Origin of the sequence: Sphingobium estronivorans (genome assembly GCF_008692605.1) — a bacterium.
Lineage (GTDB): Bacteria > Pseudomonadota > Alphaproteobacteria > Sphingomonadales > Sphingomonadaceae > Sphingobium > Sphingobium estronivorans.
Genome location: NZ_LFCT01000004.1, coordinates 1 through 113,640 on the forward strand (window position 1 = coordinate 1; position 113,640 = coordinate 113,640).

110 protein-coding genes, 1 tRNA gene and 1 pseudogene (1 of these 112 only partly in view) are annotated in these 113,640 nt (G+C 64.1%); 57 read left to right on the forward strand and 55 right to left on the reverse strand.

The features are described 5' to 3' along the window. A pseudogene (locus F7P65_RS04020) lies at positions 1-232 on the reverse strand (RcnB family protein); the annotation flags it as partial. A gap of 250 nt (positions 233-482) precedes the next feature. Here F7P65_RS04020 and F7P65_RS04025 point away from each other — a divergent pair. The 3 genes from F7P65_RS04025 (at position 483) to F7P65_RS04035 (ending at position 4,462) form a co-directional block, all read left to right on the forward strand. Next, entirely contained in the window at positions 483-1,019 is a 537-nt protein-coding gene (locus F7P65_RS04025) for a biliverdin-producing heme oxygenase (protein WP_150290475.1), read from the forward strand. Beyond that, a complete protein-coding gene (locus F7P65_RS04030; RefSeq protein WP_150290476.1) occupies positions 1,012-3,573 on the forward strand; it encodes an HWE histidine kinase domain-containing protein in 2,562 nt (853 codons plus the stop codon). The genes F7P65_RS04025 and F7P65_RS04030 overlap by 8 nt, the downstream gene beginning before the upstream one ends. Before the next feature lie 79 nt (positions 3,574-3,652). Next, positions 3,653-4,462 (forward strand): DODA-type extradiol aromatic ring-opening family dioxygenase, encoded by an 810-nt coding sequence (locus F7P65_RS04035; RefSeq protein ID WP_150290477.1) that lies wholly within the window; start codon positions 3,653-3,655, stop codon positions 4,460-4,462. On the opposite strand, the gene F7P65_RS04040 is transcribed toward F7P65_RS04035, so the two are convergent. From F7P65_RS04040 to F7P65_RS04050, 3 genes are all read right to left on the reverse strand, one after another. Then, positions 4,459-4,995: a (2Fe-2S)-binding protein gene (locus tag F7P65_RS04040; protein ID WP_150290478.1), complete on the reverse strand. Its 537-nt coding sequence runs from the start codon at positions 4,993-4,995 to the stop codon at positions 4,459-4,461. The genes F7P65_RS04035 and F7P65_RS04040 overlap by 4 nt on opposite strands. After that, positions 4,992-5,468 carry a DUF2721 domain-containing protein gene (locus F7P65_RS04045; protein ID WP_150290479.1) on the reverse strand — a complete coding sequence of 159 codons (477 nt, stop codon included), beginning with the start codon at positions 5,466-5,468 and terminating at the stop codon, positions 4,992-4,994. The genes F7P65_RS04040 and F7P65_RS04045 overlap by 4 nt, the downstream gene beginning before the upstream one ends. Positions 5,469-5,611: 143 nt before the next feature. Further along, positions 5,612-6,820 carry an LL-diaminopimelate aminotransferase gene (locus tag F7P65_RS04050; RefSeq protein ID WP_150290480.1) on the reverse strand — a complete coding sequence of 403 codons (1,209 nt, stop codon included), beginning with the start codon at positions 6,818-6,820 and terminating at the stop codon, positions 5,612-5,614. Positions 6,821-6,960: 140 nt separating this feature from the next. On the opposite strand from F7P65_RS04050, the gene F7P65_RS04055 reads away from it, so the two are divergent. The 7 genes from F7P65_RS04055 (at position 6,961) to F7P65_RS04085 (ending at position 15,634) form a co-directional block, all read left to right on the forward strand. Continuing rightward, positions 6,961-8,700 (forward strand): PHA/PHB synthase family protein, encoded by a 1,740-nt coding sequence (locus F7P65_RS04055; protein WP_150290481.1) that lies wholly within the window; start codon positions 6,961-6,963, stop codon positions 8,698-8,700. 143 nt (positions 8,701-8,843) lie between these two features. Further along, the gene (locus F7P65_RS04060; RefSeq protein ID WP_150290482.1) at positions 8,844-9,689 is read left to right on the forward strand and encodes a phasin family protein; all 846 of its coding nucleotides are present in this window, start codon (positions 8,844-8,846) and stop codon (positions 9,687-9,689) included. A gap of 147 nt (positions 9,690-9,836) precedes the next feature. Further along, positions 9,837-10,211, forward strand: a complete 375-nt coding sequence (gene clpS, locus F7P65_RS04065) for an ATP-dependent Clp protease adapter ClpS (RefSeq protein ID WP_240334195.1) — start codon at positions 9,837-9,839, stop codon at positions 10,209-10,211. Positions 10,212-10,273: 62 nt separating this feature from the next. Beyond that, the gene (locus tag F7P65_RS04070; protein ID WP_150290484.1) at positions 10,274-11,767 is read left to right on the forward strand and encodes a glycerol-3-phosphate dehydrogenase; all 1,494 of its coding nucleotides are present in this window, start codon (positions 10,274-10,276) and stop codon (positions 11,765-11,767) included. Continuing rightward, the gene (locus tag F7P65_RS04075; RefSeq protein ID WP_150290485.1) at positions 11,764-13,239 is read left to right on the forward strand and encodes a glycerol kinase; all 1,476 of its coding nucleotides are present in this window, start codon (positions 11,764-11,766) and stop codon (positions 13,237-13,239) included. The genes F7P65_RS04070 and F7P65_RS04075 overlap by 4 nt, the downstream gene beginning before the upstream one ends. 133 nt (positions 13,240-13,372) lie before the next feature. Continuing rightward, complete coding sequence (locus tag F7P65_RS04080; protein ID WP_150290486.1) at positions 13,373-15,157, forward strand: sensor domain-containing diguanylate cyclase; 1,785 nt, start codon at positions 13,373-13,375, stop codon at positions 15,155-15,157. Positions 15,158-15,256: 99 nt separating this feature from the next. Continuing rightward, a complete protein-coding gene (locus F7P65_RS04085; protein WP_150290487.1) occupies positions 15,257-15,634 on the forward strand; it encodes a MerC domain-containing protein in 378 nt (125 codons plus the stop codon). Between the two features lie 76 nt (positions 15,635-15,710). Here F7P65_RS04085 and glpX read toward each other — a convergent pair whose 3' ends face one another. Continuing rightward, a complete protein-coding gene (glpX, locus tag F7P65_RS04090) occupies positions 15,711-16,694 on the reverse strand; it encodes a class II fructose-bisphosphatase (protein ID WP_150290488.1) in 984 nt (327 codons plus the stop codon). A gap of 139 nt (positions 16,695-16,833) precedes the next feature. Between glpX and F7P65_RS04095 the strand changes: the two genes are divergently transcribed. Beyond that, positions 16,834-17,145, forward strand: coding sequence for a hypothetical protein (locus tag F7P65_RS04095; RefSeq protein ID WP_150290489.1), 312 nt, complete (start codon positions 16,834-16,836; stop codon positions 17,143-17,145). Here the strand turns inward: F7P65_RS04095 and F7P65_RS04100 are convergent. Both F7P65_RS04100 and F7P65_RS04105 read right to left on the reverse strand, forming a co-directional pair. Then, entirely contained in the window at positions 17,142-18,446 is a 1,305-nt protein-coding gene (locus F7P65_RS04100; protein WP_150290490.1) for a homoserine dehydrogenase, read from the reverse strand. The genes F7P65_RS04095 and F7P65_RS04100 overlap by 4 nt on opposite strands. Positions 18,447-18,534: 88 nt before the next feature. Continuing rightward, a complete protein-coding gene (locus F7P65_RS04105; RefSeq protein WP_150290491.1) occupies positions 18,535-19,413 on the reverse strand; it encodes a hypothetical protein in 879 nt (292 codons plus the stop codon). 249 nt (positions 19,414-19,662) lie between these two features. Between F7P65_RS04105 and F7P65_RS04110 the strand changes: the two genes are divergently transcribed. From F7P65_RS04110 to F7P65_RS04135, 6 genes are all read left to right on the forward strand, one after another. Continuing rightward, entirely contained in the window at positions 19,663-20,322 is a 660-nt protein-coding gene (locus tag F7P65_RS04110) for an energy transducer TonB (RefSeq protein WP_150290492.1), read from the forward strand. A gap of 84 nt (positions 20,323-20,406) precedes the next feature. Further along, positions 20,407-21,165, forward strand: coding sequence for a MotA/TolQ/ExbB proton channel family protein (locus F7P65_RS04115; RefSeq protein ID WP_150290493.1), 759 nt, complete (start codon positions 20,407-20,409; stop codon positions 21,163-21,165). A gap of 111 nt (positions 21,166-21,276) precedes the next feature. Further along, entirely contained in the window at positions 21,277-21,765 is a 489-nt protein-coding gene (locus tag F7P65_RS04120; protein ID WP_150290494.1) for an ExbD/TolR family protein, read from the forward strand. Positions 21,766-21,784: 19 nt separating this feature from the next. Beyond that, positions 21,785-22,207: an ExbD/TolR family protein gene (locus F7P65_RS04125; protein WP_150290495.1), complete on the forward strand. Its 423-nt coding sequence runs from the start codon at positions 21,785-21,787 to the stop codon at positions 22,205-22,207. 263 nt (positions 22,208-22,470) lie between these two features. Then, a complete protein-coding gene (locus tag F7P65_RS04130) occupies positions 22,471-22,788 on the forward strand; it encodes a PilZ domain-containing protein (protein WP_150290496.1) in 318 nt (105 codons plus the stop codon). A 387-nt stretch (positions 22,789-23,175) separates the two neighbouring features. Next, positions 23,176-23,631: a VOC family protein gene (locus F7P65_RS04135; protein WP_150290497.1), complete on the forward strand. Its 456-nt coding sequence runs from the start codon at positions 23,176-23,178 to the stop codon at positions 23,629-23,631. 346 nt (positions 23,632-23,977) lie between these two features. Here F7P65_RS04135 and F7P65_RS04140 read toward each other — a convergent pair whose 3' ends face one another. Further along, the gene (locus F7P65_RS04140) at positions 23,978-25,762 is read right to left on the reverse strand and encodes an ABC transporter transmembrane domain-containing protein (RefSeq protein WP_150290498.1); all 1,785 of its coding nucleotides are present in this window, start codon (positions 25,760-25,762) and stop codon (positions 23,978-23,980) included. A gap of 42 nt (positions 25,763-25,804) precedes the next feature. Beyond that, the gene (locus tag F7P65_RS04145; protein ID WP_150290499.1) at positions 25,805-27,103 is read right to left on the reverse strand and encodes a class I SAM-dependent methyltransferase; all 1,299 of its coding nucleotides are present in this window, start codon (positions 27,101-27,103) and stop codon (positions 25,805-25,807) included. A gap of 94 nt (positions 27,104-27,197) precedes the next feature. Between F7P65_RS04145 and dgcA the strand changes: the two genes are divergently transcribed. Beyond that, a complete protein-coding gene (dgcA, locus tag F7P65_RS04150; protein WP_150290500.1) occupies positions 27,198-28,175 on the forward strand; it encodes an N-acetyl-D-Glu racemase DgcA in 978 nt (325 codons plus the stop codon). Here dgcA and F7P65_RS04155 read toward each other — a convergent pair. From F7P65_RS04155 to F7P65_RS22475, 6 genes are all read right to left on the reverse strand, one after another. Beyond that, the gene (locus F7P65_RS04155) at positions 28,169-28,558 is read right to left on the reverse strand and encodes a hypothetical protein (protein ID WP_150290501.1); all 390 of its coding nucleotides are present in this window, start codon (positions 28,556-28,558) and stop codon (positions 28,169-28,171) included. The two genes, dgcA and F7P65_RS04155, sit on opposite strands and share 7 nt — an antisense overlap. A gap of 92 nt (positions 28,559-28,650) precedes the next feature. Further along, complete coding sequence (locus F7P65_RS04160) at positions 28,651-29,817, reverse strand: mechanosensitive ion channel family protein (protein ID WP_150290502.1); 1,167 nt, start codon at positions 29,815-29,817, stop codon at positions 28,651-28,653. A gap of 27 nt (positions 29,818-29,844) precedes the next feature. Beyond that, complete coding sequence (locus F7P65_RS04165; RefSeq protein WP_150290503.1) at positions 29,845-30,855, reverse strand: DNA topoisomerase IB; 1,011 nt, start codon at positions 30,853-30,855, stop codon at positions 29,845-29,847. Between the two features lie 46 nt (positions 30,856-30,901). Next, complete coding sequence (locus F7P65_RS04170) at positions 30,902-31,606, reverse strand: hypothetical protein (protein ID WP_150290504.1); 705 nt, start codon at positions 31,604-31,606, stop codon at positions 30,902-30,904. Further along, positions 31,603-32,964, reverse strand: a complete 1,362-nt coding sequence (locus tag F7P65_RS04175; protein WP_150290505.1) for a putative O-glycosylation ligase, exosortase A system-associated — start codon at positions 32,962-32,964, stop codon at positions 31,603-31,605. Before F7P65_RS04175 ends, F7P65_RS04170 begins: the two co-directional genes overlap by 4 nt. Further along, positions 32,957-33,085, reverse strand: coding sequence for a hypothetical protein (locus F7P65_RS22475; RefSeq protein ID WP_275897546.1), 129 nt, complete (start codon positions 33,083-33,085; stop codon positions 32,957-32,959). The genes F7P65_RS04175 and F7P65_RS22475 overlap by 8 nt, the downstream gene beginning before the upstream one ends. Positions 33,086-33,175: 90 nt before the next feature. Here F7P65_RS22475 and F7P65_RS04180 point away from each other — a divergent pair, with 90 nt between their 5' ends. Next, entirely contained in the window at positions 33,176-34,402 is a 1,227-nt protein-coding gene (locus tag F7P65_RS04180) for a TIGR04063 family PEP-CTERM/XrtA system glycosyltransferase (protein ID WP_150290506.1), read from the forward strand. A gap of 11 nt (positions 34,403-34,413) precedes the next feature. Then, a complete protein-coding gene (locus F7P65_RS04185; protein ID WP_150290507.1) occupies positions 34,414-35,268 on the forward strand; it encodes a hypothetical protein in 855 nt (284 codons plus the stop codon). A 13-nt stretch (positions 35,269-35,281) separates the two neighbouring features. Here the strand turns inward: F7P65_RS04185 and F7P65_RS04190 are convergent, their stop codons facing one another. After that, complete coding sequence (locus F7P65_RS04190) at positions 35,282-35,650, reverse strand: hypothetical protein (protein ID WP_150290508.1); 369 nt, start codon at positions 35,648-35,650, stop codon at positions 35,282-35,284. Then, entirely contained in the window at positions 35,647-35,832 is a 186-nt protein-coding gene (locus F7P65_RS04195) for a hypothetical protein (protein ID WP_150290509.1), read from the reverse strand. Before F7P65_RS04195 ends, F7P65_RS04190 begins: the two co-directional genes overlap by 4 nt. Positions 35,833-35,947: 115 nt before the next feature. Here F7P65_RS04195 and F7P65_RS04200 point away from each other — a divergent pair, with 115 nt between their 5' ends. Further along, positions 35,948-36,619, forward strand: coding sequence for a S24 family peptidase (locus tag F7P65_RS04200; protein WP_150290510.1), 672 nt, complete (start codon positions 35,948-35,950; stop codon positions 36,617-36,619). 12 nt (positions 36,620-36,631) lie between these two features. Continuing rightward, positions 36,632-37,549 (forward strand): XdhC family protein, encoded by a 918-nt coding sequence (locus F7P65_RS04205; protein WP_150290511.1) that lies wholly within the window; start codon positions 36,632-36,634, stop codon positions 37,547-37,549. A gap of 160 nt (positions 37,550-37,709) precedes the next feature. On the opposite strand, the gene F7P65_RS04210 is transcribed toward F7P65_RS04205, so the two are convergent. The 4 genes from F7P65_RS04210 to F7P65_RS04225 form a co-directional block, all read right to left on the reverse strand. Next, positions 37,710-37,895, reverse strand: coding sequence for a YbdD/YjiX family protein (locus F7P65_RS04210; RefSeq protein ID WP_150290512.1), 186 nt, complete (start codon positions 37,893-37,895; stop codon positions 37,710-37,712). Beyond that, positions 37,892-39,940: a carbon starvation CstA family protein gene (locus F7P65_RS04215; RefSeq protein WP_150290513.1), complete on the reverse strand. Its 2,049-nt coding sequence runs from the start codon at positions 39,938-39,940 to the stop codon at positions 37,892-37,894. The genes F7P65_RS04210 and F7P65_RS04215 overlap by 4 nt, the downstream gene beginning before the upstream one ends. Positions 39,941-40,072: 132 nt before the next feature. Next, positions 40,073-40,501, reverse strand: a complete 429-nt coding sequence (locus tag F7P65_RS04220) for a DoxX family protein (protein WP_205451915.1) — start codon at positions 40,499-40,501, stop codon at positions 40,073-40,075. Continuing rightward, on the reverse strand, positions 40,498-40,935 hold the full coding sequence (locus F7P65_RS04225; protein ID WP_150290514.1) for a pyridoxamine 5'-phosphate oxidase family protein: 438 nt from the start codon (positions 40,933-40,935) through the stop codon (positions 40,498-40,500). Before F7P65_RS04225 ends, F7P65_RS04220 begins: the two co-directional genes overlap by 4 nt. Positions 40,936-41,061: 126 nt before the next feature. On the opposite strand from F7P65_RS04225, the gene F7P65_RS04230 reads away from it, so the two are divergent. Next, complete coding sequence (locus F7P65_RS04230) at positions 41,062-41,664, forward strand: 2'-5' RNA ligase family protein (protein ID WP_240334198.1); 603 nt, start codon at positions 41,062-41,064, stop codon at positions 41,662-41,664. Here F7P65_RS04230 and F7P65_RS04235 read toward each other — a convergent pair. The 9 genes from F7P65_RS04235 to F7P65_RS04275 form a co-directional block, all read right to left on the reverse strand. Next, on the reverse strand, positions 41,621-41,923 hold the full coding sequence (locus tag F7P65_RS04235) for an alkylphosphonate utilization protein (protein ID WP_150290516.1): 303 nt from the start codon (positions 41,921-41,923) through the stop codon (positions 41,621-41,623). The genes F7P65_RS04230 and F7P65_RS04235 overlap by 44 nt on opposite strands. A 6-nt stretch (positions 41,924-41,929) precedes the next feature. Further along, positions 41,930-42,577, reverse strand: coding sequence for a ribosome biogenesis GTP-binding protein YihA/YsxC (gene yihA / locus F7P65_RS04240; RefSeq protein WP_150290517.1), 648 nt, complete (start codon positions 42,575-42,577; stop codon positions 41,930-41,932). Positions 42,578-42,590: 13 nt separating this feature from the next. Continuing rightward, entirely contained in the window at positions 42,591-44,291 is a 1,701-nt protein-coding gene (gene yidC, locus F7P65_RS04245) for a membrane protein insertase YidC (protein WP_150290518.1), read from the reverse strand. 35 nt (positions 44,292-44,326) lie between these two features. Continuing rightward, a complete protein-coding gene (gene yidD / locus F7P65_RS04250; protein ID WP_150290519.1) occupies positions 44,327-44,539 on the reverse strand; it encodes a membrane protein insertion efficiency factor YidD in 213 nt (70 codons plus the stop codon). Further along, positions 44,536-44,949, reverse strand: coding sequence for a ribonuclease P protein component (rnpA, locus tag F7P65_RS04255; RefSeq protein ID WP_150290520.1), 414 nt, complete (start codon positions 44,947-44,949; stop codon positions 44,536-44,538). Before rnpA ends, yidD begins: the two co-directional genes overlap by 4 nt. 32 nt (positions 44,950-44,981) lie before the next feature. Then, complete coding sequence (gene rpmH, locus F7P65_RS04260) at positions 44,982-45,116, reverse strand: 50S ribosomal protein L34 (protein ID WP_013848777.1); 135 nt, start codon at positions 45,114-45,116, stop codon at positions 44,982-44,984. A gap of 133 nt (positions 45,117-45,249) precedes the next feature. After that, on the reverse strand, positions 45,250-46,020 hold the full coding sequence (locus F7P65_RS04265) for a DsbA family protein (RefSeq protein ID WP_150290521.1): 771 nt from the start codon (positions 46,018-46,020) through the stop codon (positions 45,250-45,252). After that, positions 46,017-47,369, reverse strand: coding sequence for a M48 family metalloprotease (locus F7P65_RS04270; protein WP_476749601.1), 1,353 nt, complete (start codon positions 47,367-47,369; stop codon positions 46,017-46,019). The genes F7P65_RS04265 and F7P65_RS04270 overlap by 4 nt, the downstream gene beginning before the upstream one ends. Positions 47,370-47,748: 379 nt before the next feature. After that, a complete protein-coding gene (locus F7P65_RS04275) occupies positions 47,749-50,439 on the reverse strand; it encodes an Rne/Rng family ribonuclease (RefSeq protein WP_240334199.1) in 2,691 nt (896 codons plus the stop codon). 513 nt (positions 50,440-50,952) lie between these two features. Here F7P65_RS04275 and F7P65_RS04280 point away from each other — a divergent pair. The 5 genes from F7P65_RS04280 (at position 50,953) to F7P65_RS04300 (ending at position 56,881) form a co-directional block, all read left to right on the forward strand. After that, positions 50,953-51,888 (forward strand): N-acetylmuramoyl-L-alanine amidase family protein, encoded by a 936-nt coding sequence (locus F7P65_RS04280; protein WP_150290523.1) that lies wholly within the window; start codon positions 50,953-50,955, stop codon positions 51,886-51,888. A 50-nt stretch (positions 51,889-51,938) separates the two neighbouring features. Next, positions 51,939-54,476: a penicillin-binding protein 1A gene (locus tag F7P65_RS04285; RefSeq protein ID WP_150290524.1), complete on the forward strand. Its 2,538-nt coding sequence runs from the start codon at positions 51,939-51,941 to the stop codon at positions 54,474-54,476. Between the two features lie 152 nt (positions 54,477-54,628). Further along, entirely contained in the window at positions 54,629-55,756 is a 1,128-nt protein-coding gene (prfB, locus tag F7P65_RS04290) for a peptide chain release factor 2 (RefSeq protein WP_150290525.1), read from the forward strand. Continuing rightward, on the forward strand, positions 55,756-56,487 hold the full coding sequence (locus tag F7P65_RS04295) for a class I SAM-dependent methyltransferase (protein WP_150290526.1): 732 nt from the start codon (positions 55,756-55,758) through the stop codon (positions 56,485-56,487). Before prfB ends, F7P65_RS04295 begins: the two co-directional genes overlap by 1 nt. A 106-nt stretch (positions 56,488-56,593) precedes the next feature. Next, on the forward strand, positions 56,594-56,881 hold the full coding sequence (locus F7P65_RS04300; protein ID WP_150290527.1) for a PilZ domain-containing protein: 288 nt from the start codon (positions 56,594-56,596) through the stop codon (positions 56,879-56,881). 6 nt (positions 56,882-56,887) lie between these two features. On the opposite strand, the gene F7P65_RS21955 is transcribed toward F7P65_RS04300, so the two are convergent. From F7P65_RS21955 to F7P65_RS04310, 3 genes are read right to left on the reverse strand one after another with little or no spacing between them, the layout of a single operon-like run. Further along, positions 56,888-57,043, reverse strand: a complete 156-nt coding sequence (locus F7P65_RS21955; protein WP_162854523.1) for a hypothetical protein — start codon at positions 57,041-57,043, stop codon at positions 56,888-56,890. An 18-nt stretch (positions 57,044-57,061) separates the two neighbouring features. Continuing rightward, positions 57,062-57,772 (reverse strand): hypothetical protein, encoded by a 711-nt coding sequence (locus tag F7P65_RS04305; protein WP_150290528.1) that lies wholly within the window; start codon positions 57,770-57,772, stop codon positions 57,062-57,064. Positions 57,773-57,776: 4 nt separating this feature from the next. Continuing rightward, on the reverse strand, positions 57,777-58,988 hold the full coding sequence (locus F7P65_RS04310) for a toxic anion resistance protein (protein WP_150290529.1): 1,212 nt from the start codon (positions 58,986-58,988) through the stop codon (positions 57,777-57,779). Positions 58,989-59,214: 226 nt separating this feature from the next. Between F7P65_RS04310 and typA the strand changes: the two genes are divergently transcribed. Continuing rightward, positions 59,215-61,035, forward strand: coding sequence for a translational GTPase TypA (gene typA, locus F7P65_RS04315; protein WP_150290530.1), 1,821 nt, complete (start codon positions 59,215-59,217; stop codon positions 61,033-61,035). Positions 61,036-61,125: 90 nt separating this feature from the next. On the opposite strand, the gene F7P65_RS04320 is transcribed toward typA, so the two are convergent. After that, positions 61,126-61,539 carry an SgcJ/EcaC family oxidoreductase gene (locus F7P65_RS04320; protein WP_150290531.1) on the reverse strand — a complete coding sequence of 138 codons (414 nt, stop codon included), beginning with the start codon at positions 61,537-61,539 and terminating at the stop codon, positions 61,126-61,128. A 153-nt stretch (positions 61,540-61,692) separates the two neighbouring features. Between F7P65_RS04320 and F7P65_RS04325 the strand changes: the two genes are divergently transcribed. Next, a complete protein-coding gene (locus tag F7P65_RS04325) occupies positions 61,693-62,961 on the forward strand; it encodes a NupC/NupG family nucleoside CNT transporter (RefSeq protein WP_150290532.1) in 1,269 nt (422 codons plus the stop codon). 61 nt (positions 62,962-63,022) lie between these two features. Next, the gene (locus F7P65_RS04330) at positions 63,023-64,072 is read left to right on the forward strand and encodes a DUF1176 domain-containing protein (protein ID WP_150290533.1); all 1,050 of its coding nucleotides are present in this window, start codon (positions 63,023-63,025) and stop codon (positions 64,070-64,072) included. Positions 64,073-64,075: 3 nt separating this feature from the next. Here F7P65_RS04330 and F7P65_RS04335 read toward each other — a convergent pair whose 3' ends face one another. From F7P65_RS04335 to gluQRS, 7 genes are all read right to left on the reverse strand, one after another. Further along, positions 64,076-65,158 (reverse strand): FUSC family protein, encoded by a 1,083-nt coding sequence (locus F7P65_RS04335; protein ID WP_150290534.1) that lies wholly within the window; start codon positions 65,156-65,158, stop codon positions 64,076-64,078. A 32-nt stretch (positions 65,159-65,190) separates the two neighbouring features. After that, positions 65,191-66,147, reverse strand: coding sequence for an L-histidine N(alpha)-methyltransferase (gene egtD / locus F7P65_RS04340; RefSeq protein WP_150290535.1), 957 nt, complete (start codon positions 66,145-66,147; stop codon positions 65,191-65,193). 4 nt (positions 66,148-66,151) lie between these two features. Continuing rightward, positions 66,152-67,420 (reverse strand): ergothioneine biosynthesis protein EgtB, encoded by a 1,269-nt coding sequence (gene egtB / locus F7P65_RS04345; protein ID WP_150290536.1) that lies wholly within the window; start codon positions 67,418-67,420, stop codon positions 66,152-66,154. A 56-nt stretch (positions 67,421-67,476) separates the two neighbouring features. Further along, positions 67,477-68,358 carry a GGDEF domain-containing protein gene (locus tag F7P65_RS04350; protein ID WP_150290537.1) on the reverse strand — a complete coding sequence of 294 codons (882 nt, stop codon included), beginning with the start codon at positions 68,356-68,358 and terminating at the stop codon, positions 67,477-67,479. Positions 68,359-68,466: 108 nt separating this feature from the next. Then, a complete protein-coding gene (locus tag F7P65_RS04355; RefSeq protein WP_150290538.1) occupies positions 68,467-69,036 on the reverse strand; it encodes a cob(I)yrinic acid a,c-diamide adenosyltransferase in 570 nt (189 codons plus the stop codon). 6 nt (positions 69,037-69,042) lie between these two features. Continuing rightward, positions 69,043-69,276: a twin transmembrane helix small protein gene (locus F7P65_RS04360; RefSeq protein ID WP_150290539.1), complete on the reverse strand. Its 234-nt coding sequence runs from the start codon at positions 69,274-69,276 to the stop codon at positions 69,043-69,045. Between the two features lie 9 nt (positions 69,277-69,285). Beyond that, positions 69,286-70,155, reverse strand: a complete 870-nt coding sequence (gene gluQRS / locus F7P65_RS04365) for a tRNA glutamyl-Q(34) synthetase GluQRS (protein WP_240334200.1) — start codon at positions 70,153-70,155, stop codon at positions 69,286-69,288. Between the two features lie 124 nt (positions 70,156-70,279). On the opposite strand from gluQRS, the gene F7P65_RS04370 reads away from it, so the two are divergent. Continuing rightward, positions 70,280-70,846 carry an HNH endonuclease gene (locus F7P65_RS04370; protein WP_150290541.1) on the forward strand — a complete coding sequence of 189 codons (567 nt, stop codon included), beginning with the start codon at positions 70,280-70,282 and terminating at the stop codon, positions 70,844-70,846. Positions 70,847-70,858: 12 nt separating this feature from the next. Here F7P65_RS04370 and F7P65_RS04375 read toward each other — a convergent pair whose 3' ends face one another. Then, a complete protein-coding gene (locus F7P65_RS04375; protein WP_150290678.1) occupies positions 70,859-71,596 on the reverse strand; it encodes a Crp/Fnr family transcriptional regulator in 738 nt (245 codons plus the stop codon). A gap of 210 nt (positions 71,597-71,806) precedes the next feature. Between F7P65_RS04375 and murA the strand changes: the two genes are divergently transcribed. Together murA and F7P65_RS04385 are read left to right on the forward strand one after the other, a co-directional pair. Next, positions 71,807-73,090 (forward strand): UDP-N-acetylglucosamine 1-carboxyvinyltransferase, encoded by a 1,284-nt coding sequence (gene murA, locus F7P65_RS04380; protein WP_150290542.1) that lies wholly within the window; start codon positions 71,807-71,809, stop codon positions 73,088-73,090. Continuing rightward, positions 73,083-74,609, forward strand: coding sequence for a sensor histidine kinase (locus tag F7P65_RS04385; RefSeq protein ID WP_150290543.1), 1,527 nt, complete (start codon positions 73,083-73,085; stop codon positions 74,607-74,609). Before murA ends, F7P65_RS04385 begins: the two co-directional genes overlap by 8 nt. On the opposite strand, the gene F7P65_RS04390 is transcribed toward F7P65_RS04385, so the two are convergent. The 3 genes from F7P65_RS04390 to F7P65_RS04400 form a co-directional block, all read right to left on the reverse strand. Continuing rightward, positions 74,554-74,991, reverse strand: a complete 438-nt coding sequence (locus F7P65_RS04390) for a response regulator (RefSeq protein ID WP_150290544.1) — start codon at positions 74,989-74,991, stop codon at positions 74,554-74,556. The genes F7P65_RS04385 and F7P65_RS04390 overlap by 56 nt on opposite strands. Positions 74,992-75,079: 88 nt before the next feature. Further along, positions 75,080-75,310, reverse strand: coding sequence for a DUF2188 domain-containing protein (locus F7P65_RS04395; protein ID WP_150290545.1), 231 nt, complete (start codon positions 75,308-75,310; stop codon positions 75,080-75,082). A gap of 5 nt (positions 75,311-75,315) precedes the next feature. Further along, positions 75,316-75,933, reverse strand: a complete 618-nt coding sequence (locus F7P65_RS04400; RefSeq protein ID WP_150290546.1) for a DNA-3-methyladenine glycosylase family protein — start codon at positions 75,931-75,933, stop codon at positions 75,316-75,318. Positions 75,934-76,009: 76 nt separating this feature from the next. On the opposite strand from F7P65_RS04400, the gene F7P65_RS04405 reads away from it, so the two are divergent. After that, complete coding sequence (locus tag F7P65_RS04405) at positions 76,010-76,327, forward strand: 2Fe-2S iron-sulfur cluster-binding protein (protein ID WP_150290547.1); 318 nt, start codon at positions 76,010-76,012, stop codon at positions 76,325-76,327. Between the two features lie 21 nt (positions 76,328-76,348). Here the strand turns inward: F7P65_RS04405 and F7P65_RS04410 are convergent, their stop codons facing one another. After that, complete coding sequence (locus F7P65_RS04410) at positions 76,349-77,098, reverse strand: hypothetical protein (RefSeq protein ID WP_150290548.1); 750 nt, start codon at positions 77,096-77,098, stop codon at positions 76,349-76,351. 35 nt (positions 77,099-77,133) lie between these two features. Continuing rightward, complete coding sequence (locus F7P65_RS04415; RefSeq protein ID WP_150290549.1) at positions 77,134-77,886, reverse strand: TrmH family RNA methyltransferase; 753 nt, start codon at positions 77,884-77,886, stop codon at positions 77,134-77,136. A 99-nt stretch (positions 77,887-77,985) separates the two neighbouring features. On the opposite strand from F7P65_RS04415, the gene F7P65_RS04420 reads away from it, so the two are divergent. Next, positions 77,986-78,072: transfer RNA gene (locus F7P65_RS04420), tRNA-Tyr, on the forward strand. A gap of 178 nt (positions 78,073-78,250) precedes the next feature. Here F7P65_RS04420 and F7P65_RS22280 read toward each other — a convergent pair. Next, on the reverse strand, positions 78,251-78,430 hold the full coding sequence (locus F7P65_RS22280; RefSeq protein WP_240334201.1) for a hypothetical protein: 180 nt from the start codon (positions 78,428-78,430) through the stop codon (positions 78,251-78,253). Between the two features lie 154 nt (positions 78,431-78,584). Beyond that, positions 78,585-79,469, reverse strand: a complete 885-nt coding sequence (galU, locus tag F7P65_RS04430; protein WP_150290550.1) for a UTP--glucose-1-phosphate uridylyltransferase GalU — start codon at positions 79,467-79,469, stop codon at positions 78,585-78,587. Positions 79,470-79,827: 358 nt separating this feature from the next. Between galU and F7P65_RS04440 the strand changes: the two genes are divergently transcribed. Further along, positions 79,828-80,352, forward strand: a complete 525-nt coding sequence (locus F7P65_RS04440) for a PilZ domain-containing protein (protein WP_205451918.1) — start codon at positions 79,828-79,830, stop codon at positions 80,350-80,352. A gap of 488 nt (positions 80,353-80,840) precedes the next feature. Continuing rightward, positions 80,841-81,836: a UDP-glucose 4-epimerase GalE gene (gene galE, locus F7P65_RS04445; RefSeq protein ID WP_150290553.1), complete on the forward strand. Its 996-nt coding sequence runs from the start codon at positions 80,841-80,843 to the stop codon at positions 81,834-81,836. Positions 81,837-81,853: 17 nt separating this feature from the next. Here the strand turns inward: galE and F7P65_RS04450 are convergent, their stop codons facing one another. After that, the gene (locus F7P65_RS04450) at positions 81,854-83,395 is read right to left on the reverse strand and encodes a lipopolysaccharide biosynthesis protein (RefSeq protein ID WP_150290554.1); all 1,542 of its coding nucleotides are present in this window, start codon (positions 83,393-83,395) and stop codon (positions 81,854-81,856) included. Between the two features lie 194 nt (positions 83,396-83,589). On the opposite strand from F7P65_RS04450, the gene F7P65_RS04455 reads away from it, so the two are divergent. Then, positions 83,590-84,810, forward strand: coding sequence for a right-handed parallel beta-helix repeat-containing protein (locus F7P65_RS04455; protein WP_150290555.1), 1,221 nt, complete (start codon positions 83,590-83,592; stop codon positions 84,808-84,810). Between the two features lie 3 nt (positions 84,811-84,813). Here the strand turns inward: F7P65_RS04455 and F7P65_RS04460 are convergent, their stop codons facing one another. After that, positions 84,814-85,818, reverse strand: coding sequence for a glycosyltransferase family 4 protein (locus tag F7P65_RS04460; protein ID WP_240334202.1), 1,005 nt, complete (start codon positions 85,816-85,818; stop codon positions 84,814-84,816). 208 nt (positions 85,819-86,026) lie between these two features. Here F7P65_RS04460 and F7P65_RS04465 point away from each other — a divergent pair, with 208 nt between their 5' ends. After that, positions 86,027-87,052: a glycosyltransferase family 2 protein gene (locus F7P65_RS04465; RefSeq protein WP_150290557.1), complete on the forward strand. Its 1,026-nt coding sequence runs from the start codon at positions 86,027-86,029 to the stop codon at positions 87,050-87,052. Between the two features lie 232 nt (positions 87,053-87,284). Beyond that, positions 87,285-87,419, forward strand: coding sequence for a hypothetical protein (locus tag F7P65_RS22480; RefSeq protein ID WP_275897550.1), 135 nt, complete (start codon positions 87,285-87,287; stop codon positions 87,417-87,419). Positions 87,420-87,654: 235 nt separating this feature from the next. On the opposite strand, the gene F7P65_RS22485 is transcribed toward F7P65_RS22480, so the two are convergent. Beyond that, positions 87,655-88,176 (reverse strand): calcium-binding protein, encoded by a 522-nt coding sequence (locus F7P65_RS22485; RefSeq protein ID WP_150290558.1) that lies wholly within the window; start codon positions 88,174-88,176, stop codon positions 87,655-87,657. Positions 88,177-88,657: 481 nt separating this feature from the next. Between F7P65_RS22485 and F7P65_RS04475 the strand changes: the two genes are divergently transcribed. Beyond that, a complete protein-coding gene (locus tag F7P65_RS04475; RefSeq protein WP_162854526.1) occupies positions 88,658-90,658 on the forward strand; it encodes a right-handed parallel beta-helix repeat-containing protein in 2,001 nt (666 codons plus the stop codon). 63 nt (positions 90,659-90,721) lie between these two features. Here the strand turns inward: F7P65_RS04475 and welK are convergent, their stop codons facing one another. Beyond that, on the reverse strand, positions 90,722-91,771 hold the full coding sequence (gene welK, locus F7P65_RS04480) for a beta-1,4-glucuronosyltransferase WelK (protein WP_420853302.1): 1,050 nt from the start codon (positions 91,769-91,771) through the stop codon (positions 90,722-90,724). A 246-nt stretch (positions 91,772-92,017) separates the two neighbouring features. On the opposite strand from welK, the gene F7P65_RS04485 reads away from it, so the two are divergent. From F7P65_RS04485 to F7P65_RS04515, 7 genes are all read left to right on the forward strand, one after another. Beyond that, positions 92,018-93,295, forward strand: coding sequence for a polysaccharide pyruvyl transferase family protein (locus F7P65_RS04485; RefSeq protein WP_162854527.1), 1,278 nt, complete (start codon positions 92,018-92,020; stop codon positions 93,293-93,295). After that, positions 93,292-94,509 carry a Coenzyme F420 hydrogenase/dehydrogenase, beta subunit C-terminal domain gene (locus tag F7P65_RS04490; RefSeq protein ID WP_150290562.1) on the forward strand — a complete coding sequence of 406 codons (1,218 nt, stop codon included), beginning with the start codon at positions 93,292-93,294 and terminating at the stop codon, positions 94,507-94,509. The genes F7P65_RS04485 and F7P65_RS04490 overlap by 4 nt, the downstream gene beginning before the upstream one ends. Positions 94,510-94,592: 83 nt before the next feature. After that, complete coding sequence (locus tag F7P65_RS04495) at positions 94,593-95,786, forward strand: outer membrane beta-barrel protein (protein ID WP_162854528.1); 1,194 nt, start codon at positions 94,593-94,595, stop codon at positions 95,784-95,786. Between the two features lie 35 nt (positions 95,787-95,821). Beyond that, positions 95,822-96,643, forward strand: coding sequence for a polysaccharide biosynthesis/export family protein (locus F7P65_RS04500; protein ID WP_240334204.1), 822 nt, complete (start codon positions 95,822-95,824; stop codon positions 96,641-96,643). A 23-nt stretch (positions 96,644-96,666) separates the two neighbouring features. Then, positions 96,667-97,998: a GumC family protein gene (locus F7P65_RS04505; protein WP_150290564.1), complete on the forward strand. Its 1,332-nt coding sequence runs from the start codon at positions 96,667-96,669 to the stop codon at positions 97,996-97,998. Between the two features lie 41 nt (positions 97,999-98,039). Next, entirely contained in the window at positions 98,040-98,762 is a 723-nt protein-coding gene (locus F7P65_RS04510; protein WP_150290565.1) for a CpsD/CapB family tyrosine-protein kinase, read from the forward strand. A gap of 222 nt (positions 98,763-98,984) precedes the next feature. Next, the gene (locus F7P65_RS04515) at positions 98,985-100,382 is read left to right on the forward strand and encodes a sugar transferase (RefSeq protein WP_162854529.1); all 1,398 of its coding nucleotides are present in this window, start codon (positions 98,985-98,987) and stop codon (positions 100,380-100,382) included. A 225-nt stretch (positions 100,383-100,607) separates the two neighbouring features. Here F7P65_RS04515 and F7P65_RS04520 read toward each other — a convergent pair whose 3' ends face one another. Next, positions 100,608-102,320, reverse strand: a complete 1,713-nt coding sequence (locus F7P65_RS04520) for a type I secretion system permease/ATPase (protein WP_150290567.1) — start codon at positions 102,318-102,320, stop codon at positions 100,608-100,610. Positions 102,321-102,728: 408 nt separating this feature from the next. Here F7P65_RS04520 and F7P65_RS04530 point away from each other — a divergent pair, with 408 nt between their 5' ends. From F7P65_RS04530 to F7P65_RS04565, 8 genes are all read left to right on the forward strand, one after another. Further along, on the forward strand, positions 102,729-104,327 hold the full coding sequence (locus tag F7P65_RS04530; RefSeq protein ID WP_150290569.1) for an O-antigen ligase family protein: 1,599 nt from the start codon (positions 102,729-102,731) through the stop codon (positions 104,325-104,327). Between the two features lie 148 nt (positions 104,328-104,475). Then, positions 104,476-105,453, forward strand: coding sequence for a UDP-glucuronic acid decarboxylase family protein (locus tag F7P65_RS04535; RefSeq protein WP_150290570.1), 978 nt, complete (start codon positions 104,476-104,478; stop codon positions 105,451-105,453). Positions 105,454-105,555: 102 nt separating this feature from the next. Beyond that, positions 105,556-105,819: a spike base protein, RCAP_Rcc01079 family gene (locus F7P65_RS04540; RefSeq protein ID WP_150290571.1), complete on the forward strand. Its 264-nt coding sequence runs from the start codon at positions 105,556-105,558 to the stop codon at positions 105,817-105,819. Next, entirely contained in the window at positions 105,819-107,912 is a 2,094-nt protein-coding gene (locus F7P65_RS04545) for a hypothetical protein (protein WP_150290572.1), read from the forward strand. The genes F7P65_RS04540 and F7P65_RS04545 overlap by 1 nt, the downstream gene beginning before the upstream one ends. Before the next feature lie 154 nt (positions 107,913-108,066). After that, positions 108,067-109,404 carry an ATP-binding protein gene (locus F7P65_RS04550; RefSeq protein WP_162854530.1) on the forward strand — a complete coding sequence of 446 codons (1,338 nt, stop codon included), beginning with the start codon at positions 108,067-108,069 and terminating at the stop codon, positions 109,402-109,404. 49 nt (positions 109,405-109,453) lie between these two features. After that, on the forward strand, positions 109,454-110,077 hold the full coding sequence (locus F7P65_RS22290; protein ID WP_150290574.1) for a CatB-related O-acetyltransferase: 624 nt from the start codon (positions 109,454-109,456) through the stop codon (positions 110,075-110,077). 2 nt (positions 110,078-110,079) lie between these two features. Continuing rightward, positions 110,080-110,952 (forward strand): glycosyltransferase family 2 protein, encoded by an 873-nt coding sequence (locus F7P65_RS04560; protein WP_150290575.1) that lies wholly within the window; start codon positions 110,080-110,082, stop codon positions 110,950-110,952. Positions 110,953-110,957: 5 nt separating this feature from the next. Continuing rightward, positions 110,958-111,875: a glycosyltransferase gene (locus F7P65_RS04565; protein ID WP_150290680.1), complete on the forward strand. Its 918-nt coding sequence runs from the start codon at positions 110,958-110,960 to the stop codon at positions 111,873-111,875. A gap of 4 nt (positions 111,876-111,879) precedes the next feature. Here the strand turns inward: F7P65_RS04565 and F7P65_RS04570 are convergent, their stop codons facing one another. Further along, a protein-coding gene (locus tag F7P65_RS04570) for an ABC transporter ATP-binding protein (protein WP_150290576.1) crosses the window boundary here: on the reverse strand, positions 111,880-113,640 show its 3' portion. It continues 81 nt past the right edge of the window; only the last 1,761 of its 1,842 coding nucleotides appear in the window; the start codon falls outside the window, past its right edge — the gene reads right to left on this strand; its stop codon occupies positions 111,880-111,882.

Consider the following 113,640-nt stretch of genomic DNA (forward strand, 5'->3'; position numbering starts at 1 on the left):
GCCACGTCGGTGCCCGCCGTGCCTCGCCGCCGCCGTTGCCCTGCCATTGCGGGCGTTGCGCCTGGCCCCGGCCCTGATCGCCGCCGCCACGCTGGCCGCCATCGGGACGCCCCGACCGTTCGCCGCGGCTGCGCCAGGCCCCGCCATTGTCATTTTGCTGAGCATAAGCCGGAGCGATGCCGCCCAGCACCGTCGCGGTCATCAAGCCCGCCAGCAACATTTTCCTCAACATGCCGTTTGCCTTCATTTCTTGCGGGGCCTGATGCCCCTCATATGGCGTTTTTAAGACTCGGGCCATGTCATGTTGCTGAACTTGTCTGTCAGCGATTTGAAAGAATCTCTCGATCATTCGATGGACATTGATCCGCAACTGTCGCAGATCGGCAAAGTTGCGCCGGACAACCCCGGAAAGAGGTCGGGTTATGCAAAAGCTGATCCAGATCAGTGCATTGCCTCCCAAACCGTCATAGGGATATCGAGTGATGAAAACGCCCCATGCCGGCCGTGCCCGACAGGCTCTGCGCCAAGCGACGATAGACAATCATCAGCGGGTGGATGATCTGTTCTCCTGTTTCTCGCTGACCGATCGGGACAGCTATATTGCTTTTTTGAAGGCGCATGCCCGCGCGCTCGCCGCGCTGGAGGCGATGACGGAAGCTCAAGCGCCTCGCCTGCCGTTGCTGACGCAGGATCTGGTGGCGCTGGGCGAGTCTCTGCCGCCGCCCTTGGCAACGCCCGGATGTGAGGGCGACGCGTTTCGCTGGGGCGTCCGCTACACGATGGAAGGTTCGCGTCTGGGCGGCGCCGTGCTGGCGCGACGGGTCGCGCCCGATCTGCCGCATGCCTATCTGTCGGCGGCGCATGAAAAGGGCGGCTGGATCGCCTTCCAGCACAGTCTGGACAATGCCGCCGAGCAGGGCGGCGAACCGTGGATAGAGGAAGCGATTCGCGGCGCAGAAGCCGCCTTCGACTTGTTCGCCGCCGCTGCGGGCAGTGAAAAGATCAGCGTCCATGGCTGACGGCGATCAGGAAGGCTTTGCCGTCGATCTTTCCAATTGCGACCGCGAACCGATCCATGTGCTGGGCACGGTCCAGCCCTTCGGTGTCCTGATCGCCCTGACCGCCGACTGGCTGGTATCCCGCGTTTCGGCCAACAGCGCCGATTATATCGGCCTGTCGCCTGAGCAGATGCTGGGTCAACCGATCGGCGCGATCTTCCGGGACGAGGCGATCCATTCCCTGCGCAACCGCATCACCTTGCTGCGCGGGCCGGATGCGGTGGAACGCATCTTCTCGCTCACCCTGATCGAGGGGGTCGCGCCCTTTGACGTGGCGGTGCATTTTTCCGGATCGTTGGTGGTGATCGAGGCTGAACCCGCCTCCCACGACGAAATGGAAGCGAGCAGCATGGTCCGCTCCATGGTCGCGCGCCTGGGGCAAACGGAGGGCATGACCGCCTTCCTGCGCGACGGCGCGCGGCAGGTCCGGGCATTGACCGGCTTCGACCGCGTCATGGTCTATCGCTTTGCCGAGGGTGGCGATGGGGAAGTCGTGGCCGAGGCGCTGCGGTCGGGCATCGACAGCTTCTTCGGCCTTCACTATCCGGCCTCCGACATTCCGGCTCAGGCCCGCGCTCTCTATCTGCGCAACATCTTCCGCGTGATCGCGGACGTGCAGGCGAAGCCGGTGCCGATTGTGCCGCAACTCGATCCTTCGGGGGGCGCGCTCGACATGTCGCTCTGCCTCACCCGCGCGGTGTCGCCGATCCATATCGAATATCTCGGCAATATGGGGGTGGGGGCCTCGCTTTCCATCTCGATCATCGTCGAGGGGCGGCTTTGGGGCCTGTTCGCCTGTCATCATTACGGCCCTCGCCTGCCCAGCTTCGCGCAGCGCAGCGCAGCCGAACTGTTCGGCCAGATCTTCTCGATGATGCTCGAAAATCGGGAGCGCAGCGAAACCGCCGCCTATGAGGGCAAGGCGCGGCAGGTTGCCGACCGGCTGATGGCGGCGGTCGCGCAGGACCATGACCTGCTGTCGAACGCGCGCTGGCTGGGCGATGTGATCTTCGACACCATTCCCGCCGATGGCGTGGGCGTCTATATTGACGGTCAGATGACCTTTTCCGGTTTGGCGCCGGATGAAGCGGGCTTTGCCGCGATCGTCGCCATGCTGAACCGGGCCGCGGCCGGCCAGGTCTTCACCACCGACCATTTGTCGGGCCTGATGCCTTCGGCCGCCGCTTATGCCGATCGCGCGGCGGGGCTGCTGGCCATCCCCCTCTCGCGCCGGCCGCGCGACTATGTGGTGCTGTTCCGCGCGGAGCAACTGCGCTCGGTGCGCTGGGCGGGCAGCCGGGAAAAGCAGATCGAATATGGGCCCAACGGCCCGCGCCTCACGCCGCGCAAGAGTTTCGAGGAATGGTCGGAACTGGTGCGGGACACATCCGTGCCCTTCACCGCCGCCGAACTGCGCGTTGCCGAGGCGTTGCGGACCGCGCTGCTCGAGGTCGTCCTGCGTCTGTCCGATTCCGCCCATGAGGAGCGGCAGAAGGCGCATGAAAAGCAGGAATTGCTGATCGCCGAACTGAACCACCGCGTCCGCAACATCCTTTCGCTGATCCGGGGCCTGATTTCCCAGACGCGCGACAGCGCGCTTTCGGTGGACCAGTTCATCGGCACGCTGGAAAGCCGCGTCCATGCGCTGGCGCGTGCGCATGACCAGATCACCGCCGACCGTTGGGCGCCCGCGCGCCTTTACGATCTGATCGAGGTCGAATCGGCCGCCTATCTGGCCGAGCGGCGCGACCGGGTCGTGCTGACCGGGCCCAATGTGCTGCTCACGCCGGCCGCCTTCACGGTGCTGGCGCTGGTGATCCATGAATTGCTGACCAATGCCGCCAAATATGGCGCCTTGTCGGACAATGGCAGCGTTGCGATCGACTGGCATGTCGATAGCGACGGCAGCCTGCTGATTCATTGGCGCGAAAGTGGCGGTCCGGCCGTGGTGGCCCCCCAGCGCCGGGGTTTCGGCTCGACCGTGATCGAACGCTCCATCCCCTATGATCTCGGCGGCCGGGCGGAGGTCAATTATCGATTGTCGGGGCTGGAGGCGAATTTCTGCATCCCTTCGGCCCATGTCGCTTCCGTCCTGCCCGATGTGGTGCGGCCGGAGCGCGTCCCCTCGGTTCCGACGCCGACCCCGACGCTGCTCAAGGGCTGCAATGTCCTGCTGGTCGAGGACAATATGATCATCGCCATGGATGGCGAGGATGCGCTGCGCGATCTCGGCGCGGAAGTCATCATCGCCGCCAGCGTCGGCCGTGCCCGTGAAGCGATCGCGCTCCAGAATGTCGATCTGGCGGTTCTGGACTTCAACCTGGGCCATGAAACCAGCCTGCCCGTGGCGGACCTGCTGGCGGAAATGGGCATCTCCTTCCTGTTCGCTACCGGCTATGGCGACGGGCTGGATCTGCCTGATCGATTCGGGGAGGTCACGCTGCTCCGAAAGCCTTATTCCGGCGCGACACTGGCGCAGGCGATCGCGCCGATGATAAGGCAATCGGAAGAATAAGCCTGGCATCAGGGGCCGAAACAATCCGTTTCCGCCTCCCATATTGCGTATTCGCGCCGATCCTCCGATCTATCGGAGCATGAAACAACCCACCCTCTTTATCCCCCATGGCGGCGGTCCCTGCTTCTTCATGGACTCAAGCGACCCGAACCGGCCGCATAGCGATCCGATGTGGCACCCGATGCAGGATCATCTGGCGACGATCATCGCCACCCTGCCGGAACGTCCCCGCGCGATCCTGCTGATTTCCGGCCATTGGGAGGAAGACCGCTTCACGGTCCACACCGGCGCGCGTCCCGGATTGTTGTTCGACTATTACGGCTTTCCGCCGCACACCTATACACTGCGCTGGGACGCGCCCGGCGCCCCCGACCTCGCCCGCCGCGCCGCGAGCCTGCTGGAAGAGGCGGGCTTCGCCACCGGGACGGAGGCGGAGAGAGGCTGGGATCATGGCGTCTTCATTCCGATGAAGGTGGCGCTGCCCGAGGCGGACATCCCCGTCGCCCAGCTTTCGCTTCGCCGCGACCTTGACCCCGACGCCCATATCGCCGCTGGCCGCGCGCTGGCCCCGCTGCGCGACGAGGGCGTGCTGATCGTCGGATCGGGCATGAGCTTCCACAATCTGGGCGTCCGGGGTTTGCAGGCCACCGCGCCCTCGCATGTCTGGGACGATGCCTTGACCCAGGCCGTCACCGATCCCGATCCGATCAGCCGGGCTCATCGCGTCTCGGCCTGGGCCAGCCTGCCTCACGCTCATTTCGCTCATCCGCGCGAGGAGCATCTGCTGCCGCTGATGGTGGCGCTGGGCGCGGGCGGGGAGGATAAGGCGGTGCGGGACCATGGCAGCGCGGTGCTGGGCTGGGCGGTTTCGGGCTATCGCTTCGGTTAAGGTTTGCGCAGAGCGGGAACGGCCTTCGCCGCCTCATCGGGGGAAATCCCTGAGGGCGGCACGGCATCCACCACTTCCTCGCCCCGCATCACGCGTCCGGCGCGCTGGATCGCTCCGCGAAGGCGCGGGTAGATGCCGCAGCGGCAGATATTGGTGATGGCAGCGTCGATCTCCTCATCGCTCGGATCGGCGGTGCGCCGCAGCAACACCGAAGCCGCCATGATGACGCCGGGGATGCAATAGCCGCATTGGGACACATTGTCCGCCGCGAACACCTGTTGCAGCGGGTGCCCGCGATCGGGCGACAGCCCCTCGATGGTGGTGACGAACTTCCCCTCGGTCGCGGCGATGGTCACGCGGCACGACCGCACGGCCTCTCCATCGATATCGACCGTGCAGGCGCCGCAGTCTCCGGTGCCGCAGCCATATTTGGTCCCGGTGAGATTGGATGCGTCCCGAAGCGCCCAGAGCAGCGGTGTCGCCGGGTCCATGCGGTACTGCACGGGCCGGTCATTGACCGTGAATTTCGTCATGCCGCGCTCTCTTCCTCCGCCTGATGGTAGAGCACCTCATTGCGGATGTGGATGGTGCGCGAGGCCAGCCGGATTTCCTGGATGAAGGTGCCGAAGGCGGCCGCCTGCAACACCATGGACAGGCTGAACAGGATCGCGATCGGCGTCCCCAGATGCACCCCGAGCAGGTTCGCCGCGAACAGCAGGATAACGACCAGACACACCGCACAGGCTGACGCCACCGACAGGAAGATCGCGCCATTGACCACGCTCATCCGCCGGTCGAGTACGCGAATCTCGCTCACCATCCGGTCATGTTCCTTGCCGCGCGACTTGAGGATTTTCTCCTCCACCGCCCGCGCCCGGTCGATGATGCGCGCCAGCCGACCGACGCACACGTTCAGGAACGCTCCGATGCCCGCGAGCAGGAAGACCGGCGCCAGCGCCAGCTGGATCGTCTGCGCGACTTGCGAAACCTGTGGAAGTGCAATCATGCGTGCGCCGTTTTTTCCATGATCCCAAAGCAGCGCAGGCTGAGGAAAATGACAAGTCCCATCAGCAGGCGGACGTTCGAAAAAGGAGAACGCCGCAGCCCTGAGGCCGCAGCGTCCCTCCCTTTTGCCGAAAACTGGATGATTCAGGCTGCGCCCTTGGCCGGCGTGTTGACGCCCATCGACTTCAGATATTGCTTGATGTTGCGCGCGGCCTGCCGCAGCCGCTGCTCATTCTCCACCATGGCGATGCGGACATAGCCCTCGCCATCCTCGCCATAGCCGACGCCCGGGGCGACCGCGACCTTGGCATGGGTGAGAAGCTGCTTGGAAAATTCCAGGCTGCCCATCTCCTTGAGCGCAGGGGGCAGCGGCGCCCAGGCGAACATCGACGCCTTGGGCGCGGGAATGTCCCAGCCGGCGCGGCCGAAAGCCTCCACCATGACGTCGCGGCGCTTGTGATAGAGTTCGCGGTTCTTCTGCACAATGTCCTGCGGCCCGTTCAATGCCGCGCAGGCCGCCGCCTGAATCGGCGTGAAGGCGCCATAGTCGAGATAGGATTTCACTCGCTTCAGCGCCGCGATCAGCTGTTTGTTGCCGACCGCGAAGCCGATGCGCCAGCCCGCCATCGAATAGGTTTTCGACAGGGAGGTGAACTCCACCGCCACATCCTTGGCGCCCGGCACCTGAAGGATCGAGGGCGTCGGATTGCCGTCATAATAAAGCTCGGAATAGGCAAGGTCGCTCAGCACCCAGACCTTGTTCTCCTTCGCCCAGGCGACCAGCCGCTCGTAGAAGGCGAGGTCGACCGTCTCGGCGGTCGGGTTGCTGGGATAGCCGACGACGAGGATCGAGGGACGCGGCACGGTGAAGGCCATCGCCCGGTCCAGCGCCTTCCAATATTGTTCGTCCGGCGTCGTCGGCACCGACCGGATGGTCGCGCCCGCGATGATGAAACCGAACATGTGGATCGGATAGCTGGGATTGGGCGCCAGCACGACGTCGCCCGGCGCGGTGATCGCGGTGGCGAGGCTGGCCAGTCCTTCCTTCGACCCCATGGTCACGACGACCTCGGTTTCCGGGTCCAGATCGACGCCGAAGCGGCGGCCATAATAGTTGGCCTGCGCCTTGCGCAGTCCCGGAATGCCCATCGACTGGGAATAGCCATGTGCGCTCGGCTTCTGTGCGACTTCGCACAGCTTGGCGATGACATGGTCTGGCGGCGGCAGGTCGGGATTGCCCATGCCCAGGTCGATAATGTCCTCTCCCGCGGCTCGCGCGGCGGCCCGCATCGCGTTGACTTCAGCGATGACATAGGGCGGCAGACGCTTCATGCGGTAGAATTCTTCGGACATTTGGGGCTTTCCTGAAAGCTCTCTGTAAGGAATAGTGCGTGACGCGCATTCAGCCTGTCACAATCCGGCTATAACCCGCCCGATAGCGACATGCCAGTGAAAGCGGCGGACCGGACCATGCCAGGAGGAGGAAGGTGGCCATGAAAGCACAGGATATCCTGGAACCCCGTCTTCCCACGCTTGCGGAGATGCAGCAATGGACGCAGGTGCTGGGCCGTGCCCAGCAATTGCTGCTGGAGCAGGCGGCGGGCGCAGTCGGGCGAACCTTGCCTTTCGACCCGGCTGCCGTCTCCCGCATCCAGACCAGCTTTGCCGATGAGGGGTTGGCGCTGTGGCAGCGTTTCCTCGATTCGGGCGGCCTGCTGCGCGACCAGCCCGAACCGCCGCCCCCCGGCAGCCCCGCCGCCGTCAGGGATCGGCGCTTTGCCGACCCGGCCTGGACCGACCATCCCTTTTACGACCTGATCCGGCAAAGCTATCTGCTGCTGTCCGACTATCTGCTGAAAATGGCGGATGCGGTCGACGGCGTCGATCCTAAGCAGAAGGCCAAGCTGCGCTTTGCCACCACCGGCATGCTCGATGCCATGGCGCCGAGCAATTTCCCGCTCACCAATCCCCTGGTCGTTCAAAAGACGATCCAGAGCGGCGGCGAGAATCTGGTGAAGGGCATCCAGCACATGCTCGCCGATCTGGAGAAGGGGCAGCTGACCCACACCGACGGCATGGCGTTCGAGGTCGGACGCAACATCGCCTCGACCCCGGGCAAGGTTATCAAGGAAACGCCGCTCTACCAGCTGATCCACTATGCCCCGGCGACGGAGACGGTGCTGGCAACGCCGTTGCTGATCTTTCCGCCCTGGATCAACCGTTTCTACATTCTCGACCTCGCGCCCGAAAAGAGCTTCGTCAAATGGGCGGTCGATCAGGGCCTCAGCGTCTTCCTCGTTTCGTGGAAGTCGGCTGACGCCTCGATGAAGGACCTGATCTGGGACGATTATATCGAACAGGGCCAGATCGACGCGATCGACACGGTACGCGACCTGCTCAAGGTGCCGAGCGTCCATACCATCGGCTATTGCGTCGCGGGCACGACGCTCGCCGCCACGCTGGCCTTGCTGGCGGCGCGGGGCGAGGACGATAAGGTCGCCAGCGCGACCTTCTTCACGGCGCAGGTGGATTTTGCCCAGGCGGGCGACCTCAGCCTGTTCGTCGATGACGAGCAGATGAAGATGGTGGAGCAGCTCTCCTCCCGTGGGTTCCTGGACGGGCGCTACATGGCCGCCACCTTCAACCTGCTGCGCGGGCGCGACCTCATCTGGAACTATGTGGTCAACAATTATCTGCTGGGGCAGGATTACCCACCGTTCGACCTGCTCTACTGGAACGGCGACACCACTAACCTGCCCGCGCGCTGGCACAAGGAGTATCTGACCCAGCTTTATCGCGACAATCTGCTGGTGCAGCCGGGCGCGATCAGCGTCGCGGGGACGCCGATCGACCTCCGCCAGATCAAGACGCCCGCTTATGTGCAGGCGGGGCGGGAGGATCATATCGCGCCACTGGAAAGCGTGTGGAAGCTCACCGAGCATCTGTCCGGGCCGATCCGCTTCCTGCTCGCGGGATCGGGGCATATTGCGGGTGTGGTCAACCCGCCCGCCGCTGGCAAATATCAATATTGGGCCTGCGACGAATCGCAGCCGACCTTGGAGGCCTTTCTGGACAAGGCGAAGGAGACCAAGGGCAGCTGGTGGCCCGACTGGATCGAATGGATTCGGGACCTCGCCCCCGTCACCGTGCCCGTCAAAGGCGCGCGCCAACCCGGCAAGGGAAGACTCAAGGCCATCGAGGATGCACCGGGACGGTACGTAAAAACGCGCTGATTCATAGCGTTGCGTAGAATTTGCGATCGGGCGACTTTCCCCTACGGCAAGCTGATCGTTTCCGTTTTGTTGCACTGCACAAAAACGCTTGCAATTCGTTGCGAAATTCCATATTGTGCACTGCAACAAATGGAGGATCGTGCATGGCGGTGACCCCAAAGCCTCGTAAGCCGATAGCAAAGAAGGCGACGTCGACCCTGTCAGCCAAAGAGGCGCTGAAAGCTGCCGAAGCGGCGATTGTGACGCCGCCCAAGCCCGCTGTCAGGAAGCCGGCGCCGCCCAAGGCGAAGCCCGAGGCCAAGGCTGATCCGATTGCGGTGATCGCTGCGACGACCGCCGTGGACGCCGCGCCGGAACCGGTCAAGGAAGCCATTCCCGCGCCCGTTGCAGCGGCGCCCAAGGTGGAAACCCCCAAGATTGAGCCGGTGGCAAAGGCTGCGCCTCCGGAGCCCAAGGAAGTCAAGAGCCTGCCGAAGGCCGGGCCGATCGAGCCCACATTGCTGCCCGCCACAGAAGGAACGAAGATGATGAACGACGTGATCGAAACCGGTAAGAAGTTCGCGGAAGAAACCAAGGCCAAGTTCGAAACGGTCTATGCCGATCTGAACGAGAAGGCGAAGGCCAGCGTCGAGAAGTCGACCAAGGCGATCGAGGAATTCAGCGACATCGCCAAGGGCAATGTCGAAGCGCTGGTCGAATCCGGCAAGATCGCGGCCAAGGGCTTTGAAACCCTCGGCCAGGAAGCCGTCGATTACAGCAAGAAGAGCTTCGAAAAGGCGACCGCCTCGTTCAAGAGCTTCTCGACGGTGAAGACCCCGACCGAATTCTTCCAGCTTCAGAGCCAGCTGTTCTCCAGCAGCTTCGACGAGTTCACCAAGGAAGCCGCCAAGAGCAGCGAAGCGCTGATGAAGCTGGCCGGCGACGTCGCCCAGCCGCTGACCGCCCGCGTGACCGTGGTGACGGACAAGGTGAAGTCGCTCGCCGCCTGATCCGGCCTTCACGCCTTTGAAATAAAAGAGACGGCCTCCGCCATGCGCGGGGGCCGTTCTTTTTTTGAGGCGACCGGCAGGAAGGATGGTTTACGGCTTGCCCGCCCCCTTGCCTTGCCGGGGGGAATCGCCATATCCTCCCGCATCATGAGCAGCATTTCGACAGCCGCATATTCCGTGACGATGGCGGGAAGGGATCAGGACGACCAGGGCGACGGCTCGGGCGGCCCGAATGTCGGCATCGCGACGCGGACCCGCGCCAAGACGAAAAAGCCCTCGCTTTACAAGGTGCTGATGCTCAACGACGATTACACGCCGATGGAATTCGTCGTCCATGTCCTCCAGCAATTCTTCCGCATGGACATGGAGGAGGCGACCCGCGTGATGCTCCACGTCCACCAGCGTGGCGTCGGCGTCTGCGGCATCTTCAGCTATGAGGTCGCGGAGACCAAGGTGAACCAGGTGATGGACTTCGCCCGGCAGAACCAGCACCCGCTGCAATGCACGCTGGAAAAGGCGTGATCGTTGCCGCCGTGGCGGCATGACGGTTCCGCAGGCGCGCAAAGCAGGCTAAGTTCTCCCCTGTGACCAGGGATACCGAGCCTAATGTGTACGACCTCGCCATCATCGGCGGCGGCGTCAACGGCTGTGGTCTTGCGCGCGACGCGGCGGGGCGGGGCGCCCGGGTGCTGTTGCTGGAACGGGGCGATCTGGCGCAGGGCACATCCTCAGCCTCCACCAAGCTGATCCATGGCGGGCTGCGCTATCTGGAGCATTATGAATTCGCGCTGGTGCGGGAATCCCTGTCCGAGCGCGAACGGCTCTGGGGCATCGCGCCGCATATCATCCATCCGATGCGCTTCGTGCTGCCTTGGGTGCCGGGGCTGCGGCCGCAATGGCTGCTGCGGCTGGGCCTGTTTCTCTACGATCATATCGGCGGCCGCCGCGCCCTGCCGCCAACCGAGACGGTCGACCTGCGACATCATCCGGCGGGGCGGCCGCTCAAGCGCGGTTTCCGCAAGGCTTATGTATATTCGGACGGCTGGGTGGACGATGCCCGGCTGGTGATCCTGAACGCGCGCGATGCGGCGGATCGGGGCGCTGACATCCGCACCCGGACCGAAGCGCTGCGGCTGGAGCGGGTGGACGGCCTGTGGGCGATCCAGACACCCCAGGCGCAGTTCCGGGCTCGGGTGGCCGTCAACGCGGCGGGTCCTTCCGTGCTCGACCTGCTGCACCGGGCGCAGGAAAGCAGCGATCGCCAGATGCGGTTGGTGCGCGGATCGCATATCGTGGTGCGGCGGCTGTTCGATCATGGCTTTGCCTATTTTTTTCAACTGCCCGATGGCCGCATCTTCTTCGCCATTCCCTATCAGCGCGACTTCACCCTGATCGGCACGACCGACCGGGATCATCACGGCCCGCCCGATCATCCGCGCCCCGATGCGGAGGAGATCGCCTATCTCTGCGAGGGCGCGAGCCGCTATTTCGTGCGGTCGATCGGGCCGCAGGATGTGCTCTGGTCCTATGCCGGGGTCCGTCCGCTGGTGGATGACGGCTCCGGTCGGCCGGAGGCCGCGACGCGCGGCTATCGGCTGGAACTGGAGGGGCGGGACGGCGAGCCGCCGCTGCTCAGCATCTTCGGTGGCAAGATCACCACCTATCGCCATCTCGCCGCCGAGGCGGTGGAAAAGCTCAAGCCGTTCCTGCCCGCCCTGTCCGGTGGCGACTGGACAGCGGACGCGCCTTTGCCCGGCGGCGATTTCCCGATGAAGGACCTGGATCGACTCATCGCCGATCTGGGCTGCGACTATCCCTTCCTCGACTTCGCGACGGTCCAGCGCATTGCCTGCGCTTATGGCACGCAGGCGCGGAACTGGCTGGGCAAGGCGCAGGACATGGCGGCGCTGGGCCTGCATTTCGGCCATGGGCTGACGCAGGCGGAAGTCGACTATCTCACGGCCCGCGAATGGGCGGTCAGCGCCGAGGATATTTTATGGCGCCGGACCAAGCTCGGACTGCGGCTGGACGCGGTGCAGAAGCGGCGGCTGGAACAGTGGCTGGAGGAGAGGGGATGAGCGATCGACTGATCCTGGTGCTGGACGAAGGCACGACGTCGACACGCGCCATGCTCTATGCGCCGGATGGGCGGCGGCTGGGGATGACGCAGGCGGAACTCACCCAATATTATCCGCAGCCTGGCTGGGTCGAGCATGATGCCGCCGAAATCTGGGACCGGACGCTGGCCTGCGCGCGACAACAAGTGGAGCAGGCGGGCGGCGCGGATCGCATTGCCGCCATCGGCATCACTAACCAGCGCGAGACGGTGGTCGCCTGGGACAAACGAACGGGTGCGCCGCTGGCCCGCGCCATCGTCTGGCAGGATCGCCGCACCGCCCAGCAATGCGCGGCGCTGAAGGAGGCGGGGCATGAACCGGCGGTCCAGCGACGGACCGGGCTGGTGATCGATCCCTATTTTTCCGCGACCAAGATGCGCTGGCTGCTGGATCATGAACCGGCGCTGGCGGAGGCGGGCGATGCGCTGGCCTTCGGTACGGTGGAAAGCTGGCTGGTGTGGAAGCTGACCGGCGGCCTGCATATCAGTGACGCCAGCAATGCCAGCCGTACCCAGTTGATGGCGTTGAACGGCGAGGGCTGGGACCAGGGGTTGTGCGACCTGTTCGGCGTGCCGCCGCGCGCCTTGCCGGAGATCAGCGACAATGCGGGCGCCTTTGGCGAGACGCGGGCGGAATGGTTCGGGCGACCGATTCCGATCCGGGGCTTGGCGGGCGACCAGCAGGCCGCGACCATCGGCCAGGGTTGCCTGACTCCCGGCGATGCCAAGGCGACGCTGGGCACCGGGGCGTTCGTGCTGGCCAATCGGGGGAGCACGGTTCCCGTGTCGCAGCATCGGCTGCTGGGCACGTTGCTCTATCGGCTATCGGGCGAGCGTACCTATGCGCTGGAAGGATCGGTGTTTGTCGCAGGGAGCCTGATCCAGTGGCTGCGTGATCGGCTCGGCCTGATCGCGAGCGCCGGGGAGACGGAGGCGCTGGCCCGATCCGTGCCGGACAATGGCGGGGTCATGATGCTGCCAGCGCTGGCGGGGCTGGGCGCGCCCCATTGGCGGCCGGATGCGACCGGGACGATCAGCGGACTGACGCAGGGCACCGGCCGGGCGCACATTGTGCGGGCGGCGCTCGAATCGCTGTCGCACCAGCTTTGCGATCTGGCTGGGGCGTTCGCCGCCGATGGCGCAGCCTGGCGGATGCTGCGGATCGACGGCGGGATGAGCGCCAATGACTGGATCGCGCAGGACATGGCCGATATGTTGGACCTGGCCGTGGATCGCCCCGCCGATGTCGAGACCACCGCCAAGGGGGCGGCGATGCTGGCGGCGTTGGGCTGCGGCCTCTACCCGTCGCTGGCGGCGGCCGGCGACGCGATGGGGGCTGGCCTGACCCGCTTCACGCCGACCCTGCCGACGGAGCGGCGGGCGGAGCGGCTGGCGCAATGGGACGCGCTGCTTGGTCAGGCGTTGCGGCGATAGCGCCGAAGCATAGCGGCGCGTTTCATCTGGGGACTGTTCTCGCCTTTTAAGGTGGGGGTCTCTCTCTATAGTTCCTGTGTAAGACCATTATCGTGAGTATATTTTAACGATAAGCCTGTAAGGCGGGTGGAAGATGCAAACGACTCTTCGCCATCCTTTGTCCCGACTGAAGCCGGTTCTGCTCGGCGGCGGCTATTTCGCGCTGGCGATGCTGGCGCTCGACAGTTCGCGTTTCGAAGGGGGCCTCGCGTTCATCTGGGGCGCCAACGCGCTGCTGATGGCGGTCCTGCTGACATCGCGGATCGGCGATTGGCTTCCTTCGCTGATCGCCTGCGGCATGGCGAGCGCCGCCGCGACGAGCCTGTGGGGCATGGGGCCGCTGGCGGCGGTGCCGATGGCGGGCATCAACCTGATGGAGGCGCTGATCGTGGCGCTTTTGTGCCGCCGCTTTGCGCCGGGGCGGAAATTCGCCGGCTCGCTGCGTCCGCTCATCGTCTTCACCTTGGCCCTGTGCGGCCCGGCGAACATGCTGGCGGGGATGGCCGCCGCGCTGGTCGCATCGTCGCTGACGCCGGTGTCTTTCGGTCCGTCCTGGCTGCAATGGTATACCGGTCATGTGTTGGGCGGGCTGACCTGCACGCCCATCCTGATGATGCTGTTGCAGGGGGAGGCGCGCCGCTGGCTCGACCAGACGCCGCGCCGGGAACAATGGGAGGCGCTCGGCCTGTTGATCGTCTTCTCGCTTGCGACGGCGCATGTGTTTTACCTTGCGCGTTACCCGATGCTGTTCGCGCTGTTGCTGCCGATGGTGGCCATCGTCTTTCGCGTGGGCAATCTGGGAGCGGCGGCTTCGGTGCTGATCCTCGCCGCGATCGGCGGCACCGCCACCCTGACCGGCCATGGCCCGCTGCATATGCTTCCCAGCGGCACATTGGGCGAGCGGATGCAGCAATTTCAATTTTTTCTCGCCTTCACCTTCCTGCTGTCGATGCCGATCGCGGCGGAACTGAACAGCCGCCGACGCCTGTTCCAGATGCTGCAGGAAAGCGAGGCGCGCTATCGCGTGATTGCCGAGCACAGCGGCGATGTGGTGCTCAACATCAGCGTGGACGGGCTGATCGAATATGCCTCGCCCGCCGCCGCGGAGCAGATCGGCTGCGCGCCGGAACTGCTGATCGGGCAGGATGCGGCCAATCTGGTCGATCCGGAGGACCGCGTCCTGGTCGATGCTGCCATCGCCGGCGCACTGGCGCAGCCGGGAAGCGTGCAGACAGTCGAGTTCCGGCCCTTCATCTCCGACCATGGGCCGGAATGGTGCGAGATGGTGGCGCGCGCCGTGGTGGATGAACACGGGCTGCCGACCGGGATCGTCAGCACGATCCGCGACATGTCACGGCACAAGGCGCGGCAGCGCGCGCTGCAACAGGTGGCGGCGCTGGATTCGCTGACCGGAGCCGATACGCGGCGGGCATTCCTGGAAAAGCTGGACGACGAGATTGGGCGCGTCCGGCGGGGCGGGCGGGCCTGCCTGCTGTTGATCGACATCGATCATTTCAAGGCGGTCAACGATTGCCACGGCCATGGCGCGGGCGACCGGGTGCTGGCCGGCTTCGTCGAGCGGTTGCGGCCGGGTTTGCGCGGCGTGGACGGCATTGGCCGGCTGGGCGGCGAGGAATTCGCGATCTTGTTGAGCGGCACGGATGTCGAGCGGGCAAGCATGATCTGCGAGCGGTTGCGCGAACTGGTGTCGATCAATCCCGTGCGGATCGATTCGGGGGAAGCGATCCGGGTGACCTTCAGTGCCGGGCTGGTCGAGCTGGATATGCAAACCGGGCGCGACGCGATCCTGGAGGCTGCGGACAAGGCGCTCTATCGCGCCAAGAATAGCGGGCGGAACTGTCTGCGGCGGGCGGCTTAGGCTTATCCCGCGTCGTGCCCCGGTCGGCGCAAGAGTCTCCATAAAATCGGGCAATGATATGTTGTAACTTCGCTTTGTCTCGCCTATGTAGCGACGACCATGCCGATCAGCCTTCGCCAACATCTGCTCAACGGTCGTATCGACCGGATCGCGATTGCGTTGTCGGGCATGTGCGTCGCGCATTGTTTCGGGACCGCCGTGCTGCTGGGTGTGCTGGCGTCGGCGGGCGGGATATTCGAAAGTCCGATCTTCCATGAGGCGGGGCTGGTGTTCGCGATCCTGCTGGGCGCGGTGGCGCTCGGCCACGGCGCGGTGGCGCATGGCTATATGATGCCGGCCGCGATCGGATCGCTGGGCCTCGGCATCATGGCGGGCGCGCTCACCATGGATCATGGCTTGCAGGAAAGCGCCTATACGTTGCTGGGTGTGGGAATTTTGGCGCTGGGGCACGACCTCAATCACCGCGCCGGGCGATAGCTCCTTCCGGAATGCGGGCATGAAAAAAGGGACCTGTTCGGGTCCCTTTTTTTTGTCTTGAGGCGGCGTCGAACGCTCAGATCGGCTTGCGATCCAGCCGATGCTCGCCCTTCACCCAGCGCACCGTGCCGGTGCTGGCGCGCATCACGACGCTGTCGGTGGTCAGCTTGCCGCCGGGCAGACGCTTCACCCCGGCCAGCAGCGATCCGTCCGTCACCCCCGTCGCCGCGAAGATACAGTCGCCCTTCGCCAGTTCCTTGAGATCATAGATCTTGTCGAGATCGGCGATGCCCCATTTGCGTGCGCGCGCCCGCTCGTCATCGTTGCGGAACAGCAGCTTGCCCTTGAACTGGCCGCCGACGCACCGCAGCGCGGCACAGGCCAGCACGCCCTCGGGCGCGCCGCCCGATCCCATATAGATGTCGATATTGGTTTCGGGATTGGTGGTCGCGATCACGCCCGCGACGTCGCCGTCCGGGATCAGCATGATGCCGCAGCCGATGGCGCGCAACTCCCCGATCAGCTTTTCATGGCGCGGGCGATCGAGCACGCACACGATGATTTCATGCGGATCGACGCCCTTGGCCCTGGCGACGGCCTCGACATTGTCCTTCACCGGCTTGTTCATATCGATGATGCCGTCGGGATAGCCGGGGCCGACCGCCAGCTTCTCCATATAGACGTCGGGGGCGTTGAGCAGTCCGCCTTCTTCGGAAATCGCCAGCACGGCCAGCGCATTCGGGCCGGCCTTTGCAGTGATCGTGGTGCCTTCCAGCGGATCGAGCGCGATGTCGATCCTGGGGCCGGTGCCGATGGCGTTGCCGACCTTCTCGCCGATATAGAGCATTGGCGCCTCGTCGCGCTCGCCTTCGCCGATGACCACGGTGCCGTCCATGTAGAGTTCGTTGAAAGCCAGGCGCATCGCTTCGACCGCGGCTGCGTCGGCGGCCTTTTCATCGCCCCGGCCGATCAGCTTCGACGCGGCGATGGCGGCGGCTTCGGTCACGCGCACCATTTCCAGCACCAGCACGCGATCGAGTATCGAGCTTGCCTGCACCATAGTCATTCCTCTTCTAACGCCTTTTCGAAGCGCGATAGGTCGTCGGCCGATCCTTGTCGAGGGTGCGCTTTTCAGGAGGACAATGCAACGCAAGCGCGGCTGCTGCGTTGCTGGCTCAGAGAAGAGAAGGGCCGCGCTTATGATCCTGTTGCTGATGGCCGCCAGCCTTGCCGCCCAATATGACGGAGCCTCGCATCGTGGCGCAGGAATTCGCCCCGCGCCGTGTGAGGCCGTGCCGTCGCTTTGCCTCGCGGGCGCGGAGACTCCTGGCCCCCGCATCTCCGGTCCCGCGCTGCCCGCCAGCGATGGCAAGATGAACGCCTATCGATTCGACGCGCGGCCTTGCCGGGTTATCGGCAATCTTAATTGCCCCAAGCGCGCTAACCGTCAGATTTTCCGGCTGGGCGAGCCGGTGGAGAAAACCTTGGCGCGCAGTTTCGGACTCGATTAGTCGAGAATATGCATGACCATCGGCGTCTGGAGCAGGCTGTCCGATCCGGCCAGCCGCTCGAGCGTCTCCCGCACGCAGCGTTCCTCGCCCGCGTGGGTGACGATGGCCACCAGCACGCCGTCCGCCTGATTCGCGCCGCGTTGGATCATGCTCTCGATCGAGACGCCCGCATCGCGGGTGGCCGCGGCGATCTCCGCCAGCACGCCCGGGCGATCCTGCACCTTGAAACGCAAATAGGCGCGGCCGACACGCTTGCCGGCATCGGCGGGCTTCTGCTGGGCGAGGGCGGCAACCGGCATGGCGAGCGCGTCGCCATATTCATCGCGCGCCACGTCGATCAGGTCGGCCACCACGGCGGAGGCCGTCGGACCGTCCCCCGCGCCGCGCCCCTGGAAGAACAGCCGGCCGACGAAATTCCCCTCCGCCACCACGGCGTTGAGCGAACCATCGACATGGGCAAGCGGATGGTCGAGCGGCACCAGCATCGGGTGAATGCGCTGGAACAGCCCCTCAGGTCCGTTCTCCGCCATGCCGACGAGGCGAATGCGATAGCCCAGTGCCGCCGCTTCGGCGATGTCGGCGGCGATGACATGGCGAATGCCGGTGGTCGCGACCGCATCGAAATCCAGCTCGGTGCCGAAGGCGAGACCGGCGAGGATGGTCAGCTTGTGCGCGGCGTCGACGCCGTCGATGTCGAAGCTGGGATCGGCTTCGGCATAGCCCAGTTCCTGTGCTTCCTTGAGCACTTCGTCGAAACCCCGACCTTCCTTTTCCATGGTGGTCAGGATGTAATTGCAGGTGCCGTTGAGGATGCCGTAGACGCGGCTGATCTCGTTCGCGGCCGCGCCTTCGCGCATGCCCTTGATGACGGGGATGCCGCCGGCGACCGCCGCTTCATATTTGAGCGCGACGCCCGCCTTCTCCGCCAGCGCGGCGAGGTCCAGGCCATGATGGGCCAGCATCGCCTTGTTCGCGGTGACGAACGGCTTGCCGACGCTCAGGCACTGGCGGGCGAGGGTGAGGGCAGGGCCGTCCGCTCCGCCGATCAGTTCCACCACCACGTCGATATCGTCGCGGGTCGCCAGCGTCGTCATGTCGTCCACCCATTCATAGGGCGACAGGTCGACGCCGCGATCCTTGTTCCGGTCGCGCGCGGAGATGGCCACGATCTGAATCGGGCAGCCGGCACGGCGGGCGATCAGGTCGGCATTGGTCTGAAGCAGCCGAATGACGCCCCCGCCCACCGTGCCGAGGCCGACGAGCGCGACGCGCAGCGGGGCATGGCGGTGCAGATTGGTCATGGCTTTCTCTTATCCTTCGGTCAGACGTGAAGCGGCGCTGATAGCCGCCTCTGCGTGTCTGTCCAAGGAAAAGGCGTCCCCCCGCCGTTCATCGCGCCGACCGCGTTCGGCCGCAGGGACCGAGCGCGGACAGCACGACCTGATAATCGGCGCGGGCTGCCTCGGCGTCCGGGGCGGCAAGGGCGCGGACCGACTGTGCAGGCAATTCGGGCGGCAGGCCGCAAGCGAGACGATACCAGAGCAGGCTGCCGCGCACCGGCGGGCGGGCGGCTTCGTCGACGATCTCGCCCAGCGCCACGGCCCAGCGCGGCGCCTGCCCCGGGCGCCGCAGGATCGACAACGATACGGGATCGCCATTCTCGGTGCGCAGGAATATCTGCGTTTCGCCCTCGCCCGCGATCGTGCCGGCGACGTGGAAGGCATCGCCCAGGCCGGTGATGCGCGGGGGCGCATTGTTGGCCACCAGTTCGGACAGAATGGCCTTCACCCGTTCGAGTTCGGCCGCGGAGGCGGCGATCTGGGCGTCGCGCGCCACCAGCTGGATTTCGCCGGGCCGGGCGCCTTTCCGGGCGAACAGAAGCACGTCCGCCTTCTTCAGCTTGGGCAATTTGCCCCGCGCATCGAGGCGCGCGTCATAGAGGTAGCGGACGGTAGGGCTGATTCCCCCCTCTCCGCGAATCAGGGCGGTGACATTTGCCTCCACAAAGACCCGCTGATAGCCCGCCGGAACGGTTCCGGCCTGCTCGGGCCGCAATTTGATGATGTTGCCAATCCGCGCCTGTGCCACCATCGGCGCCATGTCCGCCAGGTCCGCAATATCGGCATAGGACAGCCCGGCGGCGGGCTGCGATAGTTGCGCTGCCGTTCGCGCTCCAGGCGTCTGAGCCGCAGAAATCTGCGATTGTACGGCGGAAATGAGGCACAGAAGAGCGAGTTTCCGCGCGGATAGGGTGGATTTTTTTTTCATCATCATCCTAATCATGACAGTCCGTGACATGATTGTCACATGCAAGTCTTTCTGGTGTGGAATAGCGGTTGCGAATCATCATCTCGATAAAGCGTTTGCGTGCCACGATGCGCCGCGATAGGAGTTCCAACGGTAGCAAATGGACGGATAGGGGCCAAGATGACCGGGGTGACCCGGCCAGATCGGTCGTTTTTGGCTTATTTGCCGATAATCAACTGGTAAAGCTGAGTTAAGGAGTGTCGTTGCCGAATGGCCTATGCTGACCACTCGCAAGGATCGAGTCGCACAATCTCGATCATTATCGTCGCCCTGATTCACGCTGTTCTGGGTTATGCCTTCGTCACCGGTCTTGGCATGAAATATGTCAAAAAGGCGGCGGAACAGCTGAACGTGATCGACGTGAAGGAGGAACCGCCGCCACCGGATGAGGAGCCGCCGCCGCCCCCGCCGGATCAGCCCGTCGAGCCGCCGCCGGTCGTCGCACCGCCGCCGATCGTCCAGACCCCTGTTCAGGCTCCGCCTATCCAGACGGTCCGGACGCCGCCGCCGGTGTTCAACCCGGTCCCGGTTGCTGCTCCGCCGCCGCCGGCTCCGCCGCCGCCGCCCGAGGTGCCTGCATCTCGTGCGTCGCCGCGCAGCAACCCCGGCAGCTGGCTGAGCGACGCCGATTATCCGAGCCGCGCGCAGCGTGAAGAACGTTCGGGTACGGCAGGATTCCGACTGGAAATCGGTCCGGATGGCCGCGTCACCAACTGCACGATCACCTCTTCGACCGGCCATGCCGACCTCGACGAGGCGACCTGCCGCCTGTTGCCCAAGCGTGCGAGATTCAAGCCCGCTACCGCAGCCGGGGGCGGGCCGATGTCGGACACGTACAACGGCCGAATCACCTGGCGTCTGCCGGAATAATTGGAAAGGGCAGGCGGGCAGCCCGGATCGGTCCGGCCGCCGCCTCCCCCTTGTTATTGATCCTTTGAGAGGGAAGTCTTGAACATGTTGATCTCTATCGCAGCGGCCGCTGCCCCGAAGGCGGCCAATCCTTACGGCCTGATGGAAGCGCTCGAGCAGGGCGGCACCATCGCCTGGACCGTTTTCCTGATCCTGTGCGCCATGTCGGTCGGCACCTTCTACATCCTGTTCACCAAGCTGATCGAACAGCAGAAGGTCATCAACCAGGGCAAGAAGGTCCGCGCGACCTTCTGGCGTTCCGCGTCGCTGAAGGAAGCTTCGGCAAAGCTGGAAAAGAACTCGGCCTACAAGCAGATCGTCGATGACGGCATCAAGGCCCAGGACGAGCATGGCAAGCTGACCGATCCGGTCGAAGCGCATGACTGGCTGCACGGCTCGCTGGCGCGTTCGGAAGCCGCGATCAACTCGTCGCTCGGCGGCGGTCTCGCCTTCCTCGCGACCGTGGGTTCGACCTCGCCGTTCATCGGTCTGTTCGGTACGGTTATCGGTATCTACCGCGCCCTGATCAAGATCGGCGCCGCCGGTCAGGCTTCGATCGACGCCGTTGCCGGCCCGGTCGGTGAAGCTCTGATCATGACCGCCCTGGGTCTGGCCGTGGCCGTTCCCGCGGTGCTGGCCTACAACTTCCTGCAGCGCCGCAACAAGTCGATCGCCGAGCAGCTGAACGGCTTCACCGTCGACCTGCTGGCCTATCTGGTGTCGAACGGCGCCGTGAAGCCTTCGGTTGCCGCTGCTCCCGCCGCTGCTGCCGCCAAGCCGGCCGCTGCCGCGACCAAGGCCTGATAGGCTGGGATGCCGGTGGGGACCGGACGGCGGCTGCGACTGCCCGTTTCCCACCGGACGTGGGCCTCGATAAACGAGGCGCCATCGACAAGCATGTTAGGAAAATAATCAATGGCAATGAGTGTTGGCTCTGACGGCGGTGAAGACAAGCCGATGTCCGACATCAACACGACGCCGCTCGTCGACGTCATGCTGGTGTTGCTCATCATCTTCCTCATCGCGGTCCCGGTCGTCGTCCAGACGGTTCAGCTGCAGCTTCCCAAGGTCGCGTTCGAGCCGACGACGACGAAGCCGGAAAATGTCTCCCTGTCGGTCACTCAGTCGTCCGATGGCAGCTGCGCGGTCTACTGGAACCTGACCAGAGTATCGTCCGACGAACTGCTCGACCGTGCGGTCGCGAAGCTCGAAGCGGACATCAAGAAAGCGGGCGGCGTTGCGAATCTGACGCCCGAGGATCTGCCCGAAGTGCATATCCGCGGCGACATCAACGTCCCCTACCGGTGCATCGGCGGCACCATCTATACGATGCAGCGCGCCGGTTTCCCGAAGGTCGGCTTCATCTCCGAACCCGAACCGGGTTCGCAGACGCACCGGCTCTAAGTTTTAGGAGTATCGCCCCATGGCAATGAGTGCCGGAAGAGACGATGGCGAGCCGATGGTGGAAATGAACACGACGCCGTTGATCGACGTCATGCTCGTTCTTCTCATCATGTTCATCATCACCATTCCGATCCAGACCCACGCGGTCAAGATCGACCTGCCGCAGAGCGCGCCGCCGACCACCAATGTCGTCGACCCGGTCAAGAACAAGGTGGCAATCGATCCCAGCGGCGTCATCACCTGGAACGGATCGGCCATCGACCTGCTGACCCTGCGTCAGTATCTGCAGCAGTCGCTGCGGCTGCCGGTCGAACCCGAACTGCAGTTCCAGCCGAATGCCGAAACCAAATATGTCGTCGTCGACCAGGTGTTGGCGGAGATCAAGCGGGCTGGCGTGACGAAGCTGGGCTTCGTCGGCAACGAGCAGTACGGCAAGTTCTAACCGATATCGGGATCGGGTTCTGGCAGCGCCGGAATCCGGTTGTCGAAAATGATGAGGCGCCAGGCTCGAATACGCCGCCGCCGTCTGGCCGGGAATGTTTGACTTCCCGTTTCCGGGCGCGGGCAGGGGTGACGCAATCGGCTTGGCGTGGACTGACAGGGGCTGCTTCGGCGGCCCCTTATTTTATGGCTGCCGTCCGTGAGGACTTAATGTTTTTTTCACCCTGAAGAGGGATGATGGGGACAGTCAAATCGGCATGGATCATGGGCGCCAAACCTCAAACCGAATTCAGCAGGAGCGAGAACCGTCTGGTAGACCGGCGGTCGGTGCTGATCGGCGTGCGGGTTCGCCGGCCGGGTGAAACCTGGTTCAAGAGCCAGATCACCGATGTCACCACGACCGGCTTCCGGCTCAAAAGCTTCATGAAGTTGACGGCGGAGGATGATCTGTGGATCATGCTGCCGGGATTTGAAGGCCGCCGCGCGCGCGTGTTGTGGAGCCGGGCGCATGAATCGGGCTGCGTGTTCGAGCGCCCGCTGCACGCCGCCATTCTGGATCATATCATCAAGATCAGCCTGTAGGCCGCGTGTCGTCAATCGTTCGGGATCAGGGCGTGGCGAATGGTCGAACGGCTCTGCGAATGTTGGCGAAAACTGCCGCTTTTGCTTGCCCATCCAAGATGACGTTTTTGATCCGCGTAGGATGGCCCTTTTGCTGGCTTCCCCTCGCGCGCTCGATCGAATTTGGGTCGCAAAGGTAACACGATAGACGCGCCAAAAAGTGTCGTTCGTGCGCAATTTCCTTGTTCGCGATGTGACCGAAGAGCGGGTTCGGCTTAGCGATGGTGCGATGCTGTAGGACGGGAAATGCCGACTGGTTTCGACCATTTTTTGCCGTTCGTGAGCATCGACGTTGACCACATGCCCTGCTGCGCTATTGATATTATCAAATGATATCTGAGAGGCATTATGGGTCTTCGAGGCATCGATCGCATCGTTATCGCAGTCCGCGATCTCGAGCAGGCAAAGCAGAAATACAGCGATTTGCTGGGTGCCACATTTATGAAAGCTGATTGGACGGGCGAGCCATTCGGGATCAACGTCGCTATCGCTTGGGATGCGGGGATAGAGTTGTGCGCACCTATGGCAGGCCGAGAAGATGATAGCGCAGTGTCGCCTTTTCTTTTGCACCGTGGAGAGGGTATTCTGACAGTCTGCTTCGGCGTCGACGATGCGAGCAAGGCATATGAGCGGGCGTCTTCACAAGGCTATAGTTGTGTTAACTCGTTGGACTATACGCAGGAAGAAATTGACCAGCACCTTGACGGGCTATTTAACCGTTATCATGAGTTTTTTCTAGATGCCCACGCTAGTTGCGGCTATGGCGTAGCACTAGTTCACATCGATCCCAAGCAGCAGTCATGATCTGCTCTAAAAACGTTGGATAGCTTTCGGGTAGCGTCTTGTCCTCTACGGCTGCAATGCGACAATAGCATCATACTGTTCGTGTCATATTGCGGACGGGCCTCTTACGTAACGCTCGCCCCAAAAGCTTCGAAAACGGCAGCTTGCCATTTCCGCCTATGCCTTGACCGAAACCCGCTGGTCTGAAAACCACCCTTTTCGTCATCCCAGCGCAGGCTGGGATCTCGGGAGATAGCGCGTGTCATGGCCTGAGACCCCAGCCTGCGCTGGGGTGACGATGGGGGAATTGGCGTGACGGAGGGGCGGGCATCCGCAAACCACCCATACCCGTCAATGCCTCGTGCCGTCAGCCCGCCGGCGCATCCTGGAACTGGAGGTTGGCCAGACGAGCATATAATCCCTGGCCGGCCATCAGCGTCGCGTGGTCGCCCTGTTCGACCAGTTGCCCGTCGTCGAGCACCAATATCCGGTCGGCCGCGCGGACGGTGGCCAGGCGATGTGCGATCACGATGGTCGTGCGGCCCTTCATCAATCGGGCGAGGGCGTCCTGCACCAGCCGTTCCGATTCGGCGTCGAGCGCGGAGGTCGCCTCGTCGAGCAGTAGGATCGGGGCGTCGCGCAACAGGGCGCGGGCGATGGACAGGCGTTGGCGCTGACCTCCTGACAATCGCGCGCCGCCTTCGCCCAGATAGCTGTCCAGCCCCTGGGGAAGCGCGCGCAGAAAGGCGTCCGCATTGGCGGCGCGGGCGGCGGCCCAGATTTCCTCGTCGCTGGCATCCCATTTGCCATAGCGCAGATTGTCGCGGGCGGAGGCGGCGAAGATGATGCTTTCCTGCGGCACCATTGCCATCATGGCGCGCACCGCCGCCGGATCGGCCTGCGTCAGCGGCACGCCGTTCAGGCGGATGTCGCCCGAATCGGGATCGTAGAAGCGCAGCGCCAGCTGGATCAGCGTGGACTTGCCCGCGCCGGACGGGCCGACGATCGCGACCGTCTCGCCCGGCGCGATGTCGATGGAAATGCCGTGCAGCGCTGCCTGATCGGGCCGGGTGGGATAGCGAAAATGCACATCCTCGAACTGGAGCCGGGCGCCATGATCGGCGCTGGGGACCGGCACGGGGCGGGGCGGGGCGGTGATCTGCGGCACGGCGCGCATCAGTTCATGCAGCCGCCCGGCCGCGCCCGCGCCGCGCAGCAGGTCACCCCAGGTTTCGGACAGGGCGCCGAACGCCCCCGCAACCAGACCGCCGGTCAGCACGAAGGCGGCGATGCTGCCGCCCGAGAGGCGTCCGGCGGCAACGTCCAGCGCGCCCTGCCACATGACGGCGGTGATCGACCCGAACACCAGCGCGATGACGATGGCGGTCATCGCCGCACGCAAGGCGATGCGGCGCCGGGCGGTGGCAAAGCCGGATTCGACCGTGGCGTCGAAGCGGGCAGCCTCCCGCCCCTCTTGCCCGAAGGCCTGCACGATCTTCATCGCGCCGAGGGTTTCGGAGGTGACGCTGCCGACCTCGGCCAGCCGGTCCTGGCTGGCGCGCGACAATTTGCGCACCCGGCGGCCAAGGCCGATGATCGCGATCAGGATGACCGGGATGCCGAGCAGCAACAGTCCCGCCAGCTTGGGTGCCAGCGCGAAGAGATAGATAAGGCCGCCGATTCCGGTCACCATGTTGCGCAGGGCGATGGACACGGTCGATCCCACCACCTGATCGATGATCGCCGTGTCGGCAGTCATGCGGGAGGCGATTTCCGACGGGCGGTTTTCCTCGAAGAAGCGGGGTTCCTGCCGCAGCAGATTGGCCTGGGTGGCGGATCGGATGTCCGCGACGACGCGCTCACCCAGCCAGGAGACGAAATAGAAGCGGGCCGCCGTCGCCGCCGCCAGGATGACGACGATCAGCAACAGATATTCGAACCAGCGGCTGATGTCGCCGCCACCGACAAAGCCCCGGTCGATCACCAGCCGGAAGCCGCTGGGGATCGCCAGCGTCGCGGCGGAGGAGATGAGCAGCGCGGCGAGCGCGCCGGCGATACGGCCAGGATAACGGCTGGCGAAGCGCCAGATCATCCCCAGGCTGCCAAGTGCAGGGCGCGTCTTGTCGCGCGACGGCTTTTCCACCTCGTCCATGGGCGCGCGCTGTAGCAGCCCGCCGCGCGCCGGAAAAGGGGATCAGGCGGCGGGCGCGATCTCTGCTGCCAACGCCATGATGCGTGCCGCCTTGGCCCGGCCGGTCAGGGCATAGGCCATGTCGCCCGCTTCCCAATAGGCGATGACGTCCTGCGCCCGGTGGGCGAGCAGCGGGCGTGCCTCCGCCGGGGTTTCGGCGCGGTCGGCGAAGAAGGAAAGCTGCTCGCCATCAGGCGTGGTGATGGACACGGCGACGGCGGGGCTGTCGGGCGTGGGGTAAAGCTGGACATCGTCGATCCGCCAGGATGCGGGCAAGGGTGGCAGGACGATGCCGGTGGAACGGCGGATTTCGGCGGCGTTGAGCGTGGCGCTTTCGACCTGCGACGCCATCGCCTGTCGCAGCAGGCCGGTGCGGTGGGACGCGGCGGCTTCGTCGAGGAAGGTGCTGGCCTCGGCGGCTTGCGGAAATTCGCCCAATTCGCCGCGCGCGATCCAGCCGGTCGCGATCAGCCCGGCGATCCCGGCGGCGCGGGCCAGATGCCGCCATGTCCGGCCCTGTTCATTGTCGTTGGCGACGGGGATGGACGTGTCGCGCCGCCGCCCGACCAACGTGCCCTTGGTGCCGTCATGCTTCAGGCGGAAGTCGATATGCGGCCAACGCTGGCGCCAGCGCCGGGCGACGAGGCGCTCGCCGGGGCGGGCGGCATCGTCCAGCAGCACGACGGCATGGGGGGAAAGGCGCGCGAACAGGCTGTCCGCCGCGCCACGCACCAGCGGATGGACGGCCCAGGGCGGACCGTCGATGATGAGCAGGTCGATGCTGTCGGGAAGGGCATCGATGTCGTACCAGAGGCCGGGCCAATCGCGGCTCTCGGCGGTCAGCGGCGCGTGGCGGAGGTCGGCGTGGAGGCCATGGTCGGTCAGCCAGTTGCGCGTTGCGGCGACAAAGCCGTCATGCTGATCGAAGCTGGTCAGCCGCCCGCCCCCATGCAGCGCCAGCGCGCGGGCGGCGATCAGGGTGGAGGCGCCCGCGCCCAGTTCCACCACATGGGCCGGGCGGAGGCGCGCGATCTCGCGGACGATATGGCGCAGGAAGCCGACATCCGCCTTCCAGCTGCCCAGATGCGGGAGCGCATCATGGGGCAGGCCGAGTTCGTCCAGCAAGGCGCGCTTGTCCGCCTTGCGTCCGCCCGACAGGCTGGCGAGCAGCCACGGCCAGGTGACCGCGCCGAAGCCGATGCGCCAGGCCCAAGAACGGGCGACGTCGGACAGGCGGCGTTGCGCGGCGGCGGCATCGGCGTCGGTGAGGGACAGGAGGCCGGTCAATTCTCTGGAGGTCACAGGTGCGCCCATCCTTTATCTGCGGGTCGAGAGGGATTATGCGGCGGATAGCCGGTTCGCACAGGTTCGTATATTCTCACCATAGGGAACGCCGATGACATGCATCATATCCGCGACTGTTGAACGCTGGCCGGTCGCGGGGGCCTTCATCATCAGCCGGGGGGCCAAGACGTCCGTGGACGTGGTGGTGTGCACCGTGGGCGACGGCGTGCATGTCGGCCGGGGCGAAGGCACGGCGATCTATTATGAGGGCGAGACGGCGGAGGGCTGCGCTGCGGCAATCACTGCCTATTCCGGGCCGCTGGAGCGGGAGGCGCTGTTGGAGCGGATGCCGCGCGGGGCGGCGCGCAACGCGCTGGACTGCGCGCTTTGGGATCTGGAGGCGAAGCGCGCCGGTGTGCCGGTGTGGCGACTGGCTGGGCTGGAGGAGCCGCGGCCTTTGCCGACCGCCTTCACCATCAGCCTGGGCGAGCCGGAAAAGATGGAGCGGGACGCGCGCGCGGCGGCGGCGCGCGGCTTCGGGCTGCTCAAATGCAAGCTGATCGGCGAGGGCGACCGGGCGCGGATCGCTGCGGTGCGGGCGGGGGCGCCCGATGTGCGGCTGATCGTGGACGCCAATGAAAGCTGGCATGATCTGGACATCGTGGCCGAGGCGGGGGCGCTGGCGGAACTGCGCGTGGAGATGGTGGAACAACCGGTCTTTCATGGGCGGGAGGAGCGGCTGGCCGGGGTCCGGTCGCCCTTGCCGCTCTGCGCCGATGAAAGCTGCCATACCCGCGCCGATCTTGACCGGCTGGGGGATTTCGATGCGGTGAACATCAAGCTCGACAAGGCGGGCGGGTTGACCGAGGCGCTGGCGCTTTCGCGCGAAGCGAAAATGCGCGGGTTCCGCGTGATGGTCGGCTGCATGTTGGGGACGTCGCTGGGGATCGCGCCGGCCGCGCTGGTGGCGCAGGGGGCGGACTGGATCGATCTGGACGGCGCCTTGCTGCTGGCGAAGGACCGGGAGGGCGCGCTCCTTCTGGATGACGGCCTGCTCCTGCCCGGTCGGTTGTGGGGCGTCGGTCAGTAACCCAGCGTCAGGCCGAGAGTGTAATATTTGGGTCCGACATTCGCCTTGGCGCGCAACTTGGGGATCAGCGGCATGGCGAGCGTGGCATAGGGCCGGGTGTTGTCGCCGCTGAACCGCACGCCCGCGCCGATGGTGGCGGAGGCGGGCAGGCTGTAGGTCGCCTCCACCCGTCCATAAAGTTTCGTGTCGCCGTCGCGCAGATAGACGCCGCCACCCGGCGTCAGGCTGAAGCCGCCCAGATTCATGGCATAACCCGCGCCGATTTCCGTGCCCCAATGGCCATCGGCGCGGCCATAGTCGATTTCGGCGCCGATCCCTTCGGCATGGGCGGCGGGGGACAAGGCGATCGCGGCGGCGGCCAGCAAATAAGATAGTCTGTTCATAGCCGGACAGGGCCTGACTTCCACCGCGGCGTCAGGCAAGCGGGCGCAGGACGGACCGAGTCCGATATGGGGTCAGGCGAGTCGGCGGTTCTTCAACCGGCCTGTTGATCGACGCTCATGACGGGCTGGACCTCCGGATAGGGCATGATGGAGCGGCCGTCCGGCGCGGCGGTAAAGCTGGTCTGCGTGGGATAGGCAAATTCGATCCCCTCCGCGGCGAAACGTTTCCAGATGGCAAGGCCGACACGGTGCCGTGCCTGAAAATAATCATGGGTGTCGGGGTCGGGCACGTCGAAATTGAGCTGATAGTCGAGCGAACTGGCGCCAAAGCTGATGAGGCCCGCATTGACGAAAATATGTCCCTGCGCCTCCACGATCTCCTTCAGCATGGCGGGGATGGCGTCGGCCTTGTCCTGCGGCGTCTGGTAGATGATGCCGATGGCGAAGGTCACGCGGCGCTGGGCCAGCATCTGGAGGCTGGTGATTTCCTTTTGCAGCAGATTGGCGTTGGAGATCACCTTCTTCTCGCCGCTCATCGCGCGCAGGCGGGTGCTTTTGAGGCCGATATGCTCGACCCGGGCGGTGGTCTGGTCATAGGTGATGATCTCGCCCTGGCGGAAGGGCTTGTCGAAGATGATCGACAGCGCGGCGAACAGGTCGGAGAAGATGCCCTGCGCCGCCAGGCCGATGGCGATGCCGCCGATGCCGAGGCCCGCGACCAGACCGGTGACATTGACCCCCAGATTGTCGAGTACGACGATCAGCGCGATGGCGAACAGGGCGAAGGTCACCAGCACGCGAATCAGGCCCATGGCATTGGCGAGCGTTTGGCCATCGTCGGCGGCGGTGCGCCGCTCGACCAGCCCCAATATGATCTCGCGCGTCCAGATGGCGCATTGGAACACGGCGGCGATGGTGAAGAAAAAGGCGACGGTCTTCAGCACCATTTGCGGCGGATTGGCGTAGCTGACCACCAGCCGTGCGGCGACCGCTGCCATGAAGAAATGGGTGGTGCGGGCAAAGGCCCGGCCTGCGACATTGGCGAGGCCCAGCGTGTCGCCCGGCGCGCCCCTGAACCGCCCGCCAATGCCGCGCAGCGCCGTCAGCAGCGTATAGATGACGACGGCGGCGCCGATGGCGATCAGGATCTGGACGGAGTGGAGCGAGAACCAATGGATCGTCGCATGCCACATCTCGGTGAGATTGGGTGGGCGGACGTCGATCTCGGGCAGGGCGACAGGATCTTGCTTGGCGGCCATGGATGTCCTTGAGCTTATGGATGCGGATCAGGCCGCCATGGAAAGCGCCGGTGCGGCGTCCCGGCTCTCCAGAAAGGCGATCAATCCGCGTTCGTAACGGGAGAGATAGCGGCTTCTGCGCGGCAGGCGAAGCCCTTCGCGCCATTCATCCTGTCCGTTGCGGCAAAGCTCTATCAAAGCGGGATGAATATAGCTTTTGCGGCTGATCGCGGGGGTGTTGCCCAGCGCTTCGGCTACAGGCGCGATCATCTGCTTGAGCGAGACGCTGCCGGATGCCAGCGCTTCGAAGGCAATGACGGAGGCGCCCCAGGTGCGGAAATGCTTGGCGGTGAAGTCACCGCCCATGGCCTCGGCGATATAGGCGTTGACGTCGCTGGAGGTGATCGGACGGGCGACACCATCCTCATCCAGATATTGGAAGAGATGCTGGCCGGGCAAATCCTGCACCGCGCGGACGAACCGGGCGAGGCGGCGGTCGGTGACGGTCAGCTCATGCTCGCGCCCCGATTTGGCGCGGTAGCGCAGGCGCAGCGCCTCTCCACGCACATCGGCGTGGCGGCGGCGCAGGGTGGTGGCGCCGAAGCTCTTGTTCGCGGCGGCATATTGTTCATTGCCGATGCGAACCTTGGCGAGATCGAGCAGGCGGACAACGGCGGCAAGGGTCTTTTCCTTGCGCAGTCCGCGCCGGGAAAGATCGGCTTCGATCCGGGCGCGCAGCTTGGGCAGGGCCGCTCCGAACGCCGGACAGCCCGCATATTTCTCCGCCTCCCGCGCGGCGCGGAAGTCGATATGATAGCGATATTGCTTGCGCCCCCGGTCGTCATAGCCGGTCGCCTGGATATGGCCGTGGCACGACGGACAAAACCAGCAGTCGCGATAGGCGGGCGGCATGGCGATGGCATTCAGCCGGTCGATTTCGTCCCGGTCGGTGATGCGTTCGCCATCCGCGCTGAAATAGGCCCATCCTCGTTTCAGCGCCCGGCGGCTGATCCCGGGCAGGCTGTCATTGGCATGGATGATTCGGGATGGCGCTGGCATGACGGTCTCATGGCTTCAAACCCGTCGTCGCCCGCTTCGTTCCGTTTCAGCGGAGCTGGGCCGGGCGGCGGCCCGGCAGGCGCCAGTGCAAGGGATGACGGCGCATTACCGACAAATGGGCGAAGATCAGCGTCAGGCAGAGGATCGCGGCGGGGATCGCGGCGCCTCGGGCCAGCGGCCACAGCAGGGCGACGATCAGCGCCGCGACGGTCGCGGCCAGCGCGGCCAGCGTCGCGCCTGCCTCGCCATCGGGGCCGCGCAGCCAGAAGACGCAGCCGCCCATGCCCAGCGCAAAGGCCATGGCGAAGCGCACGGCCTGTCCTGGCTCTGCCCCCTCTCCGGCAAGGCCGCAGCCGATCAGCAGCAACAGGATCGCGCCCGCCAGCCCCCGGCGCGGCAGGCGGCCCAGCAAAGGGGTGACGAGCGGATAGATCAGCCATTCCCCCAGGGCGATGGCGATCAGGATCGCGACGGCGAGCCGGGCCTGATCCGGACCGGCGATGACTGCGACCGCCGCGATGCCGGCCCAGGGCAGCAGCCGCATCGGCGCCATGCGGATATGGCTGATCCAGCCGCGCAGGCCCGCCCGCGTTTCCCAGCGCCGGTCGGCGAGGCGCAACTGGAAGGCGGCGATGAGGAACAGCGCTTCCACGCCCCAGGGCAGCAGCGCAGGCGCGGCCAGCGGCGACGCCAGCACCAGTCCCAGCAGCAATCCATGCGCCATGCTCAAAATCTTCAACTCGCCCTTCATGCGGCGTTCCCCTGCGCGACCGGTGACGGGGCAAAGAACGGCTGGCGCGCGGCGGACTTGCGCCGGCGTGTCAGATAGGTGTCGAGGCCAATCTGAAGCGACAGCATCATGAAGATGAAGGGCTGATAGGCGATGCCCACGAACAGCGATCCCACCATATAGACGACATGCCCCTGTTGCAGGGCGACGGCGAAGGGCGCGACCCAGGCGTCGTCGCCATCCCGCCTGCGGTACATCCGCCGGATCGTTTCGGTGCGGATGAAACAGATGAGGTGCAGCAGCGCCCAGAGGAAGAAGCCGAAATAGCCCTGTTCCCCCAGCATCTCGAAATAGGCGCTGTGATAGGCGCGGCCATGGTCGGTGACGATGCGCTTTTCCATGCGCGATCCGGCGGCGTCGGTGACGCGCTCCTGCATGACATAGGTGAAGCTGTTCTGGAGATAGTTGTCGAAGCCGCCGCCGCCCGGATGCTCCTTCACATAGCCGAGCGTCCATTTCCAGACTTCGAGGCGCGTGGAGGCGCTCTCGTCGCTCTGGTGATTTTCGATGGTGGACATGCGCTGGGTGAAGCTGGCGGGCAGGAAGGGGATGGCCGCCAGTGCCGCCAGCGCCATCAAAGGACCGTAGATAAAGCGTCGCTTCGACCGCATCAGCATGAGACCCGCGAGGATGGCGATGCAGACAAGCCCGGTGCGCGCCTCCGTCCCGATTGGCATCAGCAGGCAGGCGAAGCAGAGCGCATAGGCGAAGAGCTTCACCCGCCAGTCGGGCGGAAAGACGGTGCCATGTTGGGAGAGCCAGAGGATCAGCGGGATCAGCGAAATCGCGACCGTGGAAATGATGCTGCCTTCGTAAAGGCCGCTATTATTGTCCACCATCAGGTTCAGCACGCCATAGCCGCCGCCCGACAGCGCGGTCTTCATGCCGCCATTGATGATGATCGTGCTGGCGCAGAGCACCATGAAGAGGGCCAGCGCCTCAATCCGCAGGCGCGTGCGCAAGGTGATGGGCAGGAAGATGGCGAAGATCATCGCCTTCCACACCCAGGCCCATTTGGTCGCGGCATTGATCGGGAAGTCCGCCGTCGCCGTGGTATATCCGCACCAGGCAAGCAGCAGCAACAGGATCACCTGCCGCATGGAGAAGCGGCAATCCTTCTTGTCGTCGACCAGCAGCCAGGCCCCAACCGCCAGCACGAAGGCGATGAAGGAAATGGGGATGCTGTTCAACAGGAAATAGGACAGCCGCTGGGGTGATACGATGTCGATATAGGCATAGACCGCGATCAGCAGGAACGGTCGCCTGAAGCCAGCCAGGAAGAAGGCGCCGAGGAAGGCGACGAAGAACAGGTCACGCATTGCTGTTCTCCGGGTCGTTTTCCGGATCGGGATCGCGGTCAAGATCGGGGCGCGACAGCAACCGCCAGGCCGTCAACATGATGACGCCATGACTGACAAGAAGGGAGAGCGCGTCGATCATCGCTTGAGAAGGGTGTCCGTAACCACGACGCCATCCCTAACCCAACAGAGTTGACGGCCCGTTAAACCTTTTCAGGCAAAGAATCGGGGCATGACACGGATACTCCATGTGCTGGACCACAGCCTGCCGATGCAGAGCGGATACACCTTCCGCACCCGCGCGATATTGCGGGCGCAGAAGGCCAGGGGCTGGGAAGTGCGCGGCATTACCGGCCACCGCCACAGTGCAGAGGGTCCGTTGGAGGAAATCGTCGACGGCCTGCATTTCCATCGCACGCCGGGCGAATCGGGCGGAGGCAATCCGCTGCTGCGTGAGTGGCGGGACATTTCCGCCCATGCCGATGCCATCGAGTCGCTGGTGCGGCAATGGCGCCCGGACGTCATCCACGCTCATTCGCCGGTGCTGAACGCCATCGCCGCGCAGAAGGTGGCCAAGCGCCACGGCATCCCGATGATCTACGAAATTCGCGCCTTCTGGGAGGATGCGGCGGTCGGCAACGGCACGGGGACGGAGGGGAGCCCGCGCTATTGGCTGACCCGGCGGCTGGAAACCCATGCGGTGCGCGCCGCCGATGCAGTGGCGGTGATCTGCGAAGGGCTGCGCGGCGATCTGGTTGCGCGGGGGGTCGATGCGGACAAGATCATCGTGTCCCCCAATGGCGTCGATATGGAGCAGTTCGGCACGCCCGTTCCCCGCGATCCGGCGCTGACGAAGAAACTGGGCCTGGAGGGCGCGGATGTCGTCGGCTTCATCGGCAGCTTCTACGATTATGAGGGGCTGGACGACCTGATCGCGGCCCTGCCGAAGCTGGTGCGGGCGCGGCCCAGGGCGAAGCTGCTGCTGGTCGGCGGCGGCCCGTGCGAACAGGCGCTGCGCGATCAGGCCATGGCCTCGCCCTTTGCCGACCATATCGTTTTCGTCGGTAGGGTGCCGCACGATCAGGTCGAGGATTATTACGCACAGGTCGACATATTGGCCTATCCACGCAAGGCAATGCGACTCACCGATCTGGTGACGCCGCTGAAGCCGCTGGAGGCCATGGCGCAGGGCCGTCTGGTCGCGGCCTCGGGGGTTGGCGGCCATTGCGAACTGATCGAGCATGGCGTCACCGGCACGCTGTTCGCGCCTGACAATCCGCCCGCCATGGCCGCTGCGCTGGCCAGGATGTTCGAGGATCGCAGCTTCTGGGACGAGCGCCGGGCAGTGGCGCGGGCGTTCGTGGAGCGCGAGCGTAACTGGTCGTCAAACATTCTTCGTTACGAACCCGTTTATCAGCGGTTGCTGGCGCATCCGCGGCGGGTGCGGGCGGCGGCCTGAAAGGGCGCGGCATGGGGAGGCTGGCAAAGGCGCTGCTGGGCGCGCTGGGGACCGGACTGGTGCTGTTGTCGCTGCCGGTCGGGTTGATCGAGACGGTGGCGGCGTCGAGCGGGCTGAGCGAAGCGCTGCCCGCCGCCGCGCCGCCGCTGGGGATGACGGCACGGCTGCTGCTGGCCGCTTTCGGCGCGATGATGGCGCTGGGGCTGGTCTGGGCCGGGCAAGGGGAAAGGCGCGTCGCCCTGCTGACGCATCAAGAGGAAGGGCGCGTGAACGGCGCCCCAGGAGTGAGCAAAATGGGTTTTGCATTGTCCAAGCTGAACTGGCTGTCGCGCAGCCGGGGCGACCGGGCTTCCGGGGCGGCGCGCCGCCGCGCCGACGCGCATCCCGATGCACCCGCGCGGGCGCCGATCTTCGCCAGCCGGGACTTTGGCGGTCTCGACATTTTCCCGCGCACCGCGCCGGGACGCGAAGAGGCTCAAGCCGAGGTTGAGGCGGAGGAAGCGGCGCCCGCCGCCGGGCTTTCCATCCCCGCCGCGCCTGAAAAGACGATGGAGGAGCGTGCCTTCGCCCGTCTTGAACGCGCCTTCCGGGCGGAAGCGGTCGATGCGGAATATGAGCATGTCACGCAAGCCCCTCAGCCGAAGATCGCGCCCGCGCCGATCACCCATCTGTCGCTGTCCGAACTGACCGAAAGGCTGGAACGCGGCCTTGCCCAGCGCAAGCGGATGGGTCGGCCCGTCTCCGTGCTGGCCGACATGCCCGTGGAAGCTCCCGTGCCGGTGCGCGACCATGTCGAAGAGGGTGTCGATGAAGCCCTGCGCGCCGCGCTCGGAACCTTGCGCAGCATGGCTGGCCGCACCCGCTGAAGGAGCAGGCCGCTCACCAATCCTCGATGGTGAGCGCCGATATGTCGATCCATTCGCCGCCCGGCGTTGCGTGGTTGTCGTCGATGCTGATGTCGGCGACGAAATGGCCGGTCAGGCTCCATTCCGCCTCCTCGATTCCTGCGATGAAGGCCGCGCGCCGCGCCGCCGCGTCGGGACCGGCGAGGAGAAGCGCGACGACATGGCGCCGTCCCTGAAACAGGGCGCTGGCCCAGGGGCGGCTGGTGGCCCGCTCCACCGTGACGGGCGCTCCCGCCCGCTCCAGCAATTGCGCCAGCAGCCGGGGCAGGGGATCGCGCCCCGCCGTCGCCCGCCCCCCATTGCGCAGCCTATGGCCGCCTGTGTTGATGTCGATGCTTGTCATTGGCCCGCGCTCCTGCGATATTCGTTCATGAAATGTTCCACACGTCTTTTCATCCTGGCCCCCGGTTCGCGACCCCTGCGCAGGTCGAACACCAGACGCGGATCGCGAACGCTCTCCCGGCCGAATCTGGTCGCCGCAATGCCGTTTTCCCGCAGAAATTTCTCGACGGCGCGAAGCAACATTCCCCTGTTTCTCCTCTCATGATGCGATTCGCCCGGTGCGAATCCGCAGGTCCATTCCTATCTCTTACCCTATTTCCTACTTGTCTAGGAAAAATCCTAGCGTTAAGGATGACGCATGATCGGTGATGGAGAAGATCCGCGAATCGTGCTGGAACGGCTGATTGCCGAGCGGGGGGAGAATTATGCCGATCTTTCCCGCCTGCTGAATCGCAATCCGGCCTATATCCAGCAGTTCATCAAGCGCGGCACGCCCCGCAAGCTGGATGAGGAAGACCGCCGCGTGCTGGCCCGCTATTTCGGCGTGGCGGAGGATAGGCTGGGCGGTCCCGTAGCCCGCGCCGCCCCGCCGATGAAGACGCGCTCCCTTCCGGCAGTGGTGCCCGTGCCGCGCCTGTCGCTGGGGGCGTCGGCGGGGCCGGGATCGCTGGATGAGGATGAGCGGACGACCGGGGTGATGGCTTTCGACGCCAACTGGTTGCGTCATCTGGGCGTGCGGCCGCAGAAGGTGTCGATCATCCGCGTCGACGGCGAATCCATGGCGCCGACGCTGAATGACGGCGACGAGATCATGGTCGATCATGACGATGACGCGACTCGATTGCGCGATGGCGTCTATGTGTTGCGGCTCGACGGCGTGCTGATGGTGAAGCGGGTGGCGATGGGGCCGCGCCGGGGGCTGTTTTCGGTCCTCAGCGACAATCCCCATTATCCCGACTGGATCGATATCGACCCGGCGCTGGTTGTGATCGTCGGACGGGTGGTATGGACCGGGCGGCGCTTGATTTAGGAGGGCGAGGCATTGAACGACAATGACGGGGTCATCGGCAAGGCTGCCGAATGGCGCGGCGCCCGCATGGCGCTGGCGACCGTGGTGTCGACCTGGGGCTCCGCGCCCCGGCCGCGCGGCAGTCATATGATCGTGCACGAGGATGGCCGGTTCGAAGGCAGCATTTCGGGCGGCTGCGTCGAAACCGACGTGCTGCAACGCGCCGCCGAGGTGATCGCCGGGCGTCCGGCGCATCTCGAACATTATGGCGTGGCCGACGGCGACGCGTGGGCGGTGGGCTTGCCCTGCGGCGGGAAGATCAGCGTGCTGGTCCAGCCGGTGGGCGCGGACGGATTCGACCCGGTGCTGTTCGATCGGATCGCGGCGGAAAGCGGGCAGGGCAGGGCGCTCACCCTCTCGACCGATCTGGAAAGCGGCGTGACGCGGGAAGGCATCATCGATGGGCGGTTCAACAATCGCTACGATCCCCCGCGCCGGGTGTTGATCGTGGGCGCGGTGCAGATCGCGCAATCCTTGAGCGCGCTCGCCCAGACCATCGGCGTCACCCCGGTCATCATCGACCCGCGCGGCCGATTTCTGACGGAGGAGCGGTTTCCCGGCGTCGTGCTGGACGACCGCTGGCCCGATGAGGCGGTCGCCGCCCGCTCCCCCGGTGAATCGACCGCCGTGGTGACGCTGAGCCACGACATCAAGATCGACGATCCGGCCCTGGCGGCGGCGCTGCGCGCGCCCACGGGCTATATCGCGGCGCTGGGATCGCGCAAAAGCCATGCCGCCCGACTGGAACGGCTGGCCGGGGAGGGCTTTTCAGCGGAGGATCTGGCGCGGATCGACGGCCCCGCCGGACTGGACATCGGCGCTGTCGGCGCGGCGGAGATCGCCCTTTCCATCGCGGCGGGCATGGTCGCGGGTTTCAACGCCCGGCGTTAGAGCAAGCTGCGCTCAATCAGACGCGAGCCGCTTGCTCACCTCCTTTGGTGTCGCATCGTTTTTTACGAAAAACCGGTGTCCATTTTTTCGCACGATGCTTTAGATCGGTCGTACCGCGATTTCTTAACCGGCAATCGATTCCGGTCGCTTCGGAATCGCTCTAACAGCACTTCCCCCCATTTTTCCCGCCATAGCGCGCTTCCTGCCGCTCGCGGAAAAAGGCGATCCGGTCCATTGGCGCGCGCTCGGGGTGGTGTTCGGCCATATGCCGCAGATAGGCGTCATAGTCCGGCATCCCGACCATCATGCGCGCCATCTGCCGCAGCCGGTGGAGAAACAGGCTCATTCCGCCGGGACCAGTTGCGCCGGGATTTCCCGGGCGGTGGGCGCCGCCACCTTCCGCGCGGCCAGGCAGGTGCGGACGGTGAAGAACAGCACCGCCAGCACCACGAACAGGAAGATCGCGACCAGCCCGGCGTCGACCCGGTCGTTGAAGATGATCGCCTCCATCTCCGCCATCGACTTGGCGGGCGCCAGCACTTCGCCCTGGGCCGCCGCCGTGCTGAACTTCGCCGCATGGGCCAGGAAGCCCACCGCAATATCCGCCGAGAACAGTTTCAGGAAGCCGGCCGACAGGGTGCAGATCAACAGCCATGCGGTCGGGATCATCGTGACCCAGGCGAACCTGTCCTGCTTCATCCGGAACAGCACCGCCGTCCCCAGCATCAGCGCCATGGCGGCGAGCATCTGATTGGAAATGCCGAACACCGGCCAGAGCGTGTTCACACCGCCCAACGGATCGGTGACGCCCTGATAGAGGAAGAAGCCCCAGGCCGCGACGGTCAGGGCCGTGGCGACGATGCCCGGCGCCATGCTCTTCGTCTCCTTGAAACTCGGCACCGCCAGCGCGATCAGGTCCTGCAACATGAAGCGCCCGGCGCGTGTCCCCGCGTCCACCGCGGTCAGGATGAACAGCGCCTCGAAGAGAATGGCGAAATGATACCAGAAGGCTTTCATCGCCGGACCGCCCACGACATGGGAGAAAATCTCCGCCATCGCCACAGCCAGGGTCGGCGCGCCGCCCGCACGGGAGATGATGCTGTGCTCGCCCACATCCTTCGCGGTTTGCAGGATCAGATCGGGGGTGACCGGGAAGCCCATCGCCGTCACCGCCGCGGCCGCGCTTGCCGCATCCTTGCCGATCACCGCTGCCGGGCTGTTCATCGTGAAATAGACGCCCGGATCGAGGATCGATGCGCCCACCAGCGCCATGATCGCCACGAACGCCTCCATCAGCATCGCGCCATAGCCGATCATCGGCGCATGGGCTTCGCTGGCGATCAGCTTGGGCGTGGTGCCGCTGGCGATCAGTGCATGGAAGCCCGACACCGCCCCGCAGGCGATGGTGATGAACAGGAAGGGAAACAGTCCGCCCGACCAGACGGGGCCATTGCCGTTCGCAAACTGGGTGACGGCATGCATTTTGAGCGGCGGCGCCATGATGACGATGCCGATGGCCAGCGCGGCAATCGCCCCGATCTTGAGGAAGGTCGACAGATAATCGCGCGGCGCCAGCAACAGCCACACCGGCAGCACGGAGGCCACCGCGCCATAGCCGATCAGGATCCAGCAAAGCTGCAACGGCGTGAAGGTGAAGATCGGACCCCAGACCGGCGACAGGGATATGCTCTGCCCATAGATGATCGCCGCCAGCAGCCCGACCAGCCCCAGCAGCGACACTTCGCCGATCCGCCCCGGCCTGATCCAGCGCGTATAGGCGCCCATCACCATCGCCAGTGGCACCGTCGCCGCCACGGTGAACATGCCCCAGGGGCTTTCCGCCAAGGCTTTCACCACGATCAGCGCCAGCACGGCGAGGATGATGATCATGATCATGAAGGCGCCGAACAGCGCAATGGTGCCCGCGACCTGCCCCATTTCCATGCGGATCAGTTCGCCCAGCGACTTGCCGTCGCGACGCATGGAGATGAAGAGGACCATGAAGTCCTGCACCGCCCCCGCCAGCACCACGCCCGCGATGATCCAGAGCGTGCCGGGCAGATAACCCATCTGTGCCGCCAGTACTGGTCCCACCAGCGGTCCCGCGCCCGCAATCGCCGCGAAATGATGACCGAACAGCACCGTCCGGTCAGTGGCGACATAGTCCAGCCCATCGGCCCGCCGGATCGCCGGGGTGGCCCGTGACGGGTCCAGTCGCATCACAGTCCGCGCGATGTAGAGCGCATAATAGCGATAGGCGACGAGGAAGCTGCTGACCGCCGCCACCACGATCCACAGTGCATTGACCGCTTCGCCGCGCGACACGGCCACGACCGACAGCGCCGCCGCGCCGACAATGGCGATCAGAATCCATGGGATATGTCGGGTCATCGCTCTCTCAGGTCGCCTCTCTGTCTGACGGCGGCCACAGTAAGGCCACGCGATGCAAAGACAATCGTCTCTTATCGGCCAAGGTCGAGACATCCCTGCGATCGTCAGCCGGCTTTCGCTGGAATGACGGGCTTAACGGCTGGAATCCGACTGGAACGGCCAATTCATGGTCCCGCTCGCCCACAACGCCCACCAGATGATGACGGGCTGCAACGCCAGCCGGGGGCCATGATACCACCAGCTCAAATGCACGCCGCCCAATGCGATGTCGCTCAACGCATGGTGGAAATTGGCGGGCCAGACACATAGCGCGTAGAGCGCCAGCCCGATGCCCGCCGCCTTGCGCAGCGGCGGAAGCATCAATCCAGCGGCGCCCGCAATCTCCGCTGCGCCGGTCAGCGCGACGACCAGTTCCGGCGCGGGCACCCAGTCAGGCGTGATCGCGACGAAACCGCCGGGCCGGGTCAGATGCGCGACCCCGGCCAACCCATAGGCCGCCGCCAGAACCATCCGCGCGATCCGTCTTCCCCGGCCTTCCGGCGGCGCGCGGTCGATTGTCATCCAAGCTCCAGTTCCGCCTCATTCTCTCCGTCCCACATATGGGCGCGTTCGGCGTGGACCTTTATCATGACAAGGCCGGGCGTGTCCGGTCCTTCCTGGAACCAGCCCTGCAAATCGCTGTTCCAATGCGCTTCGAATTCTTCGCGGTCGCGGATCAGGTCGGCGCGTCCTTCGACCGCGATGAACAGCGGGTGTTGCTTGAGCAAGCCGGTTCGCCCCTGAAAGGACAGGCCGACCCGCGGGTCGCGCTCTATATCCTTCACCATCAGCGTGTCTTCGGTGGTGAAATAAAAGCTGTCGCCTCCATAGGCGACGTCCTGATTGTTGCTCATCGGGCGGGCGCCGATCTGGCCGCCGTCCGCATGGGTCGACAGCATCGCGAAATCAATGTCCTTCATCTTCTCCGCCAGGCTGGCGAGCGTCAATTGCATCATCGTCCACTCTCCTTTTCCTATCATGCGCAAACGCATGAAATCCCTGGCGGCTCCCGGAGGATTCGCCTTGAGCATGAAAAGAACATATCATGAACAAATATCCTCGATTCGTATGGAGAAAGCGCCGTGGAAAACCGTTCCACCCAGACCCTCTTCCGCCTGTTCTACGCGCTGAAGCCCGCCCCGCTGATCGCGCGCCAGACCGATTATTTCGCGGAAACCATTGCGTGTGGCGTCCGGCGCGTCGCCGTCGAGCATCAGCATGTCACGCTGGCGATCACCTGCGATTATGACGACTATCCCTATGCCGTCATCAAGGCGTTGGTGCGTGCGGGAACGGGGGTGATGGCCGAACCCTTCGACCTGCGGCTGGACCAGCTCAGCATCGGCAATCGCTCCGCCGCCTTGCGTCCCTCGCAGGGCGTGTCGCTGCTGAACGCGCTTCAGAAGGCGATCGCGGCGGGCATGAAAGGGGCAGGGGTGATGTCACGCCCCGGCTGGAGCTTCAGCCCGCACCAGACCTTGTTCTACCGCGACGGCCGGCCGGAACAGCGGAGGGTCGAAGGCTTTAGCTGGCATGTCGACCAGTTCATGCTGGTGTGCAGCCATGTCGGCCGCACCCGTCATGAAACGCTGGCGACCTGGCGGTTGAACGGCAGCGGGCAATATGACCTGTTCGATGCGTTCAGCGCTTGCGCACGAACTCCGCGCGCAGCACCAGCCCCTTGATGCCCTCATGCCGGCAATCGATTTCCTGCGGATCGCCGGTCAGCCGGATCGATTTGATCAGCGTCCCGCGCTTGAGCGTCTGGCCCGCGCCCTTGACGACCAGATCCTTGATCAGCGTGACCTGATCGCCATCGGCCAGCAGATTGCCGACCGCGTCGCGGACCTCGACCGTATCGGCGGCGCCGGCTTTGGCTGCCGCCTCGGCCGCGCTGATCCATTCGCCGCTTGCTTCATCATAGACATAATCGTCGTCGGGCATGGCGGCCTAACCTTGCGTCACGCTTTCCAGCACGGCGGCGCGCAGTTCGGGCAATCCCATGCCCTTCTCGCTCGACGTGGCGATGATGTCGGGATGCGCGGCGGGACGCTTGCGGATCGCCTCGGCGACGGCTTGCTTCACCTCGGTCAGATGGCTGGCCTTCACCTTGTCGGCCTTGGTCAGCACGATGCGATAGCTGACCGCCGCCGCGTCCAGCATGTCGAGAATGTCGGTATCGACATCCTTGATGCCATGGCGGCTGTCGATCAGCACCAAGGCCCGCTTCAACTTCGGCCGCCCGCGCAGATAGTCGTTCACCAGGAAACGCCATTTGCGCACCATGTCCTTGGGCGCGCGGGCATAGCCATAGCCCGGCATGTCGACGAGGCGGAACCGCAGCGGATCGCCCACGTCGAAGAAGTTCAGCTCCTGCGTCCGCCCCGGCGTGTTCGAGGTGCGGGCAAGGCCATTGCGGTTGGTCAGCGCATTCAGCAGCGAGGACTTGCCGACATTGGACCGCCCCGCAAAGGCGACCTCGTTCACCGCCATGTCGGGCAGGAATTTGAGGTCGGGCGCGGATTTGAGGAAGGCGATGGGGCCGGCAAAGACCTTGCGCGCTTCCTCGATCAGTTCGGCGGTTTCCTGTTCAGTCACGTCACTTGCAGCCTTATTTCGCGGTCGCCGCGCTCAGCTGCGGGTGGCGCTTGTAGAGGAACCACTGCTGCAACATCGACAGGCAGTTGTTGGTGATCCAGTAAACCAGCAGGCCCGCCGCGAAGGGTGCCATGATGAACATCATCATCCACGGCATGATCGCGAACACCTGCTGCTGCATCGGGTCCATCTGCGCCGGGTTCAGCTTGAACTGGAAATACATGCTGATGCCGAGCAGCAGCGCCAGCAGGCCGATGCCGAGGAAGGCAGGCGGCGTGAAGGGCAACAGGCCGAAAAGATTGACGATGTGCAGCGGATCGGGCGCGGAAAGATCCTTGATCCACAGCACGAAGGGCTGGTGCCGCATTTCGATGGTGAGCTGCAACACCTTGTACAGCGCGAAGAAGATCGGGATCTGGATGAAGATCGGCAGGCAGCCCGCGAGCGGGTTCACCTTCTCCTTCTTGTACAGCTCCATCATCTCCTGCTGGAGCTTCTGCTTGTCGTCCTTATGCTTCTCTTGCAGCGCCTTCATCTTGGGCTGCACGGCGCGCATCGCGGCCATGCTGGCGAACTGGCGCTGGGCAACGGGGAACATCAGGCCACGGACCACGAAGGTCAGGCAGATGATCGCCACGCCAAAATTGCCGATGACCGTGAACAACCAGTGCAGCAGCGCGAAGATCGGCTGTTCGAACCAGTAGAACCAGCCCCAGTCAATGGCGCGGTCGAACAGCGGAACGCCCGCCCGCTCATAGGCTTGCAGCGTCTTCACTTCCTTGGCGCCGACGAACAGGCGGTTGGTCTGCGTCACTGCCTTACCCGGCGCGATCATGATCGGCGCCAGTGCGAAGTCGGTCTGATATTGCGTGCCGTCGCCCTTGCGCATCTGGGCGTTGAAGGCGGCCTTCTGGTCGGGCACCAGCGCGGAGAGCCAATATTTGTCGGTGAAGCCGATCCAGCCGCCGGTCGACTGGAAGCTCTGGCTGGACGGACCCTTGGCCAGATCCTTGTAATTCACGTCATAATTGGCCGCGCCGTTGAACACGCCCATCGGACCGACATGGATCGTCCAGGTGTCGGGATCGACGGAGGGATGCGCCCGGCTGACATAGCCATAGCTCTTGATGCCCACCGCGCCGGTGCCGCTGTTCGACACCTTCTGCTGCGCCGTGATCATGTAATTTTCGTCGATGGCATAGCGGATTTCGAAGGTCTGGCCCGCACCGTTGTTCCACGTCAGCGTGACGGGGCTGGTCGGGGTCAATTCCTTGGCAGAGGCCGTCCACACGGCGTTATTGTCGGGCGTCTTGACCCCTTCGCCCTGCCAGCCGAAGCCCGCGAAATAGGCGTCCTTCGTACCCGACGGGCTATAGAGGCGGATCGCGGCCGAATCCTTGGCAATGGTTTCCTTGTAGGTCGGCAGCACGATGTCATCGATGCGCGCGCCCTTCAGGTTGATGGAGCCGGTGATCTTGGGCGTGCGGATCGCCACGCGCGGGCTGTCCTTCAGGACCAGCGCCAGATCGCGGATCGCGGCGGGGCCTTCGGCGGCCGGGGCGGAGCCCGAGGGAGTGAGCGGGGTCGTCTTCCCACCCTCGATCTTGGTCGCCGGCGGGCTGGCGGGGAAGAAATGCTTGGCGACATAGGGCCAGCCGAACAGGATCGCCGCAGTCAGCAGCACCGCCAGGATGATATTCTTCTTGTCGTCCACGCTTGTCGGCTCCGCCGTATCTTTTGAAATCTGTGTCAGGGGACCGGGTCGTAACCCGAACCGCCCCATGGGTGGCATCGCATTAGCCGCTTCGAGGCCAGCCAGCTACCCTTCACCGCACCATATTTGCGGATCGCCTGAATCGCATATTCGGAACAGGAGGGGGCATAGCGGCAGCTGGGCGGCAAAATGCGCGAGGGGCCAAGTTGCCAGAAGCGCGCGATCAGGATGAGGATGCGGCCGATCATGGCTTTGCCGCGCCTGTCGGGGGCGCGTTGGCTGGGGCCTTGCGCTGTCCCTTGGAGGAACCGCGCCTTCGCGGCGGCGCTTCGCCGACCGGGCGGCTCATCACCTTACCGAGCGCCTTTTCCATCTCGGAGCGGAGCAGGCCGAAATCGCGCTCGATGCCCTCGGAACGGCCGATCAGCACATGGTCGGCCCCCGGTACGCCATGGACCGGCAGCAGTTCGCGCGCGAGAACGCGAAAACGGCGCTTCATCCGGTTACGGACGACAGCGCCGCCAATCTTCTTCGTGACCGTGATGCCATAACGCATCGCCGGATCGCCGTCGCCACGTTCGCGCACCAGCAGGACAAAGCCGGGCATGGGCGCGCGCCGCCCACGATTCGCCGCCAGGAAATCAGCGCGCTTGCCCATCACGGCAGGCGCGCCGGTCAGCGGCGCGTCGTTCAGGCGCTGAGGCTCTTGCGGCCGCGCGAACGGCGGGCGCGGATCACGTTGCGACCGCCGGGGGTCGCCATGCGAGCGCGGAAACCGTGACGGCGCTTCCGAACCAGATTGCTCGGCTGATAGGTGCGCTTCATCGTTCATTCCTCAAAAAACTAAAAGAATCGGGCGTGACAAAAAAGGGCCGCTGGTCAAGCGGCCGCATGTCAGGGGGCGTCCGATAGGCAAAAGGCGATCCCGAGTCAATGGCGCAGGTGGCGGTGTCGGCGCTTATTTCCCGCGCGCCGAGGCTACCGCCGTCTTCAGCGCATCATAGCCGGCCGCGCCGTTCAGCACCTGATCGCCGATCACGAAAGTCGGCGTGCCGCTGGCCTGCAATTTCTGGGCAAGGCCGATATTGGACTGGATTTCGTCATTATAGGTGGTGCTGGCGATGGCCGCCTGCGCCGCTTTGGCGTCGATCCCGACCTTGGCGGCCGCCGCCAGGATCGTTTCCCGCGTCACCTTGCCCGCTGCATAGAGCGCGCGGTGATAGGGCATATATTGGTTCTTCTCCGCCGCCAGCAGCGACACCTTGGCCGCGTCGATGCTGGCATCCGACAGGATCGGCAGCTCGCGATAGACGACCTTGACCCGCTTGTCCTCACCCACCAGCCGGGCGAGATCGGGCAGCGACGCCCGGCAATAGCCGCAGGCATAATCGAAAAACTCCACCACCGTCACATCACCCTCGGCGGCGCCCTCCCAGGCACCGGCATAGGGTGTTTCGATGGTCTTGCGGCTGGCCTCGATGGTGCCCGCCATCCGCTTGGCCTGCAATTTCTCGACCGCCTGCGGAATGATCTCGGGATGTTCCAAGATATAGTCGTGGACGATCTGCTCGATCGCCGCCTTGTCGGTGGCATCGACGCGGCTGGTACTCTGGGTGCCGAGCGCGGCGCCGGTCGCGGTCGCGGCGATAAAGGCGAAAACGCCAAGGGTCATGAGGACGGTCCTGTTGGAAAGCGCCGCGCGAAAGCCGGGGCGCGAGGGATGGGTCATTTCTTCTTTCGCTTCTGCTCGACGGCGGCGCGGGAAACCATCGCGATATCCTGCGCGCGCAGATAGTCAACCGTGCCGGGCTTCAATCCCTGCATCGCGGCGTCGGCGCTGCGCAGCGCCATCTGGTCCTGCCCCATCATCGAATAGCGCTCCGCCGTCGCCAGCGCCGCACGGGGAATGTCGCCGCGATGTTCATAGACGACGCCCAATTGATACCAGGCGAAGGGGTTTTCCCGATCCCGCGCAATGGCGTTGCGCAGCACCTTCTCCGCCTCGGCGAAGTTCGCGTCATCCTCGGTCGCGATCAGGGCATGGCCCAACAGCGTCGCGATCAACGGCTGATTGGTGAGCTGCACCGCCTCACGCAAAGGCGGGATGGCGTCGGCGGGCTTGCCGCTTTCCAGCAGCACCTGACCCTTAAGCTCCAGAAAATAGGGATCGTGCGGCGCAGCGGTCAGCAGCGCGTCGACCTCGCTCATCGCCTTGTCGGGATAGGCGCTTTTGTGCCAGGCATAGGCGCGGGCATAGTGCGCCGGGATCGACTGGTCGCTTTCCGGATATTTGATAAGGGTCTGATTGGGTTCCGACACGAAGCCGATCAGCTTCGCCTTGATCCGCTCGAACCGCGCCTCCAGCTTGGGGTCCATCGGCTTGTCCCAGGCCGGATCGGCCGAATAGACCTCGCGCAGCACATTGATGCGCTCGCCCGACAAGGGGTGGGTGCGGCCGTAGCTGTCATCCTGCGGGATGGCGAGGCGATATTCCTGATTTTGCAGTTTCTTGAAGAATTCCAGACTGCCCTTGCCGGAAACCCCCGCCTTGCTCAGATAGCGTGCGCCGGCAAGGTCGGCGGAACTTTCCTGCGCGCGGGAAAAGGCAAGGAACTTGCCCATCGCCGCCGACTGGCCCATGCCCAATATGCCCATGCCGGCTTCCGCGCCGCCCGCCGCGATGGCGGCGGCACCGAGCACCAGGCTGAGCAGGGTGATGCCGGTCGCTTCCTTCATCCCCTCGGCGGAGCGGATGACATGGCCGCCCTCTATATGGCCGAGTTCGTGGGCGACCACGCCCTGCACCTGGTTCACATTGTCGGCGGCGGCAATCAGGCCGCTATGCACCCAGACATATTGGCCGCCCGCGACGAAGGCGTTGATTTCCGGGTCGTTGATGACAAGCACCTGGACATTGCGCGGGTCCATGCCCGCCGCCTTCACCAAAGGCCCGGACATGTCGGCCATGAAGGCCTCGGTTTCCGCGTCGCGCAGGATCTGCTGCGCCGCCGCCGGTTGCGCCATCAGGGCAAGCGAAGCCATGGCGATCGCGGCGATGCGAAGCCAGCGGGCTTTCATGCGAAAAGGGTTCGGCATGCGAAAGTGGCTGGGGGCAGGGGATGAGGCTGCATCGCTAACGGTAAATGCCTTGAACGGGATGAACGGTGAATGAAAGGGTTATGGAGCCTTTTGAGCGGAAGGTCCAATAGCGGCTTGGGGTGGATGCTCGCCATTACCGATACCGTCATGCTGAACCGGTTTCAGCATCCATCGTGCCGCGCCGCCGGCTTAATCAGGGAAATGGACCCTGAAACAAGTTCAGGGTGACGATTGCGGCGAGTTCCGCCGACGGTCGTGCATGGCCGAAAATTCTCACGCCAGCGTCAAAAGAAAAGCGCCGCCGTCTTGCCGATCAAACCGGCAAGACGGCGGCGCTTTCATGGCGTTTCAGCCGTTTTTACTGGCCGAAGGTGCGTTGCCACCAGCCGCGACGCGGGGTGCCGTCATCCTCGGTCGCGCCGTCCGCTTCGGTATCGCCGTTCACCGTGATCGCTTCGCCGTTTTCCGCAGGCGCTTCGGCGGGAGCCTCGATCGCCGGAGCGGCTTCGGCAGCAGCGACGGCAGCTTCCTCGACCACCGGATCGGCCTTCTTGCGGCGTGTGCGCTTGGGCTTGGCCGGAGCTTCCTCGGCAACCGGCCCGGCTTCGGCGGCCGCGGCTTCCTCCGCCACCGGCTCCACCTTCTTGCGGCGGGTGCGCTTGGGCTTGACCGGTGCCTCCTCGGCAGCGGCTTCGGCGGCGGGAGCCTCCGCGACCGGCGCTGCGACCGGAGCCTCCGCCTCGACAGCCTCGGCGGCGGGGGCAGCGGCTTCCTTGGCCTTGCGGGCGCGGGGGCGGCGGCGCGTCTTGGGCGCTTCTTCCTCGACCGGGGCTTCGGCAGCCTCGGCCACCGGCTCGGCGACCGCTGCTTCGACCTCGACAGCCTCTACCGCTTCGTCGCTGGCGACGGAGCCTTCGGTCACGGTCTCCTCGGCCACGCCTTCCGCCTCACGACGGCGGCGTCCACCGCGGCGGCCGCGGCGGCCACGGCGGCGGCCTTCGCCTTCACCGTCGGCGCTAGCCTCCACCGGTGCGGCTTCGGCTTCACCTTCGTCGCCCTCGGCCTCATCCTCTGCGGCTTCGACGTCTTCGCCAGCCTCGCCTTCGGCGTGAGCCGCGGCGTGCTCGTCACGCTGACCACCGCGACGGCGACGGCGACGACGGCGACGACGACCGCCTTCGCGGTCCTCCCCGCGCTCGCCCCGTTCCTCATGCGCGGCTTCGACTTCCTCGACCTCTTCCTCGTCCAGCTCTTCGACGATATCGAGATCATCCTCTTCCTCGACGATCGGCGTATAGTCGACCACCCGCTCCGGCCGTGGTCCGCTGGCCTCGACCGACATGCGCGCGCCCTCGATCTCGCCATCGGGCAGGATCGCGATGCGAACGCCATAGCGGCTTTCGATCTCGTCCAGTTCGCGGCGCTTGTTGTTGAGGACGTAGAAGGCCGCTTCCTGGCTCGCCCGCAGCGTGATGAGGGAGCCGCGACCGCGCGCCGCTTCCTCTTCCAGCATGCGCAGCGCGCCCAGGCCCGCCGACGAAGCGGTGCGGACCAGGCCGGTGCCTTCGCAGTGCGGGCACTGGCGGGTCGACGCTTCGAGAACGCCGGTGCGCAGGCGCTGGCGGCTCATTTCCATCAGGCCGAAGCCCGAAATGCGGCCGACCTGGATGCGGGCGCGATCGTCCTTCAGCGCCTCCTTCATCGCCTTCTCGACCTTCCGGATGTTGGAGTTCATCTCCATGTCGATAAAGTCGATGACGACAAGGCCAGCCATGTCGCGCAGGCGCAACTGGCGGGCGATTTCGCGGGCGGCTTCGAGGTTGGTGGCGACGGCGGTCTGCTCGATGCCATGCTCGCGGGTCGACCGGCCCGAGTTGATGTCGATCGACACCAGCGCCTCGGTCGGGTTGATGACCAGATAGCCACCGGATTTCAACTGCACGACGGGATTGTACATCGCCGCCAACTGATCCTCGACACTGGCGCGCTGGAACAGCGACACCGCATCGGCATATTGCTTCACCCGGCGCGCATGGCTGGGCATCAGCAGCTTCATGAAGTCCTTGGCCGCCTTATAGCCATATTCGCCCTCGACGATGACTTCCTCGATATCCTTGTTGTAGATATCGCGGATCGCCCGCTTGATGAGGTCGCTGTCATTGTGGATCAGCGCGGGGGCGTCGGACTTCAGCGTCTTTTCGCGGATTTCGTCCCACAGGCGGGCGAGATAATCGAAGTCGCGCTTGATCTCCGGCTTGGTGCGCTGGAGGCCCGCCGTGCGGACGATGCAGCCCATGGTCGAGGGCAACGCCATCTCCGCGATGATCGACTTCAACCGCTTGCGGTCGGCAGCGTTTGAAATCTTGCGCGAAATCCCGCCGCCATGCGACGTGTTCGGCATCAGCACGCAATAGCGGCCCGCGAGCGACAGATAGGTGGTCAGTGCCGCGCCCTTGTTGCCGCGCTCCTCCTTGACGACCTGCACCAGCAGCACCTGGCGGCGCTTGATGACATCCTGAATCTTGTAGCGGCGGCGCAGCGCCATGCGCTTGCGGCGCAGTTCGTCGGCGGCCTCGTCGCCCTTGCCGCGACGACCACGACCCCGGTTGCCGTTCTCGGCACCTTCGCCATTTTCGCCTTCGGCATGCTCCTCATCGTCATGATGATGGGTTGCCTCAACGACTTCCAGCCCGCCGTCGGAGGTGCCGGCATGATCGTCTTCATCATCATAGTCGGCGCGCAGCGCGGCCTCTTCCTCGGCATGCTCGCGCTCTTCGCGCAGCAGCGCTTCGCGGTCCTCGCGCGGGATCTGGTAATAGTCCGGGTGGATTTCGCTGAAAGCAAGGAAACCGTGGCGATTGCCGCCATAATCGACGAAGGCCGCCTGGAGCGAAGGTTCTACGCGAGTAACCTTGGCGAGGTAGATATTGCCCTTGAGCTGCTTGTGCTCGGCCGATTCGAAGTCGAATTCCTCGATCCGGTTACCCTTGACGACCGCGACCCGGGTTTCTTCCCGGTGGCGCGCATCGATCAGCATACGCATTGTCATTTATTGTTCTCCGGCGTGGGCGGCCAGCGGCACTGGGCCGGGCGGCCACGCGATAGCAGGGGGGCGGCGCGAGTTGCTGCATCGCCCGGTTTTGTTGAAAAAGCTGCGTGTCTGCTGCCGGGGCAGGGCCGGACCATGTGCCGGACACCACCAACCACGCCGCATCGCCCGGAACCGGGTTCAGCGTGGATTGGAATTCATGCCTCATGCAGCGTCAACCTGTTCGTACATCGTGTCGGACGCTTGAGCGGCCGCCGATGCCATCGTGAAATGCCTCAAAGGGCCGGCGCACAATATGGGCAAGCCTTTCAGGAATATGAATGGGTAGCAGTCAAAATGCAAAGGAGCAACGGCCCCCTGAAATATTGTTGCCTGCGCGGCGCTGCTTAATCTCAACATGATGAAGGCGACGTTAACCTTGTCCTTCCCGGTCGAAGAAGCCGGTGCATAACGCGCAATTCCGTGCGAAAATATGGCTGGACGGCCAAGGGCGGCGCGTTGCACAAGCGGCGCATGATCCCAAGCCTTGCGCTCGCGAGCCTGCTTTTTTCAGGTGCGCCCGGTCACGCCGGCGGCATGACCGCGCTCATGCCGATCGGCGATTGGCGGGGGCTGCGTTTCGATGCGCCCGCCCAAATGGCGCCGCGTCCGGCCCGACGGGTCCACAGCATCACCGTGCCGATCCCGCCGGTGGCCCGCGGCGTGGCGCTGCCGCCGGTGGAAGGGCCGCGCGATGCCTCCCGCCCGTTGGTGGTGATCGATGCGGGGCATGGCGGTCATGATCCGGGCGCGATCAATCGCGTCAATGGCGAGCGTGAAAAGGACGTGACTCTGGCCATTGCGCGGGCGATCCGCGACCGGCTGCTGCAGTCGGGCAGGGTGCGCGTGGCGCTGACCCGCGACGACGACCATTTCCTGGTGCTGCAGGAACGCTATGGCATTGCCCGCATGCTCAATGCCGATCTGTTCATCTCGATCCACGCCGATTCGGCGGACAATGACGCAGCGCGTGGCGCGACCGTCTATACCCTGTCCGAAACCGCGTCCGACCGCGAGGCGGCCCGGCTGGCGGCGCGGGAGAACAAGGCGGATGTGCTGAACGGCGTCAATCTGGGCGGCCAGTCGGAAGAGGTGTCGTCGATCCTCATCGACCTGACGCAGCGGGAATCGATGAACATCTCCGTCGCCTTCGCCCGGCTGTTGCAGCGCGAGGGCGCGCCCTATGTGCCGTTCCGCGGCACGGCGCACCGGTTCGCCTCGCTGATCGTGTTGAAGGCGCCCGACACGCCTTCGGTGCTGTTCGAGACCGGCTATATCTCCAACACGGAGGACGCGGCTTTCCTGGCGTCGAAGGAAGGGCAGGCCAATATCGCCAAGGGCGTGGCCCGGGCCATCGACGTGCATTTCGCGCGCAGACGCGCGCTGCGCGAGGGCGGGGCAGGCGGTTAGTCGATCCGCTCTGGCGCTAGGCGCAATTTCACCCTAGAGCCTCGGACATCATGGAAGAGGCTCGCCCAGAAAACGCCGCATCGTCCTTCACCCAGCGCCTGCGCCGGGGCGTGAGCGGACTTCGGCAAAGTGTCCATCCGCATTGGGAGCGCCGCTGGTTCCGCTGGATCGCGATCGGGTTGGGCGGACTGCTGCTTGCCTACGGGCTCTTCTGGCTGATCTTTGCGCGCGGCCTGCCCGACGCGTCGACGCTGCTCAACTATGAGCCGCCGCTGCCCACCATCGTGCGCGACGTCGATGGCCAGCCGGTCCACAGCTATGCCCGCGAACGGCGCGTCCAGCTGCAATATAGCGATTATCCGCCGCTGCTGATCCACGCCTATCTGTCGGCGGAGGACAAGACCTTCTTCGAACATCATGGTGTCGACCTGACCGGCCTGGCCGGCGCGGTCGTCGACTATGCGACCAAGATCGGTTCGGGCCAGCGCGCCCGTGGCGGCTCCACCATCACCCAGCAGGTGGCGAAGAATCTGCTGATCGGCGACGAATATTCCCCCACGCGCAAGGTGAAGGAAATGATCCTCGCCTACCGCATGGAGGGGGTGCTGTCGAAGCAGCAGATTCTGGAGCTCTATCTCAACCAGATTTTCCTCGGCCGCAACGCCTATGGCGTGCAGGCGGCGGCGCGCGCCTATTTCGACAAGGATGTGGCCGACCTCAAGCTGCACGAAATGGCCTATCTGGCGATCCTGCCCAAGGGACCTGCCAATTACCGCCCGGAAAGCGCCACCGGTCATGCCCGCGCGCTGGATCGCCGCAACTGGGCGCTGGGCGAAATGTACAAAAATGGCTGGATCACCAAGGCGCAGCGGGACGAGGCGCTGGCCCAGCCGCTGGGCACCGTGTCCTCCCATGGTTCCAGCTTCGACGCCCGCGCCGGTGGCTATTATATGGAAGAGGTGCGCCGCCGCCTGATCCAGCTTTTCGGGGAAAAGGCGGAGGATGGCCCCAACAGCGTCTATGCCGGCGGCCTCTGGGTCCGCAGCCCCTATGATCCGAAGATGCAGGATCTGACGGCGACGGCGCTGCGCAACGGCCTGCTGCGCTTCGACGCGGGCAAGGGCTGGTCCGGCCCGATCGGCAGGGTCGACATGGATCGCGGCTGGGAGCGGGAACTGGCCGCCAGCTATATCGACGTCGATTATGCCGGATGGCGCGTCGCGGCCCTCATCGACCGGGGTTCGTCCTCGGCGCGGATCGGTTTTTCCGACGGCTCGACCGGAACCCTGCCCGCCGGATCGGCGCAACTGCCCTATCGCAAGACCGGCGGTCCGGCCTTTGCCGCGATGAAGCCCGGCGACCTGATCGTGGTGGCGCGCAACGGCCAGGAATGGGCGTTGCGCAACATCCCCGAAGTGTCCGGGGGCATGGTGGTGGAGGAAACCCATTCGGGCCGCGTTCACGCCATGCAGGGCGGGTTCGACAGCCGCCTGTCCTCCTATAACCGCGCGACGCAGGCGATGCGCCAGCCCGGATCGACGATCAAGCCCTTCGTCTATGCCGCCGCGCTGGACAATGGCATGACGCCCGCCTCGATCATCGTCGACGGGCCGCTGTGCGTCTATCAGGGCGCGGGCCTGGGCCAGAAATGCTTCCGCAACTTCTCCGGCGGCAGCGCCGGCCCCCAGACCATGCGCTGGGGTGTTGAACAGTCCCGCAACCTGATGACCGTGCGCGCCGCCAGCCAGACCGGCATGGATCGCGTCGTGCGCACGATCAAGGCGATGGGGATCGGCGACTATCAGCCCTATCTGTCCTTCGCGCTGGGCGCGGGCGAGACCACGGTGGAGCGGATGGTGAACGCCTATGCGATGCTCGCCAATCAGGGGCGGCAACTGACCCCCAAGCTGATGGATTATGTGCAGGACCGGCATGGCAAGGTGATCTGGCCGCAGCGCTGGCGCGCCTGCGACGGGTGCAACATGGCGAACTGGGACGGCAAGCCGATGCCGCGCTTCGGTTTCGAGGGCAAGCAGGTGATGAACCCCATGACCGCCTATCAGGTCGTGCACATTGCCGAGGGCGTGATCCAGCGCGGCACGGCGACGATGCTGGCCGACCTGAAGCGCCCGCTGTTCGGCAAGACCGGCACCACCAACGGTCCCACCAATGTCTGGTTCGTCGGCGGATCGCCCGATCTCGTCGCGGGCGTGTATATCGGCTACGACCAGCCGCGCAGCCTGGGGGGCTGGGCGCAGGGCGGCCGCGTCGCCGCGCCGATCTGGAAGGCGGCGATGGCGCCGGTGCTGGAAACCATGCCGAAAACGCCCTTCGTGGCGCCGGCGGGCATCCGCATGGTCACGATCGACCGTCGCTCGGGCAAGCGCGTCTATGGCGTCTGGCCGACCGACGAGCCGAAGCCCGCCGTGATCTGGGAAGCGTTCAAGCCCGAATCCGAGCCGCGCCGCTCGATCCGCAAGGAAGAGGTCGCCGCCCAGGACAAGGCCGCCGCCCGCGTTGAAGCCGCCGTCCAGCGCCACCAGCGCACGGACAGCGATTTCCTGCAGGATCAGGGCGGGATTTATTGACGTCCGCGACCGCTTGGGCGGGAAGCTGCTTTTTGCTACCCTCCCGGCGATTGCCCGGTAAAGCCGGTTTTCCTTGACGCGCGCGCCGCGCCGCAAGAAAGGACCGCATCAAGACCGTTCGCGCCGCAGGCGTGAAATTTGGAGAACAGACCATGCGCGCCGAAGCGCAGCAATATATCGACCGCATCGACGCCGCGCTGGACCTGCTGCGCCGCTTCCTGGACTGGGACCGCGCGCTGCGTCGCCTTGACGAGTTGAACGCCCGCGTCGAGGATCCGACGCTCTGGGACAATCAGAAGCTGGCGCAGGAAGTGATGCGGGAACGTACCCGGCTGGACGCCGCCATCGGCGCCACCCGCGCGATCGACAGCGAAAAGACCGACACCGCCGAACTCATCGAAATGGCCGAGGCCGAGGGCGATGAGGATATGGTGAGCGAAGCCATTTCCTCGCTGAAGGCCTTGGCCGACCGCGCGGATGAGGACAAGATCAAGGCGCTGTTGGCGGGGGAGGCCGATGCCAGCGACACCTATCTGGAAATCCATGCCGGCGCGGGCGGCACCGAAAGCCAGGACTGGGCCGAAATGCTCAGCCGCATGTACCGCCGCTGGGCGGAACGGCGCGGCTACAAGGTGGAACTGGTCGATTATCAGGCAGGCGATCAGGCGGGCATCAAGTCCGCGACCTTCCTGTTCAAGGGCGAGAACGCCTATGGCTATGCCAAGACCGAAAGTGGCGTGCACCGGCTGGTCCGCATCAGCCCCTATGACAGTTCGGCGCGGCGCCACACCAGCTTCTCGTCGGTCTGGGTTTATCCGGTGATCGACGACAATATCGAGATCGAGGTCAATGAAAGCGACCTCAAGATCGATACCTACCGCGCATCCGGTGCCGGTGGACAGCACGTCAACACCACGGATTCCGCGGTCCGCATCACCCACGTTCCCTCAGGCATCATCGTCGCCAGCCAGAATGACCGTTCGCAGCACAAGAACCGCGCGACGGCCATGAACATGCTGAAGGCGCGCCTGTACGAAGCCGAGCTGCGCCGCCGCGAGGAAGCCGCGTCGGGTGAATATCAGGCCAAGACCGAGATCGGTTGGGGCCATCAAATCCGTTCCTACGTCCTCCAGCCCTATCAGCTGGTGAAGGATTTGCGCACCGGCGTCACCTCCACCTCGCCCGACGATGTGCTGGACGGCGCGCTCGATCCCTTCATGGCCGCCGCGCTCAGTCAGAAGGTCACGGGCGAGAAGGTCGATGTGGAGGATGTCGACTGATGAAAAGTCCGGCGTGGGCGGCCGGCATCCTGACCGGATGCCTGCTGCTGGCGGGTTGCGGCCCCTTTTCGTCGGACAAGAATAGCGACCGCCCGGCGGCAGTCCGCGCCTTCCCGCGCGCCGACCGCCCGGTGGCGCCCATCGTTTCCACCCGCTGGTCGAGCGAAGAGGCCCGCGACCGGGTGAACGAGGCAGAGGACATCATGAACCGCGCGGGCATCCGGCCCGGCATGACCGTGGCCGACATCGGCGCGGGCGAAGGCTATTATACGGTGCGCCTCGCCAACCGGGTCGGGGACAAGGGCCGCGTGCTGGCCGAGGACATCATGCCCGAGGTGATCGAGGCATTGAGCCGCCGCATCACGCGGGAGGACTGGCGCAATGTCAGCGTCAAGCTGGGCGCGCCGGAAAATCCCCGGCTGCCCGAAAACAGCTTCGACCGCATCTTCATGGTCCATATGTATCATGAGATCGCAGAGCCTTATGCCTTTCTCTGGAACCTCAGCCCGGCGCTGAAGCCCGATGGCGAGCTGATCGTGGTGGACGCCAACCGGCCGACCGACCAGCACGGCACGCCGCCGCGCCTGCTTGCCTGCGAACTGGCGGCGATGGGTTTCCGGCTAGAAGAACTGGTGCCCAAGCCGACGGCGGGCGGCTATTTCGCGCGTTTCAAACGAGTCGCCGCGCGGCCGGACCCGAGTGCCATCGTCCCCTGCGCGCTGCGGAACTGATCGCTTCCGTCAGTCTGCCCTTCCCTTTGCGCCCCATCTGGTTAATGCGCATTCGGTGGGCGCTTTTGGTCTGTTGTGGTGAATGGCCTTCGGGGGAGGGGCGGGAATGGCTGACCTGACGCAGCGGCGGCACGATCCGCGCCACAAGATGTTCGAGCCGGTGGCGCTGCGCTTCGGCGGCATGGCGGCGCGGGCGCATTTCCTGGACCTGTCCTGCTCGGGCGCGCTCGCCCATTGCGAAACCCCGCCCGTGGCCGGCACCTTCCTGACCGTCGAGGCATTGCGGCAGGCGGCCAGCGGACAGGTGATGTGGGCCAATGGCAAGCGTTTCGGCATCCAGTTCAGCGAGCCTTTGACCCCGGCGGTGATGACCGTCTGGATCGAGGGGCACTGACCGGCTTCACCCCCTTTGCCGCCATTTGCGCAGCACCGCCATGCCCAGAAATCCCCCGGCGACCAGCGCCGCGATCGCCCCGCCGGCCGTCGCAAGCGCCCAGGCGCCGGCCGCCAGCAGCCCGGTCAGGAAATCGACGATGATCAGCGTCAGATGGATCATAACGATAGGAAAACGGTTCTATTGCCCGAGTTCCTTCGCCTCCTGATATTTCAGCTCAAGAAAGCGATTCTGCACCGCCAGCTTGTCGAGATCGCCGCTCGCCAGATTTTCGCTCATCCGCGCGATTTCCGCGTCGATCACGTTCAGTCCTTCGATCAGCTGCTTTTCCGGCACGCGGCCGTTGCGTACCTCGCGGCGCAGCGGTTCGGGGATGGATTGATAGCCGGTGACGAGTTCGGGCAGATGATCGGCCAGCAGCTTGCGGATTTCCTGCGCTGCCGGGTCCTGCTCTCCCAGCCGTTCGAGCTGCGGCGCCAGCGTCTCCAGCTTGACGCCGATGCTGTCGACCAGCGTGACGGCGGGGGCGGGGAGGGCCTTGCGCTGGTTTTCCAGCCAGATTTCGGTCTGCAACGGCAAAGCGGTGAGCGCGGTGCCCGCCAGCGTCTCGGTCCTGACGCGCTTTTCGCCGGGCAGCGCCCCGATCAGCAGTACCGCCGCCAGCATGACGCCCAGCGCGATCATCACACCGGTCGTGCCGATGGGGGCGACGAAGCCAGCTATAATACTCGCCACCAGCACCGCGACGATGGCCCAGAAAGCATATTTGACTTTCCGCATCAGCGCCGCGTTGCGCCGCTGCCGCGCCCGTGCCGTCAGGCTCTGGCCGCGCTCGCTATGGCGGCGCAGCACGGCCTCCGCATCGGCCAGTACGCGGTCGGACCGGCTCATCGCATCACGCCTCGATCGAACTCAGCAACGGATTGTCGGCGCGGGCCTGTTGCGCGGCCTGGGCCTGCCCCTCGGCGCGGGCGATATAGCCCTTGGACTTTTCGACCTCGTTCGACAGCGTGGTCACCGTCGTCTTCATATTCTCCAGCGCCTTCATCTTGAACGTGTCGATATTGTCCATCGTGTCGTAGATATTCTGGAAGGCGCGTTGCAGCGTCTCGATGGGAATGGTGCTGGACGCGGCCTGCTCGTGGATCTGGGCGGTCTGGGTCTTGAGCATCTCGCCGGTCGAATCGATCATGTTCGCGGTCGTGGTGTTGAGCGCGGTGATCTGTTCCAGCACGAGGCGTTGCCCCACCAGCGCCTGCGCCACGGTGACGGCGGTGCGCAAGGCCGCGACGGTGGTGGTGCTGGCGCGGTCCACGCCCTTCACCAACTCGACATTGTTCTTCTTCACCAGATCGAGCGCCAGATAACCTTGCACCGTCACCGCCATTTGCGTCAGCAGGTCCTGCGTGCGCTGGCGAATATAGAAAAGCGCGCTCTCCCGGATCGCCTTCGCCTTGGCCGGATCGGTCGACTCCAGTTCCAGCGCCTTCGATTCCAGCCGGGCGTCGAGCGTCTTGGAGATATGGATCATCTGCTCCAGACGGCCCATCGTCTGCCACATATTCTGCCGTTCGACATCGATGGCGGCGTTGTCCTTGATCAGCACGTCCTTGCCGCTGGCGAGGGAGCCGAGGATCGAATTGATGTGGCTCTGCGCGCTTTTATAGCTGTCGAAATAGTCGCGCATCCGGTTGCCGAAAGGGATGAGGCCGAACAGCTTCTTCGGCGCGGTCAGGCTGCCGCGCTTGCCCGGATCGAGATCCTCGATGGTCCGGCGCAGTTCGGCGAGGTCGACGCCGACTTTATTGTCGCTGTCCATCGCGCGCACCGGGCGGTCGAGGAAGCGGTTCGAATGGCCGGCAGCCTCCGCAATCTCCTTGCGCCCCATATTGGTGAGCTGGTCGACCCGCTGGCCGAATTCCGGCGAATTGGCGTCCTGCGCGACGAGATCGTCGACGAAGGCATCGACCTTCTCGTCCAGTCTGGAGCGCTTCTCATCGTCCAGCGGCACCAGTCCCGCCGCCTTTTCGGGCGCGACCGGCGGCACCGGATCGGGTGGCGTCAGATTGAGTGGGTCGGCGGTGGCGGTCGGCGCGGTCGAAGCCATATCATCTCTCAAGGACGGTCAGGATTGGCACTGTTATATGTATATAGAACAGTCCGGCTGCAAGCCTCCGTCACACGCTAAAGGGCTGCCCCTCCCATTGCAATCGCTCCCGTGCCGTCTCGTGCGCAACGCTTGCCGCAACGCGTCATTTCCTGTAGTGGCGCGCGCGATACTCTTGGTCAGGCGCGGTGCCGGCCGGGAAACCACCAATCCCGAAGGCAACTTCATGTCCCTGCGTAATATCGCGATCATCGCGCACGTCGACCATGGCAAGACCACCCTTGTCGACCAGCTTTTCCGCCAGTCCGGCACCTTCCGCGAGAACCAGCGCATCGAAGAGCGCGCGATGGACTCGAACGACCTCGAAAAGGAACGCGGCATCACCATTTTGGCGAAGCCGACCTCGGTCGAATGGAACGGCACGCGCATCAACATCGTCGACACGCCCGGCCACGCCGATTTCGGCGGCGAGGTGGAGCGCATCCTCTCCATGGTCGACGGCGTGATCCTGCTGGTCGATTCGTCGGAAGGCGCGATGCCGCAGACCAAGTTCGTCACCGGCAAGGCGCTGGCGCTGGGTCTCAGGCCCATCGTCGTCGTCAACAAGGTCGATCGCCCCGACGAGCGCATCCAGGAAGTGCTGGACGAGGTGTTCGACCTGTTCGTGACGCTGGACGCCACCGACGAGCAGCTCGACTTCCCGGTTCTCTACGCCTCGGGCCGTAACGGCTATGCCAATGAGGACTCTTCGCTGCGTTCGGGCACGCTGGAGCCGCTGTTCCAGAAGATTGTCGACCATGTGCCGCCCCCGGCGCTGGATCAGGATGCGCCGTTCAGCTTCCTGGTGACGCTGCTCGACCGTGACAATTTCCTGGGCCGCATCCTGACCGGCCGCGTCAATTCGGGCACGCTGAAGGTCAACCAGCCGATCCACGCCATCGATGCCGACGGCAAGGTTCTGGAAACCGGCCGCGCGTCGAAGATCCTGGCTTTCCGCGGTCTGGAACGCGTGCCGGTGGAAGAGGCCAAGGCGGGTGACATCATCTCGCTGGCGGGCCTGACCGTCGCGACCGTGGCGAACACCATTGCCGATCCGTCCGTCACCACCGCGATCAAGGCCCAGCCGATCGATCCGCCGACCCTGTCGATGCGCTTCGCGGTGAACGATTCGCCCATGGCGGGACGCGAAGGCAGCAAGGTGACAAGCCGCATGATCCGCGACCGCCTGATGCGCGAAGCCGAATCCAACGTGGCCATCAAGGTGACGGAATCGGCCGACAAGGACAGCTTCGAGGTTGCCGGTCGCGGCGAGCTCCAGCTGGGCGTATTGATCGAGACGATGCGCCGCGAAGGCTTCGAACTCGGCATTTCGCGTCCGCGCGTGCTGTTCGGCGAGGATGAGGCCGGCAACAAGACCGAGCCTTATGAAACCGTCGTGATCGACGTGGACGATGAATTTTCCAGCACGGTCGTCGACAAGATGAACCAGCGCAAGGCGGAAATGACCGACATGCGCCCCTCGGGCGGCGGCAAGACCCGCATCACCTTCTCGGCCCCGTCGCGCGGCCTGATTGGCTATCATGGCGAATTCCTGTCCGACACGCGCGGCACCGGGATCATGAACCGGCTGTTCGAGAAATATGGCCCGCACAAGGGCAATATCGAAGGCCGCAAGAACGGCGTGCTGATCTCCAACGGTGCGGGTGAGGCGGTTGCCTACGCCCTTGGCCCGCTGGAAGAGCGCGGCGTCCTGATGGTCGGCGTGGGCGAGGCGCTCTACGAAGGCATGATCATCGGCCAGAACGCCAAGCCGGAAGACCTGGAAGTCAACCCGATGAAGTCGAAGGCGCTGACCAACTTCCGCGCGTCGGGCAAGGATGACAGCATCCGCCTGACCCCGCCGTGGAAGATGACGCTGGAACAGGCCATCGCCTATATCGACGACGATGAAATGGTCGAAGTGACGCCGAAGAATATCCGTCTGCGCAAGCGCTATCTCGATCCGAACGAGCGCAAGCGCATGTCGCGGGCCAAGGCAGCCGCCTGATTGCTGCCCATGGGATGAAAAAGGGGGCTGGCGCCACGGGGAGCCAGTCCCTTTTTCGTTTGACGGCAGAGGCGGCCAATAGGGTCCAGCTTACCTCCTCAGGACGATTTCTCCCGTCCGCGGATCGGTCAATGTGACATTCTCCAGCGCCTGAATGCGCCAGCCGCCATCGCCGCGCCTCAGCACGGCCAGGATCAGCGTATCGACCGCATGCGGTCCCGCCGGATGCGTGGCCCCGGTCGACAGACGGCTCCAGAAATGAACGATGGCGCCGTCTTCGCCCATCGGAACCGTGTCGATCAGTTCATTGTCGAGCGTCGAATCCCGGTAGATCGTTTCATGAAGCGGGCGATGGAGCGCGACGATCTCCTGGACGCCGCGCACATAATGGGCGAACCGGTTCACGAACGTCGCATCCTCATGGAACAGGGCGCCAAAGGCCGCCATGTCATGGGTGTTCCAGGCAGATTGAAAGGCTGCCGCTACGTTTTCCGGTCGTTCCATTCCATTCCTTCCCGACCCGCCTTCCGAAGGGGAAGCGCCGGACATATACTGGCGATGCGCATCGTGACAAATTTGTAGCATCGTAAAGCGACTGGCCCCCGCGCGGACGGCCCTTTATGATCGCGCCGTTTGCCCTTTGCGCGAAAGCTTTTCATGCATCTTCTCATTGGCCTGGCCGGTATTGCGCTGATCCTTGTCATGGCTGTCGCCCTGTCGTCCGACCGCCGCGCCATCCGGTTGCGGGTGGTTGGCGCGGCCTTTCTGTTGCAGGCGGGCATCGCGTTGCTGGTGCTCTATGTGCCCGCCGGGCGCGCGGTGATCGCGGGCATGTCGCATGGCGTCGCCAATCTGCTGGGCTATGCGCAGGCGGGGACGGACTTCATCTTCGGCCCGCTGGCCACGCCGGAGATCGGCGGGGCGAGCTTCGCCATCGCGGCGCTGCCGGTGATCATCTTCTTCGCCAGCCTGGTGTCGATCCTCTATTATCTGGGCATCATGCAGCAGATCGTCCGCTGGGTCGGCGGCGCCATCGAGAAGGTGACGGGCGTGTCCAAGGTCGAGAGTCTCTGCGCGGCCGCCAATATCTTCGTCGGCCAGAGCGAAAGCCCGCTCGTCATCCGCCCCTATCTGGCAGGCCTGTCCCCGCCGCAGCTCTTTGCCGTGATGACCAGCGGCATGGCGGGGATCGCGGGCACCATCCTCGCTGCCTATGCTTCCATGGGGATCAAGATCGACTATCTGCTGGCGGCGAGCTTCATGTCCGCGCCCGGCGGTCTGCTGATGGCGAAGATCATGATGCCCGACGAGCCGGGGCACGAGCCGGAACGGCCGATGGCCGATCGTTCCGACGCCGAAGGCACGCCGGGCGAGCCGCTGCCCGCCACGCATGATGAGGAAAAGCCCGCGAACATCATCATGGCCGCCGCCCAGGGCGCGCAGACCGGCGTGAAGCTGGCCGTCGCGGTCGGTGCGATGGTGCTGGCCTTCGTCGCGCTCGTGGCGCTGGCGAACGGGATATTGGGCGGGATCGGCGGTTGGTTCGGCTATCCGGACCTCAGCTTCCAGCAACTGTTGGGTTATGTCTTCTCGCCGGTCATGTACCTGCTCAATATTCCGTGGAACGAGGCGCAGATCGCCGGCGGCCTGTTCGGCACCAAGGTCGTGCTCAACGAATTCGTCGCCTATATCAATCTGGGGCGGGTGGAAGGCGCGCTGTCGCCCGCGACCATCGCGATCGTCACCTTCGCGCTTTGCGGTTTCGCCAATTTCAGCTCGATCACGATCCAGATGGCCGTCACCGGCAATCTCGCGCCCAATCAGCGGCCCGTGATCGCGCGGCTGGGGGTGAAGGCGCTGGTCGCGGGCAGCCTGGCCAATTTGATGAGCGCGGCGCTGGCGGGGTTGATGCTCAGCCTGCGCTGATCGTTTCATCGCTATAACAAAAGTTCTACCGCCCCTTGGCAAAAGTCATTATGGTTAACCCATGGGGGCGAAACGCATATTCGGGCTGGCGGCTATGCTGTCGGCTCTCACGGGCACGGCATGGGCGCAGGCGCCCAGGCCGGGCACATTGGAAAGCTACAAGGACTGGACCATCGGCTGCGACAATCGCGACCGATGCGAGGCTGTGTCGCTGCTGCCCGAGGGTGGCGGCTGGCCCGATGCGCCGGTCATGATGGGCATCAGGCGGGACGCGGGCGCCGCCGCCGACCCGGAAATCTGGGTCAGCCGCGACGCCAAGGGGCGCGAGACGCTGAGCTTCCTGATCGACGGGCGCACGATCGCGACCGCGGGCAGCGTGGATGGTGAAGCCAGCCTGGAAGGACCGCAGGCTTCCGCACTCGCCATCGCCATGGCGCGGGGCGGGACGATGGAGATCCGGTCAGGCGTCAAGCGGATCGGCCAGCCCTCGCTTGCCGGTTCGGCTGCGGCATTCCGGTACATGGATGCGCGGCAGGGACGGGCGGGGACGCAGGCGGCGCTGGTCGCAACCGGTGCGCTGGCTCGCGGCGCCGTCCGCCCGGCGCCTGCCAGCCCGGAGGTCCGCCGCGCGATCATCCCCAATGGCGCCGAACCGCCCGCGCTCTGGCGGGAGGAATTGACGGCGCTCGGCAAGTTCACCGGCTGCGCGGACGAGATGAAGAACGCGGCCTCGCCGCCGGAGCTGCACCGGCTTTCCAGGACGGAAACGCTGGTTCTGGTGCCTTGCGGGGCGGGGGCCTATAATTTCACCGCCGTCCCCGTGATCGCGACGGGCATAGCGGGGCGGCGGGCGTTCCATTTCGCCAGCTTCGACTATCAGCCGGGCTGGAGCGAGGATGCGAACCATCCGATGCTGGTCAACGCCAGTTGGGCGCCGCAGACCTCCACCCTGCAAAGCTACGCCAAGGGCCGGGGTCTGGGCGATTGCGGCGGCAGCGAATCCTATGTCTGGGACGGAACGCGCTTTCGCCTGACGGAAGCGAGCGCCATGGGAGAATGCCGGGGCGCCTGGCACTGGATCACCACCTGGTCGGCCAGGGTCGTCGAATAAGCCTCAGATGCCGCCGGCTTCCTCCCGTTCCAAGAGAGTGCGCCGCGTCCGGTCCGGGCTGAGCCAGTGCCAGCCCAACAGCACGGGCGCCAGCGCGGCCATGCCGATCAGCGTGCCCGCCAGCCGCTCCAGCGCGGGTCCGATGGCGGCATCGCCATAGCTGTCGGGTACCAGCGCCACCAGCACTGCTAGGGTGAACTGCGTGCCGACATAGCGATAGCCATGATCGCCATTTTCCAGATGCCGCCCCAACGCCACGCCCGCCATCGTTCCAGCGATCAGCACCACCGGCGATCCGTGAGCGATCAGCAGCACGGCGGCCGCGAGGGCCGCTCCGGCGATGCCGCCCAGCACGCGGTGGACAATGCGGCGACCCACGGGAAACAAGCCGCTGCCGCCAACGACGGCCGTCGGCATCATCATCACCGCCATGGCGGCAATCGCGCCCTGCGTCGGCGCGGGAATGGCGATCAGCGCATGCAGCACGGCCAGTGACGCGACCGCCACGCCCGCCTGCAAGGCGTGGCGAAAGGCCCCGCTGTGCCAGCCCAGCCTTTGCGGTGGCGGGGTCCGGCTGCCGGGCCAGCGGCGACGCAGCGTCAGGGTGGAGGCCAGGCTGACAGTCACGCAGGCCAGCGTCCCCACGCTTGTCTCCAGAATCCGCGTGGCGACGAAGCTCGGCAGGGCGATGTCGGGATGCTCCACCCGGTCGAACAGCAGCATGACGAAGGTCAGGCCAAAGAACAGCCAGGCATAGGATCGCTTGCCGGTCAGCGCGCCATAAAGGCTGACCGTCGCCGCCGCCAACATCGCCAGCGCGACCAGCGGCATGGAGGGCAGGACAAGCGGCGCGATCCCCAGCGCAAGCACGCCGCCCGCGACCGTCCCGGCGATGCGCAGCAATCCGCGCACCATCGTTTCGGCCGCATGACCGCGCATGACCATGTAGCCGGCGAACGCCGCCCAGGAGACATGAACCGCGCCCAGCCCGTGTGCCAGCGCAATCGCCAGCAGGACGGAGGCGACGCATTCCGCCTCATCGACGGTGCGTGCCGAGATGAAACGCGTGACCGCAGCCGGATTCATGTCCCCCGCATAGCGGCAGGGATGCGGCTTGCCTACGCCTCCGCGAGAATCAGCGAAAACAGCCCGTCCGCATCGGTCCATTCCCGCAACGGTTCCCACCCGCCCGCGCGCAGCAGCAGCCTTTCGTCGCGGGTGCCATATTTATGGCTGCTCTCGGTATGGATGGTTTCGCCCGTCGCCATGCGGAAACATTGTCCCGCAACGTGAAAATGCAGCGGCCGCACGGCTTCCAGATGCATTTCGATCCGCGCTTTCTCGTCATTCCAGCGCGCGCGATGGGCGAAGCCGTCGAGCGGCATGTCGCCCTCCAACTCGCGGTTGATCCGCGCGATGAGGTTCAGGTTGAACGCCGCCGTCACCCCCGCCGCATCATCATAGGCGGCGATCAGCCGGTCGCGGTCCTTGATCCGGTCCATGCCGATCAGCAGCATCGATCCTTCACCCAGCAGCCGGTGCATCGCTCGCAGCAGGTCCACGGCGGCCTCCGGCTCCATATTGCCGATGGTCGATCCGGGGAAGAAGCCCAGCCGGGGCAGCCCCTCCACGGCGGTGGGCAGCGACGGGTCGCGGTTGAAGTCGCCGACCACGGGCAAGACCGGCAGACCGGGGAAGGTCGATGCCAATTCGGCGCTGCTGGCATGAAGAAACTCGCCGCTGATGTCGATCGGCACATAGGCCGCCGGGTCAATGGCGCGCAGCAGATGCGGCGTCTTGCGCGCGCTGCCCGCGCCGAATTCGACTACCGCTCGTCCCGGTCCCACCATCGCGGCGAAATCCGCCCCATATTTTTCCAGCAAGGCGGTTTCTGTCCGTGTCGGATAATATTCGGGCAGGTCGGTGATCGCCTCGAACAGTTCCGATCCGCGACGGTCGTAGAACCAGATGGGCGGCGTCGCCTTGGGCTCGCGCGACAGCCCCTCCAGAATGTCCCGTCGGAAAGCCGGATCGGGCGCGCGCAGGGGCAGCGTGGCGTCCTTCGTCAGCAGCATCGCCTTACAGATCCTTTGCCAGCCGCAGCCCGGTGAACTGCCAGCGTTGATGGGGATAGAAGAAATTGCGGTAGCTCGCCCGGACATGGCCGCGTGGGGTGGCGCAACTGCCTCCCTTCAGCACGAACTGGCCGGACATGAACTTACCGTTATATTCGCCCACTGCTCCCTCGGCGGCGCGGAAGCCGGGGTGCGGCCGATAGGCGCTGCCGGTCCATTCCCAGACATCGCCGAACATCTGGGTCAGCGTCGATTCCCCCTCCGCCACGCGCGCGCGCGGGCAGGTCGCGCCGTCGAGCTGGTTGCCGCTGGTGGAAGCGATATTCAGCGCGGCGCTTTCCCATTCGGCTTCGGTCGGCAGGCGGAACCCCGCCCAGCTGGCATAGGCATCGGCTTCGTACAGGCTGATGTGCGTGACCGGGGCGGCAGGGTTGACCGGCTTGCGGCCGTCCAGGCCATAGCGGGTCCAGCCCTGTTCGTTGCGCCGCCAGTAGAGCGGCGCCTCAATCCCTTCCGTCTGGATCCACGCCCAGCCGTCCGACAGCCAATGGGACGCTTGCGTATAGCCGCCATCCTCGATGAAGGCGATCCATTCGCCATTGGTTATCAAACGATGCGCCAGCGCATGGGGATGCAGCACCGCCTTATGCCGTGGTCCCTCGCAATCGAAGGCGAAGTCGCCCTTGCCATCGTCGCCGATCTCCACCAGCCCTTGCCGCCCCTCGATCCAGTGGAGGGGGCCCGGCACTGGCGCGGGCAGGGCGTTGGGCGCGTCGAACAGCGCGGGTTCCAGCGGATTGAGCGAGAAAAGATGCTGCATGTCGGTCAGCAGCAATTCCTGGTGCTGCTGCTCATGGTGCAGGCCCAGCAGCACCAGCGCCTGCACGTCCGGCATCAGCATCGGCAGCGCCGTGATCAGCGCCTTATCGACATGGGCGCGATAGGCGCGGATTTCCTTCAGCGATGGCCGCGTCAGCACTCCACGCAGGGGCCGGGCATGGCGCGGGCCTTCCGCCTCATAATAGCTGTTGAAAAGGAAGGCGTAGCGAGGATCGAACGGCTTGTAGCCAGTGACATGGTCGCGCAGCACGAAGGTTTCGAAGAACCAGCTCACATGGGCCAGGTGCCATTTGGCCGGTGACGCGTCCGGCATGGACTGCACCGTCGCGTCGGCGTCGGACAGTGGCGCGGCCAGCGCTTCGGTGAGCGCCCTGACTTCCCGATAGCGGGTAATCAGGTCGATCTGGCTCGGTGCGGTTCGGCTTCTGGCCATCCATGCCCCTTCGATACGGTTGATCCGCTCTCGCGACCAAGCGCATGAAAGTGCGCTTATGTTCCAAAAGCCAGGCTGGAAGGGCGTTCGGCCCGTCGGATCTGATCCCGGCCCGACTGCTTTGCCCGATGAAGCGCATCCTCCGCCCGTGCGATTGCGGCCGTGACGGGGCCGCTGCGCCAGGTGCAGAGTCCTGCGGAAAAGCTGATCGGTTCGCCGTCCATCCGGCCGATGGGTTCCCGCCGCATCCGGTCGGCAATGCGGGCGAGCGACCAGCTGGCTTCATCTTCTATGGCGTCCTGATAGAAGATCGCGAATTCCTCACCGCCCCAACGGCCGACAAGGTCGACGCGGCGCGTCTGCGACGCAAGGCAGGCGGCGAAATCGCCCAGCATGCGGTCCCCTTCGTCTTGACCGAGGCGGTCGTTGACCTGCTTGAAATGATCGATGTCGAGGATCGCGATACAGCCCCGCCGCCGGTTCTGCGGCAGGGCGTCGATCTGCGCCAGGAAGCCAAGCCGGTTGGCGATGCCGGTCAGCGGGTCTTCATGGGCGATGATATTATGTTCGTCGATCGGGCTGCGCGGAGCGGCCTTACCCTGGCGGATGAAGGGGAACAGCCGGCAGACGATGTCGCCGACGTCGGGCGGGGTCCGTCTGGCCTTGCCTCCCCGGTTCGGGACGTTGTTCGGATTCAGCCCACCGGCGAGCGCATGGAGAGGGTCCAAAAGCGCGCCGATGCCGATCAGCGCCCCCGCCGTGCCCGCCAAGGTGGCGAGGGTCAGGATGACGAACTCGGCCCAGGCCATCCGTCCCGTCGCGGCGCCCCAGCCGATATAGCCAAGCAGCGGCAGATGGGTGGCGCCGCAACAGAGCGCGAGGAGCCGGAGCCGCAGGGAATGCGGGAACAGGAAGGAGGTCGCGAGGTAGAAGTGCATCCCTGAGGCCCGTTATTGAAAACGGATTCAAAATTGGGATGGCGCGTAAATCATGGGTGAAGGAAAAGAGTTAACGGCAACGAACCGTGCGGAAGGAGAGTCGAACCGCTACCGCGACGCGCCCGGCACCCATTTGACGTCATGCGCGCCATTGCCGTTAAGGCGGCGTGCCATCACGAACAGCAGGTCGGACAGGCGATTGAGATAGGCCAGCGCCTGCGGATTGAGCGCCATTTCGGCCGCTGCGGCGGTGGCGGCGCGTTCGGCGCGGCGCGTGACGGCGCGGGCCAGGTGCACGGCGGCGGCGGCAGGCGATCCGCCGGGCAGGATGAAGCTGTCCAGCGGGGCGAGATCGGCGTTCATGGCATCGATCTGCTCCTCCAGCCGTTTGACCTGCGATGCGACGATGCGGAGGGCCCACGGCTCGTCCGCGCCATCCGGAATGGGCGTGGCGAGGTCTGCGCCCAGATCGAACAGGTCGTTCTGGATGGTGGTCAGCCAGCCCGCCTCCGACACGAGGCCGAGTGCCACGATGGCGAGACCGATGGCGCTGTTCGCCTCATCCACGTCGCCCACGGCCTGCATGCGCGGCGCGTGCTTGGGCAGGCGCGATCCATCGACAAGCCCAGTCGTGCCCGCATCGCCGGTGCGGGTGTAGATCTTGTTGAGCTTCACCATGAGGAGTCAGCCATTGCCCTTCATCAGCAGCAGGATGGCGACGATGATGACCGCGACCGCCTGGAACAGGATGCGGTTCATCATCATCCGGTTCTGCTTCAGGCTGGACGGGCTGGGACCGTTTTCGGGCGAATTAAGCTGTTCCTTGGTCGCCTGCAAAAAGGCGACGATGCCCCGGATCAGGGCGAACAGGGTGGCGCCCATGGCCAGGATCAGGGCGATGACGAGCACGGTATTCATGGGATGAATCTAGGCGCTTGCCAGCGAAATGCCAATCGGAAAGCGCGCATGGCGCAGGTCGTCGGCCAGACGCTTTGGATCGACGCCCTGCGCCCGCAGATCGGCCAGCGCAATCGACCCGTCGCGCTTGGCCAGCCGCCTGCCGTCCGGCCCGACCAGCAGCGGATGGTGGATGTAGATGGGGGAGGGGAGGTCCAGCAGCGCCTGGATGAGCCGGTGAATGTCGGTCGCAGCGCGAAGATCGTCGCCGCGCAGCACATGGGTCACCCCCATCGCCGCGTCGTCCAGCGTGCAGGACAGATGATAGCTTGCCGGCGCATCCTTCCGGGCGAGGACGACATCGCCCGCCAGCAGGGGTTTGGCCTCCACCCATTGCGTGTCCCCGCACTCAAGCGAGGACGCCTGCCAGCGCAAGGCTCCGGCCCGCTCGACAGCCCGTGCCATGTCGATCCGCCAGGCATGCGTCTGGCCCGCTGCTACCCGCCGCGCCTGTTGGTCCTTGCTCAACCCCCGGCAGGTCCCCGGATAGATCGGCCCTTCCGGTCCATGCGGCGCGCTCGCGCTGGCCGCGATGTCGGCGCGGGTGCAGAAGCAGGGATAGAGCAGCCGCATGTCCTGGAGCCGCGCCAGCGCCGCGTCATAATGCGCCAGCCGGGCCGACTGAAACGCGATCTCGCCATCCCATTCGACGCCGATCCAGCGCAAATCCTCGACTATTCCTTCGACATGCTCGGGCCGGCTGCGCGTGCCGTCGATATCCTCGATCCGCAGGCGGAAGGCGCCGCCGCGCGCGCGGGCGAAGTCCATCGCCCGCAATGCCGACCAGCCATGGCCGATATGCAACCTACCGGTGGGGCTCGGCGCGAAGCGAGTTACCATATGCTGTGGCTCGTGCGATTGAATCATACAGGCCCTTGACGGGGTGGGGTTGTTAATGCTGTCATGCTTCCGTCACGTTTCTGGTCGATCAGAGCGGCGGCAAATGGGGGTTGAAGGGTAATATATGTACCATCCCGACCTGATACGACATCCGGAAAACTGTCCGGCCCTGGTCCTGAACGCGGACTATACGCCGCTAAGCTATTATCCGTTGAGCCTCTGGCCTTGGCAAACCGCCATCAAGGCGGTTTTTTTGGAACGGGTGGACATCGTCTCCAGCTATGAGCGGGAGGTGCACAGCCCCAGCCTGCAAATGAAGATTCCCTCGGTGATCGCGCTCAAGCAATATGTGAAGCCGTCAGAACATCCCGCCTTCACCCGCTTCAACCTGTTCCTGCGCGACAAGTTCGCCTGCCAATATTGCGGATCGCCGCATGACCTCACCTTCGACCATGTGGTTCCGCGTCGTGCCGGCGGGCGCACGACATGGGAAAATGTCGCGACCGCCTGTTCGCCCTGCAACCTCAAAAAGGGTGGGCGCACGCCCAAGGAAGCGCATATGCAGCTGCATGTGACGCCGATCCGCCCGACGAGCTGGCAGTTGCAGGAACATGGCCGCGCCTTCCCACCCAACTATCTGCACGAGAGCTGGCATGACTGGCTCTATTGGGACGTCGAATTGCTGGCGTGACGGCGGCGTCCGTCAGGGCAGGAACGGCAGCCAGTCCAGATCCATGTCCTTGTGCCGATTGGTATAATGGCCGATCTCCTCCAGCCGCGCCATGTCGCGTAAGGTGATGCGCCCATTGGCCCGGCTGATCAGGCCTTCCTGCTCCATCTGCCGGATCATCCGGTTCACATGGACCGAGGTGAGGCCGATGGCGTCGCCAATCTCCTCCTGCGTCAGCTTCAGGTCGAAACTGTCGATGATGCTGTCGTCCGTCACCCTCAGCCGGTCGAAAATGTCGAGGAGGAAGGAGGCGACTCGTGCCTTGGCCGATGTCCGCCCCAGGGAGGCGAGCCGGTCGGTCAGCGCGACGCGCTCCGCATTGGACAGCAGGAACAGCAGCGCCGCGACGCGCGGAAATTCTTCCAGCAGGCGGCGCAGCGCATGTTTGTCGAACGGACAAATGATCGCGTCCGACAAAGCCACCAGGGATTCCGGCGCTTTGCTGTAGATCGTGCTGGCCGACCCGATGAAATCGCCGGGGAAATAGACGCGCAATATCTGCCGGCTGCCGTCGGGCAGGATAACGAAACTCATGACACGGCCTTCGCGCAAGACGAAAAGCTCCGTGACTGTATCGTTGACGCGCTGGATCATCGCCCCGCGCTTTACCTTGCGGGGATTTTCTTCCAGTCGGGCGAGTGCCTTCTTTTCCAGATCGGACAAGGGTACATGCTTCGCCAACCTTTCTGCGAAACAACTTGCTGCCACCAAACACACCTTTTTATTTGCATTGTCGTTACGATGGCAAAACGCCCCATGCGTCTTTTGGCTGCATTTCCGTCGCTTGCACTAAACTCGATCAATAATGAGCTTGGGAATGCATAAATGTTTCAGCCTGACGACAGGATATGGCCCAATTCGCTGGTCGGAACCGCGTTCAGCGCCTTGCGAAAAATGCAATTCACGGTAAGAAACCAGCCGATGGATCGCATTCACATTCGCGGCGGCAAAACGCTCAACGGCCGCCTTCCCATCTCCGGCGCAAAGAACGCCGCCCTGACGCTGCTGCCCTGCGCGCTTTTGACCGACGAGCCGGTGACGCTGCGCAACCTGCCGCGCCTGGCGGATGTGGACAGCTTCGGCCATCTGCTGAACCAGCTGGGCGTCTCGACCATGATCGAGGGTGCCCGGCCGGAGGATTTCGGCCGCGTCATGACGCTGCGCGCGGGGCGCGTCACCTCGACCGAAGCGCCCTACGACATCGTGCGCAAGATGCGCGCGTCGATCCTTGTGCTGGGACCGCTGCTCGCCCGCGCGGGCGAGGCACGGGTGTCGCTGCCCGGCGGCTGCGCCATCGGCAACCGCCCGATCGACCTGCACCTCAAGGCGCTGGAGGCTTTTGGCGCGAAGATCGAGATCAATGCCGGCTATGTCCGCGCCAGCGCGCCCGACGGCGGCCTGCCCGGCGGCATCTATACGTTCCCGGTGGTGTCGGTCGGGGCGACCGAGAACGCCGTTATGGCGGCGGTGATGGCCAAGGGCATTTGCGTCCTGGAAAATGCGGCGCGTGAGCCGGAAATCGTCGACCTCTGCAACCTGCTGATCGCCATGGGCGCCGAGATTGAGGGCGTGGGCACCGACAAGCTGACCATCCACGGCAAGCCCCGGCTGCACGGCGCGACCTACAGCGTGATGCCCGACCGGATCGAGGCGGGCAGCTATGCCTGCGCCGCCGCGATCACCGGCGGATCGCTGGAACTGGCCGGGGCCTGCGCCAATGACATGCATGCGATTCTTGCCGCGCTGCGCGACGCGGGCGTCCATGTCGAGGAACTGAAGGACGGCATCAGGGTGTCGTCGGACGGCAAGCTCAAGCCGCTCACCATCTCGACCGCGCCTTTCCCGGCTTTCCCGACCGACATGCAGGCGCAGTTCATGGCCATGCTGACCAAGGCGGACGGGGCGTCGGTGCTGACCGAGACGATCTTCGAGAACCGCTACATGCACGTCCCCGAACTGGCGCGCATGGGCGCGGACATCGGCGTCAATGGCCGCACGGCGGTGGTGCGCGGGGTCGACCGCCTGGTCGGCGCGCCGGTCATGGCGACCGACCTGCGCGCCTCGATGAGCCTGATCCTTGCGGGTCTGGCCGCCGAGGGGGAAACCCAGGTCAACCGGGTCTATCATCTCGACCGAGGCTATGAACGGCTGGAGGAAAAGCTCTCCGCGGTCGGCGCCGATATCGAGCGGGTCAGCGATGGCTGAAGGGCGCGGGCTCGAGACGGATCGCGCGGCGCTGATCGCGCGCTATGATCTCGATGCCGGCGGTTTCGCTACGCTCGACCAGATCACCGCCTTTGCCGCCGCGCTGTGCGAAGCGCCGATCGCGTTGGTCGGCATCGTCGAGGCGGAGCGGCAGCGCTTCCTCGCCCGCACCGGCCTGGACGCGGAAGAAACGTCGCGGGACGTGTCATTCTGCGCCCAGGTGATGCTGGGCGAATCCATCTTCATCGTACCCGATGCCGGCGCGGACCCGCGCTTTGTCGACAATGCGTGGGTGGCGGGGGACCCCTCCGTCCGTTTCTATGCCGGCGCACCGCTGATCGACGGCCAGGGAACGCCTCTGGGCGCTCTTTGCGTGATGGATGACAAGCCGCGCGCCGGGCTGACGGATCTTCAGCGGCAGGGCCTGTCGTTGCTGGCGCATCAGGTGATGGCGGAGTTGGAGGGGCGCCGTCGCGACCGGGAAGTGATCGCCCGGCAGGCGCTGGATGCACGGGCGGTGGCGGACAGCGATCGTATGTTCCGCACCCTTGCGGACACCATGCCGCAAATGGTGTGGTCGGCTCTGCCCGATGGTTACAACGACTATTTCAATGCGCGCTGGTATGAGTTTACCGGCGTCGCGCAGGGCAGTACCGACGGCGAGGGATGGAGCGCGATGTTCCACCCGGAGGATCAGCCGGTCGCATGGAAACGCTGGCGACACAGCCTGGAAACCGGCGATCCCTATGAGATCGAATATCGGATGCGCCATCACAGCGGCGACTATCGATGGACGCTGGGCCGTGCCCTGCCGATCCGGGATGGAGAGGGGAAGATCGTCCGCTGGATCGGCACCTGCACCGATATCAACGAGCAGATCCTGATGGTCGAGGAGCGGGAGGTCATCGCGCATGAACTGTCCCATCGGATCAAGAACATCTTTTCGGTGATTGCCGGTCTGATCGGGCTGTCGGCGCGCCAGCATCCGGAAATTCGAGCCGCAGCGGACGATCTGCGCGACCGGATCATGGCGCTGGGCCGGGCGCATGATTTCGTCCGGCCCCATGGTCCCAATTCAAGGCCAGACGTGGGCGAGGGACGGCTATGGGGCATATTGGACCAGATTTTCGCGCCCTATCGCGATGTGGTGGGCGGCGCGCGCATCCTCTTTTCCGGCGAAAATCCGGCGATAGATGACCGGTCCGCAACGCCTTTGGCCTTGTTGTTCCATGAACTGGCAACCAATGCCGCAAAATATGGCGCGCTCTCCGTACCCGCCGGCCGCGTTCATCTGCTGGTGGTGACCGAGGACAGGGAAATCCGCATCGATTGGCGGGAGGAGGGCGGTCCGCCTCCCGTGCCCGCCACGGCGCAAGGGTTCGGCAGCCGGCTCATGCAGCTGAGCATCGAACGACAATTGGGGGGACGGATGAGGCGCGACTGGCGGCCCGAAGGGCTTAACCTCAGCCTCTGGATTCCAGCCGCATCCATGAGCCGTTCAGCGACGGGAATGGCGTGAATCCCGCGATGTCCGTGGCTTCCAGTTCCGGTCTGTCGGTTGCGGCGAGATGCAGCGTTTCGGCGATGCTGCGCGCGCGGAAGGGTTTGGTGATGACGCCCAGCGCCACTTCGGAAGCGGCGCCGATCTGGGCGGGGTTGGCGGTCACATAGATGACGCGGACGCCATATTGGCTCGCCAATTCAAGACCGATGCCGGGACCGGTAGGCCCATCGCGCAGGTTGAGGTCGACAAGCGCGATGTCGCAATCGCGCGCAGCATCGAGCGCTGCCTGACGATCAGCCGCAATGGCGCTGACCGTATAGCCCGCATCCTCGACAATATGCTCGATTTCCAGAGCGACGAAAATTTCGTCTTCGACGATCAGAACTTTTTTGCTCATCCCAACGCCCACGCAACTGGAGGCAGTAAATGCGTTAAGCGTCGAGTGGTTCCCGTAGCGGCGAAAAATTTCCGCTATATTGGCCCCGCTATTGCGCAGGCTCGTCCGCCACGCTGGTCCACAATGTCTCGAAACTGCCGCCCCGCATTATCAGGACGGAGGCCGGATAGCCCGCTTCGCTGGCCTTTTGCGCCGTGCCGGTGGCGCTTTCCACGGCGGCCTCGCGCGTCGGGAAGGGACCATAATAGCGGTTGTCGAGATTGATCTTCCACACGTCCTCATGTTCCAGGACGATATAGCGGGCATGGGGCAGGGCCATGTCGGTTACAGAACCTCCGTATTATAATGATGCCAGGCCATGATTGCCGCCGCGCCGCGATGGGGGCGCCAGCGCTCGGCCAATTCTCGCGTCTGCTTTTCGCTCGGTCGTTCGGGCAGGCCCAATATCCGTCCGATCTCGATCTGCACGGCAAGATCCCCCGCGGGCCAGATGTCCGGCCGTCCCTCCGCAAACAGCAGATAGATTTCCGCCGACCAGCGTCCGATCCCCTTGACCTGCACGAGCTGGGCGATGGCTTCCTCGTCATCGGCCGGCAAGGCGTGAAGGTCGAGCGCGCCGCTCACCACCAGTTCTGCCAGGCTGCGGGCATATCCCTGCTTCTGCCGGGACAGGCCGCAGGCGCGCAGCGTATCGAAATCGCGCTGCATCAATATTTGCGGCGCGCAGCCCTCGCCCAGTTCCGCCTCCAGCTTCCGCCACACCGCAGCGGCGGCCGCGACGCTCACCTGCTGGCCGACGACGGTGCGCAGCAGGGTTTCATAGCCCGGCTCGCGGACTCGGGGCAGGGGGTAGCCGACCCGTCCGATGGCGGCGGCGAACGCCGGCTCGACCAGGGCGATATTGTCGAGGCTGGCCCGCAATTGTTCCGCTGTGATGACCATTGAATCGCTGTCCGGCTCTTGATTTCCCGCTGGCCGTCCGTAATGAGCGGCAAGAAAAATTTGAGGATCTGGGTACATGGCTAAACTGATTGTGGTCAACCGTTCGGGTGAAGAGAAGGCGGTTGAAGGCGATAATGGCCTGTCGGTGATGGAAATCATCCGCGACAACGGCTTTGACGAGCTTCTGGCGCTCTGCGGCGGCTGCTGCTCCTGCGCGACCTGCCACGTCTATGTCGATCCCGCCTTTGCCGACAGCCTGCCGCCGGTCAGCGAAGATGAGAATGATCTGCTGGACAGCTCCGACCATCGCAACGAAACCAGCCGCCTGTCGTGCCAGCTGACCTTCAACGACGCGTTGGACGGCCTGCGCATCACCATCGCGCCGGAAGATTGATCCTGGTCCGCCCCCGCCGCGTTACGGTTTGACCCTTAGCGTGGCGGCGGGCGCCTCACTGGTCAGCGGCGTCACCTTCCAGACGATCTGCTTGCCCTGCGGCGTGTCTTGCGCGCCGTCTTCCTGATTCTGGCTGACGATCTCCGCATTGGTGGTGAGGGTGAAGGTGCCGTCCAGCGCCTTGGCCGCGTCGTCGCCGCCGCTGCCGCCCATCGGGTTCTGGCTCTTGTCATAGCCGTTGGAATAGCCCGGCGCCTTCATCCGTACGCGGTCATCCCCGCGCAGTTCCACCGCGACGAAGGGCAGCACGATCTGCGCGTCGCTGTTGAACGGAAAGAGAAAGGCGTGGGTCAGCCTGCCGCTGATCGCATAGTCGATCTCGAACCGATGATTGCCCATATAGCGGGCCGAGCGGAAGCCCTTTTCCCTGGAGAGCGCCGCCGCGATGGCCTGCATCTGCTGCTCGTCATTCTTGTCTTCCTTGCCGTCGAAGCGCTCCTCGGCCTTGGGTTGCTCCTTGGGTTGCAGGGCCGTGTGGAGTTTGCTCGGCTGCTCCTTGGGCGGGGTGCCGCCGATCGGATCGTCGTTTGAGGGAGGCGACCCCAGCCCCTTGCCGATATCGGACGCCAAAATCTCGCCCTTATAGGTGAAGCTGAAGCTGCGGTCGGCACGGATGTCGAGCGTCGATTCGAACTTGCCCGGCGTCACCAGGCAAGCCGAAAGCAACAGGCTGACCGCCAGAACGCCGGCGGTGCGCAGAAAAGCGATCACGAGCGACCTCCCCCTATATTCATGCCCCCTATGCGCTACCGGCTGGCCGCCGCGTAAAGGGCGATCGCCGCGGCATTGGAAACGTTCAGGCTTTCCATCCGCGGGCTGATCGGCAGTTTAGCCAAAATGTCGCAATGCGCCATGCTGTTGTGGCGCAGCCCTTCGCCCTCGGCCCCCAGCACCAGCGCCACCCGCGACGTGCCGATAGCCTCGCCCAGCGTCGTGTCGGCCTCGCCATCCAGACCGATGCGCCAATAGCCCGCCTCCGCAATCTCATCGAGCGCGCGGGCAAGGTTCACGACCCGGACCCAGGGTATGATTTCCAGAGCGCCCGAAGCGGCCCGCGCCAGCACTCCCGATTCGGGCGGAGCATGGCGGTCCTGCGTCACGATACAGAGCGCGTCGAACGCGGCGGCTGACCGCAGGATCGCGCCGACATTATGCGGGTCCGTTACCTGGTCCAACACCAGCACGGGGCGCCCATAGCCCGGTCCGTCGTCCTGTCCGGCCTCCAGCGCGTCGCCCAGCCAGACCTCGTCCAGCGGTTCGACCTCGGCCACGATGCCCTGATGCGGCGCGTCCGATGGCACCATGCGCCCCAGATCGGCGCCATCGGCATAGACGATGGGCAGGACTGGCGGCAGGTCGAGTGCGTTCAACGCCTCGCGCGTACCCCATATCTTGCGCACCACCCGGTTCGGATTGGCGAGTGCGGCGATGACGGCATGCCGTCCATAGAAGCGGGGAAAGGTCCCTTTGGCCTTTCCAGTGCGGTTTCCTCTTTTCATGAGTTGCTCTTTTCACATTGGGCCATTGACAGGCAAGTCTCCTTTCGCCATTGAGCGCCCTCCAGCCGATCGGGGCCTCCCCGAAACGGTTAGGCGACTGGACAGGTGGCCGAGTGGTTAAAGGCAGCAGACTGTAAATCTGCCCGGGTTTCCCGTACGCTGGTTCGAATCCAGCCCTGTCCACCATCGCCCTTTTGGGCCTACTCGACGGTGAGTGGGCAGAGGCGGCGGTTCGTGCCTCCCACCATCTTCTTCTACAAAGACAGCCGCGCCCTTGCCCGCTGGAGCAAGCCCGCGTCTTCGATCAGTTGGCGCGGATAGATGTTGCGCAGGTCGACGATGACCGGCTTGTTGAGCAACCTCTTCATCCCAGTTGAGGTCGAGCGCGCAGAAATGGTCCCATTCCGGGGCGGTGGCCAGTGCATCCGGCGGTTTCCATCGCATCATAGGCATCCGTGCAGCAGATGACATTTTCCAGAAGCTTTTGCGCCTGTTCGATGCCTTCCGGGTCATAGGCGTGAATGACAGCGCCGGCATCCTGCAAGGTCCGGATGATGGCGATGGACGGGCTGTCGCGCGCATCGTCGATATTGGGCTTGAAGATCGTGAAGCAGGTCCCCGAAAGGAGGCCCGCTTAGCCCGTACCGGTCATCGTGTTTTTCATGGCCAACCGCCCCTCTTGCAATGGCAAGGGAGGATCAGGCCGCCGGGGTGGCCGCCAGCAAATTTTCGGCGATCTTGCGCATGTCCGCCGCCATGTCGGGCCGTTCAAGCGCCAGCGCCAGATTGGCCTCGACATAACCGATCTTCGATCCGCAGTCGAAACGCTGGCCGGTGAAGGTCAGGCCGTGAAAGGCGCCTTGACCGATCATCGCCGCCATGGCGTCGGTCAGCTGGATTTCACCGCCCGCGCCCTTTTCCTGGCGTTCCAATATGGTCATGACTTCCGGTCGCAGGATGTAGCGGCCGGGCAGGATCAGGTTGCTGGGGGCAGTACCGGGTGCGGGCTTTTCGACCAGCCCCTTCACCTCCGTCAGCGCGCCGTTGCGGGCGCCCGGATCGATCACGCCATAGCTGGATGTCTGCTCCATCGGCACTTCCAGCGCGCAGATCAGATTGCCGCCGATCTGCTCATGGGCATCGACCATCTGCCTCATGCATCCCGGCGAGCCGTGCATGAATTCGTCGGGCAGAATGATTGCGAAGGGCTCGTCGCCGATCACGTCGCGCGCGCACCAGATGGCATGGCCGAGACCCAGCGGTTCCTGCTGGCGGATGAAGATGGCGTTGCCGGGCGTCAGCCGGGTTCCTTCCAGCGCGGACAGATCCTTGCCGCGTGCCTTTTGCGTTGCCTCCAGTTCGTAGGCGACGTCGAAATGATCCTCTATGGCGTTCTTGCCGCGCCCGGTGATGAAGATCATGGTTTCGATGCCGGCTTCCAGCGCTTCGTCGACCGCATATTGGATCAATGGCCGGTCGACCACGGGCAGCAATTCCTTGGGAACGGCCTTGGTCGCCGGCAGGAAACGGGTGCCCAGACCCGCGACGGGAAACACGGCCTTGCGAACGGCTTTGCTCTTCATGAAAAATTCCCTGGTTACAGACCCTTGATACGGGCCGCCGCTCCACCCCGCCGCCGATATTTGGCATCGCAGCCTGTCGGCGGCGGCGTCAAGCTAATCATGCTTTATTCAAAACCGGCGAGCATTATCGTGAATGGTCCGGCTTATACCATCGCGCTCGGTCTTCGACCGATCACAAGTGGGTTTCGCTCAGGCGCCGCGCGACCTTGGTATTATTCCCCTTATGGGCCATTTCGTATCGACAATGCTGATCATCGGATCATAATTTACGGCAAATTAACGCTGAACTGAGATGGAGACAGCGTCAGCCCGGCCGTGCAGGCCATTGGCCCGGTGGATGAAGCGTGTCGGTGGAGAAATGATGAAGTCGCCCTATATCATCCCGATGCAACGTCTTCCGCGTCGATCCGACCGCCATGCCGTGAACCGGGCATCCACGCTTCGGTCCGACAATGGCAAGCCTGTCGATGTGCTGTTGGAAAACATGTCGCTGACGGGGTTCAAGATTTCCGCGCCCGGTGAATTCGTCGTGGGAGAGGAGGTCGTCATCGGCCTTGCCGGTGTCGGCGTCCGCTCGGCCCGGGTGGTCTGGGCGGAAAATGGCCAGGCGGGCTGCGCGTTCGACCAGCCCCTGACCGCGCTGGAACTGGAGGAGACCGAAAAGGCGCAAACGGTGATCCAGGGTGCTTTCCGGCCGGGATCGAACCTTGGATCGGCCAAGGACGGTGGGGTGGCGGACACGCCGTTCACAGGACTGGCCACGCCGATACCGCTCCGCCTGCGGTCCCGCTATCGCATCGCCCTCATCATGCTGGCCTCGCTTGCAAGCTGGGGCATTTTCATGGCGATGCTGATATTCGGCAAGCATATTCTGGGTTTCTGACGGGCTTCTACTGTTCCCGGCGCTATTTTTTCTTCCGCATTTTGAAAAATGTGCCGACGATGAATATCAAGCAGAAGGGTATCCAGAAAATCGCGATCAAACGATCCGTTATCGTAACGGAAACATAGGGGCGTGACAGAGTCTGTCTGCGCCACATATGGTAAAGGCCTATAATCCAGATCAGAAAAAGGGCGATGCCCAAGAACAACATCATCGCTATATCGTCGCCTCTACGCTACGGGGTGGCCTGTTAGTAGATCATTTGCGCCGGCGCCACTATTCCCCTGCCGGCATATCGCACTGAAATGGGACAGGTCATGGTTAACTCGCGGGTGGGAAGAAACCCCGATTCGGTTAATCCCCCGTGCAAGAATGTCGATGTTTACGCAAGACAGTAAAGAAGTGAAACGCGATCTTAAATTTGTGTCATTATTCTACCCTATGCTGTGATAGCGGACCCACGCAAAACAGGGGCGAGAAGAAATTCGATGAAAACGGTGCTGGTTACAGGTGGAGCGGGCTATGTCGGCTCTCATTGCTGCAAGGCATTTGCGGCGGCGGGGTGGAATGTCGTTACGCTCGATAATCTGTCGCGCGGGTGGGCGTCCGCCGTCAAATGGGGCCCTCTGATCGAGGCGGACATTGCCGACCGGGCCGCGGTCGAAAGCGCCCTGCGCGAGTATCGGCCCGATGTCGTCGCGCATTTCGCCGCCTATGCCTATGTCGGCGAATCGGTGGCGCAGCCGGACATTTATTATCAGAACAACAGCGCGGGGACTTTGGCCCTGTTGGAAGCCATGCGGGCCTGCGGGCAGCGGCATATTCTGTTTTCCAGCACCTGCGCGTCCTACGGCAATCCCGTCCGGCTACCCATTGACGAGACGCATGCGCAGTCGCCGATCAATCCCTATGGCTGGTCGAAATTCATCATCGAACGGATGCTGGAGGATTATGCGCGCGCCTATGATTTCCAATCCATCGCGTTGCGCTATTTCAACGCGGCAGGGTGCGATCCCGACGGAGAGATCGGGGAGCGGCACGAGCCGGAAACCCATGCCATCCCGCTCGCCATCGCGGCGGGGATCGCCGGCGGCGCCTTCAATGTGTTCGGCACCGATTTCGACACGCGCGATGGCAGCGCCATCCGCGATTATATCCATGTCTGCGATCTGGCCGACGCGCATGTGCTGGCGGCCGAACGCCTGTTGCGCGGGGAGGGGACGGGCGCCGACATCTTCAACCTGGGCACGGGCAACGGCACAAGCGTTCTGGAAATAGCGGCGGCGGTCAACCGCGCGACCGGCGGCCGCCTGCAACTGCTGTACGCGCCGCGACGGGAAGGCGATCCGGCTCAACTCGTGGCGTCGGCGCAAAAGGCACGGGATGTGCTGGGATGGGCGCCGACTCGTTCCGACATCGACTCCATCGTCGATACCGCATTGGCGTGGCAGCTGCGGCAAACCGTGACGGATGCCGCTGCCTGAAGGCCGAAGGGTTCTGCCTATCGAGGGGCGCGGCGGGACATGGTCAGCAGATTCAGCGCGAGGCGATGGATCTGCGCCGTCACTTTGGTTTCGGACCCTTCCGGTCGTCCCGACGCGATCCAGAGAAGGCCATGCGTGCTCAGATAGAGTCCGATGCACAACAGGCCGCGCCAGCCCAGTTCCGTGGCCAACATCCATTCGGGCAGTTCGCCATACGCTCTGTCGGGCAGCATCAGCACCACCGCCGACATGACCCCGACACTGGCAAAGCTGCGCCATGAAGCCTTGAACGGTTCATATATCCGGCGCGATGTCAGGACGGCGGCAAGGGAAAGTCCGTACAGGGACTGGAATATGCCGGACGCCGCGCGGGCCATCAAAAGGCCGATGAGCCCGCCATAATGATAGCCCAGATACATGGCGACGGTGCGAAGGACCATGTAGATGACGGAGCGCGCGGCCAGCATCCTGACCCGGCCCAGCGCCATCGCCAGCGCTTCCACGCCGGCGCCGACCGTTTGCAGGGCGAAAACCGGGGCCATGAACTGCACCACCGGAATCGCCAGTTCCCAGCCGGGACCGAAGAGCAGGTAGATCATCGGCTTGGCGAGCAAGGCCATGGTAAAGCCGATCGGCAGCGCAATCGCCAGACCGGCGGCCTGCACCTGCGCATAGTTGCGCCGCAGCCGGTCGGGGTCGTTGTTCATGATCGCGAAGGCGGGGAACATGGCGCGCGTCAATGTCGGAATGACGTCGCCGGTCGCCATCGAGTTGATCTGATTGCCGACCGTATAGGCGCCGACCGTCTTGGTATCCATGACCTTCCCGATGAAGAAGATCTCTATCCGCAGCGCGAGTTGCAAAAAGAGATTCTGTACCAGCAGCCAAACGCCGAAACCGAGCATTTCGCGATAATGGGTCAGGGACAGACGCGGGCGGCCCGGCACCCGCCAGTAGGACAGCAGCAGGTTGACCAGCGCCTGGGCGATATTCCCCGCGACCAGCGCCCAATAGGACCGCAGCAGGAAGGCAAGGCCGATCGAGATGATGCTGCCCGCCAGCGTGGCGAAGGCACGCCGCTGCGAATCCTTCTTGAAGTCCAGATTGCGCGAATAGAGCATGAAATAGGGATTGTGCAGGCCGTTCAGGATCGTCGTGATCGTCAGCGCATAGAGGATCGCGTCCAATCCCGGCGCGTTCATGAACCGCGCCAAGGGAGAGGCCACCGCCGCGAGCAGCGCAGCCATCGCGAGGCCGCGCAGGAAATTGAGGGTGAAAGCCGTCGACAGGTGGGAATCGTCCAGCCCGCGGGTGCGCACAAGGGCGTTGCCGACCTCCACATTGGTCATGGCTTCCAGGATGATCATGATCGTCGTGGCAATCGCGACGACGCCGAAATCGGCGGGCATGAGCGCGCGCGCCAATATGGCGAGTGTAACCAGTTGGAGCCCGCGCATCGCCATGTTGAGCGACCACAGCATGAGCGCGCTGTTGGCGACGCGCGCGCCCAGATCGGCACCGCTGCGCTCAACATCCATCGGCTGTGCTGGTTCGGTCATCCATGGTCCTATGCTTGCGGTGCTGCGCCGCGAGAGGGGCCTTACAATGTGCGTCGGGCAAGTGCGACAGAAAATCTCTGTTTCATCTTGGATTTGAAGGAAGATTTGCGAGAATAAGAACGTTAAACGCTTGCGGCGATCGAGCGCTTGTCCATAATGTTTTCGCTACCGGACATTGATCAGCACAGGATGCCATGACGCGTCGGACCGACACCCTGTTTGCCACGGCCTTTCGCGCCCATGGCCGCAAACGCATTCCGGTCGCGCTTGCGGCGGGCGGGGCGCTGCTGACCGTTACGGGGCTTGCGCTGACCTTCACGGCCGTCCGGATGGGCGATTGGGGGAATCCCGTCGCTTCGGCGTTGGCGAATGCGATTGCACCTGCCGTCATTGACGATGCCGCCAGCCTGACCGCTGCCCTGAGGCGCGCGCGCGGCGGGGAGACGTTGCTGCTGGAACCGGGACGGTATGAGATGCTGAACCTGAAGGGAATCGGCTTTGCCCGGCCCGTGACCCTGGCCTCACGCGATCCGCGCCGGCCAGCGGTGCTGACCGGGTTCAAATTCCGCAATGTCGAAGGGCTGGTCCTGCGCGATCTGGAATTCGACGTCGTAGCGGCAAACGGCATGTTTTCCTACGATCTGACCGGTTGCGCCAATATCGAATTGCGGCGGATCAATGTTCATGGATCGCTGGATGGCAATCCAGCCAACGATACATCGCCGATCATGATCCGCGGGTCGAGCCATGTGACCGTTGCCGACAGTGATTTTCAGGAACTGTTCCACGGCATATCGTTTCTGGAAAGCCGGAACCTGACCTTCACCGGCAATGCCTTTCGCGATCTGCGCACGGACGGCATTCGGGGGGGAGGGTCTTCGCACCTGTTGATCAGTGGCAATGTCTTCACCGCTTTCAAGCCGGCCCCGAAAGATCACCCCGATGGCATCCAGTTGTGGACCACCAATACGACGGCGGCCGCGCGGGATATCGTGATCGAAGGCAATGTCGTCATGCGCGGCAAGGGCGATCCCATACAGGGCATCTTCATCCGCGATACGTTCGATCAGTTCCCGTTCGAGGAATTGACCGTCCGCAACAATCTGGTCGTCGGCGCGATGTATAATGGGATATCCATCGGCGGGTCGAAGGGCGCCGTGGTGGAAAACAACAGGGTTGTGGCCTTTGCCGGGCAGAAGAGCTGGATACGCGTCGGCATCGCCACGGGCATGCGGATGACCGACAACCGTGCGACGGCCTATATCGTGCCGGCGACGGCGCAAGTCGAGCAGAAGGGCAACCGCACGATAGGCGTTGCGCGGGACGGGGGCCGGGCGGCCCTGGCGGACTGGTTGGCGCAAGGGAGCAATGCGCGACTGATGGCGCGTCCGCTCGCGGCGGCCGGATTGCGGTAGCGATCAATCCGCGGCGATCCGTTGCAAGGCGCGCTCCAGCGAATCGCCCCACGCGCCCCAGTTCAGGCGTTGTTCGTAATCGGCCCTCGCGGCATGGCATAGGGCTGCATAGGCCGCGTCATCCGACCAGGTCGCCAGGATGCGATCGGCATAAGCGGAGGTCGGCGATGCGGGCGGGAGCAATAGGCCGGTTTCACCGTCCTTGACGATGGTGGGAACGCCGCCCGTGCTGATGGCGACCGCTGGTCGGCCGAAAGCGGCGGTTTCGCAATAGACGAGGCCAAAGGCTTCCTGACGGCTGGGCATCAGGAAGAAGGAGGATTCGGCGAAGAGTTGGACGAAGCGCCGATAGTCCGCGGGATCCGATTTTTTCAGCAAGCCGTGGACATGCACGCCCTCCAGACCGCTGGCCTCCGGCGGACGGCAGCCGACGATGTGCAGTTCCGCGTCGTTCGTCCGGCGACGCAGTTCGCGCCAGATGTCGAGTGCCAGCGGACCACCCTTGCGGTCCCATGCATAGCCCGCAAACAGCAGTTTGAGCGGTCCGCCTACGACCGGCGGTTGAAAGCCGGGGTCTGCTTCCAGATTGGCGCCATAGGGAGCGGTCATCAGGCGATCATCGGCTATGCCATAGGTGCGGGCGGCAGACGCGCGACCCCATTCAGATGTCATCATCAACATGTTGCAGCGATCGACCATGCTGCATTGCATTGCATTGCCCACCCGCCGCGTCCGTGTGTTGAGCCGCTTATACTGGTCGTAATAATCGATGATCGAGCCAAACAGCGCGTCGGCAATATAGACGACTGGCCATTTGGGATTGATATAGGCGAGCTTGTGCGCGGCCCCGACCGCTACGATGGCATCCGGCTTGATTGCTTCCAACTGGCGGTCCATATGTCGGCTGAGTAATCTGGCGACCAGTGGTTCCCTGCTGACCAATATGCCTGCCCTCGCCAAGGGAGCCAGACGCGTAACGATCTTGTCGAGCCGTGGTGTGTCGATCACATGCGTGTCTGGAAAGCGACGCTTTACTTCTTTATGGCTATACCAGGGGACGCCGCTCCACGATGCGCGATCGAAGGGGCTGGCGATGGAGATATAGCCTAGGCGCAAGCTTGACTTTCCTTGAATAGTGTATCCAGCCTTTTGGCTGGGCATCTTATGGATTGATAATGAAGAACAGTTGCAAAATCGAGTGGGGATTCCTTTGGCAATGACGGATTTTATTTCCGTCATCATTCCTGCCTATAATGCTGAGGCGACTATAGGGCATACGTTGTCGTCCGCTTTGGCGCAGACGGGTGTGGAATTGGAAGTCATCGTTGTCGATGATGGTTCTACGGATCGTACCGCGGAGTTGGTGGAGGCCGTTTCCAGACGGGATGGACGCATTCGCCTGCTCCGTCAGCGTCAGGGCGGCGTGGCGCGTGCGCGCAATCTGGCGATCGCTTCTGCCCAGGGCAATTATGTAGCGCCGCTCGATGCGGACGATATCTGGCATCCGGAAAAGCTGTCACGGCAATTGCACCTGTTGCGCGAATCGCCTGCGGATGTGGGAATGGCTTATAACTGGTTCCGCCGGATCGACGAGGACGACAGGGTGATTCCGGGATCGCCCCGCCCCACGGTCGATGGGTGGGTGTTCCATCGTCACCTGACATGGAACTTCATATCCAACGGCAGTACGCCTCTCATCAGGCGCGCCGTCCTCGATACTATTCAATATAATGCGGAACTGTATGACCGGCAGTTGCAAGGGTGCGAGGATTATCTCATCCAGCTGGAAATTGCGCGGCACTATCGCTTTGCTTGCGTGCCCGCCTTTCTGACTGGTTATCGCCAGTTGCCCGGGGCGATGTCCACCAATGTCGAGCGGATGATTCGGTCGCATATTGCGGTGTTCGAAATGATCGGGGAAGGGGCGGACAAGCAGGGGCGCAGGCTCATCGGGCAACAGCTTGCGCGATTGCATGTCGAACTGGCGCGAACCCGGCTCGGCAAGCTGGACGGGCAGGGCGTCGTGCGCAGCGTCACGCGCGCCCTGGCCCATGATATGGGTGGGGCGACCAGAAGTCTGCGGGCGGAATTGATGAAGCGGGTCAGGCGCCGTGTAGTTTACGGTCCGGCGGAAAAGCCGTTTTCTGTCTTTGGGTCCACCGATGTGGACGGCGCGTGGGCGTTGCAAAGATCGCGCATCGAACTGGATAATTTGGAGGCGATGGACCGGCAGCGATCATGATGTGAAAGCGCCCTGAGAGCCGTCATGACCTGCTTTGGCGCGTGACTTCGAGCCATTGTGGCAGCGGAAGTGAACGGAATCTTAACGCAAGGGCGCTTATGTCCGCAGTGTAGTCAGGGACCGTGTCATGCCGCAGCAAGCCAGAACTTTCGTTGATCCTATTCTTCCTCCGCACGGCGAGTTGCAGGACGGAGACGCGTCGACCGGGATAAGGCATCGGCCAGCCGAACGCATGCATGCCTTGCCCTTCCTGTCCGTGCAGGCGCCGACCGGACTGGCAGCCGGGGTGGAACAGCTTTCCCGCATGGCCGGACCAGTCGCCCTTATGGGCGGCTATATCTGGGCTGCATTTCTCCTGTTCCGCTAAAGTCCGGTGTTAGAGCGGTTTTTCGCTCTGATTGGACCGGATCTCCGCTCTGGTCATTGATTCGCTGCGATTTCATGATCAGCGATCATTTCCGATCCCTTGGAAATCACGCCAAGCGTCAATTATCAAGCAAACCGCCGGGAGGGAGTGCAGGACTCCAGCCCAGCGGTTACTATGAATAGGCCGGACAGTTCAGCCTATCCGGTCGATGCAATGGATCGAACCGGTTTTATAATTAGACGGCGTGGGCGCTCGCTGCGGCCGAATAGGCAGCCCAGCCGCCGGAAATGTGGATCGTCTGGGTCTGACCTTCGCCATTGTCGATGGTCAGGATCAGAACATCGGTCTGACCCTTGCGCGAAGCGCTGACCAGATCGGAATCGTCGACCATCTTCACCAGGCCACCCCAGGAACTGATCTGGGCCGCGGCACCGCCATTGAAAGCGTTGATGCCGTCGCCGTCCGCGAAGTGCACATTTCCATAGTTGCCGAACACCAGCGTGTCGCCATCGCTGAAGTTCAGGTCATAAATCTTGTCGAGGTCGGAAGCGCCCCCAATATTGTTGCCGAAGAAACGGAACTGGTCCGCGCCGGCGCCGCCCCAAAGCTGATCGTCGCCCGCACCGCCCGTCAGAATATCGTCGCCGCGGCCGCCGCGCAGAATGTCATCGCCCGCCTGGCCGTTGAGAATGGTGCCGTTCAGACCGGACGCCCGAATATCATTGTCACCCGCATCGCCGCCTACATAATTTTGCAACACACGCATCTCCTGAAGTTGGAAACAAACCGATCAGCTATGCGACCCTGAGGCATTTATTTTCTTTGGAGCGGGCCTAATATACCGGAAAGTATATGTAAATAGTGAATAAATTAACCTTCTTTGTATATTTTCGCCTTTCCTATTTGCTGCCGGAATCGAGCTCTCTCCTGTCGTTTGCGGTTTGGCACACCGGGACATTCTCATGTCTTCCGGCGTCGCGGGATGGTTTCGGGATCGCAGTTCTCCGGTGTGCAGGCAGGCCTCGATTGTCTCATTCTGGCACGGAAATTCTTAGGGCGCGCGCTCGATGCCCCGGTGCGTCGACCGAACCCCGGCCGACAGGAGAGGCATGGCAGGTTGCAAAAAACCGTTGGTTAAAAACAATTACACCATCAACGCACATCAAAGCGAAATTCATTGAATCTATTCTCGCGAACGGATGGGGATCCAAATCATTCGGACGCGGGGCGGCTTCGACATGGGTGAAATCGTAGTAAAGGATTCCAGCGGTCTTCTGGCGGCTATTCAATCTGCCAAGAACGGCGATGTCATATTGCTTGATCAGGGGGATTATAAATCGGTCAACCTGACCGGCATCGCAATTGTCGGTAATGTGACCATCAAATCTCTCGATGCGGCGAATCAGGCTTCTCTGCTGGACCTGACCGTCAAGAACAGCAGCGGCCTGACGTTCGAAGACCTGCGCTTCACGCCCCAGTCGGTCGACAGATTATATACATTCAACGTCACCAATTCGTCCGACATCCATTTCGACGGTATCGAAGTGGTCGGCCCGGACGGAGCGGCCGGTTATCAGTCCGCGCCGTTCCTGATTCGCGGGAGCGAAAATATATCGGTAACGAATTCGGAGTTCCATCATCTGTGGAACGGCATCTCGGTACTCGACAGTTCCCATCTGAATGTCACTGGAAACTATTTCCACGATATCCGGACGGACGGTTTTCGTGGCGGCGGCGTCTCTAACCTCGTCGTGTCGGGCAATTATTTCACGGATTTCCATCCGGCGGCCGGCGATCATCCGGACGCCATCCAGCTCTGGACGACCAACACGACGACATCCGCGCATGACATCGTCATTTCCGACAACATCGTCACCCGCGGCGACGGCGACGTGATCCAGGGCATCTTCCTGCGCGATCAGGTGGGCACGCTGCCCTATCAGAACGTCACCATCACCGGGAATATGGTGCTGGGCGGCATGTATAACGGCATCTCCGTGGGACATGCGGACGGCGCTAAGATCACGGGAAATACGGTGATCGGCCTGCCCGACCAGAAATCCTGGATTCGCGTCGAGGATTCGACGCATGCCGTCGTCAGCGACAATGTATCGACGAGCTATATCCTGCCGTCCTCCAATATCGGCCTGGTCGCGACCAACAACAACACCGTGGCGGTTCCCACGGATGGTGGCGACGCGCTTTTCGGTTCCTGGCTGTTGCAGCATCAGAGCCAGTTGGCCGGCCTGGACAGCCTGCTCAGCGGTCTGTTGAATCCGACGCCGGTCGCGCAGCCGGTGACGCTGCCGACCGATACGGTGTCCGTCCCGGCCGTCGAAGAGCAGGCCCCGACGCCGGTGGTCGTGCCGCATAGCACCATAACCGGAACCGCCCTGGGCGAAACGCTGAAGGTCGCGGCGATCGGGGATAGCGATATTTTCGCCGGCGCGGGCAACGACATCCTGCATGGCGGTGCTGGCCACAATAATCTTTACGGCGGAGCCGGCGACGACATCTACAATGTCAAGGGCGCGGGCGACACGGTGATCGAGCTTGCCGGCGAAGGCAATGACACCGTTTATGCCTATATCGACTATGCGCTGACGGCCAATGTCGAAACGCTGCGCATGGCCAAGGAAGGTCTTGTCGGGCAGGGCAATGAACTCGACAATCGCATCGTCGGTTCGGCCGGTGTCGACACATTATACGGCCATGGCGGCAATGACATGATTCAGGGCGAAGGGGGCGACGACATCATCTATGGCGGCGCTGGCGACGACAAGTTGCTGGGCGGCGATGGCAACGATCATCTCTATGGCGGGGACGGCAATGACACGCTGACGGGCGGCGCAGGCAATGACGTGATCGACGGCGGCGCGGGCGACGACCGCATCGAAGGCGATGGCGGCAATGATATACTGACCGGCGGTGCCGGTGCGGACATGTTCAATTTCCGCGAGGTCGGGGCGGTGGGCGCCACGGTGATCACCGACTTCAGCAGTGCGGAGAAGGACAGGATCGGCCTGTCGCTGATCGACGCCAATATCAAGACGGCGGCCAATGACGCGTTCAAGTTTATCGGCACGGGCGCCTTTACCAAGGTGGCCGGGCAGTTGCGTTACGAAGTGGTGAACGGCGACAGTCATGTGTCGGGTGATGTCAACGGCGACGGTATTGCCGACTTCACCATCGTCCTGCAGCATGTGGACACGCTGCGCGCCAGCGACTTCATCCTGTAGGGAGCGTAAGGGAAGGGCGATCCGGCACCGCTACCGGATCGCCCTGGTCCCGTTGGCGCGGGTTCAGGCGGCTTGTTTCTCGGCGGGATCCAGGGGCTTGCTTGCCCAATTCGCGACAAGATCGGTGAGATAGGCGATGAGTTCGGAAGGGTCCGTCGTGGCGGCTACCGGCTGCCGGGCGCGGACCGTGTGGAGGGCGGCGCCGAAATCCTCATCCCGGTCGACGACCGCTATCAGTCCCCGCTCGGCGAAGGCGCGCGTGATCTCGCTCTGATGGTCGTCATAATGTTCGCCGCGATCGAAGCGCCGCGGCACTGCGATCACCCGGCATCCCTCGCGCAGCGCGGTGATCAGCGAACCGGTGCCGCCGTGGCACACCACGATGTCGGCTTCACGGAGCATTTGCTTCATCGAATCGAACGGCAATGTTTCGACCGTCTCCATGCCTGCCGGCCTGATGCCGCCAGTGCCCACCTGCGCCAGGACTTTTTCCGGGATGTCGCCATTGGACTTGGCCTGTGCGACCATTTGGGTCAGCCGGTCGAACGGCAATGTCGCGCCGACCGTGGCGAACAGCAACGGTTCCTTTTCCGGGCGCTTGTCTTCCAGCAACCGGAAGGGATCGAAGCACAGCGCCTTCCATTGCCGTGCCGCTTCGCTCGACTGCGCGATGCGGATATGGGCCAGCGGCCCGACCAGCCGCGCGAAGGCGGACGGCGCGGTGAAGCGGGCAAAGGAATCGATGGCGATGATCCTGGCGCCGGCCAGCCGTCCCCAAAGCACCGTGAAGAAGACCGAACCCGCGCCCGTGGTCACGATGATGTCCGGGCGTTTGCGAAAAACGATCGCGGCGGACCGCGCCATGTTGCGCATGGCCGCGCCCAGCATCCGCAATGGCGCCCCCAGCCGCGCCTGACCCAGCGCGACATGCGGCACAAAGCAAGTGTCGTGATCCTCCGCTATGGAACGGCCCAGGGCCGTATCCTCCGTCACGAAAAAACAGTCGCCCCCAGCCCAGAATGGCTCCAGATCCAGCAACTGACGCACGTGCCCGCCCCCGGAACCTGCGAGGCAAATGCGTAGCGACGGTGGCGCCATAGAGAAATTCTCCATCGAAAAGGGGATAGCCGCAAAGTTGCAGGTAGATCGTTAATGCCCTGTTACGCGCTATAAAAATAGGTTATGGGCCTTTCGCAAGTGCGAAGATTATTAATTTACTTTAAAAGTTCGAGATCGGATGATGATCGGAAATACTCCCTGCGCCCTTTGTCGGCTGTCTCGGCCCGGCAATTTGGGGATGAATAGCGGCATGTCCGGCTTCGGTGCATCCATATTGCATTGGCAAAATGGCGGTATCGCTTGATCGATGCTTCTTCGCACATGCCGGATGTAATGGAGGCCGAAGCGCAGGCCGGGAACATGGCGGCAAAGGAAGAGCAGCCTGTGCTGCGAACGGATATTCGTGCGATTCGGATCGGTCTTCTGTGGCATTCGCTCAGTTCGGGCAATCTGGGGGTGGGGGCGCTGACCCTGGCCAATCTGGCGCTGGCCTCTCAGGTTGCGCGCGCCATGAACCTGTCGCCGCGTTTTCTGGTGATGAGCATGCGGGACGGCGATGCGCCGCGCATCGGTGGCCCCGATATCGAAAGCTTCACGATCGACACTGCCCGCTTGGTGAAGCCAGGTGGTTTCCTGAAGGCAGTGGGCGGGGTCGATTGCGTGCTCGACATCGGGGCGGGGGACAGCTTCGCCGATATTTACGGACCCAAGCGGTTCCTGTTTCTGTGGCTGACCAAGATGCTGACGCTGGCGCGTCGCAAGCCGCTGCTGTTGTCGCCGCAAACCATCGGTCCTTTCACCAAATGGGGCTATCGCCTGTTCGGCGCATGGGCGATGCGGGGCGCGGCCAGCGTGGTCGCCCGCGACGACCAGTCGCTTGCCGTCGCCCGGGAGATGGCGCCCGGCGCGCGGATCAGGCTGGCGGTCGATGTCGCCTTTGTCCTGCCCTATGAGAGCCGCCGCCATCTGGCGGGGCAGGGGCGGCTGAAGGTGGGCGTCAATGCGTCGGGCCTGCTTTTCCATGAAGCGGAGAGCGGACGGAATCGTTTCGGTCTCGGCCATGATTATGCGCAGTTCACGCGCAAACTGATCGCCGCGCTGCTGGATCGCGGAGTGGAGGTCCATCTGGTGCTGCACGCGACCAGCAAGGGCGATCCGACCGACGATGACGGCCGGTTGGCGGACCGGCTGGCGGCGGAATTTCCCATGACGGTGCGGGTGCCGGAATTTGCCGGGCCGAGCGAAGCCAAATCCTATATTTCCGGGCTGGATTTCCTGGTCGCCGGGCGGATGCACGCCTGCATCGGCGCCTATTCGGCGGGGACCCCGGTCGTGCCCGTCGCCTATAGCCGCAAGTTCGACGGCCTGTTCGGCATGCTTGGCCATCGCTGGATGGTGCCGGTGAACGGCAAGGACACGGATGCCGCGCTCGCCTATGTGCTGGGGGCGCTGGACGAGAGGGAAGCCATCGCCGTTGCGCAGGCCGAAGGGATGAAGCGCGTGGATGCGATGCTGGACGTTTATCGCGAAGAATTGCGGATGCTCTTCGCCCGCGCAGGGGGAGAGGCGGCGGCATGATCGCATCCTCCCCGACCTTGCGGCGCGTCGAGCGCGGCGCACTGTGCGCCGGATGCGGCCTTTGCGCGGGCATTGCCGACGGGGCGGTGACGATGGAAACCGTGGCGCCCGGCTATAGCCGTCCGCGCCAGGTCGCGCCCATCGCCGCGTCGGTCGAGGCGCGTATCGCCGGTTCCTGCCCCGGTTCGCAGGTTGCGCCGTGGCAGGATGCGCCGCACCGCCACCATAGCTGGGGGCCGTGGCATCGCACCATGACCGGCCATGCCGGCGATGAGGGTGTTCGCCATGCCGGATCGTCGGGGGGCGCCCTGACAGCCTTGTTGACCGTTGCGCTCGAAACCGGGTTGGTCGACCGCGTCCTGCATGTCGATGCGGATCCGGACCAGCCGACGCGCAATCGCATCCGATGGTCGGACAGCGCCGACGAAATCATCGCGGGGTCCGGATCGCGCTATGCGGCGTCATCGCCGCTCGCCGCCATAGACCGGGCATTGCAGGACGGAGCACGCTTCGCCTTTGTCGGCAAGCCCTGCGACGTTTCGGCGTTGCGCCAATATGCCCGGTTCGACCCACGGGTCGCCGCGCAGGTCCCGGTGATGCTGTCCTTTTTCTGCGGCGGCCTGCCCAGCCATGATGGCGCCGACCGAATCATCCGCGCCATGGGGCTGGAGCCGGACGAGATCGTGCAGTTTCGTTATCGCGGTCATGGCTGGCCGGGCCTGACCCGCGCCGTCACGGCCGATGGGCGCAGCGGAGAAATGCGCTATGCCGATAGCTGGGGCAGGCATTTGTCGAGCCAGGTCCAGTTCCGGTGCAAGATTTGCCCGGATGCCGTGGGCGGCGTTGCCGACATCGCCTGCGCCGACGCCTGGTATGGCGGGGAAAGCGGTTATCCGACGTTCGAGGAACAGGCGGGGCGCAGCCTCATCATGACTCGCTCCCTTGTCGGAGAGGCGCTGCTGGACATGGCCATGGCGCGGGGCGCGATCGTCGCCGAGCCGCTGGACATCGCCGAGGTCGATCTGATGCAGCCCGCCCAGGCGCGGCGCAAGCGCATGGTGCGGGCGCGCCTCGCTGCCAGCCTGGCGACGGCGCAGCCGCGCCCCGCGGTGACGGGACTGGACGTCGGCAAGGCGGCGCGCACTGCGCGCTGGCAGGAAAGCCTCAGCAATTTCGCGGGCACCGCGCGTCGTATCATTCTGGGGCGGCGATGAACGGTCTGCCTATGGTCAAATGCGGAAGTTCGGCTATGAAACCGCGCCATTGCCGATCTGGGGGAATCATCGGAATGAAAATCATGAGCGCCGGGGGCGCCGCATTGCTGGCTGGCGCGGCCCTGTTGTCACCGGCCCAGGCAGAGGAGGTCAGGCGGCTCCAGTTCGATCTGGGCGGCGAGATGCTGTATGACAGCAATGTCGCGCGCGGCAGTGCGGCGGCGGCGCAAGCGCGTGGATTGGAGCGGGAGGATGTGCGCTTCTCCCCCAATGCGGCTGTAAAGCTGAACCTGCCGACCGGCGCCCACCGCCTGACCCTGAGCGCATCGGCGGGCTATGACTTCTATGCGCGCAACAGCCGCCTCAATCGTGAGCGGATCGAGGCGGATGGGAATTTCTATCTGAACCTGCCGATCTGCGCGGCGGAGCTGCGCGGCAGCTTCAGTCGCCGGCAAAGCGATCTGGCCGATCTCAACATCATGGCGGTCGATCCGCGAGACAGTTCCAGGAATGTGGAAACTGCCAAGAGCGCGGGCGCGACGGTCAGTTGCGGCGGACAGATCGGTCTGCGCCCTGTCGCCATGGTCGACTGGTACGATGCGCGCAACAGCGCCGCCACCCGCAAGACCGCCGACAACCGGTCCGTCAGCTATGGCGGCGGGCTGCTCTATGTGCATCCGGCGGTGGGCAATATCACGCTGTATGTCGGCCGGCGGGAAGTGGATTATCCCAATCGCACGCCCCTGCTGACGCCGGCGCTGACCAGTTTCGACGCGGACCGTTACGGGCTGATGTTCAGCCGCGACGTGGGCGCGCAGCTCAAGGTCGGGGGCGAAGTCTTCTACACCGACGTCACGTTGAGCGACGGCCGCGGTGGATTCAGCGGGATCAACTGGAAGGCGAACGCCAAGCTCAGCCTGTCCCGGATGGAGATTGAAGGCGAAACCGGCAAGTCGGTCGACACGTCCCAGGGTTTCGATGCGAATTACGTCCTGCGGCGCAATCACGAACTGAGGATCCATTATGCCCTCGGCGCACGATTGACGGCCTTGCTGGCAGGGTCGATCAGTGTGCGCGATTATAATTATGAACCGGGCATCACCGCCGCGCGCATCGATCACGACAATATGAAGCGCGTGCTGGCTGGGCTGGATTACAAGGTCAGCAACAGGATGACCATCGGTCTGGAAACGGCTTATCAACGACGCAATGCCAATGGTGCGCTCTACGATTATGATTCGTACCAGGCGGGGTTGCGGGTGAATACTGCTTTTTAAGGCAGTTGGAAGAATATGGGAAAGTTGGAGGCGTCATGCATCTGAAGGGTCTGTTCCGTTCCGCCTGGCTGATGATCGGGCTTTTGCCGGTCGCGCCCGTCGCCGGCCAGCAGGCGGTCGTACCCGCCGCTCCTGCCGCGGCGGCGCAGGCCACGCTCAGCGACGGCTATGTCCTGGGGCCGGGCGACGTGATCGAATTGAGCGTCATGGGACGCGACGATTATCGCGCGCGCCTGCAATTGCAGACGGATGGGGTCATCGAACTGCCGTTGATCGGCAATGTCGTCGCCGCGAACAAGACCGTTCTCCAGTTGAAGGAGGAGGTCCGCAACCGGCTGAAGTCCGGCGGCTATTTCGCCAATCCCATCGTCAACGTCACCATCGCCACCTATGCCAGCCGCTATGTCGTCGTGCTGGGCGAGGTCGCGTCGCCGGGCATCGTGCCCATCGACCGTGCCTATCGCATTTCGGAAATCCTCGCCCGCGTCGGCGGCGCGAAGGACAATGGCGGGACTATGCTCACCATCACCCGGGCGTCAGGCGAAGAAATCAGGCTGAACGTCAAGGACATCGCGACCGGAGGGGCCGACAAGGACCCGCTAGTCAATGCCGGCGACAAGATCTTCCTGGCGGAAGCGGCGACATTCTATGTCTACGGCCAGGTCAACGCACCCGGCAATTACCGGATCGAGCCGGGCATGACCCTGCGCATGGCGATCGCGCGGAGCGGGGGGCTGACCGCCCTGGGTTCGGAAAAGCGTGCGAAGGTGACGCGCGATGGCCATGAAGTCCGGGTCGGCCTGGACGATGTCGTCACCGACAAGGATGTGATCGTCGTCGGTCAGAAATTCTTCTAAGCGGCAGGCCGGGGAGGCGCGCAATGAGCTTTTTACAATTTTTCCGGGTTCTTTGGGCGCATCGGCTGCTCATCATCCTGTCGACCCTGGCCTGTGCGTCGGCCGCCTTCCTGGTCGCCGAACTCGTTCCGGAACGCTATGATGCGCACAGCCGCGTCATGCTCGACGTGATGAAGCCCGATCCGATCACCGGCGAAGTCATATCGAACAGCTTTGCCCGCGCCTATACCAACACGCAGATCGAACTGATTACCGACTATCGCTTCGCCGGCGCAGTGGTCGATCAGCTTGGTTGGATGAAGCAACCCAGCTTTCAGCAGGCTTATGAAAAACAGGCGCGTCCCGGAGATGGGGGGTTTCGCCGCTGGCTGACCCAGATCGTCGTCGGCAATACGGCGGTCAAGCTGCTTCCCGGCACCGCGATTCTCGACATCAGCTATTCCTCCACTTCGCCCGAAGCGGCGCGCAAGGTGGCCGATGCCCTGCGCACGGCCTATGTGAACCAGAGCATCGCCTTCCGGCGCGAAGGGGCTGCGTCGAACGCAGCCTGGTTCCGCAGTCAGGGTGAGGCGCTGCGGCGGCAACTGACCGAGGCGCAGCAGCGCAAGACGGCCTATGAAAAGGCCAATGGCATCGTCCTGCAGGACGACTGGTCCGACGCCGATTCCAGCCGTTTGAAGGCGCTGTCCAGCCAGGTCCCGATGTCCATGCCCGGCGTGGTCGTCCCGCAGGCGTCGCCCGCCCAGGCGCAACTCGCGCAGTTGGACGCGCAGATCGCGACCATGACGCAGACGCTGGGCCCCAACCATCCCGATCTGGTGGCGATGCGCAACAACCGGGCCATGCTGGCGGCGACGGCGGCGCGGGAGCAGGCGAGCGCCCTGGCGGCGGCGCGGGCGGCGAGCGGCGGCGGTCAGTCGATCGACGGTCAGGTCGCGGCCCAGCAGGGCAGGGTCCTCGCCAAGCGGGAGAAGATCGATGAACTGCGCAAGATGCAGGCGACCATCGACGTGCTGCGCGATCAGACGCAGAAGGTGATGGGCCGCGCCACGGAGTTGGGCACCCAGGCCAGTTCCGACGAAAGCGGCCTCACCATGCTGGGCAGCGCCGTCGCGCCGAGCCGTCCGTCCTGGCCCAATGTTCCCATGATCGTCGGCATCGCGGCCATGGTCGGCCTGGCTTTGGGCCTGCTGATCGCGCTTGGCACCGAATTGCTCGCCCGGCGGGTGCGGGGTCCTGAAGACCTCGCACTGACCGGCGCGCCAGTGATCGGCGTCATCGTCGGCCAGCCTGCGCTCGAGCAGCGCAGGAGCGTTTTGCACTGGCTCGGCTTCCCCCGTCCTGCATCGGCCTGAGCGGGCCATATCGTCCAACCGCACAGAGCGCGGAGATCCCAATGAGCGACAACCAAGACGGGCAGCTTCTGGACAGCCCGGCAGATAGCGAGAAGCAGACGATGGCCCCCTCTCAGCCGGAGGTGCAGTTCCATCTCTCCGATCAAGTGGTCATAACCTTTGGCGCCGGTTCGCCGGAAGGGGAATCCATCGGTGCGCTGCGCACCCAGCTGATGTCGCAGCATCTGAAGGAAGGTCGCCGCGCGCTGGCGATCTGTTCCCCCAGCAAGGCGGGCAGAACGTCTTTCCTCGCCGTCAATCTTGCAGTGGCGCTGACCCAGGCCGGCGTCAGGACCTTGCTGGTCGACACCAATATGCGCGCGCCCCATGTTCAGTCCTACATTGTTCCTTCGCGGCCGGTGCGCGGATTGGCCGACTGTCTTGAAGACTCCGCCATAGAATTCGGCGAAGTGATCCATGACGACGTCCTTCCTTCGTTGTCGGTCGTGTTCGCCGGCGATCCCACGGACAAGTCGCAGGAACTGCTGGCGGGGCCGCGCTTCAAGGCGCTGGTCGACCTTTGCATGCGCGAATATGACATGATCCTCTTCGACACCGCGCCGACCAACGCCTGTGCCGATGCCCAGATCGTGGCGATGCTCGCGCATTATGGACTGGTCGTGGCGCGCAAGAATATGAGCTATGTGAACGACATCAAGACGCTGATCGCCGACATGCGGGCGAACCGGGTCGAAGTCATCGGAACGGTTATCAACGAAATGTGATGCTGGGCCGGGCCGGTGAAGTCTGCCGGCCCGGAACTATTCTGACGGCGAAGATATGCCGGGAAATCCGCGATCCCGACCAGAATATTTTAATTGATCCTGATTAATTGTCCCAAAATGCGCCTCGCGCGATCCGATGTTTAGCGTTGCGCCATTGATTCGGGATGAACTACGGAAGTCCCGCAGCCGGATGGCATGTGTTTCGATGGGAGCGAAGACCGGATGACGGTGTATAGTTCGGCGGCGCCGACAACGCAGGAAGGCTCGATATTCGGGCCGGCCCGGTTGTTTGCGACGACGGAATCGGTCCGGATCGCTGTCTATTGTACGCAGATCGTCCTTGATTTTCTGGCGGTTACCATCGCCTTCGCCGCCGCCCATGTCTTGCGCACCGGCCGCGTGGCTGAGGCCGACGGATCTGCCTTTTACTTCATCGTCGTCCCGCTGTTCATGGCCGCCAGCTTCTATGCGAGATGCTATGGTTTCGAAGCGCTGACGTCGACCCGGCGGGCGATGGGGCGAATAGTCGGCGCGCTGATTATTACTTTGGCCGTCTATACGCTTTTGCTTTTCACCTTCAAAAATGCGCAGGACATATCGCGCATCGCGTTTTTCCTCGGGGCAGGCCTGAGTCTCATATTTCTGATCGCCGTCCGCCTGCCGGTGATCCGCCTGACCCGCAAACTGGGATCGCGCTTCTATCGCCGCATCCTGGTCGTGGACGACACGCCGATGAAGGGGCCGCCCTATTTCGAAGTCATCGACGCATCTGCGCAGGGTATTGCGCCCCGGCTGGACGATCCGTTCATGCTGCATAATTTTTCCACGCTGGTGGCGGGGGCCGACCGCATCGTCGTGTCTTGCAGCGCCGAACGGCGCGCGCAATGGGCGATGTACCTGAAGGGAACCGGTTGCTGGGGCGAATTGCTGGTGCCCGAACTGATCGGCGTTTCCCCGGTCAATCATGAGGCCGACCTGCCGGTGGTGGGCGTATGCGTTTCCAACGGCCCGCTCGACCTTGGCAACCGCGCGCTGAAGCGGATGCTGGACCTAGCGCTGACGGTGCCCGCCGTCGTGCTGCTCTCGCCGCTCATGATCCTGATCGCCCTATGGATCAAGATCGACAGCCGGGGGCCGATCCTGTTCAAGCAGACCCGCATGGGCCGCAGCAACCGGCTGTTCCACGTCTACAAGTTTCGCAGCATGTATGACGAAAGCAGCGATCATGCCGGTGTGCGCTCGGCCTCGCGGGCGGACGACCGGATCACGCGCGTGGGGCGGCTGATCCGGGCCACCAGCATCGACGAACTGCCGCAACTGTTCAACGTGATCGAAGGCGATATGAGCCTGGTTGGCCCGCGTCCCCATGCCTTGGGATCGTTGGCGGGCGAGCATCTGTTCTGGCATGTCGATGAACGTTACTGGCTGCGCCATACGATCAAGCCGGGCATCACCGGTCTGGCGCAGGTCAGGGGGTATCGGGGGGCGACCGTCCGCAGCCACGACCTGTCACAACGGTTGCAGAGCGATCTGGAATATGTCGCCAACTGGTCCATCCTCGGCGACATCGCCATTCTCATCCGGACGTCCTTGGTCATCATTCACCGGAACGCATATTGAGGCTGCCGGTCGATGGCGTACCGGCACCTTATATCAACCCGCTGAGATGCTGCGCATCACGGATTGGAAATGCTCAAGCGCCGCACGGGCTTAACCAAGGCGCAATGAGTCAAGCTCATTGCGCCTTGATATTAGGCCAAGTCGCTGGGCTGCTGATACAGCACAACGGGGATATTGCGCATTGCACGAAAAATCAGTCGTGCACCCGCCTGAGCGGGAAAGAAATCAGGCCTGTTGCGCGGCCGATGGCAGAAGATGCGGCACCAGCCGCTCCTTGGGACCGAAAGCCTGCGCGCGCCCGTTCCGCATGAGGAGGACAATGTCCACCGCTTGCAGGATCGACGGCCGGTGCGCGACGACGATCACGACCGCCCCTCGCGTCTTGGCCATGGCCACGGCATCGCACAAGGCTTCCTCGCCCGGCGCGTCGAGATTGGAATTGGGTTCGTCCAGCACCAGCAGGAACGGGTCGCGGTACAGCGCCCGGGCGAGTGCGATTCGCTGCCGCTGTCCGGCGGACAGGCGCGCGCCGTCGGTGCCGACCTGGGTGTCATACCCCTCAGGCAGGTGCAGGATCAGGTCGTGCACGCCCGCCTGCCGCGCCGCCTCTATCACCAGATCGGCGGGGGCATCGGGCTCGAAGCGGGCGATATTCTCCGCCACCGTTCCGGTCAAAAGCTCTACATTCTGCGGCACATAACCGATGTGACGGCCCAGATCGTCGCTGTCCCACTGGTCGAAAGTGGCGCCGTCCAGCCGGACGCTGCCAGTGACGGCGGGCAATATGCCGACCAGCCCGCGCACCAACGTCGACTTGCCGCAACCGCTCGGCCCCAGCACGGCGATGGCTTCGCCCGCCTGCGCCAGGAACGACACGTTGAAGACGGTCCTTTCGTCCGATCCGGCGGGGCTGAGCGTCAGGTCCTCGACCGACAGCGCGCGGTGGGGCGCGCGCAACGGCATCAGCGGACGCTCCAGGCCCAGCTGCGGCAGGCTTTCTTCCAGCCGCTTCCAGCTGTCCCGCGCGGAAACCAGCGTGCGCCAGTTGCCGATCACCAGTTCGACCGGGCCGAAGGCGCGCGCCGACAGGATCGAACTGGCGAAGATCACGCCGCCGCTGGCATAGCCGTTCATGACCAGCAGCGCGCCCACCGTCAGAACCAGAGACTGGAGCAGAAGGCGCACCATCTTGCTGATCGTGCTCATGGTCGACACGACATTGCTGACCCGTTCATGCGCGCCGAGATATTGGTTGCTGATCGTCGTCCAGGCCGTGCGGATGCGCGATTCCATGCCCATGACATAGAGCGCTTCGGCATGGCGGCGGGATGTGTCGGCCATGCGGGTGCGGATATTGCCGATTTTGGTCATGCGGACCGTCTGCGCCGCGGTCAGCTTGTTGGTGATGGCCGTCAGCGCGACCAACACCACCGCGCCCAGCAGCACGGTGACGCCCAGATAGGGATGCAGCAGGAACAGGACGATGATGAAGAAGACCATCCAGGGCAGGTCCATCAGCGCCATGGGACCCGCGCTCGCCAGGAAGGAACGGATCTGGTCGAGGTCCCGCACCGGCTGAAGCGGATCGCGCCCCGGGGATCGGCGGGCGATGGCGCCGACCAGCCGGTGAATGCGCTCGCTGAGGTCCACTTCCATGGATGCGGCCAGATGCATGAAGATGCGCGCCCGCAACGCCTCGAAAAAGCCCTGGAAGCTGTAGGCGACGATGACCATCAGCAGCAGCCCCAGCAAGGTGGGGACGCTGCGGCCCGGCAGGACCATGTCATAGACCATCATCATGTAGAGGGAGCCGCTGAGCAGCAATATGTTCAGCACGGCGCTCAGCACGCCCACCCAGATCATGCCGCGCCGCAGTCGCGTCTTGATACCGGCGAGCGGGGACGGACCGTCCGGCATGGCCACAAGGTCAGTCGTCATTATATGCAGTATCCATTACCCGCCGATCTTCCGAAACATGGCGATGCCACGATCATGGTTAAGATTTGCTTCATTGCTGCATTTGCCGCGCGGGCCAACAGGAAAAAACTTTTGCTGGATCAATAGGCAAGGCTTTGGCCCGCGCAAGTCCTGGATGGGGAACAGGCGCTCCGTTGTTCGCAGGTTTTCGGCGCCGGGCGAGCCTGCATGCCCGCATAATTCTTTGACGTCTCCACTGGCGGAGGTTGAAAGGGCGGTGAAAGCCAATTACAGGTCGCGCACATCGCGGGTATCCGCTCGCTTTGATCTATTTCAACAGGCGCGGATTCATTTCGTCATGGGCAGATATAGTTGGAGCATGGACTGCGCTTCGAGCATGAGTGTCCATGCGATGGGCGATCTTTCCCGATGAGCCTGTCGCAGGCGCCCGAGGGCCTGGCGGCGGCAACCGGCTTCGCGTTGAGCGGCTATACGCCGCCGCCGAAACGCAAATGGCATCGGGAAATCCATCTGGCGGCGGTGGTCTGCCTGGCTGCGGTCTATGGCGCGTTGCTGGCTTTGTTCGCGAGCAGCCTGCTGGTTGAACTGCTCGCCCCGCTGGCGCTGTTCGCGCTGATGCTGGTGTGGATCCTGCCGGATACGGAAAATCCGCCTGCGACGCTGATGGTCGGCTGCTTCTGGGGCTTCCTCGTCGCGCAGTTGCTCTGGCCGGACTATCTGGCGCTCGATCTGCCGGGGCTGCCATGGATCACGGCGCTGCGCCTGTTCAGTTTTCCGCTGCTGCTGCTCTTCCTGATTTGCCTGTCCGTATCGCCTTCGATGCGGGGCGAAATGACCCGCATATTGAAGAGCGCGCCATGGACATGGAAATTGCTCGTCGGCTTCATGATCATGGCGGTGCTTTCCGTCGGCTATTCCGACAATCCGGGGAATTCGGCGGATAAGGTCGTCGTCGCCGTTCTGTATTGGATGCTCATATTTTTCGCCGCCGCCTATATTTTCGCGCGGCCGGGACGGATGACGGCCTTTGTCTGGCTGCTGTGGGCCGCCGCGCTGATCCTGTGCCTCATGGGGCTGTGGGAGCAGCGGCTGGGGCGGCTGCCCTGGGCCGGGCATATCCCGTCTTTCCTCGCGGTGGGGGATGAGAGCGTGCAGCGCATTCTCGGCGGGTCGGCCCGTTCCGCCACCGGCGTCTACCGCGTGCAGGGCAAGTTCAGCACCAGCCTCAATCTCGCTGAATTTCTCAGTCTCGTGACGCCCTTCATCCTGCATTTCATGGTGGTGTCGCGCCACTGGATCGTCCGGATCGCTGCGGCCATGATGCTGCCGCTGATCTTCATCGTCATCGTCGCGACCGATTCGCGCCTGGGCATTGTCGGCTTTTCCCTGTCTTTCCTCTTCTATCTCTTCTTCTGGGGCTATCGTCGGCGGGCGACGCACAGGGACAGTCTGATCGGCACGGCCGTCCTCTTCGCCTATCCGGCCGTGCTGATCGCCTTCATGGCGTCGACCATGTTCGTCCCGCGGATCAGCGCGATGGTCTGGGGCAATGGCGCGCAGCAGGCCAGTAACGAAGCCCGCCAGGAACAATATCGCGCGGGCATTCCCATGGTCGTCGAACGTCCCTGGGGTTACGGCATGGGGCGCGGATCGACGCGGCTGGGCTTTTTCAACCCTGCCGGCGTCGGCACGATCGATACCTATGTGCTGGCCGTGGCGCTGGAAGTCGGCATTCCCGGCCTGATCTGCTATTTCGGCATGGTGGGCACGGCCATCCATGCGGGGGCAAGGGCGGTCCAGAATGCGCGCGATCGGGAAACGCAATTGTTGATCCCGCTCGTCATTGCACTAGCCAATTTCGTGGTCATCAAGACGATTCTCAGCCAGTTGGACAACCATCCGCTGGTCTTTGCGATGCTGGGCGCGACGGTGGCTCTTGTCTATCGGGTGAAGAATGCAACCGCGGATGCTGGCGCCGATACTGTCTTGCCCAAAGCAAATTCATAAAAAATCCGGTGTCGGCCGTTCGATTGTCTCTATCCCCCCGCAATAAGACAGCTAAAGCGGCGTAGGGGAATTTCTTAAGATTCGAACGTCACAAGCTGGTTCGATGGCATAGCCATGGGATGAGGCATTGCAGGGGCAAATAACGGACATGGCGCAGAATGATTATCGGCGTAAGCGCGTACTCGTTACTGGAGGCGCCGGTTTTCTGGGTTCTCATCTGATCGACCGCCTTCTTGCGCGGGGCGATGAGGTCTTGTGCGTCGACAATCTGTTCACCGGCGACAAGAGCAATCTGGATCATCTGTTTAATCATCCGCGTTTCGAGTTCATGCGGCACGACATCTGCTTCCCCCTCTATGTGGAAGTCGATCATATCTACAATCTCGCCTGCCCGGCTTCGCCGATCCATTATCAGCACGATCCGGTGCAGACGACGAAGACGTCGGTGATCGGCGCGATCAATGTGCTGGGCCTGGCGAAGCGGCTGAAGGCCCGCGTGTTCCAGGCGTCGACCAGCGAGGTCTATGGCGATCCCGCAATCCACCCGCAGGTCGAAAGCTATTGGGGCAATGTGAACCCGATCGGCATTCGGTCCTGCTATGACGAGGGCAAGCGCTGCGCCGAGACGCTGTTCATGGATTATCGGCGGCAGCATGGGCTGGACATCAAGATCGCGCGCATCTTCAACACCTATGGCCCGCGCATGCATCCGGGGGACGGCCGGGTGGTGTCGAACTTCATCATCCAGGCGCTGGAGGGCAGGCCGATCACCATCTATGGCGACGGGTCGCAGACGCGATCCTTCTGCTATTATGCCGATCTGATCGAAGCATTCATTCGCCTGATGGACACGGACAATGACTTTATCGGGCCGGTCAACATCGGCAATCCGGTCGAATTCACCATCAAGGAACTGGCTGAAACGGTTGTGGAACTGACCGGATCGCAATCCGAACTGATCTTCCTGCCCTTGCCCAGCGACGATCCGACCCAGCGCCGGCCCGACATCAGCCTGGCCCGCGAAAAGCTGGCCTGGGAGCCGCGCACGCAGCTGCGCGAAGGGCTTGCCGCCACGATCGATTATTTCAGCAATTTGCGGGACAAGGCGTTGCACCACGCGCTGTAAAGCTGCGCCCGCTGAAATTTTTACGAAGGAATGCCAGAAAAACCTGTCCTACAGCATCGCGTCCTGAATAAGAACAAAAAAAGAACAAAAGGAGCGCTATATATGGACAAGTTCGAAGCCCATAACGACACGGCGTTTTCGCCGGCGCGTCACTGTTTCCTCATCCAGCCTCACGACACCCAGCCCCTGTCGCCGCTGCCCAAGGCGTTGCGAGTCGATGGTGACGGCGTCGTCATGCTGCGCGCGGTGGATAGCGATGCGGACGTTGCCCATCCCGTGAAAGCGGGCGAGATCGTCCCGGTACGCGCGGCTTATATCCGGGCCACCGGCACTACCGGCCAGACCAGCATCATGGGTTATGCCTGATGCGGTTCGGCTTTGGATATGGGCCGACCGGGGGGCGGCCGGGCGCACCGGGCGCCAGCGCGGCGGTGATTGGCAATGTGGCGGCAAACGGATGGCAGGCGACGATGGTGTCGCCCGCCGATCTCGCGCTGGCGCCCGTCACGGTCCTGCGTCAGGGCTTCGACGCCAGTGCGCAAATCAGGACCGTGCCGGAGACGATGTTCACGACCAAAAGGGTACGGAATGTCTATCCCGCCCAGGCCAGCCTTACCGACAATCAAGTCGCGCTGAACGATTATATATTGGCCACGGACATCATTGCGGGCGTGACCAACGACAGTGGTGAAACCAGTCCCCGGCCCCTTGCCAACTGGGTGACGCCGGACCGTTTGCTGGTAGGCAACAGCATCGGCGGGGCGGAAGCGCCCGTCGAACTGGTGGCTTTCCACTATCATATGCGTGGCGGGCGGCAGGTGGCGGCTGTCAGATTTCTGATCTCGGACGGCACGTCGACCATTGCGGTGCTGGCGTCCACGCCGACCGTTTCCGGGCGATCCGGCGACCAGAATGCGGTGATCGTCCATGCCTTGCCGGCCACCGACATCTCGGCGCTGGCGGAGGGGCCGATCACCGTCAATGCGGAGGTTTACCCCCATGTCGGCGGTGCGGCATCGGTGGTCAGGAGCGCGGACATGGCGCGCGGCCGGGACTTTTCCCCCCGCTATTTTCGCAAGGACGTCGGTCGTTGTGCCGCGCCGCCGCTGGCCTATGTGTCGGTGGACGGCAATGACGGGACCGGCCTCGTCTCCACCCTCGCGTCGGCCGCGAAGACATTGCCTTTCCTGACGGTGAGTGCGGCGCTGGATGCGATCCAGTCGGCCTATGGCGCAAGCGGCAGCGGGATCGACGGATGCCGCATTCGCGTCATGGCGGGCGGCGATATCATGCTGGGCAGCGGCGCCGCCATTGCCAAGACGCAGAAGCTGGCGGCGGTCGTCGTGGAGCGTGATCCCGACGCCGCATTCGGGGATGCCCGCCTGATCGTCGCTGGCCCACGCCCGCGCCTGGGGTCGGGCGGGTCGATCATGGCGCCGCTCGCGACAGGCTGCATCCATCTTCGCAACCTGCGTATTCAGCGCACGACGACTTCGTCCTTCGCGGGCGAGGCGGCCACGCGGCTGGAGATCGTCTTCGACAATGTCGACTATGACAATAATGGCCAGGCGGCCGGCATGTTCTCGAACAGCGACGCCTATGTCTACGGCATGACCCTGACCGGGGCGACGAGCCAGTTGGTGGGGGCGAGCGCCAACGGGCAGTGGCGCGTCTGGCGGGGGTTGAAGCTCGACAATGGCGGCGCTGTGTTCAATGTTGAAGGCTATCTGGTCGTCGGCTCGACGATCCGCCGGACCGGATCGCTGGGATCGGCCACGGGGCAGATCCACGCGTTCAACCGCTTTTACGGCGCGGAAAATCTCAACGCGCCGTTCAGCGTCACCGGGACCGACAAGGCGGCGATCCAGAATGTCTATGAATTTGTGAGCGCCACCAGCGCGGTGATGACGGGAATTACGCCCGACAATGCTTCGCTGGGCGCATCGAATATTCTGTTCTGCAACAACAGTCTTGCCGGCTTCAACGATCATGGTCGGTCCAACCATGCCTATGATGAGGGGGCGGCCCAGCGGAACAGCAAGTTCATTCGCCAGCATGGCAACATCTTCGTCCAGTTGAACTGCAAGGGCGATGTGTTTCAGGCCCAAGGGACGAGGACAGGGAATTTCGCGTACAAGCATGGCGTCGGCTGCACCGACAATTTCACCCAGTTCCGGTCCGCCAATGGCGACCTGGTGGGGCAGGGGGCCAGCTTCGCGCAGGATTTCGCGGGGCTGGGCGCAAATTTCGGAACGTCGAACAGCCTGCGCAACGATCCCCTCTATGCTGCACCTGCAGCAACGACGGCCGGGCCGGTCGCCGGGGCAGGCGGGGGCGATTACCGCCTCCAGCCGGGCAGTCCGTGCAAACGGTCGGCGAGCGCGGTTCTCAGCCATGATCTGGCCGGAAATATACGTCCGACCGAAATTGGGACAGATAGCCGGGGCGCCTATCTCTAATATTTGTCCTACCATGCCCCGCTCACAATTTTTCTTTAAGTTTTGTCTAGCAGTTGTGCGTTGCACCCGACATAAAGGGTGTAGGTCGAAGATTTGACGGGAGCGAACCGGCTCTGCTGAACGCGCGTCATGTCTTCAGCGCGGGAGCATGGATTTGAATTGGTTCTCCAGATGGACGAAAAAATCGCCGGACGCTTTGGAGGAAGAAGGGCGGTTTCTTCGCCCGGCTGTCCATGACGCGTCCGGCGCCCGGACGCGCGCCAGGGACAAGGGCCGCCATCCCCATTTCAAGGTGCTGGCCACCGACCAGTTGCATCATGGCCGGGGCGATGAGCTGGAACGGGCGCGGGCGAAGCTGCGCGACGCCTTCACGCCATCCCAGCCCGTCTCCAACATCGCCATGTTCGCCGGGCGCGGCGCGATCCTGACGCGGCTGATCCGCGCCATCGAGGATCAGCAGCTTCACGTCGTCATCTATGGCGAGCGGGGCATCGGCAAGACGTCGCTGTTGCGCGTAGTTTCCGGCCTTGCGGACGAGGCGAAATATATCGTCTGCTACACGTCCTGCGGGGAGGGATCGTCCTTCAGCGACATGTTCCGGTCGATCGCCGGGTCGATCCCGCTGCTGTTCCATTCCGGCTACGATCCGACCCAGGCGGAAATCGAAAGCGGCCGGACCATGGCCGACCTGTTCCCGCCCGGCGAAGTCACGCCGCATCAGATCAGCGAGCTTTTCGCGCGCCTCTCCGCCACGCGCGTGCTCATCATCCTCGATGAGTTCGACCGCAGTCCGAGCGGCGCATTCCGCCGGATGATGGCCGAACTGATCAAGAATCTGTCCGACCGCTCCACCCGCGTGCAGATCGTGGTGGCGGGCGTCGCGGGCAATCTTTCCGAACTGGTCGAGCATATCCCTTCGATCCGCCGCAACATATTGGGCCTCCAGGTGCCCAATATGACGGCGGAAGAGGTCGGCGAACTCATCGGTTTGGGCAGTGCGAGTTGCGGGCTGGACTATCGGGACGACGCCATCGATCTGGTGGCGCATGTTTCCGGGGGCCTTCCCTACATCGCCAGCCTGCTGAGCCAGCATGCCGGGATCGCGGCGCTCGACCGGCAGGCCACCATGGTCGAACGGTCGGATGTCGCCTATGCGCTGGATCTCGCGACGGAAGAAACGCGGCAGCGCCTGTCCGAACGCAGCCTGCGCCTGATCCAGCGGATTCACGATCAGGGCCGCCGCGCCGCGCTGATTGCGCTGGCCGATCATGCCCTGCACCATGCCGGGGCGATCGAGTTGGATGCCAGCCAGATCGAGCTGGCCGCCGCCATCGAGACGGGCCTGAAGGGCGGGTTGCTGGAACCTGTGGGCGATGAGATTGGTGAACGCTTCCGCTTTGTCGAGGAAGGCGTGCCTGTCTATCTGTGGATGCAGTTCGTCGACGAATCGCTGAAGGGCGGTCGGTCCACGGCCTTCGCCAAGGCGCGATGATGGTTGCCATCCGCGCGTGCCGTGCCGGCGCCGCAGGAGTTGTCGGTTCATGAAGCTGGTGCGCAGCCTGGCCGAACGGGCGCTGCTCTGGCATTGGCGGCGGACCCAACATGACAATCAACGGCTGCGGACTCATTTTCGCGAACGCTACGATATCGATGTCGGCCTCTATTCCTATGGCTGTTTCGACCGCTGGCGAATGCCCGGGCCGATCCGGGTCGGACGCTATTGCTCCATCGGCAGCAGCGTGCGGTCGGTGCCGATCAATCACCCCTATCAGGCGATGACGACCCATCCCGCGCTGTACGAACGCAAGTTCGGGGCGGTGGACCGGGATATCCACTGGGACGAAACACTGGTGATCGAGGATGATGTCTGGATCGGTCACAATGTGATGATTCTGCCCGGGTGCAAGTTCATCGGCCGGGGCAGCATCATCGGCGCGGGCGCCATCGTCACGCGCAATGTCGACCGCTATGCCATCATGGCCGGCAATCCCGCGCGCAAGCTGCGTGACCGGTTCGAACCGGCCCTGGCCGAACAGCTTGAGGCCAGCCGCTGGTGGGAGATGGATATTCCCGAGCTGTGCGAACTCATCGCGACAAAGCGCGAGCTGGTCTTTCACCCCACGGCCGAAAGCCTGGCCGACTGGCGGGCGAGCAGGGGCCGATAGCCATGGCCTTTCCCCGCATCAGCGTCATCATCCCGCATTATAACGACCTGCCATCGCTCGGTGCCTGCCTTGACGCGCTGGAGGCGCAGAGCCAGCCGCGCGACAGCTTCGAAATCATCGTTGCGGATAATGGATCGCCCATTGACCGGGCGGCGATGGAGATGGTGACGGCGGGCCGGGCCAGACTGGTCATAGTGGCGGAAAAGGGGGCGGGGCCTGCGCGCAATGGCGGAGTGGCGGCATCGCGGGGCGCTTATCTGGCGTTCGTGGACTGCGATTGCACGCCCCATCCGCGCTGGCTGGAGGAAGGCGTCGCCGCGCTGGAACGGCATGATCTGGTTGGCGGGCGCATGGCCGTCACGGTCGACAGGGACCGCGCCATCACCGGACCCGAAGCCTTTGAGAGCGTGTTCGCCTTCGACAATCGCCGCTATGTTGAGGAGGAGGCGTTCACCGTGACTGCCAATCTCTTCTGCCCGGGCGTCCTGTTCGACAGGGTGGGCGGCTTCCGCAACGGCGTGTCGGAGGATAAGGACTGGTGCCATCGCGCGCGCGATGCGGGGTACCGCATCGGCTATGCCGAACAGGCGGTGGTCGACCATCCCGCGCGGGTGAGCTGGAGCGACCTGCGCAATAAATGGCGGCGGCTGAACGCGGAAACCTACGGCCTGTTCCGCCTCCAACGCTTCGGCACAGCCAAATGGGTCATGCGCAACTGGTTGTTGCCGCTGTCCATCCCGGCGCATGTGCCAGCGGTGCTGCGCAGCCCCGCGCTGCGATCCATGGCGGAGCGTCGGGCGGCGCTGGCGACATTGGTGCAGATCCGGCTCTGGCGCTTTGTCCACGCGCATCGACTGGCGCTCGGTCGGGGGTGACGGACATGCATGTCGTGATCTGCATCGTCGGTTTCCGCAATGCCGGGGAAATCAGCACCTGTCTCCAGGCGCTGGAGCAAAGCGCGCATCGCGATTTCGAGGTCGTGATCTGCGAAAATGGCGGGGAGGAGGCTTTCGCGGCGCTGCGAGATCGGGTGCCTGACCGGCTTTCCGGTGGTCAGTCGGCGATGGCGCTGCTGGCGCCCGGTAATCTCGGCTATGCGGGCGGCGTCAACCAATGCATTCAGGCGCGGCCCGACGCCGATGCCTGGTGGGTGGTCAATCCCGACACGCGGCCCGAGCCGGGGGCGCTCAAGGCTCTGGTCGATCGACTGGAGCGCGGCGATTGCGACGCGGTGGGCGGCACGCTCTATCATGCGAATGGCCGCGTGCAGGCGCATGGCGGACGCTGGCGGTCATGGATGGCGCGGGCGGAATCGATCGGTCATGGCAGCGCGCTGTCCGATCCCGTCGATCCGCGGCGGGTGGAGGCGGACATGCATTATCTGCTGGGCGCGTCCATGCTGATGAGCGCGCGCTTCGTCGCCGTGACCGGCCTGATGCGGGAGGATTATTTCCTCTATGCCGAGGAAGTGGAATGGTGCCTGCGTGGCCGGGCGCGGGGCATGCGGCTGGGTTTCGCGCCGGCTGCGCGGGTCATGCATGGACAGGGCGGGACCACCGGATCGGCCGAGGCGATCGACCGGCGTCCCCGGTTGCCCATCTATCTGGACGAGCGCAACAAGCTGCATGTCGTGCGCGACAGCACACCCGCCCGCCTGCCGGTAGCGGTCGGCCTGTCCCTTGTTTTCCTGTTCCTGCGCTTCGGTCGTCGCGGGGCCTGGCGGCAGATGGGCTATGGTCTCGCCGGTTGGGCCGCCGCCTTGCGGGGGGCACGGGGACTCCCTCCCTGGATGCGCTGAATCGTCAGTCGACCGGTTCCAGCGAATCGGGATTGCCCAACATGGCGGCGAAACGGGGCGATTGCGCCATCAGTTGCGCGGGCGGGCCGGCAGCGCGGACCTTGCCACCCTCGATCCAGACGATGTGATCCACTGTCCTTACGGTTTCCAGCCGATGGGTGATGATCAGCATCGTCCGCCCCGCCATATGGCTGTCGATGGCATGGCGAATTCGGTTTTCCAGATCGCGGTCGAGCGCGCTCATCGCCTCGTCCAGGATCATGAAGCGCGGCTGGCGCAATATGGCGCGGGCGAGGCCGATGCGCTGGCGCTGCCCGCCGGAAAAGCGCAGCCCCTCCTGTCCCACCCATTCCTCGAACCCATAAGGCAGGTTTTCGACAAATTCGGCGACGCCTGCGCTGCGGGCGGCGGCGATCACATCCTCCTCCGACGCGTCCTCCCGCGCCATGCGGATATTGTCGACCACCGTGCCCTCGATCAAATCGACATCCTGCCCGGCAACGCTCAGCATCCCCAGCCATTCCGTGCGGCGGCAGTCGTCCAGCCGGACGCCGTCGACCCGAATTTCGCCGGACACGGGGGCGTAGAGGCGGAGCAGCAGATTGACGATGGTGGTCTTGCCTGCTCCGCTCGCGCCGACCAGAGCGGTGGTCTTGCCCGCCGGTAGGGTGAAGGAGACGGCGTCCAGTACATTGGGCTGATCCTCGCCATAGGCGAAGTCGACATGGTGAAAGTCGATGCCCTCGGCAACGGCATTCACAGGCAGCGTGCCGTCGACCGGATACGCCTTGTCATCCTCCTGAATCATCGACCGCACCGAGCGCAGTTGCGGCTGCACCTGCGCGATGTACAGCATATTGGTTTCCAGTTCGCGCACGTGCGGCATCAGCCGGTAGAGCAGCACGACCGCGCCCAACGTCACCGCGAAGCTGGTCTGCCACCAGCCCGCCGCCGCGATGATCGTGCACAATATGGCAAGATAGCCGATCTCGGTCAGCGGCGGAATCCAGGCGGACAGCCGCAGCATCGCCAGCGAGCTTTCCCGCGCCGCGGCCGAGGACTGGATGAAGCGTTCATGATGGAAGCCCTCCTGCCCATAGGCGCGGATCGTCCGCATCCCCTGCAGGGTGACGAGCATATGTTCGCCCAAGCTCCGGTGCGCGGCCTTGACCTCTCCGCCATGGGCTCGCGCCGGGCTGGAGAGGAAGCGCATCGCCGTCGAGATGATGAGCGTGCCGACAATCGCCGTCAGCGTGATCGGCACCGACATGCCCAGCAGGAACAGGACGAAGACCAGGATCGAGCAACTGTTGATGATGAGCCGGGTGAAGGCGGCATAGGCGCTGGCGATGGTCCAGCTTTCGGTGCCCAGCACCTCCATCAGTTCGGCCTGTTCATGCTCTTGCACGAAGGCGTAGGACACGGTCAGATATTGTTCGTGAATGCGGTTGCGCACCGCCTCGCTGATGTGCTCGCCGATGGTGGAACTGATGCGCGTATAGACCAGCGCCAGCATCCCGCGCGCGACGATCATCACCAGGATCAGCAGCGCCAGCTCGGTCGAACTGCCGAACCAGTTGACGGCGTCGCGCAGGACTTGACCGACCAGCCCGTCGCCCTCCGCTGCGGCGACCTGCCCGCTGGCGGTGTAGAGGAACAGCAGGATCAACGTGATCCCCACGGTTTCGGCGAGCGAGGAAATCAGGCCCAATATGATGAGCGTCGGCGTCGCCCAGCGCGGTTTGCCCACCATCGCCAGCAGCCG

Coding starts and splice junctions, on each gene's coding strand:
- F7P65_RS04025 (WP_150290475.1), top strand. CDS start 483: ATGAAAACGCCCCATGCCGGCCGTGCCCGACAGGCTCTGCGCCAAGCG.
- F7P65_RS04030 (WP_150290476.1), top strand. CDS start 1,012: ATGGCTGACGGCGATCAGGAAGGCTTTGCCGTCGATCTTTCCAATTGC.
- F7P65_RS04035 (WP_150290477.1), top strand. CDS start 3,653: ATGAAACAACCCACCCTCTTTATCCCCCATGGCGGCGGTCCCTGCTTC.
- F7P65_RS04040 (WP_150290478.1), bottom strand. CDS start 4,995: ATGACGAAATTCACGGTCAATGACCGGCCCGTGCAGTACCGCATGGAC.
- F7P65_RS04045 (WP_150290479.1), bottom strand. CDS start 5,468: ATGATTGCACTTCCACAGGTTTCGCAAGTCGCGCAGACGATCCAGCTG.
- F7P65_RS04050 (WP_150290480.1), bottom strand. CDS start 6,820: ATGTCCGAAGAATTCTACCGCATGAAGCGTCTGCCGCCCTATGTCATC.
- F7P65_RS04055 (WP_150290481.1), top strand. CDS start 6,961: ATGAAAGCACAGGATATCCTGGAACCCCGTCTTCCCACGCTTGCGGAG.
- F7P65_RS04060 (WP_150290482.1), top strand. CDS start 8,844: ATGGCGGTGACCCCAAAGCCTCGTAAGCCGATAGCAAAGAAGGCGACG.
- clpS (WP_240334195.1), top strand. CDS start 9,837: ATGAGCAGCATTTCGACAGCCGCATATTCCGTGACGATGGCGGGAAGG.
- F7P65_RS04075 (WP_150290485.1), top strand. CDS start 11,764: ATGAGCGATCGACTGATCCTGGTGCTGGACGAAGGCACGACGTCGACA.
- F7P65_RS04080 (WP_150290486.1), top strand. CDS start 13,373: ATGCAAACGACTCTTCGCCATCCTTTGTCCCGACTGAAGCCGGTTCTG.
- F7P65_RS04085 (WP_150290487.1), top strand. CDS start 15,257: ATGCCGATCAGCCTTCGCCAACATCTGCTCAACGGTCGTATCGACCGG.
- glpX (WP_150290488.1), bottom strand. CDS start 16,694: ATGGTGCAGGCAAGCTCGATACTCGATCGCGTGCTGGTGCTGGAAATG.
- F7P65_RS04095 (WP_150290489.1), top strand. CDS start 16,834: ATGATCCTGTTGCTGATGGCCGCCAGCCTTGCCGCCCAATATGACGGA.
- F7P65_RS04100 (WP_150290490.1), bottom strand. CDS start 18,446: ATGACCAATCTGCACCGCCATGCCCCGCTGCGCGTCGCGCTCGTCGGC.
- F7P65_RS04105 (WP_150290491.1), bottom strand. CDS start 19,413: ATGAAAAAAAAATCCACCCTATCCGCGCGGAAACTCGCTCTTCTGTGC.
- F7P65_RS04110 (WP_150290492.1), top strand. CDS start 19,663: ATGGCCTATGCTGACCACTCGCAAGGATCGAGTCGCACAATCTCGATC.
- F7P65_RS04115 (WP_150290493.1), top strand. CDS start 20,407: ATGTTGATCTCTATCGCAGCGGCCGCTGCCCCGAAGGCGGCCAATCCT.
- F7P65_RS04120 (WP_150290494.1), top strand. CDS start 21,277: ATGGCAATGAGTGTTGGCTCTGACGGCGGTGAAGACAAGCCGATGTCC.
- F7P65_RS04125 (WP_150290495.1), top strand. CDS start 21,785: ATGGCAATGAGTGCCGGAAGAGACGATGGCGAGCCGATGGTGGAAATG.
- F7P65_RS04130 (WP_150290496.1), top strand. CDS start 22,471: ATGGGCGCCAAACCTCAAACCGAATTCAGCAGGAGCGAGAACCGTCTG.
- F7P65_RS04135 (WP_150290497.1), top strand. CDS start 23,176: ATGGGTCTTCGAGGCATCGATCGCATCGTTATCGCAGTCCGCGATCTC.
- F7P65_RS04140 (WP_150290498.1), bottom strand. CDS start 25,762: ATGGACGAGGTGGAAAAGCCGTCGCGCGACAAGACGCGCCCTGCACTT.
- dgcA (WP_150290500.1), top strand. CDS start 27,198: ATGACATGCATCATATCCGCGACTGTTGAACGCTGGCCGGTCGCGGGG.
- F7P65_RS04155 (WP_150290501.1), bottom strand. CDS start 28,558: ATGAACAGACTATCTTATTTGCTGGCCGCCGCCGCGATCGCCTTGTCC.
- F7P65_RS04160 (WP_150290502.1), bottom strand. CDS start 29,817: ATGGCCGCCAAGCAAGATCCTGTCGCCCTGCCCGAGATCGACGTCCGC.
- F7P65_RS04165 (WP_150290503.1), bottom strand. CDS start 30,855: ATGCCAGCGCCATCCCGAATCATCCATGCCAATGACAGCCTGCCCGGG.
- F7P65_RS04170 (WP_150290504.1), bottom strand. CDS start 31,606: ATGAAGGGCGAGTTGAAGATTTTGAGCATGGCGCATGGATTGCTGCTG.
- F7P65_RS04175 (WP_150290505.1), bottom strand. CDS start 32,964: ATGCGTGACCTGTTCTTCGTCGCCTTCCTCGGCGCCTTCTTCCTGGCT.
- F7P65_RS22475 (WP_275897546.1), bottom strand. CDS start 33,085: ATGATCGACGCGCTCTCCCTTCTTGTCAGTCATGGCGTCATCATGTTG.
- F7P65_RS04180 (WP_150290506.1), top strand. CDS start 33,176: ATGACACGGATACTCCATGTGCTGGACCACAGCCTGCCGATGCAGAGC.
- F7P65_RS04185 (WP_150290507.1), top strand. CDS start 34,414: ATGGGGAGGCTGGCAAAGGCGCTGCTGGGCGCGCTGGGGACCGGACTG.
- F7P65_RS04190 (WP_150290508.1), bottom strand. CDS start 35,650: ATGACAAGCATCGACATCAACACAGGCGGCCATAGGCTGCGCAATGGG.
- F7P65_RS04195 (WP_150290509.1), bottom strand. CDS start 35,832: ATGTTGCTTCGCGCCGTCGAGAAATTTCTGCGGGAAAACGGCATTGCG.
- F7P65_RS04200 (WP_150290510.1), top strand. CDS start 35,948: ATGATCGGTGATGGAGAAGATCCGCGAATCGTGCTGGAACGGCTGATT.
- F7P65_RS04210 (WP_150290512.1), bottom strand. CDS start 37,895: ATGAGCCTGTTTCTCCACCGGCTGCGGCAGATGGCGCGCATGATGGTC.
- F7P65_RS04215 (WP_150290513.1), bottom strand. CDS start 39,940: ATGACCCGACATATCCCATGGATTCTGATCGCCATTGTCGGCGCGGCG.
- F7P65_RS04220 (WP_205451915.1), bottom strand. CDS start 40,501: ATGACAATCGACCGCGCGCCGCCGGAAGGCCGGGGAAGACGGATCGCG.
- F7P65_RS04225 (WP_150290514.1), bottom strand. CDS start 40,935: ATGATGCAATTGACGCTCGCCAGCCTGGCGGAGAAGATGAAGGACATT.
- F7P65_RS04235 (WP_150290516.1), bottom strand. CDS start 41,923: ATGCCCGACGACGATTATGTCTATGATGAAGCAAGCGGCGAATGGATC.
- yidD (WP_150290519.1), bottom strand. CDS start 44,539: ATGATCGGCCGCATCCTCATCCTGATCGCGCGCTTCTGGCAACTTGGC.
- rnpA (WP_150290520.1), bottom strand. CDS start 44,949: ATGGGCAAGCGCGCTGATTTCCTGGCGGCGAATCGTGGGCGGCGCGCG.
- rpmH (WP_013848777.1), bottom strand. CDS start 45,116: ATGAAGCGCACCTATCAGCCGAGCAATCTGGTTCGGAAGCGCCGTCAC.
- F7P65_RS04265 (WP_150290521.1), bottom strand. CDS start 46,020: ATGACCCATCCCTCGCGCCCCGGCTTTCGCGCGGCGCTTTCCAACAGG.
- F7P65_RS04270 (WP_476749601.1), bottom strand. CDS start 47,369: ATGAAAGCCCGCTGGCTTCGCATCGCCGCGATCGCCATGGCTTCGCTT.
- F7P65_RS04275 (WP_240334199.1), bottom strand. CDS start 50,439: ATGACAATGCGTATGCTGATCGATGCGCGCCACCGGGAAGAAACCCGG.
- F7P65_RS04280 (WP_150290523.1), top strand. CDS start 50,953: ATGATCCCAAGCCTTGCGCTCGCGAGCCTGCTTTTTTCAGGTGCGCCC.
- F7P65_RS04285 (WP_150290524.1), top strand. CDS start 51,939: ATGGAAGAGGCTCGCCCAGAAAACGCCGCATCGTCCTTCACCCAGCGC.
- prfB (WP_150290525.1), top strand. CDS start 54,629: ATGCGCGCCGAAGCGCAGCAATATATCGACCGCATCGACGCCGCGCTG.
- F7P65_RS04295 (WP_150290526.1), top strand. CDS start 55,756: ATGAAAAGTCCGGCGTGGGCGGCCGGCATCCTGACCGGATGCCTGCTG.
- F7P65_RS04300 (WP_150290527.1), top strand. CDS start 56,594: ATGGCTGACCTGACGCAGCGGCGGCACGATCCGCGCCACAAGATGTTC.
- F7P65_RS21955 (WP_162854523.1), bottom strand. CDS start 57,043: ATGATCCATCTGACGCTGATCATCGTCGATTTCCTGACCGGGCTGCTG.
- F7P65_RS04305 (WP_150290528.1), bottom strand. CDS start 57,772: ATGAGCCGGTCCGACCGCGTACTGGCCGATGCGGAGGCCGTGCTGCGC.
- F7P65_RS04310 (WP_150290529.1), bottom strand. CDS start 58,988: ATGGCTTCGACCGCGCCGACCGCCACCGCCGACCCACTCAATCTGACG.
- typA (WP_150290530.1), top strand. CDS start 59,215: ATGTCCCTGCGTAATATCGCGATCATCGCGCACGTCGACCATGGCAAG.
- F7P65_RS04320 (WP_150290531.1), bottom strand. CDS start 61,539: ATGGAACGACCGGAAAACGTAGCGGCAGCCTTTCAATCTGCCTGGAAC.
- F7P65_RS04325 (WP_150290532.1), top strand. CDS start 61,693: ATGCATCTTCTCATTGGCCTGGCCGGTATTGCGCTGATCCTTGTCATG.
- F7P65_RS04330 (WP_150290533.1), top strand. CDS start 63,023: ATGGGGGCGAAACGCATATTCGGGCTGGCGGCTATGCTGTCGGCTCTC.
- F7P65_RS04335 (WP_150290534.1), bottom strand. CDS start 65,158: ATGAATCCGGCTGCGGTCACGCGTTTCATCTCGGCACGCACCGTCGAT.
- egtD (WP_150290535.1), bottom strand. CDS start 66,147: ATGCTGCTGACGAAGGACGCCACGCTGCCCCTGCGCGCGCCCGATCCG.
- egtB (WP_150290536.1), bottom strand. CDS start 67,420: ATGGCCAGAAGCCGAACCGCACCGAGCCAGATCGACCTGATTACCCGC.
- F7P65_RS04350 (WP_150290537.1), bottom strand. CDS start 68,358: ATGCACTTCTACCTCGCGACCTCCTTCCTGTTCCCGCATTCCCTGCGG.
- F7P65_RS04355 (WP_150290538.1), bottom strand. CDS start 69,036: ATGGTGAAGCTCAACAAGATCTACACCCGCACCGGCGATGCGGGCACG.
- F7P65_RS04360 (WP_150290539.1), bottom strand. CDS start 69,276: ATGAATACCGTGCTCGTCATCGCCCTGATCCTGGCCATGGGCGCCACC.
- gluQRS (WP_240334200.1), bottom strand. CDS start 70,155: ATGGTAACTCGCTTCGCGCCGAGCCCCACCGGTAGGTTGCATATCGGC.
- F7P65_RS04370 (WP_150290541.1), top strand. CDS start 70,280: ATGTACCATCCCGACCTGATACGACATCCGGAAAACTGTCCGGCCCTG.
- murA (WP_150290542.1), top strand. CDS start 71,807: ATGGATCGCATTCACATTCGCGGCGGCAAAACGCTCAACGGCCGCCTT.
- F7P65_RS04385 (WP_150290543.1), top strand. CDS start 73,083: ATGGCTGAAGGGCGCGGGCTCGAGACGGATCGCGCGGCGCTGATCGCG.
- F7P65_RS04390 (WP_150290544.1), bottom strand. CDS start 74,991: ATGAGCAAAAAAGTTCTGATCGTCGAAGACGAAATTTTCGTCGCTCTG.
- F7P65_RS04395 (WP_150290545.1), bottom strand. CDS start 75,310: ATGGCCCTGCCCCATGCCCGCTATATCGTCCTGGAACATGAGGACGTG.
- F7P65_RS04400 (WP_150290546.1), bottom strand. CDS start 75,933: ATGGTCATCACAGCGGAACAATTGCGGGCCAGCCTCGACAATATCGCC.
- F7P65_RS04405 (WP_150290547.1), top strand. CDS start 76,010: ATGGCTAAACTGATTGTGGTCAACCGTTCGGGTGAAGAGAAGGCGGTT.
- F7P65_RS04415 (WP_150290549.1), bottom strand. CDS start 77,886: ATGAAAAGAGGAAACCGCACTGGAAAGGCCAAAGGGACCTTTCCCCGC.
- galU (WP_150290550.1), bottom strand. CDS start 79,469: ATGAAGAGCAAAGCCGTTCGCAAGGCCGTGTTTCCCGTCGCGGGTCTG.
- F7P65_RS04440 (WP_205451918.1), top strand. CDS start 79,828: ATGATGAAGTCGCCCTATATCATCCCGATGCAACGTCTTCCGCGTCGA.
- galE (WP_150290553.1), top strand. CDS start 80,841: ATGAAAACGGTGCTGGTTACAGGTGGAGCGGGCTATGTCGGCTCTCAT.
- F7P65_RS04450 (WP_150290554.1), bottom strand. CDS start 83,395: ATGACCGAACCAGCACAGCCGATGGATGTTGAGCGCAGCGGTGCCGAT.
- F7P65_RS04455 (WP_150290555.1), top strand. CDS start 83,590: ATGACGCGTCGGACCGACACCCTGTTTGCCACGGCCTTTCGCGCCCAT.
- F7P65_RS04465 (WP_150290557.1), top strand. CDS start 86,027: ATGACGGATTTTATTTCCGTCATCATTCCTGCCTATAATGCTGAGGCG.
- F7P65_RS22480 (WP_275897550.1), top strand. CDS start 87,285: ATGCATGCCTTGCCCTTCCTGTCCGTGCAGGCGCCGACCGGACTGGCA.
- F7P65_RS04475 (WP_162854526.1), top strand. CDS start 88,658: ATGGGTGAAATCGTAGTAAAGGATTCCAGCGGTCTTCTGGCGGCTATT.
- welK (WP_420853302.1), bottom strand. CDS start 91,771: ATGGAGAATTTCTCTATGGCGCCACCGTCGCTACGCATTTGCCTCGCA.
- F7P65_RS04490 (WP_150290562.1), top strand. CDS start 93,292: ATGATCGCATCCTCCCCGACCTTGCGGCGCGTCGAGCGCGGCGCACTG.
- F7P65_RS04495 (WP_162854528.1), top strand. CDS start 94,593: ATGAGCGCCGGGGGCGCCGCATTGCTGGCTGGCGCGGCCCTGTTGTCA.
- F7P65_RS04500 (WP_240334204.1), top strand. CDS start 95,822: ATGCATCTGAAGGGTCTGTTCCGTTCCGCCTGGCTGATGATCGGGCTT.
- F7P65_RS04505 (WP_150290564.1), top strand. CDS start 96,667: ATGAGCTTTTTACAATTTTTCCGGGTTCTTTGGGCGCATCGGCTGCTC.
- F7P65_RS04510 (WP_150290565.1), top strand. CDS start 98,040: ATGAGCGACAACCAAGACGGGCAGCTTCTGGACAGCCCGGCAGATAGC.
- F7P65_RS04515 (WP_162854529.1), top strand. CDS start 98,985: ATGACGGTGTATAGTTCGGCGGCGCCGACAACGCAGGAAGGCTCGATA.
- F7P65_RS04520 (WP_150290567.1), bottom strand. CDS start 102,320: ATGACGACTGACCTTGTGGCCATGCCGGACGGTCCGTCCCCGCTCGCC.
- F7P65_RS04530 (WP_150290569.1), top strand. CDS start 102,729: ATGAGCCTGTCGCAGGCGCCCGAGGGCCTGGCGGCGGCAACCGGCTTC.
- F7P65_RS04535 (WP_150290570.1), top strand. CDS start 104,476: ATGGCGCAGAATGATTATCGGCGTAAGCGCGTACTCGTTACTGGAGGC.
- F7P65_RS04540 (WP_150290571.1), top strand. CDS start 105,556: ATGGACAAGTTCGAAGCCCATAACGACACGGCGTTTTCGCCGGCGCGT.
- F7P65_RS04545 (WP_150290572.1), top strand. CDS start 105,819: ATGCGGTTCGGCTTTGGATATGGGCCGACCGGGGGGCGGCCGGGCGCA.
- F7P65_RS22290 (WP_150290574.1), top strand. CDS start 109,454: ATGAAGCTGGTGCGCAGCCTGGCCGAACGGGCGCTGCTCTGGCATTGG.
- F7P65_RS04560 (WP_150290575.1), top strand. CDS start 110,080: ATGGCCTTTCCCCGCATCAGCGTCATCATCCCGCATTATAACGACCTG.
- F7P65_RS04565 (WP_150290680.1), top strand. CDS start 110,958: ATGCATGTCGTGATCTGCATCGTCGGTTTCCGCAATGCCGGGGAAATC.